The sequence below is a fragment of the Novosphingobium sp. 550D genome, assembly GCF_057401885.1.
The window spans coordinates 3,630,627-3,744,716 of the sequence record NZ_CM171613.1; the positions used below are offsets into that span (position 1 = coordinate 3,630,627).

105 protein-coding genes, 2 tRNA genes and 2 pseudogenes (2 of these 109 running past the window's edge) are annotated in these 114,090 nt (G+C 61.5%); 55 read left to right on the plus strand and 54 right to left on the minus strand.

The features are described from left to right. From AC2S2E_RS17245 to AC2S2E_RS17295, 11 genes are all read left to right on the plus strand, one after another. On the plus strand, positions 1–666 hold the 3' portion of the coding sequence (locus AC2S2E_RS17245) for an HPP family protein (protein ID WP_476105118.1). 459 nt of this gene lie to the left of the window's left edge; the window shows 666 of its 1,125 coding nt (coding positions 460–1,125); its start codon lies beyond the left edge, outside the window; it ends in the stop codon at positions 664–666. Positions 667–843: 177 nt separating this feature from the next. Continuing rightward, positions 844–1,170, plus strand: coding sequence for a GPW/gp25 family protein (locus tag AC2S2E_RS17250; protein ID WP_486523195.1), 327 nt, complete (start codon positions 844–846; stop codon positions 1,168–1,170). A gap of 16 nt (positions 1,171–1,186) precedes the next feature. After that, positions 1,187–2,350: a phage tail sheath subtilisin-like domain-containing protein gene (locus tag AC2S2E_RS17255; protein WP_486523196.1), complete on the plus strand. Its 1,164-nt coding sequence runs from the start codon at positions 1,187–1,189 to the stop codon at positions 2,348–2,350. Between the two features lie 42 nt (positions 2,351–2,392). Beyond that, complete coding sequence (locus tag AC2S2E_RS17260) at positions 2,393–2,902, plus strand: phage major tail tube protein (protein WP_486522120.1); 510 nt, start codon at positions 2,393–2,395, stop codon at positions 2,900–2,902. Between the two features lie 120 nt (positions 2,903–3,022). Next, positions 3,023–3,349 (plus strand): phage tail assembly protein, encoded by a 327-nt coding sequence (locus AC2S2E_RS17265; RefSeq protein WP_486522118.1) that lies wholly within the window; start codon positions 3,023–3,025, stop codon positions 3,347–3,349. Continuing rightward, positions 3,349–3,486, plus strand: coding sequence for a GpE family phage tail protein (locus tag AC2S2E_RS17270; protein ID WP_486523197.1), 138 nt, complete (start codon positions 3,349–3,351; stop codon positions 3,484–3,486). Before AC2S2E_RS17265 ends, AC2S2E_RS17270 begins: the two co-directional genes overlap by 1 nt. 143 nt (positions 3,487–3,629) lie before the next feature. After that, positions 3,630–5,465, plus strand: a complete 1,836-nt coding sequence (locus AC2S2E_RS17275) for a phage tail tape measure protein (protein ID WP_486523198.1) — start codon at positions 3,630–3,632, stop codon at positions 5,463–5,465. After that, positions 5,465–5,920, plus strand: coding sequence for a phage tail protein (locus AC2S2E_RS17280; protein ID WP_486523199.1), 456 nt, complete (start codon positions 5,465–5,467; stop codon positions 5,918–5,920). The genes AC2S2E_RS17275 and AC2S2E_RS17280 overlap by 1 nt, the downstream gene beginning before the upstream one ends. Then, a complete protein-coding gene (locus tag AC2S2E_RS17285; RefSeq protein WP_486523200.1) occupies positions 5,917–6,918 on the plus strand; it encodes a contractile injection system protein, VgrG/Pvc8 family in 1,002 nt (333 codons plus the stop codon). The genes AC2S2E_RS17280 and AC2S2E_RS17285 overlap by 4 nt, the downstream gene beginning before the upstream one ends. 133 nt (positions 6,919–7,051) lie before the next feature. Continuing rightward, entirely contained in the window at positions 7,052–8,401 is a 1,350-nt protein-coding gene (locus AC2S2E_RS17290; protein ID WP_486523201.1) for a DNA cytosine methyltransferase, read from the plus strand. Continuing rightward, positions 8,394–9,188 (plus strand): endonuclease, encoded by a 795-nt coding sequence (locus tag AC2S2E_RS17295; RefSeq protein ID WP_486523202.1) that lies wholly within the window; start codon positions 8,394–8,396, stop codon positions 9,186–9,188. Before AC2S2E_RS17290 ends, AC2S2E_RS17295 begins: the two co-directional genes overlap by 8 nt. A gap of 152 nt (positions 9,189–9,340) precedes the next feature. Here the strand turns inward: AC2S2E_RS17295 and AC2S2E_RS17300 are convergent, their stop codons facing one another. From AC2S2E_RS17300 to AC2S2E_RS17330, 7 genes and pseudogenes are all read right to left on the minus strand, one after another. After that, the gene (locus AC2S2E_RS17300) at positions 9,341–10,012 is read right to left on the minus strand and encodes a hypothetical protein (protein ID WP_486523203.1); all 672 of its coding nucleotides are present in this window, start codon (positions 10,010–10,012) and stop codon (positions 9,341–9,343) included. Positions 10,013–10,054: 42 nt separating this feature from the next. Next, positions 10,055–10,240, minus strand: a pseudogene (locus AC2S2E_RS17305) (IS3 family transposase); the annotation flags it as partial. A 16-nt stretch (positions 10,241–10,256) separates the two neighbouring features. Further along, positions 10,257–11,315 carry an IS110 family RNA-guided transposase gene (locus AC2S2E_RS17310; RefSeq protein WP_486522625.1) on the minus strand — a complete coding sequence of 353 codons (1,059 nt, stop codon included), beginning with the start codon at positions 11,313–11,315 and terminating at the stop codon, positions 10,257–10,259. A 192-nt stretch (positions 11,316–11,507) separates the two neighbouring features. Beyond that, positions 11,508–12,448: pseudogene (locus tag AC2S2E_RS17315) on the minus strand (IS3 family transposase); the annotation flags it as partial. Between the two features lie 418 nt (positions 12,449–12,866). Continuing rightward, on the minus strand, positions 12,867–13,682 hold the full coding sequence (locus tag AC2S2E_RS17320; protein ID WP_486523204.1) for a hypothetical protein: 816 nt from the start codon (positions 13,680–13,682) through the stop codon (positions 12,867–12,869). 215 nt (positions 13,683–13,897) lie between these two features. Then, entirely contained in the window at positions 13,898–14,566 is a 669-nt protein-coding gene (locus tag AC2S2E_RS17325; RefSeq protein WP_486523205.1) for a hypothetical protein, read from the minus strand. Between the two features lie 39 nt (positions 14,567–14,605). After that, positions 14,606–14,929, minus strand: coding sequence for a hypothetical protein (locus AC2S2E_RS17330; RefSeq protein ID WP_486523206.1), 324 nt, complete (start codon positions 14,927–14,929; stop codon positions 14,606–14,608). A 224-nt stretch (positions 14,930–15,153) separates the two neighbouring features. Between AC2S2E_RS17330 and AC2S2E_RS17335 the strand changes: the two genes are divergently transcribed. Further along, positions 15,154–17,802, plus strand: coding sequence for an HD domain-containing protein (locus AC2S2E_RS17335; protein WP_486523207.1), 2,649 nt, complete (start codon positions 15,154–15,156; stop codon positions 17,800–17,802). Positions 17,803–18,111: 309 nt separating this feature from the next. Here AC2S2E_RS17335 and AC2S2E_RS17340 read toward each other — a convergent pair. Then, positions 18,112–18,189, minus strand: a tRNA-Lys gene (locus AC2S2E_RS17340). A 122-nt stretch (positions 18,190–18,311) separates the two neighbouring features. Between AC2S2E_RS17340 and AC2S2E_RS17345 the strand changes: the two genes are divergently transcribed. After that, a complete protein-coding gene (locus AC2S2E_RS17345; protein ID WP_486523208.1) occupies positions 18,312–19,808 on the plus strand; it encodes a tyrosine-type recombinase/integrase in 1,497 nt (498 codons plus the stop codon). A 114-nt stretch (positions 19,809–19,922) separates the two neighbouring features. Here AC2S2E_RS17345 and AC2S2E_RS17350 read toward each other — a convergent pair whose 3' ends face one another. Both AC2S2E_RS17350 and AC2S2E_RS17355 read right to left on the minus strand, forming a co-directional pair. Continuing rightward, entirely contained in the window at positions 19,923–20,636 is a 714-nt protein-coding gene (locus AC2S2E_RS17350) for a hypothetical protein (RefSeq protein WP_486523209.1), read from the minus strand. A 332-nt stretch (positions 20,637–20,968) separates the two neighbouring features. Beyond that, a complete protein-coding gene (locus tag AC2S2E_RS17355; protein ID WP_486523210.1) occupies positions 20,969–21,328 on the minus strand; it encodes a hypothetical protein in 360 nt (119 codons plus the stop codon). A gap of 98 nt (positions 21,329–21,426) precedes the next feature. On the opposite strand from AC2S2E_RS17355, the gene AC2S2E_RS17360 reads away from it, so the two are divergent. Next, the gene (locus AC2S2E_RS17360; RefSeq protein ID WP_486524551.1) at positions 21,427–22,506 is read left to right on the plus strand and encodes an IS630 family transposase; all 1,080 of its coding nucleotides are present in this window, start codon (positions 21,427–21,429) and stop codon (positions 22,504–22,506) included. On the opposite strand, the gene AC2S2E_RS17365 is transcribed toward AC2S2E_RS17360, so the two are convergent. From AC2S2E_RS17365 to aguB, 6 genes are all read right to left on the minus strand, one after another. Then, positions 22,457–23,830, minus strand: coding sequence for a DUF927 domain-containing protein (locus AC2S2E_RS17365; RefSeq protein ID WP_486523212.1), 1,374 nt, complete (start codon positions 23,828–23,830; stop codon positions 22,457–22,459). The two genes, AC2S2E_RS17360 and AC2S2E_RS17365, sit on opposite strands and share 50 nt — an antisense overlap. Continuing rightward, complete coding sequence (locus AC2S2E_RS17370; RefSeq protein WP_486523213.1) at positions 23,827–24,036, minus strand: helix-turn-helix transcriptional regulator; 210 nt, start codon at positions 24,034–24,036, stop codon at positions 23,827–23,829. Before AC2S2E_RS17370 ends, AC2S2E_RS17365 begins: the two co-directional genes overlap by 4 nt. A gap of 127 nt (positions 24,037–24,163) precedes the next feature. Continuing rightward, complete coding sequence (locus AC2S2E_RS17375) at positions 24,164–24,733, minus strand: hypothetical protein (protein ID WP_486523214.1); 570 nt, start codon at positions 24,731–24,733, stop codon at positions 24,164–24,166. 245 nt (positions 24,734–24,978) lie between these two features. Then, positions 24,979–25,054, minus strand: a tRNA-Lys gene (locus tag AC2S2E_RS17380). Positions 25,055–25,080: 26 nt separating this feature from the next. Then, a complete protein-coding gene (gene folK, locus AC2S2E_RS17385; RefSeq protein WP_486523215.1) occupies positions 25,081–25,599 on the minus strand; it encodes a 2-amino-4-hydroxy-6-hydroxymethyldihydropteridine diphosphokinase in 519 nt (172 codons plus the stop codon). After that, a complete protein-coding gene (gene aguB / locus AC2S2E_RS17390) occupies positions 25,583–26,455 on the minus strand; it encodes an N-carbamoylputrescine amidase (protein WP_486523216.1) in 873 nt (290 codons plus the stop codon). Before aguB ends, folK begins: the two co-directional genes overlap by 17 nt. A 97-nt stretch (positions 26,456–26,552) precedes the next feature. Between aguB and msrA the strand changes: the two genes are divergently transcribed. Beyond that, entirely contained in the window at positions 26,553–27,083 is a 531-nt protein-coding gene (msrA, locus tag AC2S2E_RS17395; RefSeq protein WP_486523217.1) for a peptide-methionine (S)-S-oxide reductase MsrA, read from the plus strand. A 59-nt stretch (positions 27,084–27,142) separates the two neighbouring features. Here msrA and AC2S2E_RS17400 read toward each other — a convergent pair whose 3' ends face one another. After that, positions 27,143–28,372 (minus strand): RsmB/NOP family class I SAM-dependent RNA methyltransferase, encoded by a 1,230-nt coding sequence (locus AC2S2E_RS17400; RefSeq protein ID WP_486523218.1) that lies wholly within the window; start codon positions 28,370–28,372, stop codon positions 27,143–27,145. A 55-nt stretch (positions 28,373–28,427) separates the two neighbouring features. Here AC2S2E_RS17400 and AC2S2E_RS17405 point away from each other — a divergent pair, with 55 nt between their 5' ends. After that, positions 28,428–28,619: a DUF1674 domain-containing protein gene (locus tag AC2S2E_RS17405; protein WP_476105142.1), complete on the plus strand. Its 192-nt coding sequence runs from the start codon at positions 28,428–28,430 to the stop codon at positions 28,617–28,619. An 18-nt stretch (positions 28,620–28,637) separates the two neighbouring features. Here the strand turns inward: AC2S2E_RS17405 and hemH are convergent, their stop codons facing one another. From hemH to AC2S2E_RS17420, 3 genes are read right to left on the minus strand one after another with little or no spacing between them, the layout of a single operon-like run. After that, the gene (hemH, locus tag AC2S2E_RS17410) at positions 28,638–29,651 is read right to left on the minus strand and encodes a ferrochelatase (protein ID WP_486524645.1); all 1,014 of its coding nucleotides are present in this window, start codon (positions 29,649–29,651) and stop codon (positions 28,638–28,640) included. Positions 29,652–29,653: 2 nt separating this feature from the next. Continuing rightward, positions 29,654–31,942 (minus strand): molybdopterin cofactor-binding domain-containing protein, encoded by a 2,289-nt coding sequence (locus tag AC2S2E_RS17415; RefSeq protein WP_486523219.1) that lies wholly within the window; start codon positions 31,940–31,942, stop codon positions 29,654–29,656. A 7-nt stretch (positions 31,943–31,949) separates the two neighbouring features. Next, positions 31,950–32,960, minus strand: a complete 1,011-nt coding sequence (locus tag AC2S2E_RS17420; RefSeq protein ID WP_476105146.1) for an Mrp/NBP35 family ATP-binding protein — start codon at positions 32,958–32,960, stop codon at positions 31,950–31,952. A gap of 210 nt (positions 32,961–33,170) precedes the next feature. On the opposite strand from AC2S2E_RS17420, the gene hflK reads away from it, so the two are divergent. The 3 genes from hflK (at position 33,171) to AC2S2E_RS17435 (ending at position 36,821) form a co-directional block, all read left to right on the plus strand. Next, on the plus strand, positions 33,171–34,274 hold the full coding sequence (hflK, locus tag AC2S2E_RS17425; protein WP_476105149.1) for a protease modulator HflK: 1,104 nt from the start codon (positions 33,171–33,173) through the stop codon (positions 34,272–34,274). Further along, positions 34,271–35,143, plus strand: coding sequence for a protease modulator HflC (hflC, locus tag AC2S2E_RS17430; protein WP_476105151.1), 873 nt, complete (start codon positions 34,271–34,273; stop codon positions 35,141–35,143). The genes hflK and hflC overlap by 4 nt, the downstream gene beginning before the upstream one ends. Before the next feature lie 148 nt (positions 35,144–35,291). Then, positions 35,292–36,821, plus strand: coding sequence for a Do family serine endopeptidase (locus AC2S2E_RS17435; RefSeq protein ID WP_476105153.1), 1,530 nt, complete (start codon positions 35,292–35,294; stop codon positions 36,819–36,821). A 207-nt stretch (positions 36,822–37,028) separates the two neighbouring features. Here AC2S2E_RS17435 and AC2S2E_RS17440 read toward each other — a convergent pair whose 3' ends face one another. Further along, positions 37,029–39,080, minus strand: coding sequence for a transglycosylase domain-containing protein (locus AC2S2E_RS17440; RefSeq protein WP_486523220.1), 2,052 nt, complete (start codon positions 39,078–39,080; stop codon positions 37,029–37,031). Positions 39,081–39,270: 190 nt separating this feature from the next. Further along, complete coding sequence (gene msrB / locus AC2S2E_RS17445; protein WP_476105155.1) at positions 39,271–39,672, minus strand: peptide-methionine (R)-S-oxide reductase MsrB; 402 nt, start codon at positions 39,670–39,672, stop codon at positions 39,271–39,273. A 219-nt stretch (positions 39,673–39,891) separates the two neighbouring features. Here msrB and AC2S2E_RS17450 point away from each other — a divergent pair, with 219 nt between their 5' ends. Then, positions 39,892–42,411, plus strand: a complete 2,520-nt coding sequence (locus tag AC2S2E_RS17450; protein WP_486523221.1) for a TonB-dependent receptor — start codon at positions 39,892–39,894, stop codon at positions 42,409–42,411. 68 nt (positions 42,412–42,479) lie between these two features. Further along, positions 42,480–43,703 carry a serine hydrolase domain-containing protein gene (locus AC2S2E_RS17455; protein ID WP_486523222.1) on the plus strand — a complete coding sequence of 408 codons (1,224 nt, stop codon included), beginning with the start codon at positions 42,480–42,482 and terminating at the stop codon, positions 43,701–43,703. A 40-nt stretch (positions 43,704–43,743) separates the two neighbouring features. Here AC2S2E_RS17455 and AC2S2E_RS17460 read toward each other — a convergent pair whose 3' ends face one another. Then, the gene (locus tag AC2S2E_RS17460) at positions 43,744–44,631 is read right to left on the minus strand and encodes a dienelactone hydrolase family protein (protein ID WP_486523223.1); all 888 of its coding nucleotides are present in this window, start codon (positions 44,629–44,631) and stop codon (positions 43,744–43,746) included. Positions 44,632–44,827: 196 nt separating this feature from the next. Here AC2S2E_RS17460 and nov2 point away from each other — a divergent pair, with 196 nt between their 5' ends. The 3 genes from nov2 to AC2S2E_RS17475 are packed head-to-tail and all read left to right on the plus strand — an operon-like array spanning position 44,828 to position 48,789. Next, positions 44,828–46,342 carry a lignostilbene-alpha,beta-dioxygenase NOV2 gene (gene nov2 / locus AC2S2E_RS17465; protein ID WP_486523224.1) on the plus strand — a complete coding sequence of 505 codons (1,515 nt, stop codon included), beginning with the start codon at positions 44,828–44,830 and terminating at the stop codon, positions 46,340–46,342. Positions 46,343–46,345: 3 nt separating this feature from the next. Then, complete coding sequence (locus AC2S2E_RS17470; RefSeq protein WP_486523225.1) at positions 46,346–47,302, plus strand: SDR family oxidoreductase; 957 nt, start codon at positions 46,346–46,348, stop codon at positions 47,300–47,302. Beyond that, positions 47,299–48,789, plus strand: a complete 1,491-nt coding sequence (locus AC2S2E_RS17475; protein WP_486523226.1) for an aldehyde dehydrogenase — start codon at positions 47,299–47,301, stop codon at positions 48,787–48,789. Before AC2S2E_RS17470 ends, AC2S2E_RS17475 begins: the two co-directional genes overlap by 4 nt. A gap of 68 nt (positions 48,790–48,857) precedes the next feature. Here the strand turns inward: AC2S2E_RS17475 and AC2S2E_RS17480 are convergent, their stop codons facing one another. Genes AC2S2E_RS17480 through AC2S2E_RS17490 form a run of 3 tightly spaced genes read right to left on the minus strand, consistent with a single transcriptional unit; the run spans position 48,858 to position 50,486 of the window. Then, positions 48,858–49,613 carry an SDR family NAD(P)-dependent oxidoreductase gene (locus AC2S2E_RS17480; protein ID WP_486523227.1) on the minus strand — a complete coding sequence of 252 codons (756 nt, stop codon included), beginning with the start codon at positions 49,611–49,613 and terminating at the stop codon, positions 48,858–48,860. A gap of 11 nt (positions 49,614–49,624) precedes the next feature. Beyond that, complete coding sequence (locus tag AC2S2E_RS17485) at positions 49,625–50,080, minus strand: nuclear transport factor 2 family protein (protein ID WP_486523228.1); 456 nt, start codon at positions 50,078–50,080, stop codon at positions 49,625–49,627. A 16-nt stretch (positions 50,081–50,096) separates the two neighbouring features. Continuing rightward, positions 50,097–50,486 carry a nuclear transport factor 2 family protein gene (locus AC2S2E_RS17490; RefSeq protein ID WP_476105166.1) on the minus strand — a complete coding sequence of 130 codons (390 nt, stop codon included), beginning with the start codon at positions 50,484–50,486 and terminating at the stop codon, positions 50,097–50,099. A 155-nt stretch (positions 50,487–50,641) separates the two neighbouring features. On the opposite strand from AC2S2E_RS17490, the gene AC2S2E_RS17495 reads away from it, so the two are divergent. Genes AC2S2E_RS17495 through AC2S2E_RS17510 form a run of 4 tightly spaced genes read left to right on the plus strand, consistent with a single transcriptional unit; the run spans position 50,642 to position 55,007 of the window. After that, complete coding sequence (locus AC2S2E_RS17495) at positions 50,642–51,523, plus strand: DUF8021 domain-containing protein (RefSeq protein ID WP_476105167.1); 882 nt, start codon at positions 50,642–50,644, stop codon at positions 51,521–51,523. Further along, positions 51,520–53,697 carry a PQQ-dependent dehydrogenase, methanol/ethanol family gene (locus AC2S2E_RS17500; protein ID WP_486523229.1) on the plus strand — a complete coding sequence of 726 codons (2,178 nt, stop codon included), beginning with the start codon at positions 51,520–51,522 and terminating at the stop codon, positions 53,695–53,697. Before AC2S2E_RS17495 ends, AC2S2E_RS17500 begins: the two co-directional genes overlap by 4 nt. A gap of 12 nt (positions 53,698–53,709) precedes the next feature. Further along, on the plus strand, positions 53,710–54,207 hold the full coding sequence (locus AC2S2E_RS17505) for a DUF3237 domain-containing protein (protein ID WP_292687535.1): 498 nt from the start codon (positions 53,710–53,712) through the stop codon (positions 54,205–54,207). An 11-nt stretch (positions 54,208–54,218) separates the two neighbouring features. Further along, positions 54,219–55,007, plus strand: coding sequence for a CmcJ/NvfI family oxidoreductase (locus tag AC2S2E_RS17510; protein ID WP_476105170.1), 789 nt, complete (start codon positions 54,219–54,221; stop codon positions 55,005–55,007). Positions 55,008–55,227: 220 nt separating this feature from the next. On the opposite strand, the gene AC2S2E_RS17515 is transcribed toward AC2S2E_RS17510, so the two are convergent. After that, complete coding sequence (locus AC2S2E_RS17515; RefSeq protein WP_486523230.1) at positions 55,228–56,157, minus strand: SDR family oxidoreductase; 930 nt, start codon at positions 56,155–56,157, stop codon at positions 55,228–55,230. A gap of 89 nt (positions 56,158–56,246) precedes the next feature. Here AC2S2E_RS17515 and AC2S2E_RS17520 point away from each other — a divergent pair, with 89 nt between their 5' ends. Next, positions 56,247–56,948 carry a nuclear transport factor 2 family protein gene (locus AC2S2E_RS17520; protein WP_476105172.1) on the plus strand — a complete coding sequence of 234 codons (702 nt, stop codon included), beginning with the start codon at positions 56,247–56,249 and terminating at the stop codon, positions 56,946–56,948. On the opposite strand, the gene AC2S2E_RS17525 is transcribed toward AC2S2E_RS17520, so the two are convergent. After that, positions 56,933–57,442, minus strand: a complete 510-nt coding sequence (locus AC2S2E_RS17525; RefSeq protein ID WP_486523231.1) for a MarR family winged helix-turn-helix transcriptional regulator — start codon at positions 57,440–57,442, stop codon at positions 56,933–56,935. The two genes, AC2S2E_RS17520 and AC2S2E_RS17525, sit on opposite strands and share 16 nt — an antisense overlap. Positions 57,443–57,645: 203 nt before the next feature. Here AC2S2E_RS17525 and AC2S2E_RS17530 point away from each other — a divergent pair, with 203 nt between their 5' ends. From AC2S2E_RS17530 to AC2S2E_RS17555, 6 genes are all read left to right on the plus strand, one after another. Beyond that, on the plus strand, positions 57,646–60,033 hold the full coding sequence (locus AC2S2E_RS17530; RefSeq protein WP_476105174.1) for a TonB-dependent receptor: 2,388 nt from the start codon (positions 57,646–57,648) through the stop codon (positions 60,031–60,033). Positions 60,034–60,176: 143 nt separating this feature from the next. Then, on the plus strand, positions 60,177–61,754 hold the full coding sequence (locus AC2S2E_RS17535) for an FAD-binding oxidoreductase (RefSeq protein WP_486523232.1): 1,578 nt from the start codon (positions 60,177–60,179) through the stop codon (positions 61,752–61,754). Next, positions 61,751–62,179, plus strand: coding sequence for a c-type cytochrome (locus tag AC2S2E_RS17540; protein WP_486523233.1), 429 nt, complete (start codon positions 61,751–61,753; stop codon positions 62,177–62,179). Before AC2S2E_RS17535 ends, AC2S2E_RS17540 begins: the two co-directional genes overlap by 4 nt. Beyond that, positions 62,179–62,550: a hypothetical protein gene (locus AC2S2E_RS17545; protein WP_486523234.1), complete on the plus strand. Its 372-nt coding sequence runs from the start codon at positions 62,179–62,181 to the stop codon at positions 62,548–62,550. The genes AC2S2E_RS17540 and AC2S2E_RS17545 overlap by 1 nt, the downstream gene beginning before the upstream one ends. Further along, complete coding sequence (locus tag AC2S2E_RS17550) at positions 62,547–63,311, plus strand: glutathione S-transferase family protein (protein ID WP_486523236.1); 765 nt, start codon at positions 62,547–62,549, stop codon at positions 63,309–63,311. Before AC2S2E_RS17545 ends, AC2S2E_RS17550 begins: the two co-directional genes overlap by 4 nt. Further along, positions 63,311–64,096 carry a glutathione S-transferase family protein gene (locus AC2S2E_RS17555; protein WP_486523238.1) on the plus strand — a complete coding sequence of 262 codons (786 nt, stop codon included), beginning with the start codon at positions 63,311–63,313 and terminating at the stop codon, positions 64,094–64,096. The genes AC2S2E_RS17550 and AC2S2E_RS17555 overlap by 1 nt, the downstream gene beginning before the upstream one ends. Positions 64,097–64,105: 9 nt before the next feature. Here AC2S2E_RS17555 and AC2S2E_RS17560 read toward each other — a convergent pair whose 3' ends face one another. After that, entirely contained in the window at positions 64,106–64,441 is a 336-nt protein-coding gene (locus AC2S2E_RS17560; RefSeq protein WP_486523239.1) for a hypothetical protein, read from the minus strand. Between the two features lies 1 nt (position 64,442). Then, positions 64,443–65,447 carry an NAD(P)H-dependent flavin oxidoreductase gene (locus AC2S2E_RS17565; RefSeq protein ID WP_486523240.1) on the minus strand — a complete coding sequence of 335 codons (1,005 nt, stop codon included), beginning with the start codon at positions 65,445–65,447 and terminating at the stop codon, positions 64,443–64,445. A 196-nt stretch (positions 65,448–65,643) separates the two neighbouring features. Between AC2S2E_RS17565 and katG the strand changes: the two genes are divergently transcribed. Beyond that, complete coding sequence (katG, locus tag AC2S2E_RS17570) at positions 65,644–67,827, plus strand: catalase/peroxidase HPI (protein WP_486523241.1); 2,184 nt, start codon at positions 65,644–65,646, stop codon at positions 67,825–67,827. Positions 67,828–68,042: 215 nt separating this feature from the next. Next, positions 68,043–68,819, plus strand: a complete 777-nt coding sequence (locus tag AC2S2E_RS17575) for a sulfite exporter TauE/SafE family protein (RefSeq protein ID WP_476105186.1) — start codon at positions 68,043–68,045, stop codon at positions 68,817–68,819. Positions 68,820–68,875: 56 nt separating this feature from the next. On the opposite strand, the gene map is transcribed toward AC2S2E_RS17575, so the two are convergent. Both map and AC2S2E_RS17585 read right to left on the minus strand, forming a co-directional pair. Continuing rightward, positions 68,876–69,700 carry a type I methionyl aminopeptidase gene (gene map, locus AC2S2E_RS17580; RefSeq protein ID WP_486523242.1) on the minus strand — a complete coding sequence of 275 codons (825 nt, stop codon included), beginning with the start codon at positions 69,698–69,700 and terminating at the stop codon, positions 68,876–68,878. Positions 69,701–69,761: 61 nt separating this feature from the next. Further along, the gene (locus tag AC2S2E_RS17585) at positions 69,762–70,577 is read right to left on the minus strand and encodes a DUF4163 domain-containing protein (protein ID WP_486523243.1); all 816 of its coding nucleotides are present in this window, start codon (positions 70,575–70,577) and stop codon (positions 69,762–69,764) included. Positions 70,578–70,689: 112 nt separating this feature from the next. Here AC2S2E_RS17585 and AC2S2E_RS17590 point away from each other — a divergent pair, with 112 nt between their 5' ends. The 5 genes from AC2S2E_RS17590 to glnA all read left to right on the plus strand — a co-directional run bounded on the left by AC2S2E_RS17590 (position 70,690) and on the right by glnA (position 75,625). Further along, positions 70,690–72,117, plus strand: coding sequence for a leucyl aminopeptidase family protein (locus tag AC2S2E_RS17590; RefSeq protein ID WP_486523244.1), 1,428 nt, complete (start codon positions 70,690–70,692; stop codon positions 72,115–72,117). Between the two features lie 224 nt (positions 72,118–72,341). Beyond that, the gene (locus tag AC2S2E_RS17595; protein ID WP_486523245.1) at positions 72,342–72,524 is read left to right on the plus strand and encodes a hypothetical protein; all 183 of its coding nucleotides are present in this window, start codon (positions 72,342–72,344) and stop codon (positions 72,522–72,524) included. Next, the gene (argC, locus tag AC2S2E_RS17600) at positions 72,521–73,447 is read left to right on the plus strand and encodes an N-acetyl-gamma-glutamyl-phosphate reductase (protein WP_486523246.1); all 927 of its coding nucleotides are present in this window, start codon (positions 72,521–72,523) and stop codon (positions 73,445–73,447) included. The genes AC2S2E_RS17595 and argC overlap by 4 nt, the downstream gene beginning before the upstream one ends. A gap of 341 nt (positions 73,448–73,788) precedes the next feature. Next, positions 73,789–74,127, plus strand: a complete 339-nt coding sequence (locus AC2S2E_RS17605; protein WP_168605132.1) for a P-II family nitrogen regulator — start codon at positions 73,789–73,791, stop codon at positions 74,125–74,127. Positions 74,128–74,215: 88 nt separating this feature from the next. Next, complete coding sequence (gene glnA / locus AC2S2E_RS17610) at positions 74,216–75,625, plus strand: type I glutamate--ammonia ligase (protein ID WP_486523247.1); 1,410 nt, start codon at positions 74,216–74,218, stop codon at positions 75,623–75,625. 339 nt (positions 75,626–75,964) lie between these two features. Here glnA and AC2S2E_RS17615 read toward each other — a convergent pair whose 3' ends face one another. From AC2S2E_RS17615 to AC2S2E_RS17630, 4 genes are all read right to left on the minus strand, one after another. Beyond that, positions 75,965–80,170 carry a translocation/assembly module TamB domain-containing protein gene (locus AC2S2E_RS17615; protein ID WP_486523248.1) on the minus strand — a complete coding sequence of 1,402 codons (4,206 nt, stop codon included), beginning with the start codon at positions 80,168–80,170 and terminating at the stop codon, positions 75,965–75,967. Continuing rightward, positions 80,170–82,506 (minus strand): autotransporter assembly complex protein TamA, encoded by a 2,337-nt coding sequence (locus tag AC2S2E_RS17620; protein ID WP_486523249.1) that lies wholly within the window; start codon positions 82,504–82,506, stop codon positions 80,170–80,172. Before AC2S2E_RS17620 ends, AC2S2E_RS17615 begins: the two co-directional genes overlap by 1 nt. Then, the gene (locus tag AC2S2E_RS17625; protein WP_476105201.1) at positions 82,466–83,326 is read right to left on the minus strand and encodes an arginyltransferase; all 861 of its coding nucleotides are present in this window, start codon (positions 83,324–83,326) and stop codon (positions 82,466–82,468) included. The genes AC2S2E_RS17620 and AC2S2E_RS17625 overlap by 41 nt, the downstream gene beginning before the upstream one ends. A gap of 215 nt (positions 83,327–83,541) precedes the next feature. Next, positions 83,542–84,792 (minus strand): threonine ammonia-lyase, encoded by a 1,251-nt coding sequence (locus AC2S2E_RS17630; RefSeq protein WP_476105202.1) that lies wholly within the window; start codon positions 84,790–84,792, stop codon positions 83,542–83,544. Positions 84,793–84,932: 140 nt separating this feature from the next. Here AC2S2E_RS17630 and AC2S2E_RS17635 point away from each other — a divergent pair, with 140 nt between their 5' ends. Both AC2S2E_RS17635 and AC2S2E_RS17640 read left to right on the plus strand, forming a co-directional pair. After that, positions 84,933–85,841 (plus strand): NAD(P)-dependent oxidoreductase, encoded by a 909-nt coding sequence (locus AC2S2E_RS17635; RefSeq protein ID WP_486523250.1) that lies wholly within the window; start codon positions 84,933–84,935, stop codon positions 85,839–85,841. Beyond that, the gene (locus AC2S2E_RS17640; RefSeq protein ID WP_486523251.1) at positions 85,838–87,544 is read left to right on the plus strand and encodes an amidohydrolase; all 1,707 of its coding nucleotides are present in this window, start codon (positions 85,838–85,840) and stop codon (positions 87,542–87,544) included. Before AC2S2E_RS17635 ends, AC2S2E_RS17640 begins: the two co-directional genes overlap by 4 nt. A gap of 237 nt (positions 87,545–87,781) precedes the next feature. Here the strand turns inward: AC2S2E_RS17640 and tatC are convergent, their stop codons facing one another. From tatC to AC2S2E_RS17685, 9 genes are all read right to left on the minus strand, one after another. Then, entirely contained in the window at positions 87,782–88,573 is a 792-nt protein-coding gene (gene tatC / locus AC2S2E_RS17645) for a twin-arginine translocase subunit TatC (RefSeq protein WP_486523252.1), read from the minus strand. A 2-nt stretch (positions 88,574–88,575) separates the two neighbouring features. Next, a complete protein-coding gene (gene tatB / locus AC2S2E_RS17650) occupies positions 88,576–89,013 on the minus strand; it encodes a Sec-independent protein translocase protein TatB (RefSeq protein WP_486523253.1) in 438 nt (145 codons plus the stop codon). A gap of 43 nt (positions 89,014–89,056) precedes the next feature. After that, entirely contained in the window at positions 89,057–89,290 is a 234-nt protein-coding gene (locus tag AC2S2E_RS17655) for a twin-arginine translocase TatA/TatE family subunit (RefSeq protein WP_476105211.1), read from the minus strand. Positions 89,291–89,356: 66 nt separating this feature from the next. After that, complete coding sequence (scpB, locus tag AC2S2E_RS17660; RefSeq protein WP_476105213.1) at positions 89,357–89,986, minus strand: SMC-Scp complex subunit ScpB; 630 nt, start codon at positions 89,984–89,986, stop codon at positions 89,357–89,359. Beyond that, positions 89,983–90,792: a segregation and condensation protein A gene (locus tag AC2S2E_RS17665; protein ID WP_486523254.1), complete on the minus strand. Its 810-nt coding sequence runs from the start codon at positions 90,790–90,792 to the stop codon at positions 89,983–89,985. The genes scpB and AC2S2E_RS17665 overlap by 4 nt, the downstream gene beginning before the upstream one ends. Before the next feature lie 10 nt (positions 90,793–90,802). Further along, positions 90,803–91,819, minus strand: a complete 1,017-nt coding sequence (gene nagZ / locus AC2S2E_RS17670) for a beta-N-acetylhexosaminidase (RefSeq protein ID WP_486523255.1) — start codon at positions 91,817–91,819, stop codon at positions 90,803–90,805. Positions 91,820–91,863: 44 nt separating this feature from the next. After that, positions 91,864–92,922, minus strand: coding sequence for an SPOR domain-containing protein (locus tag AC2S2E_RS17675; RefSeq protein ID WP_486523256.1), 1,059 nt, complete (start codon positions 92,920–92,922; stop codon positions 91,864–91,866). A gap of 3 nt (positions 92,923–92,925) precedes the next feature. Then, the gene (gene argS, locus AC2S2E_RS17680) at positions 92,926–94,698 is read right to left on the minus strand and encodes an arginine--tRNA ligase (RefSeq protein ID WP_486523257.1); all 1,773 of its coding nucleotides are present in this window, start codon (positions 94,696–94,698) and stop codon (positions 92,926–92,928) included. A gap of 63 nt (positions 94,699–94,761) precedes the next feature. Beyond that, positions 94,762–95,373 (minus strand): hypothetical protein, encoded by a 612-nt coding sequence (locus AC2S2E_RS17685; RefSeq protein ID WP_486523258.1) that lies wholly within the window; start codon positions 95,371–95,373, stop codon positions 94,762–94,764. 136 nt (positions 95,374–95,509) lie between these two features. Here AC2S2E_RS17685 and ispH point away from each other — a divergent pair, with 136 nt between their 5' ends. The 3 genes from ispH to rnhA are packed head-to-tail and all read left to right on the plus strand — an operon-like array spanning position 95,510 to position 97,911. After that, positions 95,510–96,484 carry a 4-hydroxy-3-methylbut-2-enyl diphosphate reductase gene (ispH, locus tag AC2S2E_RS17690; protein WP_476105223.1) on the plus strand — a complete coding sequence of 325 codons (975 nt, stop codon included), beginning with the start codon at positions 95,510–95,512 and terminating at the stop codon, positions 96,482–96,484. A 12-nt stretch (positions 96,485–96,496) separates the two neighbouring features. Then, on the plus strand, positions 96,497–97,471 hold the full coding sequence (thrB, locus tag AC2S2E_RS17695; protein ID WP_486523259.1) for a homoserine kinase: 975 nt from the start codon (positions 96,497–96,499) through the stop codon (positions 97,469–97,471). Then, positions 97,468–97,911: a ribonuclease HI gene (rnhA, locus tag AC2S2E_RS17700; RefSeq protein WP_486523260.1), complete on the plus strand. Its 444-nt coding sequence runs from the start codon at positions 97,468–97,470 to the stop codon at positions 97,909–97,911. Before thrB ends, rnhA begins: the two co-directional genes overlap by 4 nt. 584 nt (positions 97,912–98,495) lie before the next feature. Here the strand turns inward: rnhA and AC2S2E_RS17705 are convergent. Then, positions 98,496–99,749 carry an aspartate kinase gene (locus AC2S2E_RS17705; RefSeq protein ID WP_486523261.1) on the minus strand — a complete coding sequence of 418 codons (1,254 nt, stop codon included), beginning with the start codon at positions 99,747–99,749 and terminating at the stop codon, positions 98,496–98,498. A gap of 79 nt (positions 99,750–99,828) precedes the next feature. Between AC2S2E_RS17705 and ubiG the strand changes: the two genes are divergently transcribed. After that, a complete protein-coding gene (gene ubiG, locus AC2S2E_RS17710; RefSeq protein WP_486523262.1) occupies positions 99,829–100,554 on the plus strand; it encodes a bifunctional 2-polyprenyl-6-hydroxyphenol methylase/3-demethylubiquinol 3-O-methyltransferase UbiG in 726 nt (241 codons plus the stop codon). 182 nt (positions 100,555–100,736) lie between these two features. Here ubiG and AC2S2E_RS17715 read toward each other — a convergent pair whose 3' ends face one another. The 4 genes from AC2S2E_RS17715 to AC2S2E_RS17730 form a co-directional block, all read right to left on the minus strand. Beyond that, entirely contained in the window at positions 100,737–101,264 is a 528-nt protein-coding gene (locus AC2S2E_RS17715; protein ID WP_486523263.1) for an AAA family ATPase, read from the minus strand. Next, entirely contained in the window at positions 101,261–101,833 is a 573-nt protein-coding gene (gene pnuC / locus AC2S2E_RS17720) for a nicotinamide riboside transporter PnuC (RefSeq protein WP_486523264.1), read from the minus strand. The genes AC2S2E_RS17715 and pnuC overlap by 4 nt, the downstream gene beginning before the upstream one ends. An 18-nt stretch (positions 101,834–101,851) precedes the next feature. After that, positions 101,852–102,199 carry an arsenate reductase gene (locus AC2S2E_RS17725; protein ID WP_476105234.1) on the minus strand — a complete coding sequence of 116 codons (348 nt, stop codon included), beginning with the start codon at positions 102,197–102,199 and terminating at the stop codon, positions 101,852–101,854. A gap of 88 nt (positions 102,200–102,287) precedes the next feature. Then, positions 102,288–102,581, minus strand: a complete 294-nt coding sequence (locus AC2S2E_RS17730) for an antibiotic biosynthesis monooxygenase family protein (RefSeq protein ID WP_476105236.1) — start codon at positions 102,579–102,581, stop codon at positions 102,288–102,290. Between the two features lie 60 nt (positions 102,582–102,641). On the opposite strand from AC2S2E_RS17730, the gene aroC reads away from it, so the two are divergent. The 3 genes from aroC to ahpF all read left to right on the plus strand — a co-directional run bounded on the left by aroC (position 102,642) and on the right by ahpF (position 106,331). Beyond that, entirely contained in the window at positions 102,642–103,724 is a 1,083-nt protein-coding gene (aroC, locus tag AC2S2E_RS17735) for a chorismate synthase (protein ID WP_486523265.1), read from the plus strand. Positions 103,725–103,996: 272 nt separating this feature from the next. Further along, entirely contained in the window at positions 103,997–104,560 is a 564-nt protein-coding gene (gene ahpC, locus AC2S2E_RS17740) for an alkyl hydroperoxide reductase subunit C (protein WP_168605044.1), read from the plus strand. Between the two features lie 187 nt (positions 104,561–104,747). Continuing rightward, complete coding sequence (gene ahpF, locus AC2S2E_RS17745) at positions 104,748–106,331, plus strand: alkyl hydroperoxide reductase subunit F (protein ID WP_486523266.1); 1,584 nt, start codon at positions 104,748–104,750, stop codon at positions 106,329–106,331. 248 nt (positions 106,332–106,579) lie between these two features. Here ahpF and AC2S2E_RS17750 read toward each other — a convergent pair whose 3' ends face one another. The 3 genes from AC2S2E_RS17750 to AC2S2E_RS17760 form a co-directional block, all read right to left on the minus strand. After that, a complete protein-coding gene (locus AC2S2E_RS17750; RefSeq protein WP_486523267.1) occupies positions 106,580–107,167 on the minus strand; it encodes a Smr/MutS family protein in 588 nt (195 codons plus the stop codon). Continuing rightward, positions 107,164–108,414, minus strand: coding sequence for a murein transglycosylase A (gene mltA / locus AC2S2E_RS17755; RefSeq protein WP_486523268.1), 1,251 nt, complete (start codon positions 108,412–108,414; stop codon positions 107,164–107,166). The genes AC2S2E_RS17750 and mltA overlap by 4 nt, the downstream gene beginning before the upstream one ends. Before the next feature lie 78 nt (positions 108,415–108,492). Next, a complete protein-coding gene (locus tag AC2S2E_RS17760; RefSeq protein WP_486524646.1) occupies positions 108,493–109,122 on the minus strand; it encodes a Tim44/TimA family putative adaptor protein in 630 nt (209 codons plus the stop codon). 292 nt (positions 109,123–109,414) lie between these two features. On the opposite strand from AC2S2E_RS17760, the gene secB reads away from it, so the two are divergent. The 4 genes from secB (at position 109,415) to AC2S2E_RS17780 (ending at position 113,495) form a co-directional block, all read left to right on the plus strand. Further along, on the plus strand, positions 109,415–109,933 hold the full coding sequence (gene secB, locus AC2S2E_RS17765; protein ID WP_476105250.1) for a protein-export chaperone SecB: 519 nt from the start codon (positions 109,415–109,417) through the stop codon (positions 109,931–109,933). An 86-nt stretch (positions 109,934–110,019) separates the two neighbouring features. Beyond that, the gene (gene murJ, locus AC2S2E_RS17770; RefSeq protein WP_486523269.1) at positions 110,020–111,597 is read left to right on the plus strand and encodes a murein biosynthesis integral membrane protein MurJ; all 1,578 of its coding nucleotides are present in this window, start codon (positions 110,020–110,022) and stop codon (positions 111,595–111,597) included. Positions 111,598–111,602: 5 nt separating this feature from the next. Beyond that, entirely contained in the window at positions 111,603–112,619 is a 1,017-nt protein-coding gene (trpS, locus tag AC2S2E_RS17775) for a tryptophan--tRNA ligase (RefSeq protein WP_476105254.1), read from the plus strand. A 162-nt stretch (positions 112,620–112,781) separates the two neighbouring features. Continuing rightward, positions 112,782–113,495 (plus strand): DUF4136 domain-containing protein, encoded by a 714-nt coding sequence (locus tag AC2S2E_RS17780; protein ID WP_486523270.1) that lies wholly within the window; start codon positions 112,782–112,784, stop codon positions 113,493–113,495. 82 nt (positions 113,496–113,577) lie between these two features. On the opposite strand, the gene AC2S2E_RS17785 is transcribed toward AC2S2E_RS17780, so the two are convergent. After that, positions 113,578–114,090, minus strand: partial view of a thermonuclease family protein gene (locus tag AC2S2E_RS17785; RefSeq protein ID WP_486523271.1) — the 3' portion only. Its footprint extends 183 nt past the window's final position; the window shows 513 of its 696 coding nt (coding positions 184–696); the start codon falls outside the window, past its right edge; its stop codon occupies positions 113,578–113,580.

Sequence of the window (114,090 nt, forward strand, 5' to 3'; positions counted from 1 at the left end):
GCGGCGGGCTGGCAATTCGCATGGGTGCCTGTGGGCTTGAACAGCGTGCTGCTGGTCACGCTAGGTTGGATATACCATGGCGCGGTGAGGGGCAATTACCCACACCGCGCCGCCAGCTATCTTGCCGCCACGCCGCCCAGGGCTGGCTATTCGGTCGCTGACATCGAAAGCGTACTCGCGCAATATGACGAGTTAATCGATGTCAGTCCGGCCGATCTCGACACTTTGTTCAGGCAGGTAGAAGGCCGGGCTTGGCGGCGGCTTCATGGCGAAATCCGCTGTGAGCAGATCATGCAAACCCACCTGTCCAGACTGCCAGTAGATGCCACGCTGGCGCAGGCCCAACAGATGTTTGCGGCAGACCGCCTACCGGTGCTTGCTGTGGTGGACGCAAGCGGTCGCTTCGAAGGGCTGATTCGTATCGAGTCTTTGCTAGTAGGGGATATTACCCAAACTGTGGCGAATTTGATGGACACTTCACCCTGTGTTGCCTCACCGGATACAGTCATCGACGAGCTACTTCCGTTGCTATCGGGCGGTGTTTACAAAGAAGCTTTGATCGTCGACTGTGCCGGTCAACTCGTGGGCATAGTCGGCCAAACTGATTTGCTTTGCGCGGTCTGGCGAGGCCATATCGCTGAGCAAATGGCGCTCGGAAGCAGCTAAAGCAGCTGCCAAGGCAACCTTTGCCGTTCGATTTGCGAACGGCAAACCGTAGGAACGTCGCAAACTCCGCCCCCTAACTCCCCCATAGCCCACCGCATCCCCCGTAACCCGCCGCGTTACGCCCAGGCCCTCTACCCCGCGCGCGCGTGAACCGTCATCCCGTTCCCCATGAACGGAATGGACGCCACCACTGGAAAGCCCCTCTCGGGCGATGCGCATCTGGCGCAGTCGGTGGTCGATATCCTCACCACGCCTATCGGCTCGCGCGTCATGCGCCGCACCTATGGCTCGCTGATCCCGTCCCTCATCGACGCGCCGATCAATGCCGCCACCCCCATGCTGATCCGCGCCGCCGCCGTGCTGGCCATCCGTGCATGGGAGCCGCGCCTCTCCATCGCCCGCGTCCGCCTGTTCGGCGCGCCCGCGCGAGGAGCGCTCACCATCCAGATCAGCGGGCAACGCGCCGACACCGGCAAACCCGTCACCCTCTCCATCAGCGCCTGACGCAAAGGAACCGCCCATGCCCCACGGCCTCACCCTCACCGAATCCACCAGCGGGGCGCGCAGCCTCGCCACTTCCTCCATGGCCGTCATCGGCATCATCGCCACGGCCAGCGCGGCGGCGGGCGCGGCCACCACCGCGCTCGATGCCGCCTTCCCGCTCGATACGCCGGTGCTGATCACCAACATCGCCGATGCCATCGGCAAGGCGGGCACCGGCGGCACGCTCCTGCCCACATTGGAAGCCATCGCCGATCAGGTCACCCCCGTCCTGGTCGTGGTCCGCGTGGCAGAGGGCGAGGATGAGGCCGAAACCAGCGCCAATGTCATCGGTGGCAACACGGGCGGCGTAAAAACCGGCCTTCAGGCGCTGATCGCGGCCAAATCGGTGGTCAACGTCCGCCCCCGCATCATCGGCGCGCCCGGCCTCGATACGGCAGAGGTCGCCGCGCAGCTGGTGATCGCGGCAAAGCGCCTGCGGGGCCGCACCTATGCCCGCGCGATCGGCGATGATGACGCGGCGGTGCTGGCCTATCGCCAAACCTTTGCCGCCCGCGAACTCACCCTGATCTGGCCCAACACCTCGCCCACCTTCATTGGCGACGCCACCGCCCGCGCGCTGGGCCTGCGCGCCCGGATCGACGAAAGCACGGGCTGGCACAAAACCATCAGCAATGTCACGATGGACGGCGTCACCGCGCTCACCCGCAACATCGCCTTCGACCTGCTCGACCCCAGCACCGAGGCGGGCGTCCTCAACGATGCGGGCATCGTCACGATCATCCGCGAATGGGGCGGCTTCCGCTTTTGGGGCAACACCACCTGCGCGGGCGAGGATCAGTCGGAATACAGCTTCGAAAGCGCCGTCCGCACGCTCCACGCGCTGCAGGATATCGTGATCGAGGCCTTTGCGCCGGAATTCGATAAACCGATGACCGTCGCCCTGGTCAAGGATCTGCTCGAAAGCTGCAACACCAAATTCGGCGAACTGGCCACCTCCGGCTGGATTATGGGCGCCAAGGTCGCGCTGGCCGACACCGGCAACACCGGGGCCGAACTGGCCGCCGGGCGCCCCAAGTTTGCCCTGCGCTTCACCCCTTGCGCGCCCTTTGAAAACCCCACGGTCGATTTCGCCATCACCGAGGAGTTTTACTCCGACTTCGCCTCGCAGGTCGCCGCCTGATTACGACTGATCCTCCCCGCCCCCTTCTGACAGGAGCGTCCCATGGGCCTTCCCCGTACCCTCAAAAACCTCAACACTTTCATCAACGGCGCCGACTATCGCGGGCGCTGCGGCGAATTCGAACAACCCAAACTGGCGCTGGTCACCTCCGACTGGCGCGGGGGCGGCATGCCCGGCGCGGTCAAACTGGACCAGGGGATCGAGGCGATGGAGGCCACGCTCACCTTTGGCGGCCATGAAACCGCCCTTGTCCGCCAATTCGGCACGCCCGCCATCAACGGCACCCGCATCCGCCTGGTCGGCGCCTATCAGGCCGACAATGGCAGCGCGCCGCAAGCCGTCGACATCTTCATCGGCGGGCGCTTCACCGAAATCGACTTTGGCAAGGACAAGCCCGGCGACCCCACCGAACACAAATACAAGGCCGCGCTGTCCTATTACCGGCGCGAGGTGAACGGCGTGGTCGAAGTTGAAATCGACATGATCGCGGGCGTCCACATTGTCGGCGGCGTCGATCGCTATGCCGAGATCATGGCCATCCTCGCGGGATAATCCGTTTTCTCAGATCCGGCCGCACGGTCCTTTTGCGGGGCGCCGTGTCTCCGGTGGGCCGGTGGTCTCCTCTCCGCCACCGGCCCTTCCCCGCCCCCGCGCTATCTGAAAGCCCCGCCCATGTCCGCACCCTCTGCCAGCCACACTTTCACCCTCGCGGCCCCCATCATGCGCGGCGAGACCGCCATCGAGGCACTCACCATCCGCAAGCCCAGCGCGGGGCAGTTGCGCGGCCTCTCGCTGCAAAACCTGCTCAGCCTCGACATCACCGCCATCCTGACGGTCACCCCGCGCATCACCATGCCGCCCATCACCGATGCCGAGGCCGACCTGCTCGACCCTGCCGATCTGGCCGAAATCGGGGGCGCGATCCGCGATTTTTTTATGACGGCGGGCGAGAGGAAGCTGCTGGAAATGGTGATCGAACAGCACACGCCGAAGAGCTGATGGCCGACATCGCCGCCATCTTCCACTGGCCGCTCTCCGAGATTGCCGCCCTCACGCTCGACGAACTGATCCTCTGGCGCACCCTTGCCGTGGACAGCTGGAACCGCATGTGGGCGGGCAAGGATGGTGAGCCATGAGCGACAAGAAGCTCTCGCTGCTGGTCAATTTCATCGCCATCGACAAGATGACGGGCGTGATGAAGAACATCGTCGGGCTGGGCCGCGATGGCTCCAAATCAATCTAGGCGCTGACGGGCGAGACCAAGAAGCTCGAGAACCAGTTGCGCTCGGTCCAGACCGACATTGCCAAAGGCGCGGGCAATATCACGCAGCTGGTCAACCGCGAGCGCGATCTGGAACAACAACTGGCCCAGACCAACCGTCAGCTTGAACGGCAAAAGAAGCTTGCCGCGATCCGCGCCGATGCCACCGTAATCCGACGCACCGGCGCCGACTATCGCCAGCGCGGCCAGGACAACATGCTGGGCGGCGTCGGCATGGCCACGCCCTTTATTTTGGCCAGCAAGGCCGCGATGGATTTCTCCAGCGGCATGGTCGATATTCAGCAAAAGGCCGAACTCACCAACGCGGAAACCGCCCGGATGGCCGCGCGCATCCTCGATCTGGCCAAGGTGGCCCACCAACTGCCCGAAGATATGCGCAGCGGCATCGACACGCTCTCCGGCCTCGGCCTCGATCCGCGCAAGGCGATTGAAATGATCGGCCCGATTGGACGTCTGGGCACCGCGTTTAAGGTGGATTTGGCCGACGGCGCGAACGCTGCCTTTGCCAATCTCAACAACCTGAAAGTGCCGATCGGCGAAACCTCCCGCGCCCTCGACATCATGGCCGCATCGGGCAATGCCGGGGCGTTTGAGGTCAAGGATATGGCCCGCTGGTTTCCTTCGCTGACGGCGCAAATGCAGGCGCTGGGGCAAAAGGGCACGCCCGCCGTTGCCGATCTTGCCGCCGCGCTGCAAATCGCTCGGCGCGGCGCGGGCGATGCGGATCAGGCCGCCAACAATATTCAGAACCTGCTGGGCAAGATCCAGTCGCCCGAAACGGTCAAGAAGTTCAAAGCCTTTGGCATCGACCTGCCCAATGCCCTGAAAAAAGCAGCGCGCGAGGGCAAAACCCCGCTCGAAGCCATCGCTGGCCTCACGCAAAAGGCCACCGGCGGCGACAATGCCAAAATGGGCAACCTGTTCGAGGATATGCAGGCCCAAGGCGCTTTGCGTTCGCTGATCCTCAACATGGAGGATTTCCGCAAGATGCGCGCCGATATCGCGCGCAGCGGCGGCACCGTGGACCAAGCCTTCGCCCAACGCGAGGCACAGGATGCCAGCATCAAATGGCGCGACTTCATGGGCACCGTCCAACGCCTCGGCATCACGCTGGGCAATGGCTTCCTGCCCGCCGCCACCAGCTTCCTGAAATCTGCCGACACTATGATCTCCCGCGTGGTGGCCTTCGCACAGGCCAATCCTGAACTCACCAGCACGCTCATGACTTTGCTCGGCGGACTGGTAGCCGCCCGCATCGGCATTGGCGCGCTGCAATTCGCCTTTGGCGGCCTGCTCGGCCCGGTGGCCACTGGCTATCGTCTGCTCAAACAGTTTGAAACGCTGGGCGGTGTGGTCGCCATCTTCCCCCGTCTTGCTGGCGGCATGGCCTTCCTCGGCGCCTCGGCGGCCAAGGTGCCCGGCATCATCACCGGCCTGCTGGTGGCCCTGCGCGGGCTGGCGGCTTTCATGCTCACCAATCCGGCGGGCTGGTTCCTGCTGGCCGTGGGCGCGGGCGTGGCCGCCTATCAGAATTGGGACTGGATCAAGGAAAAGTTGGGGCTAGGCGGCGCGGCCAAACCCAATGCAACGGTGCCCGGCCCCAAAGCCAATTGGGCGGGTGCCAAAGTCGCCAACCCCTTGCCCGCCATGACGCCCATCCGCCCCGCTGCATCGGCCATGGCGGGCGCTGCCGCGCGCGGCCCGGTCACGCTCAATGTCTATCCCGCCCCCGGCCAAAGCCCCGATGCCATCGCCGATCACGTCATCCGCAAGATCGACCACGCCCAGGGCGTAAAAACCCGCTCCAACATGAACGGCGAGGATGGACGCTGATGGCCGATCTTTCCTCCTCCAGCCTGATCGACCTGTCCACCCCGGCCACGATCAACCAACGCGACCTGCTCTCCCCCGCCGTCCTCATGTCGCTGGGCCTCTTCACCTTCGGAATGGAGCAGGCCGCCTATGACCAGCTCTCGCGCCGGATGACATGGCGCCATGAACAGAACGACCGCTTCCTCGCCCGCCCGGCCAGCCAGTTCGCCGGGCCGGGTGACGATCATGTCTCCATCGCGGGCACGATCGTGCCAGAGGTCGCGGGCCATTACGGCGCGCTCACTTTCCTGATCGACATGGCCGACACCGGCGACGCCTTCCCGCTGCTCGACGGCCTCGGCACGCTCTGGGGCTTTTACCGCATCGATGCTCTGGATCAGGCGCACAAGGTCATCATGGCGGGCGGCATCCCGCGCATGGTGGACTTTGCCCTTGAACTCTCGCGGGTGGCATGATGGCGGGGAACAAGGCTGGCCTGCGCCTCACGCTCGACAATGGCACGGATCTCGCGGCCAAGATCAACCCGCGCTTCCTATCGCTGACCTTGGTCGAACGGCGGGACGGATCGGCGGATGAACTCACCCTCGCGCTGCACAATATGGACGGCAAACTGGCCGTGCCCAGCGCAGGGGCGATCCTCTCGCTGTCGCTGGGCTGGGAAAGCCGGATCGACGATCACCCCGTTGGCCTGATCGACAAGGGCCGCTTCCGCGTCGATGAGGTCGAGGAAAGCGGCCTGCCCGATGTGGTGACCATCCGCGCCCGCTCTGCCGATCTGGCCGGCACTTATGCGAAACGGCGCAACCGCGTCTGGCATGACACCACGCTGGGCGCGCTGATCGCTGATATCGCCGCGCGCCACGGCATCACCGCCCGCGTCCACCCCGATCTGGCGGGCGGGCCTATCGAGGCGCTCGAACAGCACAACAAATCCGACATGGCGCTGGTACAGGATCTGGGCAAACGCTTCGACGCGGTGGCGACATGGAAAGACCGCAAGATCCTGTTCCTGCCCAAAGGCTCCGCCACCACGGCGGGCGGCCAAACCATCCCGGCAATCACCCTGACGCGGCAGGATGGCTGGCAATGGCGCTACATCCGCGCCGAACGCGGCGCGCAGACCGGCGTACAGGCGCAATATCACGATGGATCAACAGGCGCGCGCAAGACGGTGAGCGAAGGTTCGGGCGATGCCTACCGCCTCAAACACATCTACGCCAGCAAGAGCAGCGCCACCCGCGCCGCCAAATCCAACCTTGCCAAGCGGCTGCGCGCGAAGAGTAGGTTTGAGTATTACCTCGCCGTGGCGGACTGCCGGTTGCGGCCCAATCAGCAGGCCGCGCTCAACGGATGGAGCGCGGCGGTCAGCGATACCAAGTGGCTGATCGAGAGCATCGACACCACCATGGATGCCGGTGGGATCAAGCAGATGGTGAGGTTTGAGGGGGCGTAGCGTGAACATCGCAGAGTTGTCGACAGACGACAGTGGACAAAACAGGAACTTTCTGTCCTAACCTTGCATCCCCGCTCTCAATCCACCAAAATCGCGTTTCGCAAGATGCGCCATCTCGTCATGGACGCAACGCATGATTCTGAACGAGGGTAATTTGAGACCGATCGCAATCGACCTGTTTGCCGGTGCAGGCGGCCTATCTTTGGGCTTCGAACAGGCTGGCTTCGACGTAGCGGCGGCGGTTGAAATCGATCCGATCCATTGCGCCATCCACAAATTCAATTTCCCCGATACAGCCGTGATCCCCAAATCGGTCGTCGGCCTCTCAGCATTGGAAATCCGAGAAGCTGCAGGCATTGGTAATCGCCAAGTCGACTGCGTCTTCGGTGGCCCGCCGTGCCAAGGTTTTTCCATGATTGGCCAGCGTGTCCTCGATGATCCCCGCAACAGCCTCGTGCTGGAATTTGTCCGCATCGTGGCGGAATTGGGCGCGCGGACATTTGTGTTTGAAAATGTCAAAGGCCTTACCGTTGGCAGGCACAAGGCCTTTCTCGAAGAAATCATCGCCGCCTTCGGTGCAAAGGGCTATGACGTCAGCCCCGCCAAAGTGCTCGACGCCTCCAATTATGGCGTCCCTCAAAAGCGCCAGCGCTTGATCCTGCTTGGTGCGAAAAAGGGCACCCAACTGCCTACCCATCCATTGGCTAGCACAAACGCAGCTGACACGAAAAAGCCTATTCCCAATCTTCCGTTCGGCCCCACTTGTGCGGATGCCCTGGGCGATCTCCCCGATGCGGAACGGTTCTTTGGTCTGCTGGACAGCGACAATGTGAAAGCAACCGGCTTTGGCAAGCCATCTCCCTATGCGGCCGAGCTGCGCTGCCAGACCAACGATGCTTGGCATTTCGGCTATGTGCGCGATTGGAAATCCGGCGTGCTGACGTCGAGTGCCCGCACCGACCACACCGAAATTTCCAGGGGACGCTTCGCAAAAACGCCTCCTGGCGCCGTCGAACCGGTAAGCCGCTTTTTCAAATTGGCGCCGAATGGCCTGTCAAACACGCTGCGCGCCGGCACCGATGCCGCGCGCGGTGCTTTTACCAGTCCCCGCCCGATCCATTATGCCTACAATCGCTGCGTAACCGTCCGCGAAATGGCCCGCCTTCATGGCTTCCCGGATTGGTTCCGGCTGCACGCAACCAAATGGCATGGTGCCCGCCAAATCGGGAATTCCGTGCCGCCTCCGCTCGCCAGGGCAATCGGCTTTTCCGTTATGGAAGCGTTGAATATCGAACCCGCCCGCCCCGAGGGCACCATCAAGCTGGGCGATCCGAACCTGCTCTATATGGAAATGTCGCAGGCCGCCGCCCATTTTTCCGTCACCAAGCCTTCAAGCAAGCGCGACCGCAAAAGCGGCGCCCGCAAGCGGAAACAACATGAAATCGAGGAAGCGCGAATGAGCAAGGAGATGGCTGATGCCTAAGCCATCACAGCCCAACCGCTATCTCCTGCTCATTGAAACCCTCTTCCACCGCTATTGGTCGGATGGCGTAACCTCGTTCGAATTCGAACGGGCCGAACTTGAAACCATCGCCGCCGAAGTAAAGATTACGCTGCCCAAAAACCTCGGCGACGTCATGTATGCGATCCGCTACCGGATCAGCCTTCCCGACAGCATTCTCAGCACCCAGCCCGATGGTCAGGAATGGATCATCGAAGGCGCGGGTCGGGCGCGCTATCGTTTCCGGCTGGTAAAGAAAACGCGAATCTTGCCCAGGGCAGACCTCGCCCGAATCTCAATCCCCGACGCTACGCCAGAGCTGATCCGGGCCTATGCGCTCGACGATGAACAGGCCCTGCTTGCCATTGTTCGCTATAACCGCCTGATCGACACATTTCTGGGCCTGACCACCTACAGCCTGCAAAATCACCTACGCACGACAGTCAAAGGCATCGGCCAGATCGAGATCGATGAGCTTTACGTCGGCTTGGACAAGCGCGGCTGTCATTACATCATCCCGGTGCAGGCAAAGGGCGGCAACGACCAAATCGGGGTGGTGCAAACCACCCAAGACATCCGCTTTGTCGAACAGCGCTTTCCGGGCATGCAATGCCGGGCCATCTCCGCGCAGTTTATGGAAGGCGGCATCGTGGCCCTGTTCGAACTGACGCTCCAAGACGACGAGATCAAGGTCGCCGAAGAGCGTCACTATAAGCTGGTGCCTGCCAAGGAGCTCGATCCGAGGGAGATCAGGGCCTATCGGGATTGATGATAGATCTTCCTCCCCAATATCTGACGTTGCCCTCTCAATTTTCATCCTTCGAATACGGCCGATGGTTCACGCTCTGTTGAATGCTTAAATCGAGCGGATCGCGCTTGTAAAATTCCTTAGCCTTTGTTGACCGCTATGCGGGAAAGGCCCTATTTCGGAAACAAGCCCGCCCGCCCTGCGTCCGCGTTGCCAGTGAAATACGTTACCTGGGGCTGCCCCTCCAACCATACTGGAACATCGACATTTTCCAGTATGATCAGTTGAAGGTTTGGTGGCATTGCCGAAAACGCCTTGAATGCGCGATCTTTCAAGGGGGTGCTTGCAATCGCGCTATCGCCGGCATCCGACGGATCGCGATAGGTAATGAAAAGCGAGTCCAAGATCAGGAAACCGGGATGAGCGCGAGAGCGATCCCTACAGAATTTCATCAGCGCGATACTGAACGCCCCGTGGAGCAACGCCCTGACGCCTTTGCCGTTCGCAGCCCTTGCCTTTCCGCTGACCGAGATGTCCATTTTAGGCAGCTCGAAGAATACGCGCTGCGCGTCCGGGAATTGCCAGGACTGAAGCTCGGCCTCGACCACTTGACTGAACTGATCGAGCGTCGCTCCATCAAGCTGCTGTTGTGCGACGATTGTGCTACTATCATAACCTGGACTGACACCAAGTTCGGTGCGCTGTGCGACAAGCGCATCGCGTCGGCGCACAAGCTCAAGGCTCTTCTGTACGTTTAACTTGCGCGCGATGACCGCGCTTGCGCGTGATCGAATGGTCTGAACCGTGGGCACTTCACGAAGAATGTTCTCCTGAAGACTATTCATCTGTGTGGACTTGTAACGGATTTGTGCCGGTCACCTATCTCACTATGCCACCTTGGCCTCGAATGCGAGGGGGCTGATGCCGCCCAGATATGAATGGCGCCTACGTGGGTTGTAGAAGCCGTTGATGTACTGGAAGATGGCGGTCTCGGCCTGACGCCTGGTTGGCCAGGTTTGGCGCCAGAGCACCTCGGCCTTCAGGCTTTTGAAGAAGGTTTCGACAGCCGCATTGAGGCTCCTATATTTGTCAAGCATCTGCCGAGGCTGTTTCCGGGCGACACAGGTGAGTGAAAATTTCGCGGACTATGTAGCGTTTGAGGCAGCGGATGATCTCGCGGTTGCTTTTGCCGTCCTTCTTACGTTTGCTGACATAAGCGAGAGTTGGCGGATGGTTGCGCATCCGTACGATCGCGACACGATAGAGCGCGGCATTGGCTTGCCGACTGCCGCCGCGATTAAGCCGGAAGCGGTTGGTTTTGCCACTCGACGCCGGGATTGGACAAACGCCGCAGAGCTTGGCGAGCGCGGATTCGGAACGGATCCGGTTAGGATCGTCGCCGACCAGGATGAGCATCTCTGCCGCTGTCATCGTGGCGATTCCGTGCGCTGCGATCAATGTCGGCGCGCGGGCGACGACGAGTTGTTCGAGCGCCTTGTCATGCGCCTGGATTTCATCGTGCAGCGCGAGCCAGCGTCGCGCTAGGGCGCGCATAGCGGCTTTGGCCGACGCGGTGGTCGAGGTGAGTGCACCTGGCCTGAACGCGGCGATATGCCGGATCAGTGCGATTTTGCCGCTGATCTGATCAAGACCGTCGCGAAGCGACGCGGGCGCATTGATGATCAAGGTTTTCAGCGTCACCATGGCCTGTGACCGGCTTTTGACGGCCGTGTCGCGAGCGATCTTAAGGTGCCGGATCATCTCGACCGACCCGCTGTGGGTTTTGGGTTCGGCGATCGCTTGCCCGGCTAGCACGGAACGGGCTGCTCCCTCGGCATCCAAGCTGTCAGTTTTGCCGTGCTGATAGCGCAGCTGTCGATTGGGTCGCGTTACCTCGACGACCTTGTGCCCTTGGGCAAGGAGGTGACGCGACAAGCCAGCACCATATGATCCCGTTCCTTCGATACCAAAGGCTGTGATCGCGCCGATCGCACACGCCCAGTCTTCGAGCGCAATATAGCCTTTGGTTGTCGCCGGAGCCGAGAAGGCTGCCAGGCGGCTGCCTTTGGTATCGATTGCCACAGCGACATGCGTGGCCTTGTGCGTATCGACGCCGATGATTACGGCGTTGGTCGTTATGTCGCTCATGTCCTGTCCTCTCTGCGCGGTGCCCGGGCACCGCACAGAGAGGACAGGACTGTGAAGGGGCGAACCCGTCAGGCTCCTATAAAGTCACATCTCGCCCGTTGCCGGGGCGACCTGATGGCCGACACGTCAACGCAATGACACGCGGTCAATCGTAGCATGGGTCAGACCATCAGGCCGCAGCAGGTTATCACAGTCGTAGCAATTACCTTTGCCCGACATCGAGGGCCGTAAACCGTGGGCCAGCAGTTTTTTCTGGAAGTCGTAAGAGCAATATTGGCTGCCGCGATCAGAATGGAAAATGCAGTCCTTGGGCGGTTGACGCAGGTTTATGGCCATTTCCAGCGCCCTGATTGCCAGGTCTTTCTTCATCCGGTCGCTGACTGCCCAACCAACGACACGCCGACTGAACAGATCAATGACGACAGCCAGATAAAGCCAGCCCTCGGTGGTCCATATATAGCTGATATCGCCTGCCCATTTCTGGTTCGGCGCAGCGGCCAGGAAATCCCCGTCCAGCAAATTGGGGGCAACACCAAGGTGGTGTTGGCTATCGGTGGTAACCTTGTGGCGACGGGTGCGAATTGGCCGTATCCCATGGATCTTCATCAGCCGTCCCACACGACGCTCGCCCACGTCGAGCCCCACCTCTTTAAGCTCCATGGTCATGCGGGGGCGGCCGTAGGTGCCGCGGCTCAGGGTGTATTGCTCGCGGATGTGCGCCAACACCTTCAGATCTGTGCGATCGCGCTGGCAGGTCGGGCGTGACGCCCATGCCCGATAGCCACGCGTAGACACCTGCAAGACCCGGCATAGGCCTTCAACCGGCCAGCGATCGCGGTGCTCATGAACGAACGCAAACCTCACGATTTTTGGCTCGCGAAGAACTGCGTTGCTTTTTTTAGAATGTCCCTCTCCTCCTTGAGGATACGGTTTTCCAGGCGCAGGCGCTCATTCTCACGGGCCAGATCGGCCTGTGGCTCCGCCACCAAATCTGTCGGGCGATAGTGAGCAATCCATTTGCCAAGCGTCGACTTGCCGACCCCCAAATCCGCGGCAACCCGCTCCCGTGACAGCCCGCTGGTCAGCGCGATCCGAACCGCCTCTCGCTTAAAATCTTCACTATGCTTCATCATCTCGTCGGTCTCCTGTTGCGAGCATAAAACGCTCAGGTGACCGGCACAAATCCGTTACAAGTCCAACCTTCAGATTCGAAGGAGAGAGCTTGCTCTCCACACATCGCCAATTAGTTACACGCTGATCTCCCGCCTGGATTCTTTGCTCTTGCGGCTTCCGCGAAGAGGGGCTAAAACCTCAGGTATGCCTACAACAAGGCGAAAGGTTTGGCGTTATCCTAATTTGAGCCCGAAAGCTCACTGGCTGTCATAGTCTGACAGACATGTTGTTGGGGACGTTTAATGTCCGAGGAAACCGGGTGATTGTGACTTCGGGTCACGGGGCTTTGGGGACCACGCAGTTGGCTAATTACCCAACTGGCCAACGGGAAACGAAGATAACGTGTTCATGTATTGGGCGGGCAGTAATGCTCGCCCTTTACTCTATCTCTGTCAGATCGCCGGTGACCACGTCGCTTGGGAACACGTTTGCGTGAGATCCCGAGAGTTCGACCCCGCCCTTTGCCGAGCATTCGAACCGCTCAGAAGCAAGTTGCTTGTCATCAGGCCATTGCGCATCATGCTGGAAGCCCTTGTGCGAGAAAGGTGTCCCGAAACGATATCGAGCCTCGAGTGAGCGCTGAATAACCTCAGCCGTCGGCTGGTCGAGCAGGGCCTGAACCGCGCCTCCCCCATGCTGCCCCGCATTGCTCCTAGGAAAGACAAGTTCGCGCTCGTCGACCGCAAATGTTTTGTTTTTGCCGCCAGTAGCGATATAGAATCCACGCAGTCGCTCGAATGGAAATCTCTCGAGACGGATGCCGTTCTCGATCTCGGCAATGTCTAGACAGCCATTCATGAAAGCACGGAAACGCTCGATCAGGCGGTGCCCATCAGGTAGATGGAAATTTCTACCCGGGAGCAGCAGTACATCCTGATGCCGCTGAGCCTCTAAGCGTAGCCGCCATGCGTCGGCCTCCTCACGCTCTGTCGAAATTAGCGCATTGCGAATGACCTGAACCGACGAAGCCACCTCATGGCGCCAGTGCCTGCCTTGAGGATAGGTCCAGTCCGGGTGCCTCAATGGTAATGGCCAAACAGAGTGCCCCATCACCTCCCAGAGCCTTTCGAACCCGGGCGCGTCGGCAACGTACGCGATCGCAATGCGGCTCGGCATTGGCACGCCCTCAGAGTCTGCCTGCTCTTCAAGCGAAATGCCACAGGCGGCGCGGCCGAGCGCAATCGCCGCTTCCAAATCCGCATAAACGGCATGGTCATGCGGGGAAAACCGTGAGGCAACTGCTCTCCACCGGAGGCTTTCGTCATTGTTTATAGTGCGCGCAATGATCGACGCTGTCTCTCTCGGAAAACCCGCGAGGAGTACCAGTGGCGATGGCCCCGGCGCACCTCGCCGCTGCGGGCGAGACAAGGATTCAGGCGTTTTCTCGAGGCCTCTCTTCTTTCCCATTGTCAGGCATACTTGAGAAGTAACTGGGCAATATCGGCGGGAATGATCACCTGCGATATGATGCTTCTTGGCTGTGCAGCCAGCAGCCTTGACAAGGCAGTCGTAGATTTATCCTGAAAGGTGCTTGGGTCGATATTGACAGCTTCTGCCCATGCCAAAAAGGAGGCCCAGAGCGCCGCCTTGTCTCCTACAGTGGCGTTGCGAAGCGCTAACCCCGGACGACGGTACTGTTCGGCTATAATGCGCTGGGAGGGACGGATCAAAGCCGGATCGGTAACCTTGCTGTAACGATGGGGCCGCGTAACGTCGAGCGCGACATGCTCGCCTGCTTCGCTGCGGGTTACAAAGGCAATCTGAACAGTCGATGGAAGGGTGTCAAAGTTGCCGGAACCCTCCCTCAGATTGGTCGTGCACCGGTTAAGCTGTGCGGCAATCTCATCCGCCATGTTGGCGGGAGCGACAGCTTCGCTGCCAGCACGATCATCAACGAACCGCAAGCGATGCTCGCCAGCTTCCTTGATGGCACGCGTCAGCGTCCTGAACTCAGCCTTGAGTTCTTTAACCAGTCCGGCATGCTCGGTACCAAACTTGGACAGGCGCAGCACAGGAACGTCAGCCGACGGATAATGCTTTTCAACTGCTGACACCAGCCGATCCAACAACTCAGTCAATCTCACCAACTCCCGCAGCTTGAGGCCGGTATAAGTGCGTCAGCGGTTCAAGTCCATCCCCGCGCCAGAGAGTGACGCCGCGCCCTGAAATAGCGTTTGCAAGCAACCGCCGCCTGAGTCGTGAGCCATTGGCTCCGGCTCGTTCTTCGCCTCGAAGACCTGTACACGCTCCGTCAGTTCCCGCTCGACCGTCTCATATTTCCTGAGTTCGTCATGCACTACTTCCCAGAGCGGCTCAGACTCCGATTGCATGTCCGCTAAATCATAGGCCGACTCCTCCATGGCAGCGGCGATCTCGGAATCGTTCGCTATGATCCGGGCCACGATTTTTGCGATAACCTCAGGGTTTTGATCGAAGGGCATGCCTGGACCTCAATCACGAGTTCACGCCTCTTGTTTCCTAAGGGCAATTAGGACTTTCGCAAGCGGCAATGGCGGCGCGGCGGTGCGACACCCGCCTATCGATTTTTGCTGAATACTTAGATACGCTTATGCGCCGCCGAGAGGCATCAACGCGATCATGATCGACGATCATCAACCCGTGTTGGTAAATGCTGAAAGCGCTACTAAGCCTATCAGCGAATCCGATGGAGAACTTTACCTTGGGGCAATTCGAAGAACTAGGGCTCTGGCAACGTAACATCGGCGAAGGTGCAGCGCCCGCCAAGCGAGAGCAACTGCGCACCAGCTATCGTCAGTTCTGGGACAACGCAGTCGAACTATCACGGGAGATACAGCGCGACCTTCCCCAACTCACTTTGCATGATGATCGGCATTTTGAGGCTCTGTGGGCGCGCGCAGATCAGTTGGCCGGTCAAGAATTCATACTGACGCCGCTTGAAGTCTTCGTCTTTGGCGCAGCTATCCTGCTGCATGACGCCGCTAATTCGCTGGCGGCATTCCCCGGCCGCCTTGCCGCAATCGAGGCGACGCCCGAATGGCGGGACGCGTTGACACAATGGGCCGAGCGGCAGGACAGCGGCGGACTTTCCGAACCTGATGCAGAGGTCAGGCGCGCGCTGCTGTTGGATACGTTGCGCGCCGTCCATGCAGAGCGAGCGCGGGACCTTGCTGACTTTGAGGTCGAAACGGCAGGTCGACGGCAATATTTGCTAGGCGATGATCAGTTGCGCACCCATCTTGGCCCCCTGATCGGTGAGATCGCCGCGAGCCATCATTGGGATGTGGATACTCTCGTAAATCGCCTTGGGGGTACGCGTGGTTCACTTGCCGGTATGCCCGCTGACTGGACCATCCGCCCGATCTTGTTGGCGGGTCTTCTGCGCTGCGCTGACGCGACCCAGCTCGATCAAGACCGGGCGCCCGATTTCCTTTACGGGCTCCTGCAGTTGCGCGGCCTATCGGAACAGCATTGGCGGGCACAAAACCGGCTCGCGCATCCATACGTTGATCCAACCCACCCCGAGGCACTGGTGTTCACGTCTACTCGGCCGTTCGCAGAAGAAGATGTGAGTGCTTGGTGGATCGCCTATGACGCGCTTCGCGTCGCCAATCGTGAACTTCAAGCAACGGACGCGCTCCTGCGAGATCTTGCACTACCGCCGCTCCAAGTAAACCGGATTCGGGGCGCTGAAACACCGGATCGTCTCTCTGCGTTGGTCCAGGTTAGAGGCTGGCGCCCTGTGCTTGCCGATGTCAGAATTTCGCGGGTCGATAAGGTCGTGGAGTTGTTTGGTGGTGAGAAACTCTATGGGCATCAAATGTGGGTGCCGGTCCGCGAGTTAATCCAGAACGCCGCCGACGCTGTCCGCTATCGCCGAGAGCTTGAACCCAAGACAAGCGCCTATTGTGGACGGATAGTTGCCCGCTTGCGTGATGATGGTTCCGAGCATGTCTGGATTGACGTCGAAGATGATGGGCTTGGAATGTCAGAGGCGGTACTCACGGGACCGCTCATCGATTTCGGCGAGAGTTATATCTCCTCCAGCCTAGTCAAGGCCGAGCGACCGGGGTTATTATCCAAGGGACGCAAGCGCACTGGTAAATATGGCATCGGCTTCTTCTCTACCTTCATGATTGCTGATGAGGTTATCGTTCTTTCACGCCCATTCGACGCAGGTTTGGATAAATTGCGTGTACTTAAATTCTCAAAGGAAGCGCAGACCCGGCCGATTTTAATGGATGCCGGTCAGCATGTCACAAGTTCGACCATGTCGACAAGAGTCACACTCAAGCTCGAGCGCTCGATTTTAGATCAGATTCTTCGCTTCGGATCTTCGTTCAATCGATCCGAGTCACCTGTCACGTTTGGAGAGTTGATCGGTGCTCTCTGCCCGATGCTCGACGTCGATATATTTGTGGATGTGGCCCAGCAAGTCACCAAAATTCATTCGCACAATTGGTTCGAAGAGGACCGGATCGCTTGGCTTCGACGCATTTCTCTCCCGCACGTCAATAAGGCCATTAACGTATCCATCGAAGAAGTCGAAGCACAGATCGCCGACGCAGCGCTGCGACTAACTTTTGTCGACCCTGACGATCCAACTGCGGGCTTGGCTGCAATATCAGGCGTTGCAGCACGAGGCGTGCGGGCTGTTGGTATGCTCCGTGCGACTGAAGGCTTCAATCAGTATGCCGCTGAGTTTTGGGGGGCTATCGACTACCGGCCTGCTGGACCACGTCGATCCTTTGGATCTCCGCGATCAGATGAGTTGCTGGCTCGTTGGGCGACCGAACAGGCGATACTTGCCGCGAAATTAGTCCCTGCGGGGTCGCAGCAGCGCACCATCGCTTACCGCGTGGCAGACTTCAAAGGTTATGCGAGGCCAATCGCCTCGATCAGCTTTGATCGCGACTGGCTAACTCTTGAGGAGGCTTTCGAAAAAGCCTGTCGTATGGGGAAAGTCTACACTCCTATCAGGCAGTCTGGCTCGCAAGAGGAATGGTCTATCGGAATTGTAAGGGAGCGGCAATCAGGACTAGTGGACAATTACTTTTCGAATGAACTCGAGCTTATCGTGCCGATCATAGAGGGCGTTGACGCGAACAGTAGCACTTACTTTGCGATCCCATTGAATGAGCGCCCAGCCCCTTTTTCTTTTCTCGAAATGATGAACGATCTGGGTGCTGCGCGTGGAGTCAATATCAGTGGGCGCTTCATTGAACGCTTAGCAGTCGCCCGGTACGTTGGGCAGGATTCGCCAAGGCAGGGGCTTAGACACGGCGCAATGGTCAATTGTTCCGTTTTGGAACTGACGTTTGCTCAAGCAGGCTAACCGGCAGTTAAATGACTTTGTTGATTGAACCGATTTTGTCTCAATTAAGTGCGCCAACTGATCGGCAGCTAATCTCTGACAGCGGTGGCATGCCGCTCCGCCCCAAGCCGTCAGCCCTAAGCGAAATGTCCTGTCCGGCCCTAGACGGCACGCTTTCAGACTGACGATAGGCCAGCCGATTACCCGTAGGCTCAAGCGCGAGGTACAAAGCGGCCATTTGCCAAGGTGGCTCCAGCCTCTGGAAAGGGGAATAACGTGGGAGGCCTAAAAGCAAAAGGCTTGGCGAAAACGCCAAGCCTTTGAAACCTTTGGTGAGCCCAGCTGGATTCGAACCAGCGACCTACTGATTAAAAGTCAGCATTACGCCAAAGCAAAATCAACCCTCTCGCTTTTTCATGCCTTGAAAATCAATTGTTTTTTAATACGAAGCCATCCCAAACCATCCTTGATTTACTTTAACCTGATGCCTATCTGATGCCTACATCCACTTTAGGTATCAGGCAGACGATATGGCCAAGGCTCCCATCACCAAGCGAACGGTTGACGCCGCGAAGCCCATGCAGACCGAGTATGTGATTTGGGATGATGGGGCCAAAGAGACGGTCAAAGGCTTTGGCCTGAAAGTCACGCCATCAGGAAGCAAGATCTATCTGTTTCAATATCGCCTAGCCCGCCCCGGCATGGCCGATAAGACCCCCCCGCGCAAATACACCATCGGCAAGCATGGCAGCCTGACACCAGACCAAGCCCGCGCCCGCGCCAAAGAGTTGGCCGCCATGGTGGAGCAAGGGAGAGACCCGCGCCAATTGGAACTGGACGCCATCGCCGCCAAGGATGAAGCCACGCGCCAAGCCGAGGCCAAAGCCAAGCTGGAAGGGGAACTAGCCTTTGAACGCATGGCCGCAACCTTCCTTGATTGGTATGAAAACGAGAAAGAGCGCCGCCCCTCCAGCGTGGCGCTGGCTAGCCTTGTGGTGAACAATTACCTCTTGCCCAGCCTCACCGGCAAACCCCTGCCCCATATCACCCGCGCCGACCTCCAGCCGATCCTAGACGCCATCCCCACCGCAAAGCGCGGAATGCGCCGTGCCGTGTTTGCCTATTCATCCATCCTCTTTAGCTGGGCGCACAAGCGGGGCGACATTGAAGCCAACCCGCTCTTGGCCATGGCAAAGCCCGAAGCTCCCAAAGCCCGCGACCGCGTTTTGCCCGATGATGAATTGGCGGCAGTCTGGAATGCCAGCCGCGAATGCGCCGCCCCCTTTGGCGCGTTTTTCCGCTTGTTGATCCTGACTGGCCAGAGGCGGAGTGAAGTGGCCGCAATGGGCTGGGCCGAATTGGACCGGGCAACCTCCACTTGGATCATTCCCGCCGACCGCGCAAAGAATGGCATGGCGCATCTTGTGCCTTTGGCCCCTGCTGTGCTGGAAGAACTAGACGCGCTGGCACTGGCCACCCAAGAGCGGGCGAATGCCAAGGCCTTAAAGGATGGCAAGCCATTGGCGGAACTGGACCCGAAGCGCTGGCCCAAATCCGGCTATGCCCTCACCACCACCGACCGCACACCGATTAGCGGAATAACTAAGGCTAAGCTGGCGCTGGACAAGGCGATTGCCGAAGCCCGCAAAGAGGATGGCCCGTTGCCCGGCTGGCGCATTCACGATTTGCGCCGCACTCTGGCCACTGGCTTTCAGCGCCTAGGCGTTCGCTTTGAAGTGACCGAGGCGACCTTGAACCATGTTAGCGGGGCCAAGAGTGGCGTGGCAGGTATTTACCAACAACACGATTGGAAAGAGGAAAAGCGCGAAGCCTTGCGCGCATGGGCGGCAAACGTGGCAGCCATCGCGGCAGGACACCGGCCCAGCCAGTTTATGAACGAGCATGGCGAGGCGGATGCAGTCGCATGGCGGGCCTATATCCGGGCTTGTGTTGATAATAGCGGGAAGCCGATAGAGCGTGAAACCGGCAACGTGGTGCCAATCAGCGTTGCGAAGCAATCAGCCTAGCAAGCGGAAAAGTCCAACGGGGTGGATCGAGGGAGAAAGGTCTATGCGCGCATCTGGCTGACTGCGCTTGCATGACGTTAACCGCCGATAAGACCGCATACCAAGCGCCTATGTTCAAAAACTAAATTGCAATTTCTTTCCATACAGCCCCTCATCGATAAGATAGTGCGCTTCCGCATAAGTCGGTTGCCTGTTCCCAACGTGGAATGTCTTTTGAGGCCTGATTACATTGCGCTTGCAAACCAACTCATACTCACCATCCGCGATGGTATTCCGAACAATTTTTTCCTCCACAGTCCCATCATATACAGCGCCCTTCACCAAGCGCCCCCTAATATCAAACCCTGTTGTAAAGTCATTTGACTCAGTTTTTTTATCACAACTTATAGCTACTATTGACTTAAACAGAACAACTCCATTTTGATCCTCAGGAAAAATATAAATCCAGCGCATAAACCGATAATATCCACTTTGAATCCATATGCCGTTTGCATCAATAACTTCTGCGCCATTAAAAGCGCGGTCGGGTGCTTGCCAAACCAATACCCAATTATCTTTCGGGCGGTCACTCCCTTCAGACAACCCCTCTAATCCGGGAACAGGCCTCGAATTTTCTGAGTTCGGCAGGCCGAATCTCCCAAGCGCCGGGTTATCAACGACCTTCCCGTCATTGCGCGTCGGGGTTGCGTCAACTTTCTCGGCGCTACTCCCCAATATTCCGCGCTCGTCTTTATACGAATTTACCGGACTTTTCTGGTCGCCATTTGCATCGCTGCAACCATGAAGAAAAATAGCCAGCGCACAGGCAATTGGTCTCGTATAACTCATTCGGCATCCCGCAAACAGATCAGAAACATCCACACGCCAATTCGCTCGACCTCAGCACAGGTTAGGGGAGTAGGTGAGTACCGCATAAGATTAAAACCTAGGAAGGGCATCGGCGGAAAATTGAGCAAATGCGAACCTGATTGCAAGCCAAATCGACATTGATCTAATACACCCGAAAGCCACCCCTTTAATAGAGTGCAAACCGAAAGGGCAATGCGCAAAAACGGCCAGAATAGAAAACTCCATTCTAGCCGATTTCACTAAACAATGTGTTTTATGTGTAATCGTGTTTCATAACACAGAAACACAGAAACACATTTAATTTTACAACACTAACCGATATCGTCAAAAATGCTTTCTCTGACGATATAGTACCTAGCACTTCCCATGCCGGGAACAGCAACCGTAACAGATGATCTGTTATCAGAATCCGGCTTAAGATGCCCAGCTTCTAAAAGTTCCTTGGCAACGGCCCTTCCGCTCAAACCTTGGCAAACTTCATCATGCCAGACATTTGGAGGAATGAGGTATTCCCGCTTGCCGTCGATTTCACGAATAAAACCAGCTCGGCTCACAACCGTTCGATCTTCCTTGCCAATCTCCTGAAAACGCGATTGCCCATGGATTACAAGGAAGCTGGCGACTTGGTCCCTCGCCTTCCGATCTTCCGCTTGCCCAGCACCGCCACGCAAAGCGACCCAACCATCAAAAAGAGCCCTAGTGGATTGATCGTAACGAATGAGTCCCTTTGAAGGATTCCCATGCGACGTCCTGCATGCCAGAATACGGCATGCGAACGGGTATCCAGATTGAGGTCACGGCAGGGGACAGGAAGCGGCTTGAGGCGATTGTCGCGGCGCGGGGCTCACCGCAGAAGCACGTGTGGCGGGCGCGGATCATTCTGCTGACCGAGCAGGGCGAAGGCACTCAGGCGATCATGACGGCAACCGGCAAGTCCAAGACCTGCGTATGGCGCTGGCAGGAGCGGTTCATGGCTGAGGGCGTGGATGGTTTGCTGCGCGACAAGACCCGGCCTCCCGGCATCGCGCCTCTGGATACCGCGCTGGTTGACAAAGTCGTAGCGCTGACGCTGGAGCCGCCCGCTCAAGAGGCGACGCATTGGACGGTGCGCGCGATGGCCAAGGCTGTCGGCATTGCCGCCTCAACGGTGGTGAAGATCTGGCACGATCACGGCCTGGCGCCGCACCGGTGGCGCAGCTTCAAGCTGTCCAACGACAAGGCTTTTGCCGAAAAGCTGCGCGATGTGGTCGGACTCTATGTCTCGCCGCCCGCCCACGCCATCGTGCTGTCGGTCGACGAAAAAAGCCAGATCCAGGCGCTTGACCGCACGCAGCCGGGGCTGCCGCTCAAACGCGGACGCGGTGCGACCATGACCCATGATTACAAGCGCAATGGGACAACCACGCTATTCGCCGCACTCAATGTGCTGGACGGATCGGTGATCGGCCGCAACATGCAGCGACACCGGCATCAGGAGTTCATCCGCTTCCTCAATACCATCGAGGCCCAGATGCCCGCCGACAAGGCCGTCCACGTCATTCTCGACAATTACGCAACTCATAAGCAGCCCAAGGTTCGCGCCTGGCTGGCCAGGCATCCGCGCTGGACGTTCCACTTCGTGCCAACGTCATGCTCCTGGCTCAATGCTGTCGAGGGGTTCTTTGCCAAGCTGACCAGACGGCGCCTGAAAAACGGCGTCTTTCATTCCGTCGTCGATCTCCAGGCGGCCATCAACCGCTTCATCAAAGAGCATAATCAGGAGCCGCGCCCCTTCGTGTGGAAAGCCGATCCTGACGAGATCATCGCCGCTGTGCGCCGGGGGCACCAAACGTTGGAATCAATCCACTAGCCGCTTCCAATGCAGTGCCGTTTTCCCAAGGCAGAATGCCCAGACTTGTGGCAACTTCGCCTGCCATAGCGATCATGCCAAAGCGCTGGCAAACCCGTACTACCTGCCCAGATGAATCGGGCGGCAAATATTCCTTCACAAAGCGCTCAATGCCTAAACGCACCTGTTGCGCAATGCTCTCTTGCTTGCCCAGCAGGAGGCGCACAAACTCAGGCCCGGCATGGCCATAGTTAGTGGCCGCAGCATCCTTGATTGCTTGAGAGAGATCGCTTCCATTGGGAAAACCAACCAAACTATCAAACAATCCAAGGCCCACGCCCGCATCGGCCTCAATATCCAGAATGCGCACCTCTTGCCCGGCTGGCTGACGCTTGCCGCGCCCTTCGGATTGGACATGCTGGGCAAGACTGATTTCGCCAGAGGATAGGAAGAATGTAAGCCATCGCTTAACTGGCTGAGCATTCCCGTTCTGACTTGCCCGCACTTTGCCGCCGCCGTTGGCCAGCAAATAGGCAGTGCTTGCAGCGTCCTTTGGATCAAGTTGAGCCAGTTCGTCCAGAATTAGGAAGGTGTGGTTTGATTGCGCGGCAATGCCTTCCAACCCATTAGGGGTTGCCCGCCATTGCTTGACAAAGGAGGGAGGCCCCCAAATGGAAGCCCCGGCCAAAAGGGCAGTCGATTTGCCGATAGACGATTTGCCCCGAAAATGAATGCCACCACCCTCTGCGCCGATCAGGTGAAGCAATGGCCCTGCAAGGCCCGCACAGATCGCCACCACAAGACGGGTATTGCCAGCCGCCCATGTGGCAACCGTAGCCTGCCAAGCCTCCAGTGTGCCAGCAATGCTATAGTCATCCCCTTTCGCGAAGGGACCATTATAAATCACAAGCTCGCTCTCTGCGCTGGCGATGGTGCGGTCAGGCAGAGCAAAGGCACCTTCAGGCGTCCACCCAAGTTGAAGAACTTGCCTTGCGCGGCGCGGTGTTTTCACGCTGGCCAGAAATTCCACCAGAGCATTGCGTGAGCCAATGTCAGGAGCAATATAAAGGCCTCCATCCATCAAAATTTGTCGCACATCGCGGCCATCACCTGCCAGCGTGGCGCGCTTAACGGTATATTGGTGGACCTGCCCATCATCATCCTTCCAGCGCAGCAATAGCCCCCAGCCGGTGCCCTCATGGTCACGGGTCTGGGCTATAATCTCAAAGGGGCCTGCGATGAACTTCGCCGGATTGTCTCCCGGTTGCTCTTTCCAGAGGCCTCTTTCTGAGAGGGAGAAACCGAAGGGCATTTTGGGCTGGAAAGGGTTGCTGCCATAACTCATTGCAGCACCTCACTGGTCGAATGGACCAAGCGGTCGGCAATCCATGAATCAAGGTCTGCACGACGATAACGCACAGCGCCACGCCTTCCGGGGGTTAGTTTAGCATAGAGCGGACCATCCCCTTTCAAGCGCAAGCGTTCAAGGGTGGGGCAGGACAGGCTAAGATATTCCGCAGCCTCTACGGTAGTTAGAACTTCGAGTGCCATGTGGCCTCCTTAAAGTTATTGGAGGCCCCCATATTGTTTTTAATTTTCTATTTTCAATCAATGATTTCGTGAGCTTATTACCCCGTTTTTAGGGGTATTTCTCTCACACCTACGGATTACAGCCCCTTCACTTGATTAAGTGACTGACTTTCTTTGCGTAGTGCTGCGCATTAACATCATGACCAAGGATTTTGTAAATTTCGTCAAGGCAAAGGACGAACGTGCTATCCTGATTAACGCCAATCATAAGGCCAAACGAATTTTTATAATAATTACCGAATCTTACAGCCAGTTTTTCAGCATCTTCATTCTTGGGCTGCCCTCGTTTTGGCTTACTACCCTCTTCGTATATTTCAGCGTCTGAAATTTGGCAGAGCATATCAATCAATTCTCGGCCAATGCCCTTCCCAAATATTTCAGCCTCCGCAAGATTTCCATTCACCGGAGCGATCAAGCCTCTTGCAATGCTCTGTATTTTATTAATTTTCTTAACAACAGCGTCTCGGCTGGCATTGCCGCTAGTGGGCACGTAAACCCAGCGAGCCAAATCTTGAGCTATTGCAGGAAAGAGGTGCGAAACAGGCAAGGCACCTGAATCGACCTGAGGGATGCGCAGACTTTTCAAGAGGTGCATGATGGCCTCAACCCGCTTTTCAAGAGGCTCAACCCCATCGGGCGACATTACAGCCACAGACATTCGCCTTCACGTTTAGGATGATAAGTTGCCAAGGGCACAAGCCCTCTGCTTACCACCATCAAAGCCACCTTGCACGATTATGCCACCCGGAAGCCGAATGCAGACAAAGCATGATGCAGGTTTGGAACGCGGTACGAGGCTATTTGGCCAGCCGTCAAAATAGTTCGGCTGATGCCTATCTGATGCCCAAGAAGACCATTTTGGGCCTTGCGGACTTGCAATCAGACTGCAAGCCCTTGATTTAATGGTGAGCCCATCTGGATTCGAACCAGAGACCTACTGATTAAAAGTCAGTTGCTCTACCGACTGAGCTATGGGCCCCCAACATACGCTGCTGAAGGCTTGCTTCAGGCGTCGGGTCGCGGTTCCCTAGGGGCGCGGAGGCTTCGGGTCAAGCGGCTGTGTAATTGTTTGATGCTAAAATTTGTGCGCGGATCACGCCAGTTGGGGACAAGTGCCGCCAAAGGGCGCAAAACAAAGTCACGCTCACGAAAAGAGGCATGGGGCACGCAAAGGCCGGGAGAGCGCCATTCTCCACCGCTCCACAGCACAATATCGAGGTCAAGCACCCGCGAACCCCAACGTTTTCCGCCGCGACGCCCAAATTCGCGCTCGATGGATTTGAGCAGCGCCAGCATCGCAACCGGCCCCAGATCCGATCGCACCAGCACCGCCCCATTGGCATAGCGCCGCAAGGACGGCCCCAAAGGCGCGCTGCGAATCACCGGAGCCATGCCCTCAATGCCCAGCCCAGCCTGCGCCAGCGCACCCACAGCGGCCCGCAACACGCGCTCTGGCCCGCCATGGGTTGCATGGCGGACATTCGACCCCAGCGCGATCACATAAAGATCAGATGTCTTGCGCAAGGCGGCCATAAAGCTGGGGCCTGCGGTCGCGGAAAAAGCCCATGCCGGCACGGTGCGTCGCCGCCCGTGACAGGTCGAGCGTTTCGACCAGCACGCCGGTTTCACCCGCGCCGAACTCCTGCGTCAGGTCGCCCCATTCGTCGCTGATGAAGCTGTGGCCGTAATAAGACTGTTCGGGCCCGCCATAGGCCGCCTCGGCGCCGATGCGGTTGGCGGCGATGACCGGCATACAATTCGACACCGCATGGCCCTGCATCGCGCGGCGCCACATGCGGCTGGTGTCCAAGTCGGCATTATACGGCTCGGTGCCGATGGCGGTGGGATAGAACAGCATTTCCGCGCCCATCAGCGCCATCGCCCGCGCGCATTCGGGATACCATTGGTCCCAACAAATGCCCACGCCGATGCGCGTGCCGAAAACATCCCACACCTTGAAACCGGTGTTGCCGGGGCGGAAATAGTATTTTTCCTCATAGCCCGGCCCGTCGGGAATGTGGCTCTTGCGATAGGTGCCCATGATTTCGCCATCGGCATCGATCATGGCCAGCGTGTTGTAGTAATGGTGCCCGTCGCGTTCAAAGAAGCTGGTCGGGATCGCCACGTTCAACGCCTTGGCCAGCTTTTGCATCGCGGCCACGCTGGGGTGTTCGTCCACCGGGCGGGCAAGGGCAAACAGCGCCTCATCCTCGATCGTGCAGAAATAGGGCGAGGAAAAAAGTTCGGGCGGCAGGATGATCTGCGCGCCCTTGGCCGCAGCCTCCTCCACCAACGCGACGGTGGCGGCGATGTTTTGTGCCTCATCCTGGCTGCCCAGCGCCAGTTGAAGCGCGGCGACGGTAATTGTGCGTTCGGTCATGGCCGCTTCCTATGTCGAGCCTCGAAATATGTCCACCATTGCAGGCAGGGCGATCATCCCTATCTAGGGGCCAATCACGAAAGATTGGAGAATGGACATGGCCCAGCAAGCAATTGTCGCTGGAGGCTGTTTCTGGTGCGTTGAGGCGGTGTTCCGCCAATTGACCGGGGTCAGCAACGTGGAAAGCGGATATATCGGCGGCAGCGTCGAGAACCCGACCTATAAACAGGTGTGCAGCGGCGCAACCGGTCATGCCGAAGCCATCCGCATCAGCTTTGACCCTGCGGTCATTTCCTATGCTGATTTGCTCGACGTGTTCTTTGCCACGCATGACCCGACGCAATTGAACCGTCAGGGCAATGACATCGGCACCCAATATCGCAGCGCCATCTTTCCACTGGACGCGGTGCAAAGTGCCCAGGCCGAAGAGGCCATCCTGCGCGCGCAAAAGGATTGGCCCGCCCCGATTGTCACCACGATCGAACCCATCGCCCCATGGTATCCGGCCGAGGATTACCATCAGGACTACTGGGTCGGCGAAGGACAGCGCAATCCCTATTGCCTGGCCGTCATCCCGCCCAAGCTGGCGAAGTTGAAGAAGGGGTTTGCGCAGAGGCTGAAAGCCTAAGCGGCAATTCGACAGAGTTTGATAGATTGTGTGATCCCGCCAACCACGGGATCACACAATCACCCCTTGCGCCAGCGCGCGACGAAGAACCCGTCCAACCCGCCTTCGGGCGCCAACATGCCGGGATCGGTGCGCAACCAGCCTTCATGCGTAGGCGTCAGCCCCGCGGGCAATTCCTCCGCCCGGATCGGATCGGGCGTCAGGGCAACCTTGGCCGCCTGATCCTCGCCTTCCTCACGCTCCAACGAGCAAACCGCATAGACCAGCACCCCGCCCGGTTTCAGCCAGTCAGCGGCGCGGGCCAGCAATTCACTCTGCAATTCGGCCATTTCGGCGATCTGACGCGGGCCAATACGATGCAGCACGTCCGGGTGACGGCGGCACGTACCAGTCGCCGTACAGGGCGCGTCCAGCAACACCGCGTCGAACAATTCCTCCGGCTCATATTTCAAAGCGTTGATCGCCACCAGATCGGCGGTCAACCCGGTGCGGTCCAGATTGCCCCGCATCCGCTCGATCCGCTTGGCGCTGGAATCGAGCGCCGTCACATCCCACCCGGCGGCGGCCAATTGCATCGTCTTGCCACCCGGTGCGGCGCAAACATCCAGAACACGCCCCGCCCCCGCGCCGATCAAACGCGCCGGGATTGAAGCCGCCAGATCCTGTACCCACCAATCCCCACCGGCAAATCCGGGCAGGCTTTCCACCGCATCGCCGCGCGACAGGCGTACATGACCGGGCATCAAGGACAGGCCTTCGGGCGCAGCCCCATCCGGCTTCACCGACAAATCCAGCGGCGGCGGCACCGCCAGCCCAGCCGCAATCGCGGCGCCCCGCTCTCCCCAACGCTCCATCACGCGTTCGGGCAAAGTCGGCGCTTCGGGCAAGGTTACACCGCGCCGCACCAGCGAGGAAAACACGCCATGCGCCAGTCGGCGCGGCCCGCCCTGCAACAATTCCAGCCCCGTCGCCACCACGGCGTGCGGCGGCGTTTCCAACCGCAACCACCCGGCCAGCATCAGGCGCAGCACCGCGCGCGGCTTGGCATCATCGGGCAGGATCTGTTTCGTCGCCGAATCGATCAGCGCGTCCAGATCGACCATCCACCGCATCGCCTCTCCCGCCAGCGCGCGGGCCAGCGCCTTGTCCGGCTGGGTCAGGCCCTGCGTTGCGGGATGGGCGGCATTATCAAGCGTTTCCCCCCGGCGCAGCACCGCATCCATCAGGCGCAAAGCGGCGCGACGAGGGGCAAGTCCGGGGACGGTTTCAGAAGTTGGCAGACGTGTCATGCGCGGCCCTTAGGGTATATTGCATTCCCGCGCCAGCGGGCGCATGGAAGACCCCATGACCGACAGTTCCACCCCCCGGCCTTTCCAGCGCTCGACCCAGCGCCCCGGCACTTTCGTCAAGCCCGCGCATTGGACGAACGACCCCGCCCCCGCGCCCGCCACGCCCAAGGATGAGGAAGACCCCGAAGGCCTGTCCCCCACCCGCTATGGCGATTTCACCCGCAAGGGGATTGCGTGGGATTTTTAAGCCACCAATTGGGCTACCTCAAACCCAGCCCAATAATTCCCGCCGCACCAGAGCCTCGATCATCGCCATGCCTTCCGCCCCAGCGTTAAGGCAGGTCAGCACGGCGTAATCCTTGCCTCCGGCTTCCTCGAAAACTTCGCGTCCACGGATCGCCAGTTCTTCCAGCGTTTCGACGCAATCGGCGGAAAATCCGGGCGCGGCAATCGCCACCTGCCCCACGCCTTCACGCGCCAGACGGGCCAGCGTGTCCTCGGTCGAAGGCTCCAGCCATTTGGCGCGACCAAAGCGCGACTGGAACGAGGTTTCAACCCGAATCCCCGGAAACTCTCCCGCCAGCGCCTGTGCCAGCAAACGCGCGGTCTTGCGGCACTGGCAATGATATGGGTCGCCAAGGTGCAGGGTGCGTTCCGGCATCCCATGGAAAGACAAAAGCAACACCTGCGGCACAAAGGCCATGGCCCGCAATTGCCGCGCAAGATCGGCCCGCAACGCCTCGATATGTGCCGGATCATCGTAATAGGGCGGCAAGGTGCGGATCGCCGGTTGCCAGCGCATCGCCGCCAACCCTTCGCCCAGCCGGTCCATCACGCTGGCCGTGGTCGCGCCCGAATATTGGGGATAGAGCGGCGCGACCAGAATGCGTTCACACCCGGCCGCCTTCATCTTTTCCAGCACAGAGGGAATCGAAGGCTGGCCATAGCGCATGGCCCAATCGACCATCACCGCGTCCCCCATCCGCTCCTGCAACGCCCATGACTGCGCCTTGGTGATCGCGGCCAGAGGCGAACCATCGGGCGTCCACACCTGTGCATAGGCATGGGCCGATTTGGCCGGTCGCGTGCGCAGAATGATGCCATGCAGGATCGGCATCCACACCAGTCGCGGAATTTCCACCACGCGGCGGTCGGACAAAAACTCGGCCAGATAGGTTCGCACCGCCGGGGCGGTCGCCGCCTGCGGCGTGCCCAGATTGACCAGCATCACCCCCACGCGCGGGGCGGCCACAGGCGGATGGTCAATCGGGCGTTCCATAGTCATTCCTGATCATCAGAGGCCAAGGGCAAACGGCGCAGCCGCAAACCTGTGGCGGAAAACAAAGCATTGGCAATAGCAGGCGCGGCCACCGCCACGCCCAATTCGCCCGGATCGAACGGATCGGCCCCGCTGGCGATCAATTCAACCTCGACTTCGGGGCAATCGGCCAAAAGGGGCAGGCCAAGTTCGCCCAATTTTGTCGCCGATGGCAATCCCTTGCGCCACCCCATACTGGCCCCGATGGCCAGAGAGATGCCGTAGATCAGCCCGCCTTCGATCTGTTGGCGGGCAATGTCGGCGTGGATGATGCGGCCGATGTCGGCAACGGCCGTGATGCGGTCCACCCGGACGCCCGCCTCGCTGCGCCGCGCGGTGGCAATGGCGGCAATGCATCCGCCCGTGGCAATATCGCCCATCCGGTGACAGGCCAGCCCCGCCCCGCTGCCGTCCTTGCCTCCGTTCCATTCCGCCAATGCCGATACGCGTTGCAGACAGGCCGCCATGCGCGGATCATTGTCCAGCATGCCCATGCGAAAGGACAAAGGCTCATGCCCGATGGCCGCCGCGATTTCGTCCAGAAAGCTTTCCGTGACAAAGGCGTGCATGGCATGCGTGCCGCCCCGCATAGGGCCAGTGGGCAGGCCGATCTGCGTCGCGGCATGGTCCACCGCGACATGGGCGATGGCATAGGGCGGATTGGCCCCCGCCATGGCCAGAACATCCTGGCGATCCTGCATCCTGGCCGCTTTGCTGGTGCTGGCGCCCGACAACATGCGCAGGCCGAATTCGCGCATCGTGGCGGGCATGGCGATACGGTTGCGCCATGCGGCCACGCGCCCGGCTGTATCGGCCCGCGCATGGACATGGGCGGCCAAGGGGGCACGAGGCAATCCGGCGACATGCTCCTGCCACCGGCTCCACATCAATTGCACTGGTTTGCCCACGGTTTGGGCCAGTGTGGCGGCCTCTATGGCGAAACGGGAATCATAGCGCGCATCGAAACTGCCGCCCGCCGAAACGGGATAAAGCACGACCTTATGCGCGGGCACCGCCAATTCGCGCGCAATAGCCAGCCTCGTCCGCTCTGGCGCCTGAACGGCGGCCCAAACCTCGACCAATCCGTCACGCAGCCGCGCCGTGGCCGTCGCCGTTTCCAACGTCGCATGAACCGCAGGGGCAATGTCATAGCGCGCCGAAAATTGCGGATGATCGCCCAGAACACCATCGGGGTCGCCCACCGCCACCATGCGTTCGGTGTCTTCGCCCTTCATCGCGCGGCCCAACGCCTCGTCCAGCGCTTTGGTGATCTGCGCGCTTTCCAGCGGTTTTTCGACCACGAAACCGGGGGCAATCGCGGTCAACGCCCTTTCCGCCGCCCACCAATCGCTGGCCACCGCGGCGACCCAGCGCGGGCCTTCGACCATGCGGATAAAGCCGGAAATGCCCTTCGCCTTGCCCGCATCATGCGCGCCCAGCGTAACATTCTGCCCGCGCGGCGCATGGCGGATCGCGGCATAGACCATGTCGGGCAGGCGAATGTCGCCGGCAAATTGCCAAGCCCCATCAACCTTGGCCGGGGCATCCAGACGGGGAAAGGCCAGTTCCGCCCCGGCAGGCATCACCGCCGGGCTTTCCGCCGCAGGCGCGGGGCGCAACACCGGCGGATCGGGCGGGGTCTGGCGGGACGCATCCGCAACCAATTCGCCAAAGCCCAGAACCTTGGCCCCGTGCCGCACGGCCCCGCCCGACACGTCGCATTGCTCCCAGCCACTCAGCCCCCAGCGCGCCGCCGCCGCCATGGCCAGCACAGAGCGCGCGCCCGCCGCCGCCTTGCGCAAGGGTTCTTCATAGGCCGCCACCGATGTGCCGCTCCCGGTTGCCATGAACCGATGATCCTCGGCCCAGCGGCGCACCAGCCAGCCGTCCTGATCCCCCACGATGGGCGAGACGATGGAGGCCCATAACGGCACCCATTGCGCGGCCAGCGGAAGGTTGGGGAAATGTGCGCTGATCGGCGCGGGCGTGACGGCCACTTGTCGCCAATCCGCCCCCAATTCGACCGCCGCAATCCGGGCCAGAGTGGTCATCACCCCCTGCCCCATCTCCAATTGCGGGATGGCGACATTGACCACGCCATCCGTGCCAATGCGCAACCATGCGTCAAAGGCGAATTGCCCCTCCTCCGGCGGAAAGGGCTGGGCATAATGCCGGGGCAACAGGCTCCAACCCACCAGCAGGCCCCCGCCCGCCGCCGAACCGATCAACCATTGCCGCCGGGTTATGGCCATCGTTGGATCAAGCCTTGCCCGGCGTCACGCCCTGTGTCGCCAGCCAGGGCAGCAAAGCGCGGGCGATGCGCGCAAAGGCCTCGGCCTGCGGACCTTCACCGGCGGCGGGCGGGTCGCCCGCATCCGAACCCAGACGGATCGATATGTCCAGCGGAACACGGCCAAGGAAAGGCATGTCCAGCCGCGTCGCCGCATCCTCCACCGCGCCGCAGCCGAACGGGTCCGACACATTGCCGCAATGGGGGCAGATATAGCCCGCCATGTTTTCCACCAGCCCAAGCACCGGCACATGCGCGCCCTCAAACAGGTTCATCGCGCGGCTGGCGTCCATCAACGCCAGATCCTGCGGCGTGGAAACAATGACGGCACCTGCGGGCTTGTGTTTTTGCACCATGGTCAATTGCACATCGCCCGTGCCCGGCGGCAGGTCGATCACCAGCACCTGTGTATCGCCCCAATGCGCATCGACCAACTGGCTGAGCGCGCCCGACACCATCGGCCCGCGCCATGCGATGGCCCGACCGTCCTCGATCAGATGGCCCATGGACAGGACGCCCACGCCGTAACGGCTGGGGACGGGAAACATCTTGCTGTCCTTGGCGTTGGGCTTGATGCCTTCATTGGCGAACAGGCGCGGTTGTGACGGCCCATAAATGTCGGCATCGACAACCCCCACCTTGACCCCGGCCCGCGCCAGCGCGACGGCCAGATTGGCCGAAAGGGTGGATTTGCCCACGCCCCCCTTGCCCGAACCCACCGCCAGAATCAGCGGCCCCTTGGGAGGCGGGGGCGGCGCGTCACGGTCGGCCATGATGCCCACGCGCACCTCGGTCACGGCGGGCGCGGCGGACAGCGCGGCCTTGGCGCCCGCCTCCATCGCGGCGCGCGCGGCGCCATCCAGCCCCGATCCGTCCAGAACCAGCGTCACCACCCCATCGGCCAGACGCAGCGATTGCACCCGCGACGCCATTTCGGCGGGCAAAAGTTGGCGCAGGTCATCGGCAGGCTGGGCGCTCATCACACTATCCTTGAAATCAACACAGGTCGTGCCCCGCGCCCTAGAGCATTTTGCCCCCAAGGGGAAACACCCGAAAGGCACCCCACCTTGGGAAATTTGCGCAATCTGGTTCATCGCCCCCTGTTAATTCGTAAGGAGGCACCTATAGATAGTGCCATGAAGCAAATGGCCGAGTGGATCGCGCAGGGAATTCAACGCAGGGTAAGGGGCATGTCTCCTGCTCTGCCCCCGGTATTAATGGCCGAACAGGACGATGGTTCAGGCCCGGAGGAAGGTACGCCCAAGCCCGGAAATTCAGGACCGCGCAACCCGTGGCAACCGCCCACGACCGGCAAGGGCAATCAGGGCCGCCGCGCCAGCAGCCTTGAGGATATTTTCCGCGCCCGCCGTGAAAATGGCGGACCGGGCGGCCCCGGCGGGCCAAGCACCCCGCCCCCCGGCCCCAATTTCCGCATTCCCCAGCGCCCCAATGGCAAAAGCTGGACCCCGGTTCTGCTGGGCGGGGTGGCATTGCTGTGGCTGGCCTTTTCGACCGGGCATCAATTGTCGTCCAACGAACAGGGCATCGTCACGACTTTTGGCAAATATACCTCGACCATCGGGCCGGGCATGAATTTCACCGCCCCATGGCCGATCCAGCGCGTGCGGGTGGAGGATGTGACATCGATCCGGCGCGACAATGTGCCCGAAGGTGAGGCTGAAAAGCTGATGCTGACGGGTGATCAGAGCCTTGTCGATCTGAGCTATATCATCCGCTGGAACATCCGTAACCTCAAGCAATTCACCTATCAGTTGGAAGACCCGCAGGGCACCGTGCGCGAAGTGGCCGAAGCCGCCATGCGCGCCAGCGTGGCCGAGGTGAAGCTGAACGATGTGATGTTGGGCACGCGCCGGGCCGAAATCGAAACCAATGTGCGCCAACGGATGCAGGCCGTGCTGGACGCCTATCATTCGGGCATTCTGGTTCAGGGCGTCGACATCAAAAAGGCCGACCCGCCCGCCAAGGTCAATGACGCATTTCAGCGCGTACAGGCCGCCCAGCAGGACGCCAACCGCGACATGTCCAACGCCCGCGCCTATGCCGAACAGGTGATCCAGCGCGCCGAGGGCGACGCCACCGCCTTTAACAAGGTCTATGACCAGTACAAGCTGGCGCCCGAAGTGACGCGCCGCCGCATGTATTACGCCACGATGGAGCAGGTTCTGTCGCAGAATGACAAGGTGATCGCGCCATCGGGCGGGTTCAATTCCTATATGCCTTTGCCCGCCATTCAAAAGAAACAGGCCGATGAACCTGTGGTGGTGAAGCCATGAGCGGTCTGTTTCAGGATGGCATCAGCCCGCGCGCCAAATTCGGCGCGGCGGCTCTGATCGCGGCGGCATTGGTGGGTTTTTCCGCCGTGGTTGAAGTGCCCGAAAGCCAGCAGGCCGTGGTCATGTGGCTGGGCGAACCGGTGCGTGTCATCAATCGGTACAAGCCGGGCGTCGATTTCGGCAACACGGGCGCGGGCCTGTCCTTGCGCGTGCCCTTTTTTGAAACGCTGGTGCGGGTGGACCGCCGCGTGCTCAATCTGGATATGGAGCGCCAGCAGGTGAACTCCTCGGACCAGCAGCGGTTGGAAGTGGACGCCTATGCCCGTTTCCGCATCATCGATCCGGTCAAGATGGTGCGCACCGCCGGAACCGCCGAGCGCGTTCAGGAACAGCTTCAACCGATCATGACCAGCGTGCTGCGTCAGGGGTTGGCGTCCTATACGTTCCAATCGTTGCTGACGCCGGAACGCGGCGTGATGATGGAACAGATCCGCAAGGCGCTGGACCTTGAGGCGCGCGAATATGGCGCCCAGATCATCGACGTGCGCATCAAGCGCGCAGACCTGCCCGATGGCACGCCGCTGGAACGCGCCTATGCCCGGATGGAGGCCGCGCGCGAACAGGAGGCCACCACCATCCGCGCCATGGGCCAGAAACAGGCGCAGATCATCCGCGCCGAGGCCGAAGGCGTTGCTGCCAAGACCTATGCCGAAGCCTATGGCAAGGACCCCGGCTTCTATGACTTTTATCGCGCGATGGAGAGCTATCGCACCACATTCGCCAATCCGGCCAACAAATCGTCAACCACGATCGTGTTGACGCCGGATAATGATTACCTGCGCCAGTTCCGCAGCCAGAAGGGACAATAGGCCGATGGAACCGTTCCACGCCTATTCAATTTCCGTTCAGGACGGGCGGGCGTAAATTACAATTGATAAATCACCCCATGGCCGAACGGAGATCGGCCCCCGCCACCGGCTTTGGCCGGGACGGGCGAAACAACAAGGACTATGCCCAGTGCGATACGCTTATGGAGTGACCAGTGCGCTGCTTCTTGGGGGTGCGACCCTCTCGCTCCTCACCGGACTTCCCGCCGGGGCGCAAGTGGCGCAAAATGATGCGCAGAAACTTCAGGCCATCACGCCCCGCGTGGGCGCGCCGTCGAGTTTCGCCGATCTTACCAGCCAGTTGCAGCCTGCCGTGGTCAATATCTCGACCCGCCAAAAGGTGCGCGTGGCGGGCGGCGCCAATCCGTTTGCCGGCACCCCGTTCGAAGGCTTTTTTGGCGGCGGCGAAGGTCAGGGCCAGCCCCAGACCCGCGAAGCCCAATCGCTGGGTTCGGGCTTCATCGTTTCGGCCGACGGTTACCTCGTCACCAACAACCATGTGGTGACGCCCGAGGGACAAGGCGTGGTCGAATCGATCACCGTCACCCTGCCCGATGGCAGCGAATATCCCGCCAAGCTGATCGGCAAGGATGCGGCTTCCGACCTTGCGGTGCTGAAAATCACCGCTGGCAAGCCCCTGCCCTTCGTGAAGTTTGGCGACAGCCGCGCATCGCGCGTGGGCGATTGGGTGGTGGCCATCGGCAACCCCTTCGGCCTTGGCGGCACGGTGACGGCGGGCATCATCTCGGCGGTCTATCGCAACACGGGTCAGGGCGGCGCCTATGACCGCTATCTGCAAACCGACGCGGCGATCAATCAGGGCAACTCGGGCGGCCCGATGTTCGACATGAAGGGTCAGGTGATCGGCATCAACCGTGCGATCTTCTCGCCTTCGGGCGGCAGCGTGGGCATCGGCTTTGCTATCCCTGCCGAAACCGCCGCCCCCATCGTCGATCAGCTGATCAAGGGTCAAACGATCGAGCGCGGCTATCTGGGCGTGCGCATCCAGCCGGTGACCACCGATTATGCCGACTCGATGGGCCTGCCCCACAATCGCGGCGAATTGATCCAGGCGGTTGAACCCGGCAAGGGTGCCGATCTGGGCGGCGTGAAGGCTGGCGACGTGGTGCTCAAGGTCGATGGCAAGGATGTGACCCGCGACCAGACGCTCTCGTTCCTGGTCTCGAACGTCAAGCCCGGCAACAAGATCCCGCTCGAAGTGCTGCGCGGCGGCCAGCGCCTGACGCTCAACGTCGTGGTGTCCAAGCGCCCCACCGACGAGGAACTGGCCCAGCAAACCTTTGACCGCAAGAAGACCGGCGATGATTTCGAAAAGGCCCCCACCAAGGGAACCGGCCTTGCTGAAAAGTCGCTCGGCCTCTCGCTGCTGACGCTCACACCGCAAATCTCGCGCCAGCTGGGCCTGCCGGAAAACACCAAGGGCGTGGTTGTCGCGGGGGTTGATGCCTCCTCGGATGCTGGTTCCAAGGGGCTGGAGCGGGGCGACGTGCTGCTCTCGATCAACAACACCGCGGTCAACACCGTGGGCGAATTTGAAAATGGCATCCGCGCCGCGCAAACCGCGGGTCGCACTGCCGTCGGCGTGCAATGGATGCGCCCCGGTCAGCCGCCGATCTATGTGGGCATCCGCCTGCGTTAATCACCGCGACCATGGCATGAACAGGCCCCCGTCAGCGTCAGGCTGGCGGGGGTTTTGTTTTGGATTGTGTGGGGTTTTTGCCTCCGGCGGGTTAAGGGCGGGCGCCCTTAACAATCCCGATGGGGGTGGTGGATTGGCCAAGGTGGCGTGGTTGAAATAATGAAAGCCTGCGGCGCGAGGGTCTAGACCCTCGCACCTACCCCCTTATCAATATCCCACGCTGGGCTGGGGCCGCCGAACATTACCCCCCTGCCGCCCTGTTGCACTATCCAGAAAATCGGGATTGGCCGCCGGGCCGGGCTGGTTGTCGGTGGGGTTGTTGTCCGGCGCCGAACTGTCATCGGTGGGGACATAGGCGTCCGGCCCGCTCAGATTTGCCATATCGTCAGGTTCAAGTTGCCAATCAGGCAGCGTCAGTTCGGTTTCAAACGGTTCGATGGGGCGCTTGGCCACGGCCGCCTTCATGAATTGTGCAAAGGCACGCGCAGGCGCCGTGCCGCCCTGAAGGCCCGGAACCGCCTTGGCATCATCGCGGCCCATCCATACGCCCGTGGTCACGCCGCTGGAAAAGCCCAGGAACCAGCCATCCTTGTTGCTGCTGGTCGTGCCGGTCTTGCCTGCGACGGGGCGGCCGATCTGGGCCGCGCGGCCAGTGCCGATGTTGACGGCGGTTTGCAGCAGATCGGTGATCCCCGCCGATACAAAGGGCGCGACCAGCGTCTGGCCTTGCGTCTGGGCATGTTCGTAAAGGACGCGACCATCGCTGGCGACGACCTTGACAATGCCATAGGGTTCGACCGAGGTGCCGCGCGCCGACACGGCGGCAAAGGCGCGCACCATATCGATCACGCGCACATCATTGCTGCCCAACACCATCGAAGGGTTGGTGGAAATCGGGGTGGTGATGCCAAAGCGGCGCGCCATGGCGGCCACGGCATCAAACGTCACCTGTTGCCCCAATTGCGCGGCCACGGTGTTCTTGGAATAGGCAAAGGCGGTGCGTACGTCGATCTGGCCGGCATAGGTGCCGCCCGAATTGCGCGGGCTCCATCCATCGATGGTCACCGGCTGGTCAACCACCGGATCATCGGGCTTAACCCCGGCCTCCAACGCGGCCATATAGACGAACAGCTTCCATGCCGAACCGGGCTGACGCAGGGCATTGGTCGCGCGGTTATAATTGCTGGTCACGTAATCCAGACCGCCCACCATGGCCAGAACCGCGCCGTCGCGATCCATGCTGACCAAGGCGCCCTGCGCGTCCTTGGGCGTATAACCCTTGATGGCCGAGGCGGCGGCATTCTGAAGGTTGGGATCAAGCGTGGTCCAGACCTCCAGATTATCGTGATTGTTGGGGTCGCGCGTTTCAGGCAACAGCACGTCAAGCTGGGGCAGCGCCCAGTCGGTGAAATAGCGCACCGCGCTTTGCGATGCTTCGGCGGACATCTTCACCGCCTGCAAATCAACACTTTCGGCCTGCGAAGGCGTAATGGCGCCTGCATCGACCATGACCTCCAGCACGACCTTGGCGCGGTCGATGGCGGCCTGCTGGTCGGCGGTGGGGGAATAATGGCTGGGCGCCTTGACCAGACCCGCAATGATCGCGGATTCGCCAAGGCTGAGCTGGCGCCCTTCATGGCCGAAGAATTTGCGCGCCGCCGCGTCAACGCCATAGGCGCCGCCGCCGAAATAGACCTTGTTCAAATAGAGTTCGAGGATCTCATCCTTGGAAAACTTGAACTCCAGCGCCAGCGCGATCAGCGCCTCGCGGGCCTTGCGGCTCCACGTACGGTCATTGTTGAGGAAGATCGTGCGGGCAAGCTGCTGGGTCAGGGTCGAGCCGCCCTGCCGCCATTTGCCCTTTTGCGCGCGGACATAAAAGCTGCGCAGCACGCCAATCGGGTCGATGCCGATATGGTCGCGGAAACGGCGGTCCTCGGTGGCGATGATCGCCGCCTTCATCGACGACGGAATTTCCTGATAGGACAGCCATTTGCCATAGCTGGGCCCCATGGCGAACAATTCGCTGCCGTCGCGGGCGCGCACAAGGATGGTCTGGCCGTTCTGGCTGGTCTTCATCGTGTCGAAATCGGGCAATTGCTGAGCCTCGATCCACACCGCGGCAAAGGCAAAGGTCAGCGCCAGAAGGCCAAGCGCCCCCATCCAGATGAAGAATTTTTTGAACAAGCCTTTCACGCCTGATCGTCCGCCCGACCCGTTGTCGGAATCGCCCGAACCGCGCCTATTCTGCCTTGCCATTGAAACGCCAACCCCTGCTGCGCGCACGGATTGTCCGGCGCGACACCATCATATGCAAACGACAGGCGCGCGAAACGGATCCACGCGCCTCTAATCAATTCCGCATAGGCGATAGAGCGCCTTGGGTTAACCTGAAATTGCTGGCCCCGGTGCTAAAATCACGCCGAAGGGTCAGGGCCAGCTTTTTGACTCAATCCTTGGGTTCGAAATCCAGACTGGCGCTGTTGATGCAATAGCGCAGGCCCGTCGGCTGTGGCCCGTCGGGAAACACATGGCCCAAATGCCCGTCACAGCGCGAACAGCGCACCTCGGTACGGACCATGCCATGCGACATATCGCGGTGTTCGATAATCGCCTCTGGCGCTTCGGGCGCATAAAAGCTGGGCCAGCCAGAGCCGGAATTGTATTTCGTGCCGGACGAGAAAAGCGGCGCACCGCAACCGGCGCAAAGGTAATCGCCCGCCGCCTTGTTCCCTTCATATTCGCCGGTAAAGGCGCGTTCCGTGCCGCCTTCGCGCAGAACATGATATTGCATCGGGGTCAGGCGCTGACGCCATTCAGCCTCGGTTTGGGGGATTTCGGGGTCGACCATCAGCTTTCTCCTTTGACGTCAACCCATATGGGTAACGGGCGGGCGCGTTCAAGGCGCAAGTCCGGTGCGGGCAAGGTTGAACTGCGGCAAGAATGTCGCGGTATTGGCAAAAATGGCATCGCCCATAGCAATCGCATTTCTGAATTTTTCACAGCCATGATATGAAGAGTCGTGACGCAAGCTGCATGAACGGCCCGCGCACTATAGAGAGGATGCATCATGATTGGTATTCGGGGGTTTTACCTGTCTGGCGCCTGTGTTGCGATGATCGCGACCGCCACCACCGCCCAAGCGCAAACCGCAACGCCGCAAACACCGGCCAAAAAAGAAGTCACCACCGGCGAAATCGTCGTCACGGCCCAGTTCCGCAGCCAGAAGTTGCAGGACACGCCGCTGGCCATCACGGCCATGACCGGGGCCTCGCTGGCCGCGCGCGGGCAAACGAATGTGGCCGAAGTGGCAGCCCAAACGCCCAATGTCACGCTGACCCCGCAAAACGCCTATTTGGGGCCGGGCATCATCGCCTTTATCCGCGGCGTAGGCCAGACCGACCCTAACTTTGCGCTCGAACCGGGCGTGGGCATGTATATTGACGATGTCTATCTGCCCACCCTGACCGGTTCGTTGCTCGACCTGATGGACCTTGACCGCGTCGAAGTGTTGCGCGGGCCGCAGGGGACTTTGTCGGGCCGCAACTCGCTGGGCGGTTCGATCAAGCTTTATTCGGTCAAGCCGCAGGGCAATGGCAAGGGCATGGTCGAGGGCACCTATGGCGCGTTCAACCGCATCGACATGCGCGCCTTCTTTGACCTGAAGCTGGCCGAAAACCTGTTCCTGCGCGTGTCGGGCGCAACCAAGAACCGCGACGGCTATGTCACCCGGCTGGATTACGCCAAGACTCACCCCGGATCGAATGTGCCCACGCTGGCCACCGGCGACAATGCCAAGCTGGGCACGCTGGGCGGCACCAGCTTTACCGCAGGCAAGGTCGCTTTGCGCTGGATGCCGACAAGCAATGTCGAGGTCAATGTTTCGGGCGACTATACCCGCCAGCGTGACGAACCGGGCGCCACCGTGCTGATCTATGGCAATGCCATCGGGCAATTTGCCGGTTCGCCCGTTTCGAAAAGCCCCGCCCGCCCCTGGCTGCGCGGCACCAATGGGGCTTCGATCCCGCTCAACTGCGCCTTTGTCACGTCGGGCGTGAACAGCTGTGACGCGACGCCTGCCGGTTATGATGGTCGCTTCATTTCCTATGCGACCTATCTCGACAATGCCGCCTCTGACAGCCAGATGCCCTATAAGCCGTTATCGCTGAACCCACATTCCAATCTCGACAATTACGGTTTTGCCGGGACCATCGACTGGACGATCGCCGACAATCTGGCGCTGAAATCCATCACGGCCTATCGCCATTACGATTCCTCGTGGGCCTTTGCCGAAGGCGCTCCGCTGCAACCCTCCATGCTGCAACAGGCGCAGACCAACACCCAATGGAGCGAAGAAATTCGCCTCTCCGGCAAGGCTTTCAACAACCGTCTGGATTACACGGTGGGCGGGTTCTACTTCCATGCCAAGGGCACCTATACCGGCCGCATCGACCTCAACTATGCGGGCATCGACTTCCTGCATGGCCCCGACACGACGCCCGCCACCAACAAGGCGGTCTTTGCCAACGTTTCGGGCAAGGTAACCGATGCGCTGACCATCACGGGCGGCGTACGCGCCAGTTGGGACACCAAGGATTACACCTATTCGCGGCATAATCCCGATGGGTCGACGATCCTGCCCTGCACCGGCTATCCCTTTGTCGTGGGCCAGCCGCCCAACTGCGCCATCGCCGCTCTGAACGGCCTCAACGCCCATTTTGAAAAGCAGCGCACCGACTGGCGTATCGCGGGCGACTATCGCTTCAGCCCGCAATTGATGGCCTATGCGCAGGTGTCGACCGGATACCGCGCGGGCGGCGTCAACCCGCGTCCGTACTATATCAATCAGGCCCAGTCGTTTCAGCCCGAAACCATCGTAGCCTATGAAGCGGGCTTCAAATCCGACCTGTTCGACCGCAGGCTGCGTTTCAACGTTTCGGCCTTTTATAATGATTACAAGAACATCATCCTGACCACGCTCAATTGCCCCAACAGCCTCGGCTTTCCGGCCACGCCTTGCCTGCAACCCAAGAATGTCGGCTCGGCCCATGTAAAGGGCTTTGAAATCGAAACGATGATCCGCCCGACGGCCGGGCTGACGTTTGATGCGTCGCTTTCCTATCTCGATTTCAAATATACCACCGCCGACACCGCCAGCACCGGGGTTAAGGCCAGCTTTGTCCCGCCCTACACGCCCAAGTGGAAGTGGAACGCGGGGGTGCAATATGACATTCCCGATGTCATGAAGGGCACGCTCTCGCTGCGCATGGATGGCAATTATCAGTCGCACATCTATGTCGACCCCACCAATGTCGACAGCGCCGTGGTTTCCACCACCACCCCGACGGGCGGCGGCGGCGCCTTGGCCACACAGGTCGCCACCAACCGCATCAACGGCTATTTCCTGGGCAATGGCCGCATTACGTGGAAGAGCGCCGCCGACGGCTGGACCGCCAGCGTCGAGGTGCGCAACATCTTCAACAAATACTACTTCACCTCGATGACCGCGAATTACGTGCCAATCGGCACCGTGTCGGGCGCGCCCGGCCTGCCGCGCACATGGGCGGTGACGCTGAAAAAGGATTTCTGATCTTTGAAATCCGGGCGGGGCCTGATTTGATGGCTCCGCCCTTTTTTGCCTATATAGGAGAATACGGGATGCTCCTAGGTTTAACGGCGCTGCCTTTGATGGCGCTGATGCTTGCTGCTGTCACGCCGGGCGCCACCGCGCAAAATGCCGCCCAGAGCGCAGACGTACCACCCGATCCGGTCATCCTGATGCGCCAGCATTGGCTGGACGGCGATATCAACGCGTTCAACTTCCGCCATTCGGCCGAGATGTTTGAAACGCGAAAGGTTGCCCGCTCCGGCCCCGTGCGCGCCTTGCCCAAGGGGCCGGCCATGACGCCCCCGACCTATCAATATGATGGCAAAACGCGCAGCTATGATGAATTTGCCCGCCGCACCTATACCAACGCCATGCTGGTGATGCGCGACGGCAAGATCATCTTCGAAGACTATCGCAACAACAGCCAGCCGACCGACCGCTTCATCTCCTTCTCGATGGCCAAATCGATCACCAGCCTGCTGGTCGGGCTGGCGCTGGATCGCGGATTTATCCATTCGCTGGATGATACGGCGGGCCAATATGTGCCGGAACTGAAAAGCGGCGCTTATGGCGATGTGTCGATCCGCCATATCCTGCAAATGCGTTCGGGCGTCGCCTATCAGGAACGCTATGATTTCGGCGCAACGCCCAGCCTTGCCGCGCGGATCCATATGAACGCCATCGTCGCGAACAAGGAACGCTTTGCCGACAGCGCCAAAACCATCACCCGCGCCGCAGATCCGGGCAGTCGCTTCAACTATGCCACGCTGGACACCGCCGTTCTGGGCTGGATTGTCGAGCGGGCCACAAAACAGCCGCTCGCCCAATTCACCGCCGCCAATCTGTGGGGTCCGGCCGGAATGGAGGCCGATGGATTGTGGATTGCCGACGGGCCGCCCGGTGTGGGGCGCGAATTGTCGGGCATGGGCTATAATGCCCGCCTGCGCGACTATGCCCGGTTGGGGCAATTGATGCTGGATGGCGGGGTTTGGAACGGCAAACAAGTCCTGCCCAAAGGCTGGATGAAACAGGCCACCACGATGGTGCCTTTCGACATGCCATCATCGAAAGGGCGGCGCGGCTATGGCTTTCAATTCTGGCAACTGGATGATGAACCGGGCGCCTATACCGCGCTGGGGCTGGCGGGACAGTTTATCTATGTCCACCCCAAGACCCGGACGGTCATCGTCAAGCTGAGCCATTATCCTCAGCCCGAACCGGCCAATGTCATGCCCGAAACGCTGGCCTATTTCAAAGCGATCACCAGCCGGTGACACGCGAATGGGGGAGGCATTCCACCTCCCCCGGAACGCATTACAGCTTGGCGAACAGCGCCAGCTGGCGGGCATAGGCACGATCCGCCTCGCCCTTGTCATAGGATGGCGCGTCCAGCGTACACCAGCCATGATCCGCATTATAGACCTCGACCTCCGCCGGGCGACCGGCAGCAGCGGCGGCAGCCTTGAGTGCATCCTTGTCACCGGGGCTGCGCGCGTCGTCATTCTTGCCGATGGCAAAGAGAAATGACGCCTTGGTCGCCGCGATCAACTTGTGCGGGCTGTCGGCCGCCTCGGTCACCAAACCACCGCCATGGAAACTGGCACAGGCGGTGACGCGGTCGGGATTGGCCGCCGCGCTGCGCACGGTATAGCTGCCCGTCATGCAGTAACCCGCCGAACCGATCTTGCGCTTGGTATCGACCGGCGCCTGTTTGTCCAGCCACGCGACAAACGCCTTGGAATCGCTGATGATGCCAGGAACGGTGATGGCCGCAATCGCAGGCTTGAGCTTTTCACCACCCGCAGGCGTGCGCCATTCGGCAAGCCCCGATAGCAACGGCGCCTTGGCCGTGCGGTAATAATGATTGACCAGCAGCACCGCATAGCCGTCCGATGCCAAACGACGCGCCATCACCTTGTACGCGTCGCGCGAACCGGCAATGTCGGGCCATACGATAATGCCGGGGTGCTTGCCCTTGGCGGGGTGGACAAAGAAGGCGTCGCATTGGCCATCGGGGGTAGTGATGGTGACCGCGTTTTCCTTCAACGCCGCGCCTGCGGCGATCGCCTGCTCGGCCCCGGCCATGGCGGCAGCGGCGCCTGCCGCGCTCATCGCGGCAAACTGGCGGCGCGAAAGACCGCGTTCAATAGCATTGGCGGCGGCATTGGCATCATCATCGGCGATGGTCAGTTCGTCGCACATGGGAATGCTCTCCTGATATCGACAGGCACACTTTGCCCGCCCCTTTTTACCGGCCCAAGCTGGCCCAGAAATGACAATAATTCAACCGCGCCGCACAGGCCGATACAATTTGCGACCCGCGCCGGAAAAAGAGGATTGCAAGCTTCGCCAAACCGCATAAGATGCTAACAAAAGTTACGATAAAAAGGTGAGGATCATGGCAACTATCGCAGGGGCGGATGCCCCGCAAACCGCACAGAAATTTCCCGAAACCGCGCATTTTACCGGCCTGAACCAGCCCGTTGGACAGGAAGTATCCTTCACCGGCCTTGCCGTCGAAGGCACATTGCCCGCCGAGGTGCGCGGCAGCTTTTATCGCGCCGTCCCCGACCCCCATTTCGCGCCCAAGTTCGAGGATGACAACGTCCTGTCGGGCGATGGCATGATCAGCCGCGTATCCTTTAATCACGACGGCACCGTGGATTACGCGATCCGCTATGTCCGCACCGCCCGCTGGAACGCCGAGAATGAAGCGGGCCATGCCCGTTTTGGCCGTTACCGCAACCCGTTCACCGATGATGCCGATATGGCGGGCGTCGATCGCACCGTGGCCAACACCACGCCGGTCTGGCACGCCGGGCGTTTGCTGATGACCAAGGAAGATGGGCGTCCGTATCAAATGGACCCGATCACGCTGGAAACGCGAGGGTCATATGATTTTGGCGGAAAGCTGAAATCGCGGACCGTCACCGCCCACGTCCGCATCGATGCCCAGACGGGCGAGATGTTCCTATATGGCTATGAGGCCGATGGTGAGGCCAGCACCAAGGTTGCCTATCTGATCGTTGACAAAGACGGCAACCTCACGCGCGAGCAATGGTTCGACGCGCCCTATTGCGCGATGATGCATGATTTCGCGATCACCGAAAATTACGCGCTCTTTCCGATCTATCCCACCACCTGCTCGCTCGAACGGCTGAAGGCCGGCGGCGATCATTGGGTGCATGAGATGGAAACCGACAGCTGGCTGGGCGTGATGCCGCGTTATGGCGATGTCTCGGAAATGCGCTGGTTCAAAGGGCCAAAGGGCGTTTCGGCCTATCACTTCATGAACGCCTTTGAAGACACAGACGGCGTGATCCATTTCGACCAATGCCTGTCGAACACCAACGCCTTCCCCTTCATTCGCGAGGCTTCGGGCATCCATATGGCCCCGTGGGAGGTGCAGGGCGCGCTGACCCGCTGGAGCGTCGATCCCAAGGGCGATGCCAGCGATGTGAACGAAAGCGTCGTTGGCCCTCCCGGCGATTTTCCGGTCATCCCGGCGCGGTTTCAGGGGCGCCCCAATCCCTATGGCTGGATGCTGTCCATGGACCCGGAGATGAAGGGGCCGCCGTTGGCCGGTGGTCCGGTGGGCGCAATGTTCAACGCGCTGCTGCGGCTGGATTTCGCGCAAGGTCCGGGACAGGTGGTTGACGCCCTGCCCCTGCCCGTGGGGTGGAGCTATAATGAGCCGGTCCATGTGCCGTCCCATGATCCCGATCATCTGGGCTATCTCATCACCATCGTCGATCATCAGACCGGCGAGAATGAATTTGAACATGCCGCATGGGTGATTGACGCAGGCGCGCTGCATCGAGGCCCGGTGGCCAAGGTTGCCATCCCCGCCCGCCTGCGTCCGCAGGTGCATGGCTGGTGGGTGCCGCAATCGGCGCTGGACGGAGCGGAGTAAGCCATGGGTAAGATCGTGATAACCGGCGCCAGCGGCCAATATGGTCGCGGCGTCACCGATCGGCTGATCGCGGCGGGCCTGGGGGATCGGCTGGTGCTGATATCGCGCACCCCCGCCAAATTGGCGGAGCGAGAAACGCAGGGCTGCACCATCCGCTATGGCGATTTCGACCGGCCCGAAACGCTGGGTGATGCAGTTGCGGGGGCCGAGACGATGCTGCTGATTTCCGGCACGCGGGTCGGCGCCCGCGTGGCCCAGCACAAGGCCGCCATCGATGCCGCCGCCGCTCAGGGGGTGCGCCATATCCTCTACACCAGCTTTATCGGCATCGACGATCCGGCCAACCCCGCCGAGGTGCGCCATGACCACATTGAAACCGAACGCCTGATCCGCGCCAGTGGCATGGACTGGACCATGCTGCGCGACGCGCATTATGCCGACGCGATGATCGTGATGGCCGGGCCGGGCGTGATGAGCAGCGGCCAATGGATATCAAACGCGGGCGACGGGCGCGAGGCCATGGTTTGGCGCGACGATTGCATCGAAAGCGCGGTGGCGGTGCTGCGCGACATTGCCGCCGGATCGGGGCCCCACGCGGGCCGGATCTATAACATCACCGGCCCGGACTTGCAGACATTTGCTGAAGTGACGGCGATCCTGTCACAGATCACCGGCGTTCCGCTGACCTACACGACCGTCTCGGACGAGGCGCAATATGCGATATTCGACGCTATGGGCATCCCGCGCCGCCCGGTCGATGACAGCAGCGTCAATGGCATCCCGTGGAACAGCGACGACATGGTGACATTCGGCGCCGCCATCCGCGAAGGCTTCCTCGCGATCCGCAGCGACGATGTGGAAAAACTGACCGGTCGCCCGCCGCGCAGCGTGCGCAGCCTGATCGAAGCGCATGCCGATATGCTGCGCGCCGCAGCCCAACCAATGGAACATGCGAAATGAACGCCCCCTTCCCCCAGATAACCCCGGTTGAACCCCATATTGCGCATCCCGACCGGCTGTTCATCGGCGGCGCATGGGTGGCCGCCCATTCCGGCCGCATGATCGAACAGATCAGCCCCGACACCGGGGAGGTCGTCTCCGCCGTGGCCGAGGCCGACGAGGCCGATATGGACGCCGCCGTGGCCGCCGCGCGCCATGCCTTTGACCATGGCCCATGGCCCCGGATGCAGCCTGCCGAAAGGCTGGCGGTGATGAAGAAAATGTCGGCCATCCTGCATGCGCGCGTGGGCGAAACGGCGCGGGCATGGTCAATGCAGATGGGCGGCCTTGCCAGTTTTTCGGGCATCATGCAGGCCGGATCGAACGCCACCTTTGACGGCATCATCGCCATGGCCGAAGGGTTCGATTGGGTGGAAACCCGCCCGACTGTTGGCGCGGCGGTGGGCATGGTGGCCTATGAGCCGGTGGGCGTAGTGGCCGCGATTGCGCCATGGAACGGGCCTTATGGCATCATGCTGAACAAGGTGGCCTATGCGCTCGCCGCCGGCTGCTGCGTCATCATGAAGCCTAGCCCCGAAACCCCGCTTGAGGCCTATATCATTGCCGAGGCGGCGCATGAGGCGGGCGTACCGGCGGGCGTGGTCAATCTGGTCACGGGCCACCGCGAGGCCTCGGACCATCTGGTCTGCAATCCGGGCGTGGACAAGGTCAGCTTTACCGGATCAACCGTCGCGGGCAAACGCATTGCGCAGGTCTGCGGCGAGCGGATCGCGCGATGCACGCTGGAATTGGGCGGAAAATCGGCGGCGATCGTGCTGGATGACTTCCCCATCGAAATCGCCGCCAAGATCTTTTCCGGCACCATCTGTATGATGAGCGGGCAGGTTTGCGCGATGCTCAGCCGCGTGTTGGTGAGCCGTACGCGTCACGATGAACTGGCCGCCGCGATTGCCGCCGAGATGGCCCAGGTCAAAATCGGTCATAGCGATGATCCCACCACCCAGCTTGGCCCGGTGTCGATGAAGCGCCAATTGGAGCGGATCGAGAGCTATATCGAGGAGGGCAAAAAGACGGCGACGCTGATGCATGGCGGCGCGCGTCCGGCGCATTTGCCCAAGGGCTATTTCATCGAACCGACCCTGTTCGCCCATGTCGATAATGCCAGCCGCATTGCGCAGGAGGAGATCTTTGGCCCGGTCCTCGCGCTGATCTCCTATGAGGATGAGGCCGACGCCATCCGCATCGCCAATGATAGCCATTTCGGCCTGAATGGTTCGGTGCTGACCCAGGATGTCGATGCGGCCTATCGCATTGCACGGGCCGTGCGCACCGGGGCGGTGGGGCAAAACGGGCTGCGGATGGACTTCGGCCTGCCCTTTGGCGGGTTCAAGCAATCGGGCCTTGGCCGCGAAGGCGGGATCGAGGGCTTGTTGGGCTATACCGAACTCAAGACCATCCTGCTCGATGGGATGCCGTCAACACTATAGGCCCGAAAGGGGGCGCCGGCCAGATTACGGCGACGCCCCCTTCCCCTCTCACAGCTCGTGATGTCGGGTCAACGCAGCTCTATACAGCCGCCATCGACGAATAGGTCGACGCCATTGATAAACGATGCGCGCGCGCTGGCAAGAAACAACACAGCCTCGGCCAGCTCTTGCGAGGTTCCCATGCGACCAATTGGCACCACTGCGGCCATCATTGCCTTCATTTCGGCGATAGTTTCGGGCGTGGCGTCGCGCTTGAAAATTTCGGTGTCGGTCGGGCCGGGGCTGACCATATTGACCCGGATGCGGCGGGGCAGCAATTCCTTGGCCAGAATGCGCGCCATCGCCCGCAAGCCGGCTTTTGCTGCAGCATAGGCAACATTGCCCGGCACCGCGGCCAGCGATCCGATCGATCCGGTGATGACAATGTTGCCCCCATCGCGCATCAGCGGCAACGCGCGCTGAATCGCGAAAAAGGCACCGCGCAGGTTCACGTCATGGATCTGGTCCCAGAACTCCTCGGTCACCTGATCGACGGGGGCGAAACCGCCCACGCCCGCATTGACGAATAACACGTCGATTCCGCCCAGCGCCTCCTCGATCTCGGCCATGGCACCCGCGCTTTGCTGCGGGTCGGCAATGTCGCTGCGGATGGACAGGGCGTCCAGATCCTCGGCAATTTCGCGCAAGGCATCCGTGTTACGGCCGGTTACCGCAACCTTGGCGCCTTCTTCACGAAATCGGCGCGCGGCGGCAAGGCCAATGCCCGCCGTCCCGCCCAGCACGACCACGCAGCGGTCAACAAACTCTCCGGTAATCGAAACCATGGATCGGCCCCTTAAAACATCGTGTTCTGGTTGGCCGATGTTTCTGGCACAACTTGCAAAACGTCCCAATGTTCCATGACCTTGCAACCTTTTACGCGGAAAATATCGACGACCGCCGATCCGCGCTCTTCGGGCTTCATCCGGCTGTGCGTGTGGACCATCACCATATTGCCATCGGCCAGAATGCGCTTGATTTCTGCCTTATGGCCGGGGTTGGCCTTCATAAAGGGTTCAAGGAAAGCAATCGCCGCATCGCGCCCGGTGGCGGCATAGGGATTGTGCTGAATATAACCGGGATCGACCCAGGTTTCAAAGGCATGGCGCACCTCACCCTTGATATAGAATTCATCCATGAATTTGGTGACGACCTGTTTCGGCGTCAATTTGCAAGCGCCCCCCGCGGCAGGCGCCGCCATCGCGGGCGCAGCAGAGAGCAACATCAAGGCGGCCAATGAAAAGCGCAGCATGGAACCTCTCCTTTAATCAAAACATGGGCAGCGGATTGACCGGATTTGCGGGCACGTCCTGCAACACATCCCAGTGTTCGGCAATCATGCCATCGCGCACGCGAAAGATATCCACGACCGCCAAACCGGGATCGCCGGGAAAGCGTTCGACATGGACATGCATGGCCACCATATCGCCATCGACCATCGACCTGTGAATGGTCTGGCGCGCGTCGGGGCTTTCGGCCCGGACATGGTCAAGGAAGGCCTTTAACGCCGCCACCCCCGGTTCGGCCAGCGAGGAATGCTGCACATAATCGGGCGCAATATATTGGTCGACGGCGGACGAATCCATCGCGATCAAAACCTTGTGATACATCTCTGTCACGAGGCGCAGATTGGCCTCTTCCTGCGCGGTGCGCGCCATGATTGTCTCTCCCCTGCCTGTTGTTTTTGCGCGATGAAGCGGTGATCCCGCGCAATGGCTATTGTAACAATTGATAGCATATGCCAGACAGGATGCAACCGGCGACAGGGACCACACCCCTCATTCCCCTGACGCCATACAATTGGGGAGAGGTTATGGATCGGACCGCGCTTTATGGCGTGCTCGACAGGTTTCTGGCGGCTTTGGCGGCGCGCGATGCGGGCGCTGTTGATTGGGCGCCCGACGCACAATTTTCCGAAAACAACGTGATGCTGACGCCCGGTGACGGGGTTTGGAACACGCTGCTGGGCATTGGCGAATATCAACTGCGCTTTGCCGACACGCGCACCGGACAGGTCGGCTATTTCGGCACGATCATCGAGGCGGTCGAGGAATCTGGCTTCACTCTGCGTTTGGCCGTCAACGCGGCGGGCCAGATTACCGAATGCGAAATGTGCATCGTGCGGCAAAGCGATTCGGGCATCAAATTCGAAAACCCGCAATACTGGGTCAAACCCATTCTTGAATCGGGCGTCGAAGCCCCGGTGGACCGGGCCGAAATGGTGCGCCTGTCCAACGGCTATTTCGACACGCTGCAATTGAACGACGGCACGATCCACACGCGGTTTCACCCCGAATGCAACCGAGTGGAAAATGGCGTCCAGACCACCCGCAACCCGGACTTTGCCAAAATCGTCCCCGTCTCGGCGCTGGGGTGCGAAGAGCAATTTCGTATGGGCAATTATCGCTATGACGATGAATTGCGCGCCCGCCGCTTCCCCTTGGTGGATGAAGAACGCGGCCTCGTGCTGGCCTTTGGTTTCATCGACCATTCGGGCAAGCTGGACCGCTATCAATTGACCGATGGACGCTGGGTCAACAGCCCGGTGCGCCGCCCGCATTCCTTCTATATTTCCGAACTCTTCAAAATCGACCACGGCATGATTTGCCAGATCGAGGCCAATTTCATCACCGTCCCCTATCGCATGCCCAGTCCGTGGCCCAATGAACGCCCGCAGCAGGAATTGCCCCGATGAGACGGCTGATTTCCGCGCTGGCACTGGCGGCTCTGGCCACCCAACTGACCGCCGGGCAGCCAGAGGGCGCAGGCGCGCAATGGACCAACCCCGGCGGCGATGCGGGCAAGACGCATTACAGCCGCCTGTCCCAAATCACCCCTGCCAATGCTCCGCGCCTCGGTCTTGCGTGGATGGCGGAACTGGGCACCACGCGCGGCATGGAGGCGACGCCGGTGATGGTGGGCGGCGTCCTTTATACCGCTGGCGTGGCGGGCCGGGCCTATGCCCATGATGCGGCGACAGGCCGCCTGCTCTGGGCGTTCGAACCGCAGGTGGACATGCAGCTTAACCGCACCGCCTGTTGCGACATGGTCAACCGGGGCCTAGCCGTGGCCGATGGCAAGGTGTTCATCGCTGCGCTCGACGGCTGGATGTATGCGCTGGATGCCAAGACCGGCAAGGTGGTGTGGAAGACCGATTTTATCGAAAACCGCGCCAAGGGCGACAATTCCACCGGCGCGCCGGAAATCGCGGGCGATGTGGTCATCATCGGCATGGCGGGCGCGGAATATGACGTGCGCGGCTATGTCACGGCGCTGGACCTGAAAACCGGCGCAATCCGCTGGCGTTGGCATGTGGTGCCGCGCGATCCGGCGCTGGGGCCGCAGGATCGGCCAGAACTCGACGCCGCGCTGAAAACATGGGACCCGAAAAGCCGCTGGGACATTGGCGGCGGCGGGGCGCCATGGGATGCGATCAATTACGATCCCGAAACCGGGCTGGTGCTGATCGGCACCGGCAATGGCGGGCCCTACGCCACATCGAAACGCAGTCCATCGGGAGGCGACAATCTCTATATCGGCTCGGTAGTCGCGCTGGACCCGAAAACCGGGGCGATGAAGTGGCATTATCAGGAAACGCCGGGCGACAACTGGGATTTCACCAGCACCCAGCCGATGGTGCTGACCCATGTGACGCTGGACGGCTTGGATCGACCGGTGGTGCTGCATGCGCCAAAGAACGGGTTCATGTATGTCCTCGACCGGCGCGACGGGAAATTGCTGCGCGCCAACCCTATCGCACGGGTCAATTGGGCCAGCGGGGTGGACATGAAAACCGGGCGGCCCAATCTGACGCCGGAAAGCTCGGACTATACCACCGGGCCAAAGATCGTGTTTCCCGGCACGCCCGGCGCACGCAACTGGCATGGCGCGGCCTACAGCCCCAAGACGGGCCTGTATTATGGTGCGGTGCTGGACATCGGCAATCTGATCTTCATGACGCCGGGGCAAAAGCCGTTAAAGGCGCGCGGATTGAACAATGACGCCGCGCTGATCTTCACCACCGATGTGGGGGAGGCGGTGGATACCCTGCCCCCGCCTCTGGCCGCGCAGGTCAAGGCGCTGCCCGCCTTTGCCGAAGCGGTGAAGAACCCCGGCAAGGCGCAGATGCGCGCGCTTGATCCATTGACGGGAAAAACCGTGTGGGCCGCCGATATGCAAAGCTGGCAGGATCGCAGCGGCGCGCTGGTCACGGCGGGCGGCGTGATGGTGCATGGCAATGTGGCGGGGCAATTGGTTGTCCGTGACGCCGCCAATGGCCGCATCGTCAAAACCATCGACACCGGCACCAGCATCCTTGCCGCGCCCATGACCTATACGATCGGCAAAACCCAATATATCGCCGTGGCGGCCGGTTGGGGCGGCGGGGGCTTTCCCTTCGTGCCGCGTTTTGCCGCCGCGTATAATCGGGTGAATGCCAACCGATTGCTGGTGTTCAAACTGGAGGGCAAAGCGCGCCTGACGCCCCCGCCCCGCCTGCCCGCGCTGACCGTGGCGCCCGAACCACCCGCACAGGCACCGGGGGTGACGGGCGAAACCATTGCGCGGGGGCAAGGCCTGTTCTTCGCCAATTGCGCGATTTGCCACGCCAACCGCCACCGCTCGATCACGCCAGACCTGCGCCGGATGCAGCCCGGAACGCATGAGATGTTCCGCCAGATCCTGCTCGACGGCTTGCTGGTGCCGGGCGGGATGCCGCGCTGGAATGACATCCTGACGCCCGCGGACGCCGATGCGATCCACGCCTATCTGATCGACCTGCAAGCCAAGACCCGCGTTGAGGAACTGGCCAAAGTGAAGGCGAAGAAGCCGCTCGACGGGCCTGCGCTGACTATTCTTTCCAATTATTAGAGGCCGAACCCCATGGAATTTTCGACACTGGAAAACCCCCGCCTCGAATTCGCCTTCGCCTGCACCCTGCGCTTTACGCGGGTGCAGATGGTGCCCGATATCCCATCGGGCGGCATGCGCAGCGCAGTCTATGTCGACGAGGGTACGTTTGAAGGCCCGCGTTTGAAAGGCCGCGCCGTGCCCAATTCGGGCGGCGATTATGCGCTGTTCCGCCCCGATGACACCGCCTGTTTCGACGCCCGCTATATGCTGGAGGAGGAAGACGGCACACTGATCTATATGCAGAACAAGGGCTTCCTGTGGGGACGCGAGCCGGGGGTGATGGACCGGCTGCGCCAATGGGCCTTTGCCGGGGGCGACCCTGTGCCCCATGCCGAATACTACCTGCGCGCCCAGCCCAGCTTTGAAACCAGCAAGGGCAAGCATGACTGGCTGACGCGCCACATCTTCATCGGCATCGGCGAGCGCCGCCCGGATGGCAACCATGTGCGCTATTACGCACTGACGTAAAGGAGGCCGCGATGCCCCTGGCCCAGATCGCCTATTCCGGACGCGGGGTGGAACGGCCCCGCTATTACGCCAATGCCCATCACCGCGATGTGCTGGATATCGTGTCGCACCCGATGCGTGTGGAAAGCGCGCGGGATTTGAACGCGGACATTGACCGTGAAGGGTTCACACTGGCGCGGCACGATAGCGCGGTGTCCGACTGGCGCGACCCGGCACAAATCGCAGGCGTCTATGCGCCCGAACTGGCCGCTCTGGTCCAGCGCGTCACCGGGGCGGACGAGGTCAAAGTGTCGCCTCATGGCATCCTGCGCTTTTCGGAAAAATCGGGTCTGGCGGGCAGCGGCAACAATTCCCACCCGGCGCGCTTTGCCCATATCGACGTGGCCGATGGATCATCGCGCTTGATGGCCGAGCGCGGCGCAGGTGGGCGCTCCTTTCGCCGCTATGCCGCGATCAACATCTGGCGCGCGCTTTCCCCCGCGCCGCAGGACGTGCCGCTCGCCCTGTGCGATGCGCGCAGCGTGGCGGCGGGGGACCTGATCGTAGCCGATGCGATTTTCGACGAGCCAGATGGCCGCGAATGGGGCTTTGAAGGTCTGGTCGTCGCGCATAATCCGGAGCATCGCTGGTATTACTATCCCGACATGCACGTGGGCGAGGCCATCCTGTTCAAAACCAAGGACAGCGACGAGGCCGCCGCGCGGCATATCCCCCATGTGGCGTTTAATGATCCCAGCGCGCCGGGGGACGCGCCGCCTCGGTCTAGTATTGAAATGCGGGCGACGGCTTATTGGTGGTAGGTTTTTAGGGGTGCCTCCGGCGGGCAAAGGGACTCTGTCCCTTTGCAATCCCCATACTGTCTATGTGGTGCGCAATATCGCCCAAAGCGCAACATTACCGCGCCGCAGGCTATTAAGCCGCTTCGCGGATGAGCGCCTCACCGCCAAGGTTGCGCCACCCCAGAAAGGGGATTGCAAAGGGCCCCCGCCCTTTGCCCGCCGGAGGCAAACTTCCTTCCTCTCAATTCAAATCCACAATCGTAATTTCCTTCCCCTCCAGCGCCGCCTTGTTTGCCGCCCGCCGCATCCGCTCGACCTCCAACCGCTCTGGCGGTGCCTCATCCGACGGCAGGGCGGCTATGCTCTCCTCATAAATCGCCCTGAAATCCTCGGCGAATTCAGGGTGGGTGAAGATCAGGCCACGCCCTTCGCTCATGCCGGACAGGATGCGTTGCCCTGCCTCCAGCGGATCCATGCCCGCCGCAAAGGCCTTGCCGAAATGTTCAAGCGCGCCGCGATCAACCTGCCCAAAACCGCTATCGACAAATTCGGCGGGGCGGCGAAAGGCCGAGTCCCACGCATTGGTGGCCACCAGCGCCGGACACACCAGCGAGCAACCGATACCCAGCGGCACCAGATTATAGCGCAAGCTCTCGGTCAGGCCCCGGACCGCAAATTTGCTGGCGGTATAGATCCCGGCCTGCGGGCCGGACAGATAGGCGGCCATGCTGGCGATATTGACGACATGGCGGCGCCCGGTGGCGCGGCGCAGCGCGGGCAGGAAAGAAGTGATCCCATTGACCACCCCGCCGAAATTCACCCCCATGATCCAGTCATAATCGGCATAGGATGCATCGGCGGTGTTTCCAAAGACCGAGACGCCCGCATTGTTGACCAGCACATGCACCGCGCCGAAATGCTGTTCAACCCGCCGGGCCGCAGCGGCAAATCCATCGCGGTCGGTGACGTCAAGGCTCACCCAAAGCGGTTCTTCCAAACCATTTTGCGCAAACCATGCTGCGGCTTTGCTGCGGTAATCCTCGTTGCGATAGGACAGCGCCAAGCGCATCCCGGCCAGCGCAAAGGCCCGTGCAATGCCAAAGCCCAGCCCCGATACGCCCCCGCTGATAAAGGCCACGCGCCCGCGCCAGCCATTCGTTTCCTCGCCCATGCATTTTCCCTCTCGCCAAGTTGGCCACTATTGTTAGTATAGCATACAAATAAGCCCAAGGAATCGGGCTGGCAATATGGGAGAGTGAAATGGCTGATACAGACACCCGTCTGGCCGCGCTGGAACGCCGTGTGCAGGAATTGGAGGATATTAACGCGATCCGCCGACTGCACTGGGCCTATGGTTACTATATCGATTTTAACCGCGCCGAAGACGTTGCCAATCTCTTTGCCGAAGATGGCGAGGTTATCTTTCTTTCCGGCATCTACAAGGGCCGCGAAGGCGCCTATCGCCTCTATGGCACATGGTTCAAATCGCTGTTCCTGGCGCCGGGCGAGGAAGGCCCCGCCTATGGCTTTTTGCTCGACCATTTCCAGATGCAGGACATCATCACCATCGCCCCCGACGGGCAAACCGCCAAGGGCCGTTTCCGCGGCATGCTGTTTGGCGGCAGCCACGAAAGCCGCGAGTTCAAGCCGCAGGGCCTGCCGCTGCAATTCATGGAGGCGGGCATCTATGAGAATGATTACGTGAAGGAAAATGGCGTCTGGAAAATCAAACGCCTTGATTACATGATGCAGTGGCAGGGCGATTATGAAGCAGGTTGGTCAAAGACCACTGCGCATCTCCAGCCCCTGACCGAATGCTATCCGGCCAATCCGATCGGTCCGGATGAAATCCGCACCGCCGAATTGCGCCAGACTTGGCCCTATCGCCATGATGTTCCGATGCATTTTGCCCATCCACGCTTTGGCGCGGCTTTGGCCAATCAGGTTCAGGAACCGGCCTGATCCTTGGGCTGTGCCGCGTCCCATTCGGCGATGCGGCGCAGTACAAGCGAGGTCAGATTGTCCATTTCCCGGCGCTGCCGAACGGTCAATTTACCCAACAAACTTTCCGCCACGCCGTGCAGCATGGGCTGCATCTGGCGATAGGTCGCCTCGCCTTCTGTGGTCAAGCGGACCGGGCGGCGGCGGCGATTTTCCGGGTCGTTATAATCCTCAACCCACCCGCGCGACTTGCACCCCGCAATCGCCCGGCTGACATTCATCGGAGACATGGCCGTCATATGCACCAGATCATGTCCAGCCAGCGGCCCTTCACCAGCCAGAGCCATCAGCACTTTCACCTCGCTGGTGGAGGCATCAAAGGGGTCACAAACGCCCACCTTCATCGGATCACCGATCAGGCTGCACAATTTGAGCAGGCTGATCAGAAGCGGGGTCAGATCGTCCTCGGCCAGAGTTTCCGTCATGGAATTGGGCATGCTGTTACTGCTGTTCATGGTGGTGAAACTAACCACATTCAGGGGCGGAATGGCAAGTTTTTTCCCCTTTTCACATTAACGAATGTGACCTTTTCGCATCAGTGACCCCCGCAAGCAGCTTGTGTTCAAGAAAATCCGGCACGCCTTCTTGCCAAGTCAAAATTCGTATGTATCACTCACAAACATCAGGGCGGAAAAAGCCCGATATAGGAGAGGGAATCATGGCCAAGACTTTTGGCATCTTTACTCGCGCGCGCCTCGTTCATGCGGTTGCTATCCCGGCTCTGGCCTGCGCATTGTCCGCGCCCGCCCTTGCGGCCGAGGCGCCTGCGGCCGACGCCCCGCCCGCTGCCGAAGAGCATGGGCTGAAAGAAATCGTGGTGACGGCCCAGTTCCGTTCGCAAAAACTTCAGGACACGCCGCTCTCGATCACGGCGGTCAATTCCGACCTGTTGAAATCGCGCAACCAGACCGACATCAGCCAGATCGCAGCGCAGGCCCCCAACGTCCAGCTCACGCAAATGGGCGGCGCCTTTGGTTCATCGATGGCCGCCTATGTTCGCGGTGTTGGTCAGTACGACTTTAACCCCGCCTATGAACCGGGTGTGGGCATCTATATCGACGATGTTTATTATGCCTCGCTGACGGGTTCGGTGATGGACCTTCTCGACCTTGACCGGGTCGAAGTGCTGCGCGGGCCGCAGGGTACGCTGACGGGGCGCAACTCGATCGGCGGCGCGATCAAGATGTTCTCGACCAAGCCGAGCGCGGAAAATTCGGGCAATATCGAGGCCGCCTATGGTGCGCGCAACCGTCTGGACCTGCGCGGCAGCATGAATTTCGCGCTGACCGACTCGCTGTTCGTGCGCGTTTCGGGCGTTCACAAGCGCCAGGACGGCTATGTGAACATGATCGATTATGGCTGCGCCAATCCCGGCAACTCGCTGGGCATCACGGGCAATGCCAATACCGGCAAAGGCTGCGTGATCGGCAAGCTGGGTGAAAAGAACTACACCGGTGCCCGCGCCTCGATCCGTTACAATCCGAATGACAAGATCGACTGGATCATCTCGGGCGATTACACCTATGAAAACCGCAGCAATGCCGCCAGCGTTCTGACCGTCAACAATACGGCCAAGACCGGCGGTGTCGATTTCCGTTGCGGCAATTTCTGCACCTACGCCAATTTCTACATGCCCGCCGGTGGTCAGGCGGGACAGGCCTATACGATGCCCTTGAACACGATGTTCACCGGCTGGGGCGTGTCGAGCAACCTGAAGTACACGATCAGCGACAACCTCAACCTTCAGGCGATCACGGCCTATCGCAAGTATCATCAGACCTTTGGCACGGACGATGATTTCACCCCCTATGCCCCGGCGGGCGGCGCCGGGTATAACGACCTGACCTTCCGCTTCTTCAGCCAGGAACTGCGCCTGAACGGCAAGATCGGCACGTTGGGTGAATGGACCGTCGGCGGGTTCTACAATGATCAGACCTCGGTCTATTTCACGCGTCAGGACATCCGCTACATCGTGCCGAATGTGCCCAGCTTCTATCTGCAATTCCAGGGTAATGACCCGGTGAAGGCCAATTCCAAGGCCGGTTTTGCCACGGTCATCCTGCACCCCACAACCGCGCTGACCGTGACGGGCGGCCTGCGCTATACCAGCGAGCACAAGGACTATACGTTCGTGCGTCAGAACTGGTCGGGCGGCCCGCTGGTCGATCCGTTCGGGGTTGGCGCGCTCAATGGCAGCAAGGCCAACTATGACGGCGAAAAGCTCGACTGGCGCATTTCGGCCGACTATCGCTTCAATCCGCAATTGATGGCCTATGCCACGGTCAGCACCGGCTTTAAGGGCGGTGGCGTCACGGCGCGTCCCTTCACCAAGACGCAGGCCACCAATGGCACGTTCCGTCCCGAAACGCTGACCTCCTATGAATTGGGCATCAAGAGCGATCTGTTCGACCGTCGTCTGCGCGTGAACCTTGCCGGTTTCATCAATGACTACAAAAACATCCAGCTGCCGATCTCGGACTGCTCGCTGCTTGATGGTTTTGCGCCCGGCACCGATCCCTTCCCCTGCGCCGCGATCCAAAATGCCGGTGACGGCAAAATGTGGGGCCTTGAAGCCGAAGTCAGCGCCAGCCCGATTGAAGGTCTGGACATCGATGGCAGCCTGAGCTGGATCGATGGCGAATGGAACCGGATCAGCGCGCAGGTTACCTCGATCAAGCTGACCGATCCCATCACCTCGCCCAACTGGCGCGGCAGTTTCGGCATCCAGTACAAGGCGGATCTGGGCGGCAAAAACGGCACGCTGACCCCGCGCTTTGACCTTGCCTATACCGGCAAGCAGCAGATCGGTCGCCTGACGGTGGCCAGCCCGCTGGACTATAACCCGGCCTTTGCCATCGCCAATGCGCGCCTGACCTGGAAAAATCCCAAGCAGGATCTGGCGATCAGCTTTGAAGTGTCGAACCTGTTTGACAAATACTACTATCTGCCGCTGCGTTTCCAGGCGCTCTATGCCTCGGCAGGCACGGTTTACAGCAATGTTGGCCGCCCGCGTGAATGGGCGATCTCGGTGCGCAAGTCGTTCTGATAACGATAATTTTCCGGGAAATTCGGGGGTGGATCGAAAGGTCCGCCCCCTTTTTTATGCTGGGCTATTTCTCGGTTGACAGGCGCACCTTCGAAACGCATCATCCATAACAATTGTTATAAAAAATGGAGAGGAAGAGGTCCGTGAAACTGACCCTGCCACCGCGGGTTAGCCCGCAATCCTTTGACGCCGCGCTCAAGGCTTTTGCCGAGGTTGTGGGGGCCGGATGGGTGATGTCATCCGATACAGATCGCGATGCCTATGCCGATGCCTATGCCCCCGGTCCGGCCGAACAATGGCCCGCCTCGGCCGCTGTGGCCCCCGCGACCGTCGAGGAAGTGCGCGCCATCGTGCGCATCGCCAATGAATACAAGGTGCCGCTCTGGCCCGCCGCGCGGGGTAAAAACCTTGGCTATGGCACCGCCGCGCCGCGCATGGCCGGGTCGGTGGTGCTGGACATGGGGCGGATGAACCGCATCCTCGAACTGGACCCCAAACTGGCCTATGCGGTGGTGGAACCGGGCGTGGGCTTTTTCGACCTGCATGACGAGGTCGAGCGGCAAAAGGCCCCGCTGTGGCTCTCGGTCCCCGGCAACGGCTGGGGCAGCGTGATCGGCAATGCTCTGGAACATGGCATTGGTTATACGCCCTATGGATTGCACGCGCGCAACCTGTGCGGGATCGAGGCGGTGCTGCCCGATGGCGATCTTTTGCGCACCGGCATGGGCGCGATGAAGGACAATCCGGCCTGGCACCTGTTCCCGATGAATTACGGCCCGACATGGGATTTGGCCTTCAGCCAGTCGAATTTGGGCGTCGTGACCAAGGCCGGAATCTGGATGCAGCCCGCGCCCGAAACCAGCCTCGAACTGACCTGGGACATTCCCAATGAAGAGGACATCGGCTGGGTTATCGACACGGTCACGCCGCTGAAAATCGCCGGACTGATCGACCAGAATGTCTTTATCCCAAGCTGGCTGGGCAAGATCGTCGTGTTGGGCACGCGCAAGGATTTCTGGGACAAGCCCACCGCTATGCCCGAATGGCGCGTCAAGGAATTGCTGAAACAATATGACCTTGGCTACTGGCGCGTCTCGATCCGGCTTTATGGCGATGAAAATGTGAACAAGGCCAAGGCCGAAGTCATCAAATCGGCCTTCAAGCGCCACCTTGCCGCCCCCGCGATGGAGGTCTGGTGGCGTCAGGGTGATCCCAAACCGCCGCTCGACCTGACGTTGGGGACGCCATCGGCGGTTCCGTTGCAAATGTCGGATTGGGTGGGCGGCCGGGGCGCGCATCTGGGCTTTTCGCCCGTCGTACCCGCCACGGGCGACCATGTGATGGGACAGTTGAAGCGCAGCCGCAAGATCATCGCCGATCACGATGTCGACTTCTATGCCAGCTTCACCATCGGCGGGCGTTTTGCCAATAATGTCAACATGCTGATGTATGACCGCGACAATGCGGCGCAGGTCGAGAACATGAAAAAGCTGTTCAACGCGCTGATCACCGAGACCGCCAAGGCGGGATATGGCGAATATCGCACCCATCTTGGCTGGATGGACCGGGTGATGGAAACTTTTGATTTCAATGATCACGCGCTGCGCCGCTTTGATGAAAAGATCAAGGATGCGCTCGACCCCAATGGCATTATCGCGCCGGGCAAACAGGGCGTCTGGCCATCGGCCTATCGCGCCATGCAGAAGGAGGGCGCGCAATGAGCCGCCTGTCCCTGATGGCCCTTGCGGCCATGATCGCCCCGGTGGCTGTGCTGGCGTCGCCTCCGGGGGCGCCCGGCGGCGTGCCGGAATTGCCGCCTTATCAGATGCGCGCCCCCCAACCCGCCGGCGACCGTTTGCAACCGGGACGCGATGGCAAGGCGATCTTTGAACATTCCTGCGGCTATTGCCACTTTGCGGGCGGCATGGGCACCAACCTGCTGACCAAGCAAATGATGATGATGAAGCGCCCGCCCTCGGACGGATTGCTCAGCAATCGGCGCGATCTGACGGCCGATTATGTCAAAGCCGTGGTGCGCGGCGGCAAAGGCGCGATGCCTGCACAGACCCGTGTGGACCTGACCGATGCGGAATTGAATGCGGTGGCCGTCTATCTTTCCCAAAAACCGGCAAAGGGGAAGAAGTGATGCTGCGCCTATCCCGCCGCCGTATGATGCAGGGGGTAGGCGCCGCAGGGCTGATCGCCGCGCGGCCCGCCTTGGCCTCCGCCTCGCGCACTCTGCTGGTCTATGACAGCCGCATCCCAGAAAGCGCCGGTTTTGCCGCCGCATCGTCCCACAACCTGCGCCACGATCTGGCGCAGGGGCGGATAGACCCGCGCAGGATGGGTGCCATCGCCCGCGTCGAGGGACTGACGCGGCGCAGCGACTATGTCGCGCTCTCGCTCGCCCTGCGCCTCAATGGCATGCGCAGCGCCGACGATCGCCCCAGCCCTGCGCCGATTTCCGCGCGCGATCACCTGTTCCGCTGGACCTTGACCAAGAGTGCCAAGTCATGAGCGTCGCCCTCTATCACTGGGAACCCAACGCCAATTCGGGAAAGCCGATGCTGGCGCTGATGGAAAAGGGCGTGGGCTTCGACAGCCATTACATCGACATGCTGGCCTTTGATCAGCACCGACCCGAATATTTGGCCATCAATCCGCAGGGCACGATTCCGGCCATGGTGCATGACGGGCGGGTGCTGGTCGAATCCACCGCCATCATGGAATATGTCAACGAGGCCTTCGACGGCCCCGCGCTGATGCCCGACAATCCGCTGGAACGCTGGCGCATCCGTTGGTGGATGAAATTCATGGACCAATGGCTTGGCCCCAGTTTCTCCATGATCGGGTGGAGCGTCTTCGTCGGCCCAATGGTGCGCAAACGCGATCCGGCCGAGTTGGAGGCCGCCATTGACCGCATCCCCCTGCCCGAACGGCGCGTGGCATGGCGCAAGGCGATCAGCGGGCAATTTGGCGAGGCCGAGCTGGCCGAAAGCCGCCGCCGCGTGGCCTATGGCATCGCCTTGTTGGAGGAGGAATTGGGCAAGCGCGATTATGTCGGATCGAATGGCTACAGCCTTGCCGACATCAATATCTTCAATTCGACCTATTCGCTGCCTTTGTCGCAACCGGATCTGGCGGGGAAAGACAAAACGCCCAACATCATGCGTTGGTTTAAACGGGTGTACGAACGTGATGCGGTCAAGCGGACATGGGCGATGGGCCGCACCGATCTGGCCCATCGTTACAGCCTGATTATGGAAGGGATCGACTGATGGCTGTGCTCTATCATGGACAGCCCAATGGGCCGAGCCTGTCGGTTCTGGCCGTTCTGGTCGAATGCGGGCTTTCGGATCGCATCGAAACGCGGCCCATCAACCTGCTGGCGGGCGAAAGGCACACGATTCCCGGCATTACCGAACCGCTGGCCCGCGACATCGGCGTCGAGGGCGAAGGGCCGCTGTTGGTGATCGAAGGCGAGGCCTGTCAGGAATCGGTGTTCCTTGCCCAATATCTCGACGAACTGGCGGGGGCGGGGTTACAACCCAAGGATCCCTATACCCATTGGCAAATGATGATGTGGTGTCGCCGCATCACCGAAAGATGCGCGCCCGCCGCCGCCTTTCTGGGCAATCAGGCCTATGCCGCGCCGGTTCTGGCCGCGATGAGCGACGGGGACTTTGATGCCATCACTGTTGCGATTGCCTCCACCGATCTGCGCCAACGCTGGATCGACACGCGCGGCGGGGCCTTTCCCGAAACCGCGCAATCCGACAGCAAGACCAAGATTGCCGACGCCGCCGCCATGGTCGAAAAGCAATTGGAGGATGGGCGTGAGTGGCTGATGGGGCCGATCACGATTGCCGATTTTGAAACCTATGGCTGGCTGGTCGGCATGGTCGATCTGTTGCCCGAAGTGTTTGCCGGAAAACCGCTGATGACCGCATGGATGGCGCGGATGGCGGCGCGGCCCAGCGTGCAATCGGCCCTTGCCCGCGCAACGGTGGCCCATCCCGAAAGGGTCTGGGCGCCCGGACCGGAAATCAACCGTTGGGGTTAGGCGTTGGGGTTAAGCCCCCAGTTTAACCAACCAGGCCGCCGCCTTCTTCGGCTCGCCCAAAGCGTCAGAGCGCACCGGGCCGCGCGCGGCCAAAAACTCGGCGTGGAGGGCAAATTCCTCCATGCCGAGCTTTTCGCGCAGATCGTTGACCGTATCGGCCAGTTCATCAAGCTGGGCCACCATCGGGGCGGCCTTGGCCCGCGCATGGCGATCCTGCTGATGATCAAACAGGCCCCACTGGCCCGCCGCGGTCACCCGCAGCGCCGCAATCAAGGCATCGCGATATTCGGCCTCGGCCTCTTCACGCTGGCTTTCCAGCCGTTCCAGACGATCGGCGCGTGCCATCTCAGCGCTTGCTGAGCGCTGCTTCGCATTCCGCGATCAGCGATTGCATGATGTCGGCCACCGGCTCTTCCTTGGTGACCATGCCCACCGACTGACCCGCCATCAGCGAGCCATTTTCAACGTCGCCATCGATCACCGCGCGGCGCAGCGCACCGGCCCAGTAGCGTTCGATCATCAACTGCGCATCGTGCATGTCAACTTCGCCCGCATCCAGCTTGGCCGCGACTTCGCGCTGCTTGGCGGTGAATTCCTCGGTGCCCTTGTTTTTCAGCGCACGAACCGGGATCACCGGCAGACGCGGATCGACCTGAACGCTGGCGACCGCCTCACGCGCGGCGGCGCGGAAGAAGGCCTTTTTGAAATCGGGGTGGGCAATGCTCTCGCTTGCCGCGGCAAAACGGGTGCCCAATTGCACGCCCGCCGCGCCCATTTCCAGATAGGAAGCGATTGCCTCACCGCGACCGATGCCGCCCGCCACAAAAACAATGTTGTCTTCGGCCAGAGCAGGCAGGAACTCTTGGGCCAGTACGGACGTTGCAACCGGACCGATATGACCGCCCGCTTCCGACCCTTCGATCACCAAGGCATCCGCGCCGCTGCGGAGCAGTTTCTTCGCCAGCGCCAGCGTGGGGGCGAAAACCAGCACCTTGGCGTCAAAAGCCTTGATCGCCTCGACGCTGCCCTTGGGCGGGATGCCGCCGGCCAGAACCACATGGGTCACGCCATGCTTATGGCAAACCTCGATCAGCTCAAACAGCTTGGGGTGCATCGTGATCAGGTTGACGCCAAAGGGCTTGGAGGTCAGCGCCTTGGTCGCCTCGATTTCGGCGTCCAGCAATTCGGGCGTCATCGCCCCGCAGGCAATCACGCCAAAGCCACCAGCGTTGCTGATGGCCGACACCAGATTGCGTTCCGAAACCCAGCTCATCGCGCCGCACAGGATCGCATATTCGGTGCCCAGAAATTCCTTGCCGCGCGCCATCAGCGCTTCAGTCTTGGTGGGCATGGGCGTATACTCCTGTCTGGTGGCGCGGCGCGCGCGAAATCCGATGCGGGCCCTTAGTTCGCAACCGCGCAACAGGCAAGCCATGCTGAATGCCACAATCGGCAAATTCGATCACTGTCATACAATCATGCAGTTTAGTCGATCAATAAACATAAGATAGTGCTCTGGCCATCAGGCAAACCAAAGGGGATGCACCATGAACGCCGAATCGAAATGCCCGTTTCACGCAAAAGCCAGCCGCACGGCGGTGGTCGCCGCTCTGACCAATGACATGTGGTGGCCCAACCGGCTGAACCTGAAAATCCTGTCTCAGCACAGCGAAAAGGTCGCACCCAAACAGGGCGATTATGCGCAGGCTTTCACCGCGCTCGATCTGGACGCGGTCAAGGCCGACATCTTTGCACTGATGACCGACAGTCAGGACTGGTGGCCCGCCGATTACGGCCATTATGGCCCGCTGTTCATCCGTATGGCTTGGCACAGCGCGGGCACCTATCGCACGTTTGACGGACGCGGCGGGGCCTCGACCGGCAATCAGCGGTTCGCCCCGCTCAATTCATGGCCCGACAATGTCAATCTGGACAAGGCGCGCCTGCTGCTCTGGCCAATCAAGCAGAAGTATGGCGAGGCGTTGAGCTGGGCCGACCTGATGATCCTGACCGGCAATTGCGCGCTGGAATCGATGGGCCTGCCCACGGTCGGTTTCGGCGGCGGGCGCGAGGATATCTGGGAACCCGAAGACGACGTCTATTGGGGCCCGGAAGCCAAATGGCTGGATGACGAACGCTATTCGGGAGACCGCGATCTGGAAGATCCGCTGGCCGCGGTCCAGATGGGCCTGATCTATGTGAACCCCGAAGGCCCCAATGGCACGCCCGACCCGATGGCTTCGGCGCGCGACATTCGCGACACGTTCGCCCGTATGGCGATGGATGATATCGAAACCGTCGCCCTGATCGCGGGCGGCCACACCTTTGGCAAAGCCCATGGCGCAGGCGATGCCGCCCTTATCGGCGCCGATCCCGAAGCGGCCGATATCACCGCGCAGGGTCTGGGCTGGATCAGCAGCCACGGCACGGGCCGCGGCGGCGATGCCATCACCAGCGGGCTGGAGGGCGCGTGGACGCCGAACCCGACGCAATGGGACAACGGCTATTTCGACACGCTGCTGGGCTACGAATGGGAATTGACCAAGAGCCCCGCCGGCGCGCACCAGTGGAAGCCCAAGGGTGATGCCGGCGCAGGCACGGTGCCCGACGCGCATGATCCGGCGCGGCGTCACGCCCCCATTATGTTCACCAGTGATATCGCGCTGATCACCGACCCGGCCTATCGCGCCATCAGTGAGAATTTCCACAAAAACCCCGATCAATTGGCGCAGGCCTTTGCCGAGGCCTGGTTCAAGCTGACCCACCGCGATATGGGGCCGATCACGCGCTATCTGGGCAGCGAGGTTCCCAATGAACCGCGCATCTGGATGGACCCGGTGCCGGTGGTCGATCACCCGTTGATCGAGGACGCGGATATATCCTTGCTCAAGACGGCCATTCTGGATTCAGGCCTGTCGATCGGGCGTCTGGTGGCAACGGCATGGGCCTCGGCCAGCACCTATCGCGGGTCGGACCGGCGCGGCGGTGCCAATGGCGCGCGCATCGCTCTGGCGCCGCAACGCGATTGGGCGGTCAATGATCCGGCCGAACTGGCAAAGGCCCTGACGGTCTATGCCGGGATCAAGGCCAGCTTCGATGAAGCCTATGCGCCCAAGCGGGTCAGTCTGGCCGATCTGATCGTGCTGGGCGGGACGGCGGCGGTGGAATCGGCGGCCAAGGCGGCGGGGGTGGACATCACCCTGCCCTTCACGCCGGGCCGCACCGATGCCACGGCGGAGCAGACCGATGCGGAAAGCTTTGCCGTGCTGGAGCCCAAGGTCGATGGTTTCCGCAATTTCCGCTCCGGCCCGATGGCGCGGTCGGAAGAGGAACTGTTGGTCGATCGCGCGCAATTGCTGGGCCTGACGGCGCCGGAGATGACGGTGCTGGTGGGCGGCCTGCGGGTTCTGGGCGCCAACAGCGGTGGTTCAAAGCTGGGCGTGTTCACAACCCGCGAAGGGGTGTTGTCCAATGACTTCTTCCGCAACCTGCTGGGCGCGACCACGGCGCTGGTGTGGAAACAGAATGAGGATGGCACCTTTACCGGCCATGATCGGGCAACGGGCGCAGCCAAGTTGCAGGGCAGCCGGGTCGATCTGATCTTTGGTTCAAACTCGCAATTGCGGGCATTGGCCGAACATTATGCCACCGACGATGCATTGCCACGTTTCGTGAATGACTTTGCCCAGGCATGGACGAAAGTGATGGAGGCGGACCGCTTCGATCTCTGATAGACCATATTGGAGCATAGGAACCGGGACCATCCCTCACCCCGGTTCTAAACGGCCCCGCCTTCGGCCATGCTGGAGGCGGGGTTTTGCTTGGAATATTCAATCTCAAGCATATCAATAGAATTTCTTTGCTGCACGCTCCGCGTTAATCTGGTTCTTTAGAGGTCCACAATCGCCCGTCACAATGGGCGGCGTCAGAGATAAGAGAGTCACGCGTGTCCTTCACCCTCGCCTCGTTAAACATTGAAGCGATTTTGCCCTACGTTGGCATCGGCTTTGCCGCGCAATTGGTCGATGGCGCATTGGGCATGGCCTTTGGCGTGATTTCCAGCACTTTGCTGGTCAGCGCCATGGGTGTGCCCCCGGCGCGGGCCAGCGCGGGCGTCCATCTGGTGGAATTCTTCACCACCGGCGCTTCGGGACTGAGCCATATCCTGCATCGCAATGTGGACTGGAAACTGTTTGGGCGTCTGGCCGTGCCGGGCGTGATCGGCGGGGTCGCTGGGGCGACGGTGTTGTCGAATGTCGATGCCTCGGTGGCGCGGCCTTTGGTGATGGCCTATCTGGCCGCCATCGGACTTTATCTGTTTTACAAGGCGTTCCACTACCCTTCGGAAAAGCTGCATGACGAGGCCAAAATCACGATGCCGCTGGGGCTGGTCGGCGGTTTTCTCGATGCTTCGGGCGGCGGCGGATGGGGGCCGGTGGTGACATCCAACCTGTTGTTGCAAGGCACCGATCCGCGCAAGACCGTGGGCACCGTCAACACGGCTGAATTTCTGCTGACCTTTGCCGTATCGGCCACGTTCATCTACAATTCGGGCTTTTCCGCCTTTACCACCGTCACCAGCGGCTTGCTGGTCGGCGGTCTTTTGGCTGCCCCCTTTGGCGCATGGTTTGCCAAGCGGATTTCGCCCAAGAACCTGCTGATCATGGTCAGCATCGTGTTGATGGCGACCAGTTCCTTTGCGATCTACAAGGCGCTGGCGTAACGAAAAGGGGCGGCGCCATCACGGCCCGCCCCTTTTTTGCGTCCATTCCAAACCGTTCAATAGGGCGGCTTGTGCAACCCCTTGGGGCTGAGGGTAAAGATCTCGCAGCCATCCTCGGTAATGCCGATCGAATGCTCGAACTGCGCCGAAAGCGAGCGGTCACGCGTCACCGCCGTCCAGCCATCGTCGAGCATCTTGACCCCGGCCTTGCCCAGATTGATCATCGGTTCGATGGTAAAGAACATGCCCGGCTTCAATTCAGGGCCAGTGCCCGGCGTGCCGACATGCACCACTTCGGGCGAATCATGGAACAGACGGCCCACGCCATGGCCGCAGAAATCGCGCACCACGCCGTAACGATGGGCCTCGGCATGGCGCTGGATCGCATGGCCGATGTCGCCCAGACGCACGCCCGGACGCGCCATATCGACGCCGATCATCAGGCATTCATAGGTCACATCGACCAGACGCCGCGCCTTTAACGGCACATCGCCCACCAGATACATCCGGCTGGAATCGCCATGCCACCCGTCGAGCAGCGGGGTCACGTCAATGTTGACGATATCGCCGTCCTTAAACACCTTGTCGCCCGGAATGCCGTGACAAATCACATGGTTGATCGATGTGCAGCAGCTATGCGCAAAGCCGCGATAGCCCAACGTGGCCGGAACCGCGCCGCCATCCAGCGTCATCTGACGCACGATGTCGTCGATTTCGCCCGTGGTCACACCCGGCTTGACCACATCGGTCAAGGCATCAAGGATTTCCGCGGCCAGACGACCGGCACGGCGCATACCTTCAAAACCGGCGGGGCCATGCAGCTTGATCGTGCCGTCGCGCAGCACGGTGTCGCCATCAGCGACGATCTGATATTGAGTCATGCGGCCCATATAGCGTCAAACACGAAAATTGACAGAGGGCGCAGGCTCATTTGCCGCCCGCCTACTTCCCCAAGGCAAAGCTGTCGCGATATTCCGGGCGCACCGCCGCCATCACCCGCGCATCCACCGGCAGGGTGATCTCATAATCCCCCTCGGCATAGGACCCCGCCTCATAGGGGCCGACCAGAATGCCGATGCGGTTGAAATGCGCCTTGTCGCTGCTGCCCAGAATGACGGTGGATTGGGCCGGATCGATGCAATTGTTGGGCCATTCATCCGATCGCACCACCGGTTCGCCCCGGCGCTTGGCCCGCTCTTTATCCAGCAGCGCGCAGAACGGTTCACGAATGGCGGATGACAGCGCGGCCTTACTGGTAAACAGGTCCTGCGCCACGCGCTTCTGGTTCGCGCCCTTGTCCCACATCATCGCGCTATAGCCATGGTTGGGATGCGCCCCGCCCGAATCCTCAAACACCGTTGCCGACAGGCTCAACCATCCCGGCAAGTCGGTGACCACTTTCCAATCCACCCCCTGTGCCCACGGGCGAAAGGGGAAATTCTCATTCTTCGCCTCTTTGGCGGCGGCGCGGGCTTCCTTGGCCAGACGGGTCTGCTGCTTGTCGCTGTCCGCGTCCAGCCATGCCTTGAGCGGCACAATTGCGGCGGCGGCGGCAGGATAGCTGTAGTTAAATTCAAAGAAGTCGTTCGAGATTTTCACCTTGCGCGCCACGCCCGGTTCGGGTGCGGGCGGCGAAGGCGGGGCGGGCACCGCGCTGGATGCGGCATTGGTCGCCTGTGACGCGGTTTCATTGGTTTCACCGCAGGCGGCAAGGCACAATGCCCCCACCGAAACCCAGATTGCCCGCGACGTCACCATGATTTCAAACTCCAATTCCGTATCTGCCCAAGGATAGAGCCGCCCGCCCCCCGTGCAAGTGCGATCATAATCTGGATTGATGCACCCGCCCCCTTGCGCCCATAAGGGGGGCATGTCCAAGACTCAGAACGACCCCGCCGCCCCGATGCTCGCCAACGATCTGGTCCAGCCCGACCGCCAACAGGCCGCAGTGCCGATCCATCTGGTGGAAAAGGCGGTGTATGAGGAATGGCTCAAATCCCGCACTGCCGCCCAGCGCGCGGCATTGAGCGGGCAGAAGTTCAAGGGCGATGCGGGTGGTTATGCCATCCTCCCCGACGGCGACGGTTTTGCCGTGGTCGCAGGCGTGGCAAAGCTGGAAACGCTATCAAGCTGGTGCCTTGGGAAACTGGGCGAGAGCCTGCCGGGGGGCACCTATCGCCTTGTTCCGGCGGCGCCGTGTGTGGCGGGCGCGGCTTTTGTCGGATGGGCCTTGGGGCAATATCGCTATGACCGCTATCGCAAGGACGGCAATGGCGAAACGCCGCGCATCCTGTTGACCACCGAGGTCAAGGCGATTGCTCCGGCTCTGGCCGAAGCGGGCGCGGTGGCGCTGGTGCGCGATCTGGTCAACACGCCTGCCGAAGACCTTGGCCCGGCCGAATTGGAGCACGAGGCCGAATTGCTGGCCAAGGCCTATCGCGCCACCCTCAAGGTCACGCGGGGCGAGGCGCTGGAGCATGATTACCCCATGGTCCACATGGTCGGCCGCGCCGCCGCGCGCAGCCATGCCCCGCGTATGATCGAACTGGAATGGGGCGATGAAAAGGCCCCGCGTCTGGCGATTGTCGGCAAGGGGGTATGTTTCGATTCCGGCGGTCTGGACATCAAACCGTCCAGCGCGATGCTGTTGATGAAGAAAGACATGGGCGGGGCGGCCCATGCGCTTGCCCTTGCCCGGCTGGTGATGGAAAGCGGGTTGAAAGTGCGGTTGCACCTGTTGATCCCGGCGGTGGAAAATGCGGTCTCGGGCGGTTCGTTCCGCCCCGGCGACGTGTTGAAAAGCCGCGCCGGCATTTCGGTCGAAATCGGCAACACCGATGCCGAAGGTCGCCTGATCCTTGGCGATGCGCTTTATCGTGCCAGTGAGTTTAAACCCGATCTGATCATCGATTTTGCCACGCTGACGGGTGCGGCGCGTGTGGCGCTGGGACCGGACCTGCCCGCGATGTTTACGCGGCGCGACGATACGGCGCAGGCATTGATCGATGCTGGCCTTGCCAAGGATGATCCGGTCTGGCGCCTGCCCTTGTATGATGGCTATCGCGAATGGCTGAAATCGGACATTGCCGACATGAACAATGCCCCATCGGGCGGTTTTGCCGGGGCCAGTGTCGCCGCGCTTTTCCTCGACCGCTTTGTCGGTGAAGGCATCGATTGGGCGCATTTCGACACTTTCGCATGGCGCCCATCGGCCAAGCCGGGGCGGCCCAAGGGCGGCGATGCGATCGGATTGCGCGCGGCATGGGCGATGGTGAAGGGGCGATTTGGGGGCGCTTGACGGCAAAACTTGCAGAATCCCCCCCTTCCCGCTAAGCGCGCGCCTTTCCTTTTCGGGGGCAGACGACTTTGGCCATGTTTGAAAATCCGGTTCCAGCTTTGGGCGCTTCTTTCGCGTTGAGCGGCCCTGCGGCAAAACCAGATCCGGCCAGTGTCCCGGTCCGAGGGGACGTCGCGCATATCCGTTTGGCCGGTAAAGTATTTGTCCCACATTATGTGGTACCGATGCCGCATCGCGCACGCGGTGACATCACCATCCTCAAGACGCCGGGCGGCGACGCTCTGGCCACTCTTGGCGAGGGCGCTCAATTTGACGTGCTCGATCTGGCGGGCGGCCATGCCTGGGGCGAAGTGCCCGGCGGCGTGGTCGGCTATGTCGCCGCCGATCAACTGGAGAAACTGGCATGACCTACAGCGTGTTCATCGATGGTGCCGCGGGCACCACGGGGCTTGAAATCGCCGACCGGCTGGGTGGTCGCGGCGAATTTGACCTGATCATTCTGGACGATGCCCGCCGCAAGGATAGCGCTGCCCGCAAGGAAGCGCTGCATTCGGCCGATTTCGCGATCCTGTGCCTGCATGACGATGCCGCGCGCGAAGCGGTCGAGATGGCGCAAGGGTCCAAGGTGCGCATCATCGACGCCAGCACCGCCCATCGCGTGGCGCCGGGCTGGACCTATGGCTTTGCCGAAATCGTCGGGCGCGATGTGGTGGCGGGCGCGGATCGCGTGGCCAACCCCGGCTGCTATCCCACCGGCTTTATCGCCCTGATCGCGCCGCTGGTGCGCGCCGGACTGTTGCCTGCCGACTGGCCCTATACGGTCAATGCCGTTTCGGGATATTCGGGCGGCGGCAAGGCGTTGATCGAGCGTTTCGAGGAAGACCGCGACATTGCCTTCCGCGCCTATGGTCTGGGCATGGGGCACAAGCATGTGCCCGAAATGACGCGTTATGCCGGTCTGGTGCATGAACCGATTTTTGCCCCCAGCGTGATCCCGGCCCATCGCGGCATGTGGGTCGAAGTGCCGCTGCCTTTGGCGGCCATCCCCGGCGCGGCTTCGGCGGATGCCCTGCGCAAAGGTCTGGCCGCCTTTTACGAAGGCAGCGCGGTGGTCCGCGTCGCCGAGGCGGCAACGCCGTCCGAACTGTTGCTGCGCGCATCAATGGAACCTTCCGACGCGCTGACGCTTCACGTCTTTGCCAATGATGCGGGCACGCAAGTCCGACTGGTGGCCATGCTCGACAATCTGGGCAAGGGCGCCAGCGGGGCTGCGGTACAAAGCCTCAATCTGATGGCCGGTCTGCCCGAAACGGCAGGCCTCGCGCTCTGATTAAAACGAAAGAGGCTTTTTCCGCGCGGAAGAGCCCCTTTTCGAGCTTTGCCTAAAATGCAGGCAGGCCTGCCTAAAAATTGATCGCAAATTTGGCGGTTTGAGTCATTATCCTGCCCGCGACCCCCCGGTTTTCCAGAAAATCTTTCGCACAAACCCTCATTTCAGAGGTTTTCCTCTGGCTTGCTTTGTCCTATCCCATCCCAACCGACTCTGGCACGAATCTTGATAGATCCTTACCAGCGTCAACCGTATCAGGTCCGGCCCCCTGGGTCCGGGCGCTGGCGTAATTGCGCACTGCGGCGGCCCTTCCGGCCCCGCCAATGAGGGATGGTGCAGGCGTGAAAAAGATCGAGGCGATCATCAAGCCGTTCAAGCTGGACGAGGTGAAGGAAGCGCTGCACGAAGTGGGCGTGTCCGGCATCACCGTGACCGAGGCCAAGGGTTTTGGCCGCCAGAAGGGTCACACCGAACTGTATCGCGGCGCTGAATATGTTGTCGATTTCCTGCCCAAGGTAAAACTTGAAGTGGTGGTGGCCGACGATCTGGCGGCGCGCGTGGTCGAAGCAATCGCGGGCGCGGCCCAGACCGGCCGCATCGGCGATGGCAAGATCTTTGTGATCCCGGTCGACAATGCCCTGCGTATCCGCACCGGCGAACGCGACAACGACGCGGTCTGATTATCCATCAGTGCCGACGGCCTGAAATTTCAATTTTTGCCCGGGTTCGATTGCATCAACCCTGGCCATAATGCGGAGAACTATCGGAATGGCAACTGCAGCAGACATCCTTGCGCGGATCAAGGATGAGGAAATCGAGTGGGTCGACCTGCGCTTCACCGACCCCAAGGGCAAGTGGCAGCACCTCACCATGGTCGCCTCGGTTCTGGGTGAAAGCGAACTCGAAGACGGCCTGATGTTTGACGGCTCGTCGATCGAAGGCTGGAAGGCCATCAACGAGTCGGACATGATCCTCAAGCCCGACCTCGACGCTGTTTATGTCGATCCGTTCTCGGCCACCCCGATGCTGATCCTGGTTTGCGACATTGTCGAACCCTCGACCGGCGAACTCTATGCCCGCGACCCCCGTTCGACCGCCAAGCGCGCCGAAGGTTTCGTGCAGTCGACCGGCCTTGGCGACACCGTCTATGTCGGCCCCGAAGCTGAATTCTTCGTGTTCGACGACGTGCGCTTCTACGACGGCTACAACGGCAACGGCTTCTCGATCGACGACATCGAACTGCCGACCAACTCGAACAAGGCCTACGAAGGTGGCAACCTTGCCCACCGTCCGCGCGCCAAGGGCGGCTATTTCCCCGTGGCTCCGGTCGACAGCCTGGTCGACATCCGCGGCGAAATGGTCAACACCATGATCGACATGGGCCTGCCCTGCGACAAGCACCACCACGAAGTGGCCTCGGCGCAGCACGAACTGGGTCTGACCTTCGGTACGCTGGTGACCACCGCCGACCGCATGCAGGTTTACAAGTATGTCGTGCATCAGGTCGCCAATGCCTATGGCAAGACCGCCACGTTCATGCCCAAGCCGATCATGAAGGACAACGGCAGCGGCATGCACACCCACATCTCGATCTGGGATAAGGGCGCCAACACGTTCGCCGGCAACGGCTATGCTGGCCTGTCGGAAACCTGCCTGTACTTCATCGGCGGCGTCATCAAGCACGCCAAGTCGCTGAACGCCTTCACCAACCCGACCACCAACAGCTACAAGCGTCTGGTGCCGGGCTATGAAGCCCCCGTTCTGCTGGCTTATTCGGCCCGTAACCGTTCGGCCTCGTGCCGCATCCCCTACGGCGCCGGCACCAAGGCGAAGCGCGTTGAATTCCGCTTCCCCGACGCGATGGCCAACCCCTACCTGTGCTATGCCGCTCTGCTGATGGCTGGTCTTGACGGTATCAAGAACAAGATCCACCCCGGCGAAGCCATGGACAAGAACCTGTACGATCTGCCGCCTGAAGAGCTGGCCGAAGTCCCCACCGTTTGCGGTTCGCTCCGTGAAGCTCTGGACTCGCTGGCTGCTGACCACGACTACCTCCTCGAAGGCGGCGTGTTCACCAAGGACCAGATCGACTCCTACCTCGAACTCAAGTGGCCCGAAGTGCTGCGCTGGGAAACCACGCCGTCGGCCGTCGAGTTCGACATGTACTACAGCGCCTGATCTTTCAGGTCTGCTTGCCAAGGCACAAGAAGGGCGTCCGGGAAACCGGGCGCCTTTTTTGGTTTCTGCGACCCGGGGATTTGTGCCTCCGGCGGGCAAAGAGACTCGTCCCTTTGCAATCCCATAAATAGGGTGGTGGGAGGTCTGCCAGGGCGGTTTTGGGCTGATGATTTGAAAGCCTGCGGCGCAGCAAGCGCAGCCCAAAAAAGCGCCGCAGACTCTACCTATTAACGCCGCGTCCGCCCCCAAGGCCAAACCCATAGCGCATCATCGACAGTAACGGGATTGCAAAGGGACGAGTCCCTTGGCCCGCCGGAGGCACATCAACTTCCCCCGAAATCAATAATCCTTCGAAACCTTAGCGTTCACACTCTGCCGCCCCGTACTCGCCACCGTTCCCAGCAAGGCCAGCCAACTCGTCAACCGGAACTCGACATTGGTCGCCGAATAGCCGCGCCCGTCGGTGACGATTTCCGCATAGGCATGGCGGCCAAGGTATTTGCCAACGGCCACGCCCGTCTGACGCCCGATTGCCGCATCGGCCGACACAAAGCGCAGGCGGTCAAGGCCGATCACGCTGCGCAACTTGTTGATCGGATCCAGCCCGCCCCCGCCATGCAGCGAGGCCAGTGCGGCCCCTAATTGCAACGCTTCGGGCGCCGAAATTTGCGTGATCGAATCCCCGAACAAAATGCGTGAGAGCAATTCCTCTTCGGGCAAGGCAGGCACCGACGAGAACGCAATTTCCGGCCGCAGCGAGGTGCCGCGCACCGTCACCGTCGCGGTCAGATTGTTGACCGTGGCCGTCGCGGCCATATCCAGCCGCGGATCGACCGGCGTCGAACCATCAAAGGCCACGCGCCCACGGGTCAGGTCAAAGTGCTTGCTGGCAAAGTCATAGCTGCCCTCGACCAAAGTGGCCGCGCCGCTGATCGAGGGGTCCTGCAACGCCCCCCGCAGTTTAACATCCGCGTTCCACAGGCTGTTCAGCCCCAATCCCGACAGGCGGATATTGCCGCCCGCCGCATCCACCATCAAACGCCACGGCATTTCACGTTCGGATGCGGGCGCGATATCGGCCCTGCGGTTGATTTCCTTGGTCGGCAGACTGGGTAAGGTCGCGGTTGAACTGGCCTGTCCCAGACGCCAGCGCGCCGAATCGATCGTCAAGCGGCCCGCAATCGTGCCCACAACCCCGTCCGACATGATGCGGATTGGCCCGGTCGCGCTGAGCGCCATATCAGGCCGCGAGATCAATTGCGCCCGCCGCGCGGCCAGCGCAACGTCGATGGATGGCCCACGCCCCGGTCCCATCTGGGCGAAATCCACCCGCCCGCTGCCCGACACCAGACCGCCACCCGGTGCCTGACCCGACAGGCTGCTCAGGCTTAGCGCAGAGCCGGTGAAATCGCCCCTAACCTCAACATTCGAAACATCCGTGCCCGAAGCCGCGCTTTGCAGGCGCATGCCCTTGCCCGCCAAAGACCCGCGCAGGCTGGGATCATCCAACGTCCCGCTCATATCAGCGGCGATTTCGACCGGCCCGGACAGGTCAAAAGCGTCCAGCGCCATCAAACGCCACAAAGCATCGGCCGGCCCGGCATAGCGCATTTGCGCCGCCAGCCGCCCCTTGCCCAATCTTTCGTCAATCGCGCCCGTATCGGCCAGTTGGTCGATACGGGCCTGCAAACGCCCGCGCGCCGCGCCGCCTTCGCTGGCCACCGCGCGCAGGTCGAGCGCCTTTGGCCCTAACCGCGTCACCACTGCCACATCGACCGGCCGAGACGTCAGCATCAGCCCCGAACGGGTCAGGCCCTTGACCACCACCCTCGCCTCGCCCTCTGGCAAGGCCTCGCGGCGCTGGATATAGGTCAGCTTGCCCGACACTTTGCCGCCAAGGCCAATATCGGGCACCACCACATCAGCCAGCGACAAAGGCATGGAAACAAGGCCCAGATCCAGCTCGGTCGAACCATTGCCGATCAGCCCCTGCGCCACGATGCGCCCGCCGCCAAAATCCACCTGACTGGGCGCCAGACGCCACACGCCCGGTGCGCCATCGCGGCTTTCAACCGAGAAAACGGCCCGACGCGGCATGGCGATCTTCTGCCCCGCGAAATTGCCACCGGCCAGCAGGGAAATCCGGCCCGGCGCGATATCGCTGCTCACCTGAAAATCAAAGCGGCTGCCCTTGCGCCCGCCCAGAGTGGCATTGACCGTGCCATTGCCATCATTGAGCCGCGCCGCCATCGCAAAACGGCCGATGAACAGCTTGCCCTTGCCGATCCCTTGGGCAAACAGATCCGCCGAGAGCGTCGTGTGCTGCTTGACCAACTGGCCGCTGAATTTCAGCCGCCCGGTCGCGATGGTCAAAGGACGGTCGCCCTCGAAATGGGCATTTCGCGCATCAATCGATGCATCCACCGATTGCCCACCACCACGCGGCGCCAGCGCAATCAGGCCCGAAACCCCGCCGCCCGACACGGTCAGCTTGCCATCCGCACCGTCTTTATCCAGCATGACCGAACCGGTGACATGCGTGCTCGACAATTGAAAATCGCGCAATTCCAGTCTTGTACGCCCATCCCCCTTGGGCACGACCAGTCCCGCCGTTCCGGCAAAGGGACCGACCGTCGATATACCCTTGGCCTCAATCCGCAGAGCCTCGGCCTCCGGCGTCAGCGCGACCTCTACGTCGCGAACGCCCAGCGTCGGCAGGGGATCCTGCAAACGGACCAGACCACGCGGGCCATCCGCGCCAATGCTGATATCGCCGGTAAAGCTGCCATACCGTTCCTGACGCCCGCGACCGGTCAATGCGATGCGCCCATCGGCCCCACGCGCCGCGTCCAGCGTCATTTGCAACGAGGGCGAATCGATCCGCCCCCGCGTCACCGCCAAACGGTTGCCCTGCGTCATATCGACATGGCCCGCAAAACGCAGCGGCCCGCCGGTCAGATTGGCCAATGTGCCATTGGTCAGATTGGGAATGCCGCCGGTAATATCGGCATTGACCCGCCATGGCGCATTGCGCGCCCCGGCGACCCGCACCCGGCCCTGCGCATCGGCGGTGCCAATCGACAGGGGCCAGCCGTGCAGGCCCGCCTTACCCTGAACCACCCAGTCGCCCTTGGCCAGATCGACCTGAACACTGGCCCGCGCGGTGCCATGGGGAATGGCCAGCGCGATATCCTCGCTGGACAGGCGCATCCCGTTCAGAGTCAGCGTGCCCGCCGCGCGGACATGCCGCAATTGGTCGTCAAGGGCGCCATCCTCGGTGCGGATTTGCGCGGCGGTCAATTGCACCGGCAAGACCCAGCGCGCACCATCGCGGCGCAGCGTGCCATCGGCCTTCATGCCTTCAAACACGGTCTTCTGGCTTTGCCAACGGGCGACCTGCGCAAGGATCTTGGCCCGTGGCGCGGCCATCGGCCCGTTCAACAGAACCTGCGCCTGCAACCCGGAAAATTCATCATCCTTGCCCAAAGGCAGGCGCGGCCCGCCTTTCAGATTGAGCGCCCAATCGACAAAGCTCTGATGCCGCAAGTCGAGCGTGCCTTTGCCCTGCGCGCTCAAATTGGCGGAACGGGCGGACAGGTCGCCGGTGAAGCGCTGATCCTGAATGCGCCCCTTGCCCGCCATGGCCATCGGGCCTGTGCCCAACGTATGGCGCAACGCTTCGGGCAGGACCGGATCGCTCCACAGCTTACCATCGAAACGCACCGCGCCGTCATTATTGGCGAAATTCAGGTCCAGCGCATTGCGCCCATCCTGCTGCGCCTTGGTCCAACCGGTCCATGACTTCCAGCTGCCCTTGCCCTCGGCCCGGATCGCGCGCGCCGCCTTGCTGTGGGTCAGTGTGGCCAGCAGGCCATTCTTGGGCGCGTTATAGTCGAGCGACAGTTTGAAGCGATCGGCCGCCTGTTGCGCGTCGAGAACCAGCGACAGGCGATCTTCACCGCCCAGACGTCCATCCAGCTTGATCGCCGCCACGCCCTTGGCCACGCGCAGGCTGCCCTGTGCATCGATCCGCCGCTCGGTGCCCAGGACCGCTTTGGCAATCACCAGCTTTTCCAGCGCCACCCGGTCCAACCGCACATCGAAATCGGGCCACAATTTGGCATCGGCCGCCGTGGCGCGAAATTCAGGCGCGCGTTGCAGCGTCGCCCGGCGCAGCACCACTTCGCGAATGTCCAGCCCGGAGGAGAACCAGTTGATCGGGCGCCAGTCAAAGACCCCCTCACCCGCGCGCAGGAAAATGCCATGCGAATCGCGCAGGGTGATGCCGGACAGGCGCGCGCGGCCATAAATCGAGCCTTCGATCCGGCCGATGGAAACGCGCAGGCCATTGTCCAATTCGTTTGACGCGATGATGTCGGTGATCAACCGGTGCCCCACCGGCGTATCCAGCCCGACCAGCAGCGCCGCCACCCCGCCCACAATGCCCAAAGGCAGGCTGAGCGCATATTTGCGCCAGCCGAGGCCGGAAGGCTTTACGGCCTTCTGCCGCGTTTCCCCTTCCTGAATGTCCGCCCCCTGCGTCATCAGAATGCCTGTCCCAGCGCGACATAGACGCCGATCCGGCTGTCCCCTGCCCGCGGGTTGAGCGGGGTGCCAACGTCAATGCGGATCGGGCCAAAGCCGGTGCGATAGCGAATGCCCAGCCCCGCGCCATAACGCCAGTCATTGAATTTGGGCATGACGTCAGCCTCAACCCCACCCGCGTCAAAGAAGGGCACCAGTTGCAGCGCCCCGCCAAAGAAGCGCGTGTTCACCCGCGCCTCCAGCGAGAATTCATAGAGCGAGCGTCCCCCCTTGGGTTCGCCCAGATTGTTGCGCGGACCGACAAGGTTATAGCCAAAACCACGGATCGACGCCCCACCGCCCGCATAGAAACGCCGTGATGGCGCGACGTGGTCGATATCCACCCCCGGCATCGTGCCCAACCGGACACGCGTGGCCAGAACGGTCTTGCCAAAGGGGCGATAGAAGCTGGCATCGGCCTGAATGCGGGCATATTGCGATTGTGCGCCGCGTGCCCAACTATATTCGGGCGACATGCGCAGCGATCCGCGATGCCCCTTGGTCGGGTCCAGCAGATTATCCGTCGTGTCGATCCCGCCGCGCAGCGGCAAAGCCGTGGTGACGTAAAGGATACGCCCGGTCGTAACCCCGCTGGGCACGCCCTCGCGCTCTTCCGAGGCTTCGGCTTCAAAGCCCATCGACCATGTCCACGGCTTTTGAAACAACAGATTGCTCAACCGCTCATAGCTGGCGGCAAAGGCCACCTTGCGCGCGGCATAGGATGTCAGCGTGGTGTTGGTGGCGTAAACATCGACCGTCAGCGTCCGGTCACGGCCAAGGAAATTGGATCGCTTGAACGTCGTGCCCGCCAATTGTTCATTGGTACCCAACACGCCGCGCACCTTGAAGGCGCCTTCGGGCGGGAACATGTTGCGGTTTTCCCAGCTTGCACCGATGCGCGCCCCCTGCCCGGTATCGTAACCGATTTCGCCCGATACGGTGCGCGTGGGCGCCTTGCTCATCGCCACATCCAACGCGACGATGCCTGGTTGACCATCCTTGGGCGGAGCGGTTTCGCGCGGCGTCACATTGACCCCTGCCGCCAACCCCGTGGCCAGAACCGCCCGGCGCAGGTCTTCGACATCCTTCTGATTATAGACCTGACCCGGTTTGAACCGCGCAATATCGCCAAGGTGGTTGGACGACATTACCCGCGGCAAGGCCGAATTGATCGCGCCATAGCGGTACAGCCCGCCCGGTTCGACCGCCACATCGACGTCGCCCTCGTCACGGGCATGATCGACCGTCAAGGATGCCGCCGGCACCTTGGCAAAGGGATAGCCTCCTTCGCCCAATGCCTTAGCCAGATCGCCCGTCGCGGCCGAAATCGTGTCCATATTCAGCGGATCGCCGCTCTTGATCCCCAGCGCGGCATGCATCTTTTCCGCATCCTTGCCAATGTCATCCAGCCGCCCGGTGGTGATCGCGCCAATGTGATAGCGCGTGTCGGGATCGATGTCGAAACGCACCCCGCTGGGCGGCGCGCTGGTCTGATCCTCGCCCGGCTGCGGCCCGATCAGCGTCTGGGTCACTTCGCCATCGTAATAGCCATAAACCTTGAGCAGCTTTTCCAGCAGCTTGCGATCCGTGCTGGCCCGCACCACCAATTGCGCCAGAGCATCAGCCTCATGCGCGCCAAGGGTTTGCAATGCCGACAATTCCTTGAACCGCCGCTCGAACGCTTCACGCTCGGGCATGGCGGCCGGGTCCGCGGGCCATCGCAACCGCGCCCGCCCCGATGCCAGCAAAGTCTCGCGATCCTGATTGTTGCGCGCGGCACCATCGGCGCGCCGGTTGCCGGTCCGGCCGCTTGTCGGCGGCGGCAAACGCTCCATCGCCGCGGCCAGATTTTCGCCGCCATCCTCCGCCGCCAAACCTTCGGGAATAGGGATCAACGCCTCTTCCTGCCCCGGTTCGGGCCATGGCAGGTCCAGCCCGGCAATCTCGGCCAGCGGCGAATCGGGGACCAGCGCACTCAAATCGCCCAAAGGCGCGACCGCCGCCGTTTTTGCAGCGGCCACCTGTCCAGCCGTCGCATTGGTGGCCACGGCATTGGCCGCCGCGACCTTGGCGGCCTGATCCTTGGCCTCCTGCGCCTTGGCCGCCTGCGCCTTGGCCCAGCCTTCGGGATCGCCCACCGCCGAATCCGGGATCAGCGCGCGCAGATCCGCATCGGCCTCGCGCTGCTGGGCCGCCAATGGCGCGCCCCCCGCCAGAACCAGAGCCATCGCCGCCCCGGTCAACCATGTTTCGGATTTAGAACCCGCCGCTGCGGTTCCATGAATCTTGCGGATCACGCTCGACAAACTGGCTCTTGTCGCCGCAAGCCTGTTCGCGCGCGCCACCGCGTCCGGCCGCAGCCCGTATAAGAGCGTCCTGTTCACCATCGGAAAGGCGTTGCCATCCATCGCGCCCCAGCTTTTCCAATGGACGATAGCGCACTTTGTACTGCATCCGCTCGGAACCGTCGACCCAATAGCCGAGATACACGTAGGGCAGCCCTTCGCTGGCCGCTCTGCGGATGTGATCAAGGATGATATAATTGCCAAGCCCGGTCCGTGTTGCATGTTCAGGGTCGTAGAATGAATAGATCATCGACAACCCGTCGCCCTGCCGATCCGTCAGACAGGCCCCCACAAGTCGGCCCGGCTGAGAACCGGTCGAAGGCTCCCTATACTCGATCACATAGCTGGTGACCGGCGTATGTTCCACCATATCCGCATAATCCACCTCGTCCATGGTGGCCATGCCCCCACCGGGGTGCCGTGCGGCAAGATAGCGCTGGAGCAAGGCGAACTGTTCAGCGGTGGACCAAGGATGACAGACCGAGGCGACCAGATCGCTGTTGCGCTTGAGATTTTTCTTCTGCGCCGAATTGGGCACGAATTCGCCCGACAGCACCCGCACCGAAACACAGGCCGTGCAATCAACACAGGACGGTCGATAGGCCACCGTCTGGCTGCGCCGGAAACCGATCCGGCCCAACGCATCGTTCAAAGCATCCGCATGCGGCCCCTTCAGCTCGGTAAACACCTTCCGCTCGGTCTTGCCCTCAAGATAGGGGCAAGGCGCAGGGGCCGTCACAAAAAACCGGGGGAAGCGAACAGGGGCCGTCACTGGTGTTGCGATCCTTGAAGTTAACCTTGGGGGCCATGCCCCATGTCCGGCCCTCTCGCGCCGTGGGCAACTTTATGCCCCGCTGGTTCAGATCGTCAAAGCGTTTTAACCCTGATTTCGGGTGAAACACGCCGCCTTTTCATCCCATGCCCCAAATGGGCACAGGGGGCCAAGATCAGGTTAATCAGCCCCCTGTGCCATAACGGATGGATCGATCAGCTCACTTCAGCCTGCACAACCTCGTAACCCTTGGCGCGCAGAGCGTTAACCAAAGCGTCGATCTGTTCGCCGTCCCGCGCTTCGCATTCGATGTCCGCCGTCAGCCCCTTGGCGGGCAGATGGGTGAAGATGCGCTGGTGATAGATCTCGATGATATTGACCTGATGGCGGTTGAATTCCTCCATCACCTTGAACAAAGCGCCGGGACGGTCCTGCAAGGTCAGCTTCAGACGCGCCAGACGCCCCGAACGCGCCAGATCGCGCAACAGCACATTGGCCAACAGGCGCTGGTCGATATTGCCGCCCGACAGGACGATGCCCACCTTCTTGCCCTTGAACAGATGGCGATGGGCCAGCAAAGCCGCCAGACCCGCAGCACCCGCGCCTTCGACCACCGTTTTTTCGATGTTGAGCAACAGGCAGAGCGCATGTTCCAGCTCGCTTTCCGACACCAGCACGAAATCGTCGAGCAAGTTGGCGAGCATTTTCGAGGTGAACTCACCCGGCTCCTTGACCGCGATCCCTTCGGCCAGCGTGTCGCCGCCGATGGGATAATTGGTACCCTTGAGCAGGTTGTACATCGAAGGGTACAATTCCGCCTCGACACCGATCAGGCCGATGCCGGGCTTGATGGCGCGCGCCGCCGTGCCCATGCCGGTCGACAGACCGCCCCCGCCCACCGGGATCACCAGCATGTCGAGATCGGGATGATCCTCCAGCATTTCGAGCGCGACCGTCCCCTGTCCAGCCGCCACCAGCGGGTCGTCGAACGGGTGAACAAAGGTCAGGCCCAGCTGCTTTTCCATGCTGCGGGCATAAGCATAGGCTTCGTCGAACGTTTCACCCTCCAGCACCACCTTGCCGCCCACACTCTCGGTTTGCATCACCTTAACGGTGGGCGTGGTCTTGGGCATGACGATCGTCACGGGCACGCCAAGGCGGCTGCCGTGATAGGACAGGCCCTGGGCATGGTTGCCCGCGCTGGCCGCGATGACGCCGCGTTCGCGCTGTTCCTGGGTCAGATGCAAAAGGGCATTGAGCGCGCCGCGTTCCTTATAGGCGGCGGTGAATTGCAGGTTTTCGAACTTGAGATAGACTTCACAGCCGCAAATCTTCGACAGGGTCCGCGAATGGTCCATGTCGGTGCGCACCACATGGCCCGCAATTCGCCCGGCGGCGGCGCGGATATCATCGATGGTGAGCGTGGGCGCAACGGCGCCGATTTGCGTGATGTTTGCCTCGGTCATAATGCTTGGCCCCCTAGCGGAAAAAGCTTTCGCAAGAAACCGCGTTTATGCGCTGGATTGCACGCAAGCCTTGCGGGTTTATCTTTCGCCTCGCCACATCCCTTATTCCCTTCGCGCGCAAACCGGCTAATACGGCCTGCATGACAGACCCAGCTTCTGCTCCTCGCCGCGTTGCCGTTATCGGACTTGGTGTGATGGGAGGGCCGATTGCCCGCCATCTGGGCCATGCCGGACACAGCATGACGCTGTATAACCGCAGCCCCAAGCGGATCGAACATTGGCGCGAGGCCAACCCCGATATCGAGGTGCGCGAGGCCAACAATGCCGCCGACGCCGCCGACGGGGCCGATGTGGTCATCACATGCGTTGGCAATGACGATGATCTGGCCGAGGTGGTTCTGGGGCCGCAGGGCGTGTTTTCCACGCTGCATCCGGGCGGATTGTTCATCGACCATACGACCGTTTCGGCGCGCATCGCCCGCCAGATCGCGGTCGAGGCGCGCGACAAGGAAATCCGATGCGTCGATGCGCCCATGACCGGCGCGCAGGCGGGCGCCGAAGCAGGCACCTTGACATTGATGTGCGGCGGGCGCGCCGATGCGGTGGTCGCCGCCACGCCTGTCATGCGGGCCTATGCGCGCCGCATCGTGCATATCGGCAAGGCGGGCACCGGTCAGGCGACCAAGATGGTCAACCAGATCGCATTGGCGGGCGTCACCGCCGCTCTTGCCGAAGCCTTTCGTCTGGCACAGGCCGAGCATCTTGATCTCGAAAAGGTCTATGAGGCGATCAGCGGGGGCGCCGCGCAAAGCTGGCAGATGGACAATCGCTGGCACACGATGGCGCAGGAAAAATTCGACTTCGGCTTTGCCATCGACTGGATGCGCAAGGATCTGGGTCTTGCGCTGGATGAAGGGCGCGGGCTTGGCCTGTCCTTCCCCGTGGCCGCGCTGATCGACCAGCTTTACGCCGATATTCAATCCATGGGCGGCGGGCGTCAGGATACCAGCGCCATTCTTCGCCGCCTGCCCAAACGAGGGGTTCGATGACAGTGAAATTTGCCGCCGCGCAGCTCGCGGCGTTGCTGTGTGGCGCCGGGGCGTCGCTGGCCGGTTCTTCGGCTATGGCCGACACTCTGGTGGACCATGTTGCGGGCCTGACGCTCAATTCCCTGGGCAATGTCGAGCGGTTCAACGGCATCGTCATCGACCGCGAAGGCCGCGTCATTCAATTGCTGCGCGAAGGCGATCCGCGACCGGCCAAGCTGGACTTTGCGGCCGATGGGCATGGGGCGGTGCTGCTGCCAGGCCTGATCGATGCCCATGCGCATGTGATGGGCGTGGGGATTGCGGCGCTCACCCTCGACCTGTCCGACACGACATCTTTGGCGCAGGCGCAGGAGAAAATCCGCGCCTATGCCGCCAAATTCCCCGACCGTCCGTGGATTATCGGGCGTGGATGGAATCAGGAAACGTGGAAACTGGGCCGTTTTCCGACGGCGGCGGAACTGGACGCGGTTGTGGCCGATCGTCCGGTCTGGCTGGAACGGGTTGACGGTCACGCCGGCTGGGCCAATTCGAAAGCTCTGGCCGCAGCAGGCGTGACGGCGGCGACCAAAGACCCCAGCGGAGGCAAGATCGACCGCCTGCCCGCGCCCAAGGTTGCGGGCAAAGCGCCGGTTGCGGGCAAGCCTGCTGGCGTACTGATCGATGGGGCGATGGGTTTGATCACCAAGATCGTGCCCCCGCCCCGCCCGGAGGACCGCGACGCGGCTCTGGCCAAGGCGCAGGAGATTTTCCTGTCGCGCGGGGTAACGGCGGCGGCCGACATGGGCACATCCATCGACGACTGGCAGGCGATGCGTCGTGCCGGTGACGAAGGCACGCTAAAAATGCGGGTCATGGCCTATGGCGACGGCATTGCGAACACGGTGCTGATTGGCGGGCCGGGGCCTTCTCCATGGCTGTATGACGACCGGCTGCGGCTGAATGGGGTCAAGCTTTATCTGGATGGCGCGCTCGGCTCACGCGGGGCGTGGCTCAAGGCGCCCTATGCCGATGCGGCAACCAGCGGCTTGCCATTTTTGAACGAGACGCAGCTCAAAAACCTGATGAGCCGCGCGGCGATGGACCATTTTCAGGTGGCCGTCCATGCGATTGGCGATGCGGCCAATGCGACGCTGCTGTCCGCCATCGAGGATGAGGCGCAGACCTATAAGGGCGACCGGCGCTGGCGCATCGAACATGCGCAGATCGTCGATCCGGCCGACATCGCCCGCTTTGGCAAAAACGGCATCATCGCCAGCATGCAGCCCATCCACCAAACCAGCGACCGCACCATGGCCGAAGCGCGGCTGGGCCCGAACCGGTTGACCGGCGCCTATGCTTGGGCGTCAATGCTAAAGGCGGGGGCGGGGCTGGCTTTCGGATCGGACGCGCCGGTGGAGGTTTCCGATCCCTTTGCCGGGATTGCCGCCGCCATCACCCGCGAAGGCCCCGATGGCCAGCCCGCCGGTGGATGGCAGCCGCAGGAAAAGCTGACCCGCATGCAGGCGCTGGCCGCCTATACCACGGGCGCGGCCTATGCCGGTTTTGCCGAAACCCGCCTTGGTCAATTGCGCCCCGGTTGGCGCGCCGATTTCGTGCTGGTCGATGTCGATCCGTTGAGCGCGACGCCTGAAAAGATCCGCGCCGCCAAGGTCACGCAGACTTGGGTGGGCGGAAAGTTGGTTTGGGAAGCGGGGAAGAAGTGAAGGGGTTAGGTGCGAGGGTCTAGACCCTCGCGCTCCCGTTACTGTCTGGGTTGTGGGGCGGTTCGGCCTTGGCTGAATATCGCTGCGTCGAACATTTAAAGCCTGCGGCGCGGAAAAGGCTGCCCTATCCGCGCCGCAGGCTTTCAATATCAAACACGCCCCGTCTGGCTCACCCCGGTTACCGGGATTGCAAAGGGCCCCCGCCCTTTGCCCGCCGGAGGCATCTTACGTCAAACTTCAAGCCTCGACCTGAACCTCACCCTGCGCCTCACCCTTGGCGGCACGCTTTTCACCAAACCACATCACCACCAGCGACCCTTCGAACAGGATCATCAGCGGCACGGCCAGCATCAATTGCGAACCCACGTCCGGCGGGGTCAGGACAGCGGCCAGAACGGTAATCCCGACGATGACATAGCGGCGCGCGCTGGAAAGCTGCTGGCGCGTCACGATCCCCGCGCGGTTAAGCAACAGCAGCAGCACCGGCAGCAGGAAGCTGATGCCAAAGGCGAGGATGAATTGCATCACCAGCCCAAGGTAATCACCGACGCTGGGCAGAGCCTCCATCTGGATCCCGCCGCGATTGCCCTGAAAACCCAGCATCCATGCAAAGGCGGTCGGCATCACCACGTAATAGGCCAGCGCCGCGCCCGACAGGAACAGCACGGGCGTTGCCAGGATAAAGGGCAGAAACGCCTTCTTTTCCTTGGCATAGAGACCGGGCGCGATAAAGGCCCACATCTGGTTCGCGATCACCGGAAAGGCCAACATAAAGGCCGCAAAGAGCGCCACCTTCAAATCGACAAAGAATGCTTCATAGAGCTTGGTATAGATCAGTTTACCCCCCAGCCCCGACGCGGTGCGCAGCGGCTGGACCAGAAAGGCCATGATGGGGTTCACGAAATAAAGGCAGATGCCAAAGGCCACGAACAAAGCCGCGATGGATTTGAGCAGACGCGCCCGCAATTCCACCAGATGTTCAAGCAGCGGCGCCTGCGATTCGTCGATATCCTTGATTTCAAAAGCCATCTTTATTCGCCCTTGGCCTTTGCCGTATCGACAGCCCCGATCTGTTCATGGGGGGCCTGTTCATGGGCCGCATGTTCATGGGCGCTGGCCGAATGCGGATCGACCGGCAAATCGCCGCCATGATGGCCCGCAGCCGGCGCTTCGGCCGCAACATAGGGCTGGGTCGGTGCATGTTCGGCCAATTCCGGCGCAGGCAAAGCCTCAGGCGGGCTGGCCTTCATGATGGCCTCATTCTGCTCGCGCCATTTCTTTTCCATCTCCTCCATCTCCGCCTCGCGGATCATGGTTTCGATGCCGGAACGGAAATGGCCCGAGACACGGCGCACCGTCCCCATCCACTTGCCCATGGTCCGCATGGCGCGAGGCATATCCTTGGGGCCGATCACCACCACGGCGACCACCGCCGTCAGCAGAAATTCCGATGGAGCAATGTCAAACAACACAGTGCGTCAGGCCAATCATGCGAGGAATGGAAAGAAAGGCTCAGTTATGGCCGGTCTTTTCTTCGGTGGCCGCAGGCGCAACCGGTTCACCCTTGGCTTCGATCTGGGCCGGGGGGGGCGTTGCGGGGCGGTCGGTTTCATCCGCCATGCCTTCTTTAAAGCTTTTGATGCCCTTGCCGAAATCGCCCATGATATCCGACACGCGACCGCGCCCGAACAGCACCAGCACGACCAGCAGAACGATGACCCAGTGCCAGACAGACCCAAAACCCATGATACCAACTCCTTGAAGCCGTGATGACGACCGTTTCATGCACCATCACGCGCATTTTGATCCTATCTAGGCACTTTCCTCGCCCGACGCCAGCCCATCCGCTGATTGACGTAGTGGATCATCACTGTTCGGAACCTCGGGCGTTTCCCCCATCAGCGCATCATAGGCTTCATCGACCGGATCGAGCAGGCCCGTGGCGCGCAATTCCTCGATTCCGGGCAGGTCGCGGCGGCTGCCCAGACCAAAGTGGGCGAGGAAAGCGGGCGTCGTGGCATAGATGACCGGACGGCCCGGCACCTCGCGGCGCCCTGCGATGCGCACCCATCCGGCCTCCATCAACACATCGATCGTGCCCTTGGCGGTTTGAACCCCGCGAATCGCCTCGATCTCGGCGCGGCTGACGGGTTCGTGATAGGCGATGATGGCAAGACATTCGGTGGCCGCCCGCGTCAGGCGGCGCGGTTCCTCATGCATGGGGCGCAAAAGATGGGCCAGATCAGGCGCGGTCTGAAAATGCCAGCGCCCGCCGCGTTCGACCAATTCAACCCCGCGCCCCGCGTAATGCTGCGCCAATTCGCGCAAGGCATCACGCACCGGCCATTCGCCCTGCCCCAGATGGCGGGCGATGCCCTCCACGCTCATCGGCTGGGTGGCGGCAAAGAGCGTGGCCTCCAGCGCGCGGACAAGCGGGCTCATGCGTTCAGGCTCCGCAGGCGCAGCGGGCCGAACACATGGTCCTGCATAATCTCCACCCGCCCCTGTCGCGCCAGTTCGAGCGCGGCGACAAAGCTGGAAGCAAGCGCAGAACGGCGCAACCTCTCATCGCTCCATTCGACCTGCGAGGCCGGGGGCAGGAATTCGCGCAACTCCACCCAGTCCAGCGTCACCCCCAGCATCGCGGACATACGCGATAGCGCCGATTCCAGCGTCATCACCTTGCGGTCGCGTACAATATGGACGACCGGCGCGTTGCGGGCCTTGACCTGACCATAGGCAGAAATGAGGTCATAGAGGTCGCTTTGCCACACCGCCTTTTTGCCGATGCGCAGCCCTTCGGGCGCGCCTCGCATAAAGACGTCGCGCCCCAGACGATCACGCGCCAAGAGTCTTGCCGCCGCCTCTCGCATCGCGGCCAGACGTTGCAGGCGCAATTGCAGACGCAGCGCCAGCTCTTCGGGCGAAGGCTGCTCCTGCTCCTCCTTGGGCAACAGGAGCGAGGATTTGAGATAAGCCAGCCACGCCGCCATCACCAGATAATCGGCGGCGAGTTCCAGCTTGAGCGCCTCGGCCTGTTCGACATAGGCGATATATTGATCGACCAGTTCAAGGATCGAGATACGTCGCAAATCCACCTTTTGCCGCCGCGCCAGATCGAGCAGCAGGTCAAGCGGCCCTTCCCACCCCTCGATTTCCAGCATCAGCGCATCGCGGGCAGTGCCGGCAGCAAGGGGCGCGGTAAACAGATCCGCGCCTTGCCCGGCAGGATGCGCCGCTTCGCTCACACCGCAAAACTCATGCCAGCGCCAGCAGCGCGTCACGCGTGGCGATACATTCCGCCTGACGATCCAGCACCAGTTCCGACGACAGGAAAGTGCCCGCCATGGCCCGCGCCAGACGCGCGGCGCTTGCCTCGCTGATGGTCGGGCAGGCCTGCGCAATGCCCACCATATCCTCCATCCGCGCCCAGCAATTGAGCACAAGATCGCAGCCCGCCGCCAGCGCCCGCGCCGACCGTTCCGGGATCGTGCCCGACAGCGCCTGCATATCGATGTCATCGGTCAGCAGCAGGCCGTCAAACCCAATCGCCCCGCGAATAATGTCCGAAACAATGCGCGGCGATTGGGTGGCAGGCGCATCGGCATCCCACGCGGTGAAAAGGATATGCCCCGTCATGCCGATCTTCGCCCTCGCAGCCAAAGCGCGGAACGGCGCCAGATCGCGTTCCAGCGCATCGGCATCGGCATGGACCGTGGGCAATTCCTTGTGGCTGTCCGCCCCGGCGCGGCCATGGCCCGGCATATGCTTAATGACGCCCGCGACACCAGCCGCCTCCAAACCTTCAAGGATGGCTCGGCCAAGAGCGGCCACCCGCATCGGCTCCTCGCCCAGAGCGCGGTCGCCGATCACGTCATGGGTGCCCGGTTCACGCACATCGACACAGGGCCAGCAATCGACCGTAATCCCCGCCGCCGCCAGATCCAGCCCCAGCGCCTCGGCATTGGCGCGGGCTGCGGCAATCGCGCTGGACGGAGCCAGATCATAGAGGCGCGCAAAAGGTTCACCCGCCGGATATTTGGGCCATACCGGCGGCTTCATCCGGGCGACGCGCCCGCCTTCCTGATCGATGCTGATGAACAGATCGTCGCGCCCGTGCAGGCCGCGCAATTGGTCGGTCAGCGCCCGCAGTTGCTCACGATTTTCAACATTACGGCCGAACAGGATGTACCCCGCCGGGTCGCAATCGCGAAAGAATGCGCGTTCTTCATCTGTAAGGGTCAGGCCCGAAAGGCCGAAAATCGCCGGTATCATACGGCCATCCGTTGCACGTAACCGATGGCTTACGCAAGATCCGCTTAATGCTTAACCTGACAGGGCAGACCATCAGCCTTCAACCGCTCGCACAAGCCCGCCCCGCCCCCGGCATTGGTCACCAGTTGCAGGCGATAGACCGTGCCCAGATCAATCTTGGCCGAAACGATGCGGTGGTTCATGCCTTTAAGCATTTCATGCCCCTGCACCAATCGGTTCCACCCGGCCACCGCCGCGCTTTCGCTGGTATAGGCCGCGATCTGGACCACGCCGCCGGCCGGGCCGCTTTCCACAACCGCCGCTTTGGGCGCAGCCACAGGTTTGGGCGCAGGCGCCGCTTCGGGCTTGGCCGCCACCGGCGCGCCACCGGCAAAACTGGCGCCTGCCGCCGCCGCCGTTGATGCGGCGACCTCGGCTGCATTGGCCCCGGCGGCTTGGGCATCGCTGCCGGCCAGTTGCGCGGGACGTTCCTGCCCCTGCGAAACGGCAAAGCTGGAATCGCCGGTTCCGGCAAACTGCTTGCCGCCCGGATCCTTGGGCGCTTCCTTGTAACTTTCGGCGGGCGCGGCCACCACGCTGCCATCGGCGACGGGGACGCTGTTGTCGGAACGATGCGTGAAATACCAAAAACCGCCGACCGCCGCCGCCGTCAGCGCCAGACCGCCAAGCACCGCCACGGCAACGCGCTTGTTGTCGATGCCCTCATATTCCTCGTCATCATCCGATTCGAGCCAGGGCAGGCGATCCTGTTCATCAAATTTGATCCCGCCATGGCCCAGCGCGTCGCCCACGCCGTGCAGTGCGCCATCATCCTGTCCGGGCAAAGCCTCGCGGGCGTCCTGATACCATTGGTGGGCGCGTTCATCCGCGCCCTGAACATAGGCGGTGGTTTCCTGCGACAAAACGCTGGCCTTGTCCGCCAGGGTCGCCGCGCTGCCCAACGCCGCGTCGCGGGCGCGGCCAATCAGGTCACGCGCCCGCGTTTCGGCGTCATTGGCCGCCGGGTTGATACCATTGCCGAATGGCTGAGCGGGTCCGTTGCCCATGTTGCCACGGCCGTCGTCCAGACCACCCGGCCCAAATCCACCCAGACCATTCGACATGGCTTACATCTCCTCCACGGCGGTCACGCCGAGGATGGCAAGGCCGTTGCGGATAATCTGCCCGATTTGCGAGGCCAAGAAAAGCCTTGCCCCCGTCAGTGTACCGTTTTCGGACACGATGAAACGCTTGTCCGGGCGATCATTGCCGACATTCCAGTATGCGTGGAAGGCTGCGGCCAGATCGGCAAGGAAGAACGCCACGCGATGCGGTTCACGCGCAGCAGCAGCGGCTTCGACCAGACGCGGGAATTGCGCGCCCGTGCGCACCAGTGCCAATTCTTCTTCGCCAAGCAGTTCCAGCCCTTCAGCCGAAGGCGCAAAGCCTTCCGCCGCGCCCTTGCGCAGGGTCGAGCAGATACGCGCATGAGCATATTGCAGATAGAAGACCGGATTGTCCTTGCTGGCCTCGACCACCTTGGCAAAGTCAAAGTCCATCTGTGCTTCGGGCTTGCGGGTCAGCATGGTGAAGCGCACGACTTCCTTGCCCACTTCCTCCACCACTTCGCGCAGGGTGACGAAATTGCCCGAACGCTTGGACATTTTCACCGGCTCGCCATCGCGCAGAAGCTGAACCATCTGCACCAGCTTGACCTCGAAGGGCTTGCCCCCCTTGCCATTGCCTTCGCCATCGCGCCCGGTCATGGCCGCCACAGCCGCCTTGATGCGCTTGACGGTGCCGGCATGGTCCGCGCCCCAGATGTCGACCAAAGCGTCGGCGGTCTGCGCTTTCTGATAGTGATAGGCCAAATCGGCGCCGAAATAGGTCCAGTTGCCATCCGACTTCTTGATCGGACGGTCCTGATCGTCGCCAAACTTGGTGCTGCGGAACAGGGGCAGCGCCACAGGCTCCCAATCATCGGGCAGCTTGCCCTTGGGCGCTTCCAATTCGCCATCATAGACCAGATCGACCGAGCGCAGCCATGCCTCGGCTTCTTCCGGCTTGCCCGCCGCCTGAAGCTCGGCTTCGGACGAGAACAGGTCGTGGTTGATGCCCAACAACGCCAGATCGTCGCGGATCATGTCCATCATCTTGGCAACAGCGCGCACGCGGAACAGCGCCAGCCATTCAGCCTCGGGCGCATCGACATATTTGTCGCCAAACTCGGCCGCCAGGGCCTGACCCACCGGCACCAGATAGTCGCCCGGATAGAGACCTTCGGGGATCTCGCCCACCTGATGGCCCAGCGCTTCAAGGTAACGGACATGGGCGCTGCGGGCCAGAACCTGCACCTGCGCGCCCGCATCGTTGACATAATATTCGCGGATGACCTTATGCCCGGCCCATTCCAGCAAGGAGGCCAGCGCATCGCCCACCACCGCGCCACGGCAATGGCCCATATGCATGGGGCCGGTCGGGTTGGCCGAAACATATTCAACGTTGACGGTCGTGCCCGCACCCACGCCCGAACGGCCATAATCACCGCCCAGAGCCCCGATCAGCGCCAGTTCGCCCAGCCATGCCGCATCCGACAGGCGCAGGTTGATGAACCCCGGCCCGGCAATCTCGGCCTTGGAAACCTGCGGCAGCTTTTCCAGCTCTGCCACCAGCAGCGTTGCCAGCGCGCGCGGATTGGTTCCCGCCGCCTTGGCCAGAACCATCGCGGCATTGGTGGCCAGATCGCCATGGCTGGGATCGCGCGGGCTTTCGACCGTCACCGCGCCTCGGTTCAAACCTTCGGGCAGTTGCCCAGCCGCCACAAGCGCGTCGAGCGCATCGGCAACATGGCCTGCAAAGGCGTGAAAGATCGGGGCGGTCTTGTCGGCTTGCTGTGTCATGACCGCGCGCCTAGCGAATTTACGCCATAAACGAAAGGGGGGCCGCTAAGCCCCCCGGTACATTCACCGCGTCGCGTTATATTGAAGCTGTTCCGGGGTCAGCTGAAACCCGACCAGAACCTCGAACGAGGCCTTGGCAATGGCGGCTCGCACTTCCGGATCGGTCAGAGGGTCAACCGCCGCATCGGCCTCGCCCGCCTTGCGCTGTTTCAACAGGCGATCGCGGACCGCCGTGTCCAGCGTCGCGTCGGCCTTGTTGATCGTCGCACCGCCCGATGCCGTCACTTCGGCGCGGGTCTGGCCATCGGCGAAACGCACGGTCGCGGTGCCAAGACGCTTTGCAATCACGACATTGCCGCCGCGCATCACCGTGATGAAATAGGGCAGGTTCACAACGCGTTCCCCGCGCGTATCGACACGCGTGGCCAAAACCTTGAACGTCAAATTGGCCTGAACCGGGTTGGCTTTGGGGTCGCACTGGCTGCGCACATCGGTGATCGCGCCGGTCAAATCGAGCGCACTGGCCACCTGACCACCGCCAAGGCGGAACGTGGTGATATCGCCGGTATAATCGGCAATGCCCACCGCAGGGCAGGTCGAGCGCACCGCCGTGATGCCGACGCCGTCCTGAACCACCAGTTCACCGGTCGATTTGCACCCGGCCAGCAAAGCCATGGCACCCAACAGCCCCGCCCTGCAAGCAACTTTGGCATTCATTCGGCGTGTACGAAAGGGCATGACAGACTCGTTCCTTCAACATTCCTGTTCGCTGCCCTAGCGGCGCGCGGCGCAAAGCGCTAGAGGCGGGTGTATGAACACCGCCTTTCCCGCCCCCGCCGATTCCATTTCTTTGCAACCGCTCAAGCTGTTGATTGCCGCGCCGCGCGGTTTTTGCGCCGGCGTCGATCGAGCCATTGAAATTGTTGAACGCGCGATTCGCAAATATGGCGCCCCCGTCTATGTGCGCCATGAGATAGTCCACAACCGCTATGTGGTTGACGGGTTAAAGGCAAAAGGCGCGATCTTTGTCGAGGAACTGGACGAGGTTCCCGATGGCGTTCCGGTGATTTTTTCAGCCCACGGCGTGCCCAAGGCGGTTCCGGCGGCGGCCGACGCGCGCGGGCTGGAATGGCTCGACGCCACATGCCCGCTGGTGTCCAAAGTCCACCGTCAGGCCGAGCGCCAGATCGAGGCGGGCCGCCACATCATCTTCATCGGCCACAAGGGCCACCCCGAGGTGATCGGCACATTCGGTCAGGTGCCCGAAGGCCATATGACCTTGGTCGAAACGGTCGAGGACGTGGCCACCCTGCCCTTCACCACCGATGATTCGCTGGGTTTCCTGACCCAGACCACGCTGTCGGTTGACGATACGCACGAAATTATCGAGGCGCTCAAGGCCCGCTATCCCCAGATCCACGCGCCCCGCGCCGAGGATATCTGTTATGCGACATCAAACCGGCAGGCGGCGGTCAAGGCAATTGCCCCGCAATGCGACATGGTGCTGGTGATCGGCGCGCCCAATTCGTCCAATTCGATGCGTCTGGTCGAAGTGTCCGAGCGTGGCGGCACGCCTTCGCGTCTGGTGCAGCGCGCCGATGAAATCGACGAAACCTGGTTGGAAGGCGTGTCCACTTTGGGCCTGACCGCCGGTGCCAGCGCACCCGAAGAACTGGTGCGCGAAGTCATCGCCCGTCTGGGCCAATGGCGCAAGGTCGAAGAAGAGACAGTCGTCACCACCGAAGAAAACATGATCTTCAAACTGCCGCGCCAACTGGCTGGCTAAATCGAGGCGGCAATGGCGGTTTATACACAATTGGGTGCCGAAGCGCTGGCCGCGCTGATCGGTGAGTTTTCGGTCGGCGAACTGGTTTCGGCCAAGGGCATTGCCGAGGGCGTGTCCAATTCAAACTGGCTGATCGAAACCACGGGCACCGGATCGGGGCCGCAACGCTTCATCCTGACCATGTTCGAGGGCCGGACGGAAGTGGCCGAGTTGCCCTTCTTCCTTGGCCTGCTCGATCATCTGGCCGACAAGAAATGTCCGGTGCCGCGCACGATCCACGACCGGACAGGCGCCAGTTTCCGCTGGATCGACGACAAGGCGGTGACGTTGATCGAATTTTTGCCCGGCGTTTCGGTGTCCGAACCCACGGCGGGGCAAGCGCGCTCAGTGGGCGCGGCGCTGGCGGGCCTGCATCTGGCCGCCGCCGATTTCCCGCAGAGCCGCGCCAATGACCTCAGCCTTGCCGGATGGCGGGGGCTGATCGATGGTTGCGGGGCCGAGGGACTGGCCTCGATCGATCCCGCGCTGGCTGGCCTTGTGGCGCGCGAAATGGCGGTTATTGAGGCCGAATGGCCGGCTGACCTGCCCCGCTCGATCATCCACGCCGATCTGTTCCCCGACAATGTGCTGATGCTGGGCGAGTCTGTGACGGGCCTGATCGACTTCTATTTCGCCTGCCATGACATCACCGCCTATGACGTGGCCGTGACCCATGCGGCATGGTGTTTTTCGGGCGACGGGCGCGTGTTCAATTCGGAAATTTCCGAGGCGCTGCTGGCCGGCTACGAATCGGTACGCCCGCTTTCCTATGCCGAAACGGCGGCCCTGCCGGTGCTGGCGCGCGGGGCGGCGATGCGGTTTCTGTCCACCCGCGCCTATGACTGGATCAACACCCCGCCCGATGCGCTGGTGGTCAAAAAAGACCCGATGGCCTTTGCCCGCCGCCTGCAATTCTATGCCGCCAACCCCGGCGTGTTCGGGGCATGAAGCAAGTCGAGATTTTCACGGACGGGGCCTGCAAGGGAAACCCCGGCCCCGGCGGCTGGGCGGCTTTGCTGCGCATGGGTGTGCATGAAAAGGAACTGGTGGGGGCCGAAAAGGAAACCACCAACAACCGCATGGAAATGACCGCCGTGATCCGCGCGCTGGCGGCGCTGAACCAACCGTGTCAGATCACGCTCTGCACCGACAGCAAATATGTGATCGACGGGATCACCCAATGGGTGTTCGGCTGGCAAAAGCGCGGCTGGGTCAATGCCAAGAAAGAGCCCGTGGCCAACGAGGACCTGTGGCGGCAGATGCTGATCGTGGCCAAGCCGCACAAGATCGACTGGCAATGGGTGCGCGGCCATAATGGCCATGCGGAAAACGAGCGCGTGGACAAACTGGCCAGTGATGCGGCGGTTGAGGTAGGGAAGAAGAAGTGAGGGATTGAATGCGAGGGTCTAGACCCTCGCGCTCCCACTACTGTCGGCGTGGGCGTGTGGTCTGCGGCGGGGTATGTTGGGGCGTGATTTGAAAGTGGGGCAAGCCACACACCCCAATGGTTGCACTAAATTTATGCGGCAGATAAAGCCGTTAAGTGCGACATGAAACCACCCGATACGTTATTAGAGCGAGAAAAGATCGCAATGCCCTTAGGAAGCGTTATTGCGAACGCCATGGGCTAACAGTAATCCCCGAACTCTACCGCCCCCACTTCGGCTTCTCAAGTTATAGCGTGACTATCCCTGAGCATTATTCGAAATTGAGGGCTTTCCAATTGGCCCGCTGCCTGACGGCAAAGAGGAAAGTTCTTAAACTATCACACATTGCCAGTATGCTGGAAATCTATGCCAAGCGGCCTCTGGCTGCAAAAAGACAAAGGCTTTGGCCATAGCTCCCCGCGACGCGGCTTAACCCCAAACGAAAAACGCCCCCACGTTTCCGCAGGAGCGCTTCCCTAAATTAACGGGATTGCAAAGGGACAAGTCCCTTTGCCCGCCGGAGGCAAAAGCCCCCAAGCGCAAACTTACCCATCCAAACCATAAGCCGTATGCAGCAAACGCACGGCCAGTTCGGTTTCGTCCGAATCGATCAGCACCGAAACCTTGATTTCCGACGTCGAGATCGCCTGAATGTTGATCCCGCGATCGGCCAGCGCCTTGAACATCATCGCGGCCACGCCAGCATGGCTGCGCATGCCCACGCCCACGACCGAGATCTTGGCGACCTTGGGATCGGTGGACAGCTTCTGATAGCCAATAACCTCACTGTTTTCTTCCAGCACGGCCACCGTGCGGTCGAGGTCGGCGGCGGGCACGGTGAAGGTCACGTCCGTGTCCGTATCGGCGCGGCCAACGTTCTGGATAATCATGTCCACGTTGATGTTGGCGGCGGCCAGCGGGCCAAAGATCGACGACACGGCGCCCGGGCGGTCCGGCACGGCGGTCAGGATAACCTTGGCGTCATTCTTGTCGGCGGCGATGCCGGTGATGAGTTGGCGTTCCATATCGAGGCCCTCAAGTTCTTCGTCGGACACGATCATCGTGCCGGGCAATGTATCTGCGGCGGGAGCGTTTTCGTCGATGAAGGACGAGAGCACCTGAACGCGCACCTTTTCCTTCATGGCAAGGCTGACCGAGCGGGTCTGAAGCACCTTGGAGCCGACACTGGCCAGTTCCAGCATTTCTTCATAGGTGACATTCTTGAGCTTGCGCGCCTTGGCGACGATGCGCGGGTCGGTGGTGTAAACGCCGTCCACGTCGGTATAGATGTCACAGCGATCCGCTTTCAGCGCCGCCGCAACCGCCACAGCCGAAGTGTCCGAACCACCGCGACCCAGCGTGGTGATGCGGTTGTCGGCGGTCAGACCCTGGAAACCGGGGATGACGGCGATTTCGCCGCGCGCCATGCTGGCCAGAATCTCGTCGGTGTCGATCGATTCGATGCGTGCCTTGGCATGGGCGTCATCGGTGCGGATCGGCAATTGCCAGCCCAGCCACGAACGCGCCTTTGCACCAATGGATTGCAGCGTCAGCGCCAAAAGGCCGCTGGTCACCTGTTCACCGCTGGCTACCACCACGTCATATTCGGCGGGGTCATACAGCGCGTTGGCTTCACGGCAAAAGTTTACCAGTCGGTCGGTTTCACCCGACATGGCCGACACCACCACCGCCACCTCGTGCCCGGCTTCTTGCTGGCGGCGCACAATGCCCGCCACGCGCCGGATGCGCTCGGTGCCGGCCATGGAGGTGCCGCCGAATTTCATGACGATCCGGGCCACGGTCACAGGCTCCTTAATTGAAACAAAATTACACGCGAGGCACTTGCCCCGCTTGGGGCTGGCGCTTTAGGTAGGTCCTATGAGCAATGCAACGACTATTCGCCCGGAAGAAGCGGCCCATTTTGGCAAATTGGCCGCAGAGTGGTGGGATCCGAAGGGTTCCTCGGCCATGCTGCACCGTTTGAACCCGGTCCGGCTGAAATTTATCCGTGATGCAGTGGACGCCCATTTCGGGGCCGATTCGCGCTCTGTGCGGCCTTTGGCCGGGCGGCGGGCGGTCGATGTGGGCTGCGGCGCGGGGCTTTTGTGCGAGCCTCTGGCGCGGCTGGGCGCGGCCGTCACGGGCGTGGACGCGGCGGCGGAAAATATCGCCGCCGCGCGCGAACATGCGGCGGGCGGCGGCCTGTCCATCGAATACGTCTGCGGCGATGTCGGGACGCTGGGCCTGTCGGGCTATGATCTGGTCACCAGCATGGAGGTGATCGAACATGTCGCCGACAAGCGCGCCTTTCTGCAGGCGTTGATCGGGGCGATGGCAGATGACGGGCTGATGATCCTGTCCACCCCCAACCGCACGCCCCAATCCAAATGGCTGATGATCGAGGCCGCCGAGCGCATCGGCATGGTGCCGCGCGGCACGCACCATTGGGAGGATTTCATCACACCCCCCGAGCTGGCGTTGATGCTGGAGGATCTGGGGATGCAGGTGGGGCAGCCGATGGGGATCGCGTGGAATCCTTTGAAGGGCCTGCACCTGTCGAATGATATGGCGTTGAATTATATTTTGACGGCGAAGAAAGCCTGAGGGATTTTTGCCTCCGGCGGGCAAAGGGACTCGGTCCCTTTGCAATCCGAATTTTGGGGTTGCGCTTGGTTGGCAAGGCAGCGCCATTCCGTGAAGCGGTTTAATAGCCTGCGGCGCGGAGGGGTTGCGCAGGATCGAACCCGAACACCATCCCAAACCGGGATTGTTAAGGGCCCACGCCCTTAACCCGCCGGAGGCACCCTAACCTTAACCGCTTTAATTGCCTCCACAACCTGCGCCTCCCGCTCGTCCCAATCCCCATCGATGCGGGCGTAACACACCCCCGCCCGCACCAGCATCTCCTCTGACACAGCCGCAAAACGCGCCCGCGCCTCGTCACTGCCAAAGAAGCGCGTGCCATCGGCCACCCATGGCACATCGGGCGAAAAGAGCATGTAGAGATCAGCCTTGGGATAGGCGAAGAGTTCTTGCGGAGCTTGGCCAAACAGCATCTGCGCCCATGCCGCGGTCATCAACGGATCGGTGTCAAGGATCAGCACCGGGGGCCTTGCCTCACTCGCGCGCAACATGGCCTCGTTCTGGCCCCGCGCCATGGCGAGGAGATCGTCCATGGTGAAGTCGGTGCCATGGGCTTCGGCATATTCGCGGCCATATTCGGCCACCCATGGCCAGCCGAAACGTTGGCGCAACCTCTCGGCCAATACTGATTTGCCCGTGCTTTCCGCGCCATGGAAACAGACGCGGATCATGCCCGCCCCGCCTTCATCCATTCACACAGGCCCATGATCGACAGCACCAGAAACCCGACATAGAGCCCCGCCGTCGGATAAAGCCCCCGATTGATGTAGAGCGCGACCGAGGCCACATCGATGGCGATCCACAACACCCAATTCTCGGTCCGGCGCAGGCCCAGCAGGATTTGCGCGGCCACGCTGGCCCCGGTCACCGCCGAATCGGCAAAGGGCATGGCCGCATTGGTAAAGCGCGCCAAGGCCCAGCCCAGATTAATGCTGAGCGCGGCGGTAACGACCGTCCAGACGATCCGGCTGAACGGGCTGAGCCAGCCGACCGGAACCTCGTCCCCGCCACCCTTGCTGCGCGCCCAGAGCCACCAGCCCCAGCCTTGCGCGGCAAAGAAGAACACCTGAAGCCCGCTTTCGGCATAGAGGCGCGATTCATAGAAAACAAAAACATAGATCGCGACCATCGCCATGCCAAAAGCATAGTTCCAGACCGACCGCCGCACGAGCAGCGCGATATTGACCAGACCAAGCCCGGCCGCCACCCATTCAAGGATTGGAAACCAACTGGCGTCCATCGCGCCCCTCCATTGCCTTTAACGCAGGGCGGTTTCCCATTCGCTGGCCTTGAAACCGACCAGCAGGCCGCCATCATGTTCCACGATCGGGCGCTTAATCATGGATGGTTGTTCCACCATCAACGCGATGGCAAGGCTTTCATCCATCATCGAGCGGGTGGCTTCGGGCAATTTCTTGAACGTAGTGCCCGCTTTATTCAGCACCTTGTCCAGCCCCGCCGTGGCGATCCAGCCCGCCAGCTTGCCCGCATCCGCGCCGCCCTTTTTGTAATCAAAGAAGGTATAGTTATAGCCATTACCCTCCAGCCATTTGCGAGCTTTGGCGACCGTGTCGCAATTGGCGATGCCGTAGAGGGTGATGGTCATGGGATATCCTAATTTCGGAAGTTAAAGGCCCCCATAGACGAAGCGACAACACTGTCACCCCCTATAACCGCGAATTACGGCCTGCGGCTCAAGGAAACACCCGCATCCGCGCATCGTCACAGGCATACATGGTGAATTGCTCGTAATACTGGTCGCGCCCGCGTGCCTGCGCTTCACGGTGTTCGGGGTGGCGACCCCATGCGCGGGCCGCCTCGACGCTTTCCCAGACCGAGATTGTCACCGTTTCGCCATCGGGCGCGGCAAAGCTTTTGTAATCGACAAAGCCGGGCTGCGCCTGTGCCAGTTCGCTCATGCGCGCCGCATCGGCGGCATAGGCGGCGGCATCATAATCAGCCCGCTTGCGGCTGCGAAAGACGTTCATATACATGCCACAAACCCTAACAGTGGACTTTTGCCCCCACAATCGCCAAAGAGCGCGCCTATGAGCTGGAACACCTTTGGTCGTCTTTTCCGATTCACCACCTGGGGCGAAAGTCACGGGCCGGCGCTTGGCGCTGTTGTCGATGGCTGCCCGGCCGGGCTGGCGATTGATGAAAGCATGATCCAGCCCTTTCTGGACGCGCGCCGTCCGGGGCAAAGCAAGTTCACCACCCAGCGCAACGAACCCGATCAGGTCAAGATCCTGTCCGGCGTGTTCGAAGGCAAGACGACCGGCACGCCGATCAGCCTGATGATCGAAAACACCGATCAGCGCTCCAAGGACTATTCCGAGGTCGCCAAATCCTATCGCCCCGGCCATGCCGATTACGCCTATGACGCCAAATATGGTTTCCGCGACTATCGCGGCGGCGGGCGTTCCAGCGCGCGCGAAACCGCCGCGCGCGTGGCGGCGGGCGGCGTGGCGCGTCTGGTGATCCCGGAAGTGACCATCGTCGGTTATGTCAGCCAGATTGGCGATGACCGCATCGACATGGCCAATTTCGACGTTGAACAGATCCGCCAGAACCCCTTCTTCTGCCCCGACGCCGAAGCCGCCAAGCGGTGGGAAGCGATTGTGGATCAGGCGCGCCTTGATGGTTCGTCGATCGGCGCGGTGGTCGAATGCATCGCCTATGGCGTGCCCGCCGGTTGGGGCGCGCCGCTTTATGCGAAACTCGACTCTGAACTGGCCGCCGCGATGATGAGCATCAATGCGGTCAAGGGCGTGGAAATCGGCGATGGCTTTGCCGCCGCCACGCTGCGCGGCGAACAGAACGCCGACCCGATGCGCCCCGGCCCCGACGGGCGGCCGGTGTTCGAGGCCAACCACGCAGGCGGCATCGCAGGCGGCATTTCCACGGGCCAGCCGGTCGTGGTGCGCGTGGCCTTCAAGCCGACCTCCTCGATCCTGATCTCTGTCCCCACCATCACGCGTGAAGGTGAAGCCAGCGAAATCCGCACCAAGGGCCGCCACGACCCTTGCGTGGGCATTCGCGGCGTGCCGGTGGTCGAAGCGATGATGGCGCTGGTGCTGGCCGATCAAAAGCTGATGGATCGCGGGACGGCGCCTTTTTCGCGCGGGTAAACCGCAAATTGCCATGACAATTTCCAAGCTTGCCTTGGTTTAGCCTCGGCCCCTTCCATGGGCCGGGGCTTTTGTCATGGGCCGCATCCATGACGCGAACGCCGTGATCGACAAAAACGATCAAAATCGACCGATCACCCCCCACTTATCACTAAAGCCAATGTGATTAATCGGGAATCCGCACTTCGCATTTGCGCAATGAGTGCCTATCTCCTGCCTCAAGAGTTCAACACCCCGGTTTAAACACCAAAGCAAACTACGGAGCTTATCCCATGTCGCTTATCGGCTATTCGATCCAACCCTTCACCGCCACCGCCTATAAGGCCGGCGCTTTCGTCGACGTGACCGACGCCGACATCAAGGGCAAGTGGTCGGTGTTCTTCTTCTATCCGGCCGACTTCACCTTTGTGTGCCCGACCGAACTGGAAGACCTCCAGAACGAATATGCCAACCTCAAGGCCATGGGCGTTGAAGTGTATGGCGTGTCGACCGACACCCACTTCAGCCACAAGGCCTGGGCCGACACCTCGCCCGCCATCGGCAAGATCGAATACTTCCTGGTCGGCGACCAGAACCATGACCTGACCAAGCAGTTCAACAACCTGCGCGAAGGCGTGGGTCTGGCCGACCGCGGCACCTTCGTGACCGATCCCGAAGGCGTGGTGCAGCTGGTCGAAGTGACCCCCGAAGGCGTGGGCCGCAACGCTGCCGAACTGGTCCGCAAGATCAAAGCCGCCAAGTACTGGCAGGAACACCCCGGTCAGGTTTGCCCCGCCAAGTGGGAAGAAGGCGCCGAAACGCTGGCTCCCTCGATCGATCTGGTCGGCAAGATCTGATTTTGAAATGCCGCAGGGGGGGCTTGCCCTCCCCTGCACCCCACCGGCCCATTTCGCGCAATTCCGCACTTCCAGCGCCGCGCCCACTTTGCCGGTATATCCGAAATAGCGTAACCTTTGCCCCGCCTTATCGTCACAGGACGTTACGGCCCGCCCAGTTGCGAATACCAATCCGAAGGATCATCCGATGCTCGACGCCAACCTGTCCGCCCAACTCAAACAATATCTCGCCATGCTGCGTGAACCGATTGAGCTTGTCGCCAGCCTTGGCGATGATGCGAAATCGGCCCAGACCCGCGAATTGATCGAGGCCATAGCCGCGCTGTCCGACAAGGTTTCGGCGCGTTACGACGGCACCAATGCGCGCGTCCCCTCCTTCACCATCAGCCCCGTTGCCAATGCGCATGATCGCGTCCGCTTTGCCGGTCTGCCGATGGGGCACGAGTTTACTTCGCTGGTCCTGGCATTGCTGTGGGCCGGCGGCCACCCGCCCAAGGTGTCGCAAGAGGTGCTGGATCAGGTAACAAGCCTGACCAGCACCCACAATTTCGAGATGTATTTCTCGCTCACCTGCCACAATTGCCCCGATGTGGTTCAGGCGCTGACGCTGATCGCGCTGAAGAACCCGCGCTTTTCCGCGACCCTGATCGAGGGTGGCACCTATCAGGCCGAAGTCGATGAGCGCGGCGTGATGGCGGTGCCCGCCGTGTTCAAGGACGGCAAGATGTGGCTGTCGGGCAAGAAGACGCTGGAGGAAATCGTCGCCGATCTGGACGAAGGCGCCGAAGCCAAGGCGGCGGCGGCCATCAGAGCCAAGGAGCCTTTCGAAGTGCTGGTCGTGGGCGGAGGCCCTGCTGGCGCTGCGGCGGCCATCTATACGGCGCGCAAGGGTATCCGCACGGGCGTCGCCGCACAGCGTTTCGGCGGGCAAGTGCTGGACACGCTGGGCATCGAAAACTTCATCTCGGTTTCGCATACCGAAGGCCCCAAGCTGGCCGCGGCATTGGAAAGCCATGTGAAGGATTATGAAGTCGACATCATGAACCTCGCCACGGCTGAAAAGCTGATCCCGGCCGAGCGTGACGGCGGCTATCATGAGATCGTGCTGGCCAATGGTGCTTCGCTCAAGGCGCGCTCTATCGTGCTGTCCACCGGCGCGCGCTGGCGCAACATGAATGTGCCGGGCGAAAAGGAATATGCCAACAAGGGCGTGGCCTATTGCCCGCACTGCGACGGCCCGCTGTTCAAGGGCAAGCGCGTGGCGGTGATCGGCGGCGGCAATTCGGGCGTCGAGGCGGCCATCGACCTGGCCGGCATCGTCTCCCACGTCACGCTGGTCGAGTTCGACAGCGCGATGCGCGCCGACGCCGTGCTTCAGGACAAGCTGCGCAGCCTGCCCAACGTCACGATCATCACCAGCGCGCTCAGCACCGAGGTGACCGGTGACGGCGCCAAGGTGAACGGCCTGACGTACAAGGATCGCAACACAGACGAGGTCCACCACATCGAGTTGGAGGGCATCTTCGTCCAGATCGGTCTGGTGCCCAACACCGAATGGCTCAAGGGCGCCCTCGCCCTGAGCCCGCGCGGCGAAATCGAGATCGATGCCAAGGGCGCAACCAGCGTTCCGGGCGTGTTCGCGGCGGGCGATTGCACCACCGTGCCCTATAAGCAGATCATCATCGCGATGGGTGCGGGCGCTACGGCGGGGCTGTCGGCGTTTGATTACCTGATCCGGACTCCGGCGCCGGTGTTGGAGGGGGGTGCCTAAGAGGTTTTATGCCTCCGGCGGGTTAAGGGACTTGGTCCCTTAACAATCCCGATACTGCCATCGTTGTGCGCAGGGTTCGGCCTTGGGTACAGGACGCGATGTTTGAAATTGAAAGCCTGCGGCGCCAATCAGCGCACCATCAACGCGCCGCAGGCTTTATTCCCCAAAAGCACCACGCTGCCCACCAAGCGCCACCCCATTCCAGGGATTGTTAAGGGCCCCCGCCCTTAACCCGCCGGAGGCAAAACTTACTTCCCCCGCTTCAAGATAATATAAACCGCCCCCGCCCCGCCATGCCGAGGATGCGCCGCACGAACCGCCGCGATGCGCGAGGCATGCGAACCATGCACCAACCAGTCAAGGAACTTGGCCCGGATCACGCCACGATGCGACCCGCGATCCGCCGGACCGGGCGCAGGACGAGCGCGCCCCGTGATCAACAGCACCACCCGCGCCCCCTGGGCCAGCGCCAGCGCCAAACCATGGTCCAGCCGCTGATAGGCACCTTCCAGATTGGCGCCGTGGAGGTCTAGCGTGAAATCGGGCACCACCTGCCCCTTGCCAAGGCGTTTGTCCCAGCCGCCATCCAGCCCGTGGCGATCCAGCGGGCGCGCGGGCGCAGGCGGCGGAGCGGGCGGCGGCAAAGGCGGCGGCACGCGGCCCTTGATCCGCTTGGGCGGCGGCAGGGGGGGCTGAGCCACAGACGGCGGCGGAATGTTCGGTTCAACCTTGCGGCGCGGCTCCAATGGCTCGATCGTATCGGCCACGCGGCGCCACAATTCTTCTTCCTCCGGCGTCAGCCGACGCCCGCCGCGCAGCGCAAAGGGCGCCTTCATTTTACGCCAAGCCGCGCCAGCGTTCCCTTGGGCAACAGGATAAAGGCGTTGCCGCGCGCCAGCATTCCGCCCGCGATCCGACGCGCCTCATCGCCCGCGCCCCAGAAACTGTCGAAGCGATTCGCGCCCTTGATGGCGCCGCCCGTATCCTGCGCAATCCACAGGCCGTTGACCTTGCTGGCATTGGCCAACGATGGATCAGCCGCGATCAGCACCGGAGCGCCCAGCGGCGTAAACAGCGGATCAGCGGCCACGCTGACATGCGGGCGCACCGGCACGCCCATCGCGCCAATCGGTCCGTCACCGGTCAACTCGCGGAAAAACACCCAGCTCTTGTTTTGCCGCATCAGCGACATGCCATCCTGCGGATGTTCGCGGATATATTGCATGATGCCCTGCATCGATCCGGCATATTGGCCGGGGCCGTTGCCCAACAGCCCCTGCTGGCGCATCACCGTGCCGATGCCGGTATAGTTCTGGCCATTGTCGGCGGCATAGCCAATGCGCATGACCGTGCCGTCGGGCGCGCGCAGGCGGCCCGAACCCTGAATCTGGAGAAAGAAGAATTCGACCGGATCAGCCGCCCAGGCAATCTCCAGCCCCTTGCCCAGCAGCTTTCCATCTTCGATTTCGCCGCGTTCGTAATAGGGCACGAACTGGCCATTTTCGTCATAGCGGCCAAAGGGCGTCTGGCCATTCGGCTTGACCGGAGCGTCGCCAAGACGCGCATGGATCAAATCGCGAGGGACGCCATAGACCGGCACGTCAAAGCCGGGCAAGTGGGTGCGGCTCCCCGAAATTTCCGGCTCGTAATAACCGGTGACATAGGTTGTCCCCTCGCCCACGCGGGCCAGTTCAAATCGTGTTTCGAAGAAGCGCAGAGCATCACCCACAGGCCATGTGGCCGCCGCGGCACAGACATTCTGCCAATCGCTGCGCACGGTCAGGCCGCTGGTGTCTGTGCGGGCCAACATGCGCGGACAGCTTTCCCGGAAGGAATAGAGCGCCATCTGCGCCCCGGATTCGGTGATCCGGTAAGAGGACAGACTTGGCCCCGGACGCACGCCGACGTTGATTGCCGTGACCACCGGCTTGGGCGGTTGAACGGGCGTGGATGGTGCCGGACGCGGTGGCGGCGGGCGATGAACAGGAGGCCGGGGACCGGGAATGACGCGGGCGCAAGCCTCAAGCAAGAGCAGACCCACAAGCGCCGCGCCCAATCGCGACTGCTTCAAATTCATAGCCATCCCCACCAGAATCACCAAAACGCTTTCATCAGAAAGCAAACGGGGCGAACGCTCCTTGCGTCGCCCCGCTCGAAGGTCTTAGCCTTCGTCTGTTTCTTCGAGAAGCCAATCGGGATCGGCCGAGTTTATATCGCGACGGAATGTCCAGACATCGCGCACCTCGACCGCGTCATTGAGCGAACCGGCAATCACCTTGCCATCGCGGTCGCGGGTGACGGCGGCGACATCGGCAACAAAGCGGATCGACACGCGGGCAAAGGGGGCATTGTAACTGGCACCGACAACCTGCGTTTCTTCGATACGGACAAGGCTGTTGTTGAAAGTTTCGCCAGCCGCCTCGCGGGCATCGATGGCGTCGATAAAGCTGCGCGCGACTTCGGCATCGCACAGATGCGAGAGTTCAGCGCGATCCCCGCGCCAGAACGCTTCGAGCACCATGCGATAGGCCGAACGGGCGCCATCGACAAAGGTCACAGGGTCAAAGCGACGGTCGACCGAAATGATCTCACGCAGGCCGCGTTCTACGCCGGGAAGCACAGCGCCCAGTTCACGCGGACGGGCACCGCCGGCAACAGCGCGTTCAGGCAGAAGAGCGGCAGGTGCAGCCGCAGCCTGGGCGTCCAGACGGCTTTGCACCGGTTCCTCGCCATGTTCGGCGCGGCGCCCCAGCACCGAATAGAGGCGCATGCCCAGAAAGGCAGCGATCATGGCCAGGATGACGATCGAAACGGTCACTTCGTTTGCTTTCACCTCTTGGTGAGTCCCGCGACATGCAGGCTTCACCCTTGATAGTGCCTTACATAGTGACGATTGACAAATGAACAACGCATGGATGGGGATTAGAAGCATAAAAAATTGCCGCACTGCGGCGCAGAAGTCGCAAACACCCAAGACTGCGCCTGTCCTTGTGTGGCGCGGGCCGTGATGCTAGGCGCTCAACCCAAACCTTGACCACAAACAAGCGCCCGCGCGTTCGGGCCACATTTGGAAAGTATCAAAGATGGCCGATGATGGCACCGTCACTTCCTCGCTTCGTCTTGATGGCGAAGACACCGCCCCCAGCGCGGGCGTTATTTCGCAATATGTGAAGGATTTGTCGGTCGAAAACCCGAATGCGCCCGAAAGCTTTTCGTGGCAGGATTCGCCCCAGCTCGACATCCAGTTCAACATTCAGGCCCGCGCCATCGAAGGCGAAGTGCATGAGGTCGAGCTGAAGATCCAGATCAACGCCCGCAGCGAAGCCGGTGTCGCCTATATTGTCGACCTGACCTATGCGGGCCTGATCGGCATGCGCAATCTGGAAGAAGCCCAGATGCACGCCTTCATGTTTGCCGAAGCGCCGCGCATCCTCTTCCCGTTTGCCCGCCGCGTCATTGCCGACGCCACGCGCGATGCGGGCTTTACCCCTGTCATGCTGGAACCCATTGATTTCAATGGCCTGTATATCCAGCAGCTCGCCGCGCAGGCCGAAGCCCAGCAGGGCCCCTCGGCCAGCGATGAGCCCGCCGGCCACGCCTGATTGCCTGCCCGGCCCTTTGACGCCAAAGGGCCGGGCAGTTCCTTTATGCCCCAATTCCCTTATGCCAATATAAGACCGCCCATCCGATGAACCTTCTTAAAGCCACGGGGACGATCGGCGGCCTCACTCTGCTCAGCCGCGTGCTGGGTCTGGTGCGCGATTCGCTTTTTGCGCGCATGGTGGGCGCAGGCTTTGCCTCGGACGCCTTTCTGGTGGCCTTCCGCCTGCCCAACATGTTCCGCGCCCTGTTTGCCGAAGGCGCCTTTGCCAGCGCCTTTGTGCCGATGTTTAATCAGAAGGTCGCCGATTCCAAGGGTCGCGGATTACCCGATGGCATCGCCTTTGCCGAGGCCGCGCTCTCGGTCCTGCTGCCGGTGCTGATCGTGATGACGATCCTGCTGGAGATCTTTGCATGGCCGGTGACATGGGCGCTGTCGGGGCGGTTCAACGGCGTATCGCCGGACCAGTTTGCCTTTGCGGTCAAATTGTCGCGCCTGACGATTCCCTATCTGATGCTGATCTCGCTGGTGTCCTTGCTGGGCGGAATCCTTAATTCGCTCAACCAGTTTTGGGTCAATGCGGCCGCGCCAATCCTGCTGAACCTGACGCTGATCTTTGCGCTGCTGTTTTTCCATGCCTCCGATCCGTTTGAAACCGCGCGCAATCAGGCGCTGGCGGTCACGGTGTCGGGCGCGCTGCAACTGGCGTGGCTGGCCCATGCGGCATGGCGCAATGGCGTGTCGCTGCGCCCCCACCTGCCGCGCTTCACGCCAGAGGTCAAACGCCTCCTCGCGCTGATCTGGCCGGCGGCCGCCGGCGCGGGCGCGGTGCAGATCAACCTTGTCATCTCGACCGCTCTTGCCGCCAGCCTGCTGGACCATGGCAGCGTGACGTACATTTATATGGCGGACAGGCTGAACCAGTTGCCTCTGGGCCTGATCGGCATTGCGCTGGGCACGGTGCTGCTGCCCACGATCAGCCGCTTGCTGGGCGCGGGCGATCAGGCGGGCGCGATGGAGACGCAGAACCGGGGCATGGAAATCGCCCTGCTGCTGACCCTGCCCGCGACGGTCGGCCTGGTGTTCTGCGGCGAACCGATTGCCGCCGCGCTGTTCGGTTATGGCCGCTATACCGCGCTCGACACGGCCAATACGGCGCAGGCTTTGGCTGCCTTCTCCATCGGCCTGCCCAGCTATATTCTGGTCAAGGTGCTGACGCCGGGCTATTACGCCCGCCATGACACCAAGACCCCGGTGCGCTTCGCCACGATCAGCATGGGGGTGAACCTTGCGCTCAACCTGATCCTGATCCTGCCGTTGCGCCATATGGGGCCGCCGCTGGCCACCGCGATTGCCTCCACCGTCAATGTCTGGTTGCTCTATTCCACGCTGGTCAAGCGGGGGCATTTCGAAATCGACGCGCAATTGCGCTTTCGGGCATGGCGCCTTGGCGTGGCCGCGCTGACCATGGGGATTGTCCTGTGGATCGCCCAGCCATGGCTGATGCCCTATACGCATGGCTCGTGGTTTGTTCGCCTTGTCGCCATGGGGGCGCTGGTGGGCAGCGGGGTTTTTGTCTATGGCCTCGCCAGCTTTGCCCTGGGCGCCTTTGGCGTCGAGGATCTTAAACTTTTGCGGCGTCGCCGCGTATCAGCAGAGAAGTGAAACACATGCGTATCGTTTCTGGCATTCAGCCCACCGGCAATCTCCACCTTGGCAATTACCTTGGTGCGATCCGCAATTGGGTGGCAATGCAGGACGAGTGGACGGCCAAGGGCGGGGAATGTTTCTACTTCCTCGCCGACCTCCACGCGATTTCGATGCCGCATGATCCCAAGGCTTTGGGCGAGAACACGCGTGAGATGACGGCTGCGCTGGTCGCCTGCGGGGTGGACCCGGACAAATCGACCCTGTTCAACCAGACGCAGGTGCCCGCCCATGCCGAACTGCAATGGCTGCTCAATGGCACGGCCCGCGTGGGCTGGCTGAACCGCATGACCCAGTGGAAGGACAAGGCGGGCAAGAACCGCGATGGCCAGTCGGTCGCGCTTTTCACCTATCCCGTGCTTCAGGCTGCCGACGTGCTGATCTACAACGCCACCCACGTCCCGGTGGGCGAGGATCAGAAGCAGCATCTCGAACTGGCCCGCGACATCGCGCAGAAGTTCAACAATGACTTCTGCGCCGAGGATGCGCCTCTCTTCACCCTGCCCGAACCGATCATCCCGCCCGCCGCCGCGCGCATCATGTCCTTGCGCGATGGCACGAACAAAATGAGCAAGTCCGACCCCAGCGACATGAGTCGCATCAACCTGACCGATGATGCCGACGCCATCATGGGCAAGATCAAGAAGGCCAAGACCGACCCCGAACCCCTGCCCAGCGAGGCCGAAGGTCTGGAAGGCCGCCCCGAAGCGCGCAATCTGGTGGGCATCTATTCGGCCATGTCGGGACAGTCGGTGGCGCAGATTCTGGCTGATTTCGGCGGCAAGGGCTTTGGTTCGTTCAAGCCTGCGCTGGGCGAATTGCTGGTCGAGCAACTGGCACCCATCAACGCGCGCTTCAATGAATTGCGCGGCGACCGTGAGGCATTGAACGCCATCCTGCGCAAGGGTGCGGAAAAGGCCCGCGCCGCCTCGGCCCCGACGCTGGCGGCCACCTATGACGCATTGGGTCTGGTGCGATAAAATCTGCGGGCGCAAAGGCTAACCCCCTTTGCGCCCGTCGCTTTTCCTGCACCATTCAACCAATATTCAGCCTTGCCAGCCTAGCATCACAGCACCATACCACTGCTGCGCCCTAACCGGGGAGGGATAGTCGGCCAGAGCGGCATGCAGAGGAGAAAACGAATGAGTGGCGCTAATTCTCAATGGCTGTCGCGCAGCATGAAGGGGGCCATGACTGGCCTGCTGATTCTGGGCCTGTCTGCCTGTGCCGAATCGCTCGATACGCGCGTTACCCGGTTCCAATCCCAACTTCCCGCGCCGCAGGGGCAAACCTTTGCGGTTGTGGCCGATGACCCGTCGCTGGCCGGCGGCATCGAATTTGGCCAATATGCCAAGCTGGTCGCGGGCGAACTGACCAAAAAGGGCTATACCGAGTCGGTCAACCCGGATGCGGCCAACCTGATCGTCCGCTTTTCCTATGGCGTCGACAAGGGCCGCGTCCATGTCCGCTCGACCGGCATGCGCGATCCCTTCTGGGGTCCGTGGTACGGTCCGGGCTTCCGACGCGGCGGATTTTACGGCGGCGGCTGGGGCGGCGGCTTTTATGGTCGCGGCATGGGCGGCTGGGGCTATGGCTGGTATGACCCCTGGTTCGATCAGGGCGTGGAAAGCTATACCGTTTACACCAGCGGCATCAGCGTGAAGATTGACGACAAGACCGCCAACAAGCGCGTGTTCGAAGGCAAGGCCGAGGCGGCCTCCTCCTCGAACAAGCTGACTTGGCTGGTGCCCAATCTGGTCGAAGCGTTCTTCACCGGCTTCCCCGGCAATTCGGGCGAAACGCTGCGCATCACGGTGGCCCCTGAAAAGACCACGGTGAAGGGTCCGGCGCGGTAAGCGGCAAAACCTCAACACAAAATGGCCCGGCTTCCCCAAAGGAAGACCGGGCCATTTTGTGTCTGGACCTCTTTTGGGCCAATCAGTCGTTACGCGCCCGCCGATAGCCTGCTGCCTGTGCCTGACTTTCGGTACAAAACAAAGCCTCTGCACGGGTTTCGGTATAATGCTTGGTTCCGGGCAAATGATAGATCCAATCGCCGCGCCAGCTGTGGTTTCCCTTGATCGAACAGATACCAAGAGAATTGCGATAGATCGCCTCACGCGCGGGGGCCGCGGCGCGCAGCGGGGGCGTTTTCACGACGGGCTCGTCCACCTTGTTTGCCGCGCGCCATTGCGACGGGCGCTCGAACTCGCCCGCCCATAGTCCCCAACGCGCCTTTTGGACATTGGTCTCCAGCGCGCCGTAATCGTCTACGCCATTGGGAAGGACAATCGCCAAACCTGATTCCACCATGGCACGTCCAATATCCAGCCCGCCTGCCCGGCAAACTGCCACCAGCCGTTGATAGCGGTCAACGTCCCGCCCTTCGCATTGCACCTGCGCGCCCGCAACCAATTCGGCAAGGCGGTTGGCGGCCTGTTTGCCGCATTC

Bases quoted from the DNA above. Each gene is read 5' to 3' on its own strand.
- AC2S2E_RS17250 (WP_486523195.1), top strand. From the start codon at position 844: ATGGACGCCACCACTGGAAAGCCCCTCTCGGGCGATGCGCATCTGGCG.
- AC2S2E_RS17255 (WP_486523196.1), top strand. From the start codon at position 1,187: ATGCCCCACGGCCTCACCCTCACCGAATCCACCAGCGGGGCGCGCAGC.
- AC2S2E_RS17260 (WP_486522120.1), top strand. From the start codon at position 2,393: ATGGGCCTTCCCCGTACCCTCAAAAACCTCAACACTTTCATCAACGGC.
- AC2S2E_RS17265 (WP_486522118.1), top strand. From the start codon at position 3,023: ATGTCCGCACCCTCTGCCAGCCACACTTTCACCCTCGCGGCCCCCATC.
- AC2S2E_RS17270 (WP_486523197.1), top strand. From the start codon at position 3,349: ATGGCCGACATCGCCGCCATCTTCCACTGGCCGCTCTCCGAGATTGCC.
- AC2S2E_RS17280 (WP_486523199.1), top strand. From the start codon at position 5,465: ATGGCCGATCTTTCCTCCTCCAGCCTGATCGACCTGTCCACCCCGGCC.
- AC2S2E_RS17285 (WP_486523200.1), top strand. From the start codon at position 5,917: ATGATGGCGGGGAACAAGGCTGGCCTGCGCCTCACGCTCGACAATGGC.
- AC2S2E_RS17290 (WP_486523201.1), top strand. From the start codon at position 7,052: ATGATTCTGAACGAGGGTAATTTGAGACCGATCGCAATCGACCTGTTT.
- AC2S2E_RS17295 (WP_486523202.1), top strand. From the start codon at position 8,394: ATGCCTAAGCCATCACAGCCCAACCGCTATCTCCTGCTCATTGAAACC.
- AC2S2E_RS17300 (WP_486523203.1), bottom strand. From the start codon at position 10,012: ATGAATAGTCTTCAGGAGAACATTCTTCGTGAAGTGCCCACGGTTCAG.
- AC2S2E_RS17310 (WP_486522625.1), bottom strand. From the start codon at position 11,315: ATGAGCGACATAACGACCAACGCCGTAATCATCGGCGTCGATACGCAC.
- AC2S2E_RS17330 (WP_486523206.1), bottom strand. From the start codon at position 14,929: ATGCCCTTCGATCAAAACCCTGAGGTTATCGCAAAAATCGTGGCCCGG.
- AC2S2E_RS17335 (WP_486523207.1), top strand. From the start codon at position 15,154: ATGGAGAACTTTACCTTGGGGCAATTCGAAGAACTAGGGCTCTGGCAA.
- AC2S2E_RS17345 (WP_486523208.1), top strand. From the start codon at position 18,312: ATGGCCAAGGCTCCCATCACCAAGCGAACGGTTGACGCCGCGAAGCCC.
- AC2S2E_RS17350 (WP_486523209.1), bottom strand. From the start codon at position 20,636: ATGAGTTATACGAGACCAATTGCCTGTGCGCTGGCTATTTTTCTTCAT.
- AC2S2E_RS17360 (WP_486524551.1), top strand. From the start codon at position 21,427: ATGCGAACGGGTATCCAGATTGAGGTCACGGCAGGGGACAGGAAGCGG.
- AC2S2E_RS17365 (WP_486523212.1), bottom strand. From the start codon at position 23,830: ATGAGTTATGGCAGCAACCCTTTCCAGCCCAAAATGCCCTTCGGTTTC.
- AC2S2E_RS17370 (WP_486523213.1), bottom strand. From the start codon at position 24,036: ATGGCACTCGAAGTTCTAACTACCGTAGAGGCTGCGGAATATCTTAGC.
- AC2S2E_RS17375 (WP_486523214.1), bottom strand. From the start codon at position 24,733: ATGTCTGTGGCTGTAATGTCGCCCGATGGGGTTGAGCCTCTTGAAAAG.
- aguB (WP_486523216.1), bottom strand. From the start codon at position 26,455: ATGACCGAACGCACAATTACCGTCGCCGCGCTTCAACTGGCGCTGGGC.
- msrA (WP_486523217.1), top strand. From the start codon at position 26,553: ATGGCCCAGCAAGCAATTGTCGCTGGAGGCTGTTTCTGGTGCGTTGAG.
- AC2S2E_RS17400 (WP_486523218.1), bottom strand. From the start codon at position 28,372: ATGACACGTCTGCCAACTTCTGAAACCGTCCCCGGACTTGCCCCTCGT.
- AC2S2E_RS17405 (WP_476105142.1), top strand. From the start codon at position 28,428: ATGACCGACAGTTCCACCCCCCGGCCTTTCCAGCGCTCGACCCAGCGC.
- hemH (WP_486524645.1), bottom strand. From the start codon at position 29,651: ATGGAACGCCCGATTGACCATCCGCCTGTGGCCGCCCCGCGCGTGGGG.
- AC2S2E_RS17415 (WP_486523219.1), bottom strand. From the start codon at position 31,942: ATGGCCATAACCCGGCGGCAATGGTTGATCGGTTCGGCGGCGGGCGGG.
- AC2S2E_RS17420 (WP_476105146.1), bottom strand. From the start codon at position 32,960: ATGAGCGCCCAGCCTGCCGATGACCTGCGCCAACTTTTGCCCGCCGAA.
- hflK (WP_476105149.1), top strand. From the start codon at position 33,171: ATGTCTCCTGCTCTGCCCCCGGTATTAATGGCCGAACAGGACGATGGT.
- hflC (WP_476105151.1), top strand. From the start codon at position 34,271: ATGAGCGGTCTGTTTCAGGATGGCATCAGCCCGCGCGCCAAATTCGGC.
- AC2S2E_RS17440 (WP_486523220.1), bottom strand. From the start codon at position 39,080: ATGGCAAGGCAGAATAGGCGCGGTTCGGGCGATTCCGACAACGGGTCG.
- msrB (WP_476105155.1), bottom strand. From the start codon at position 39,672: ATGGTCGACCCCGAAATCCCCCAAACCGAGGCTGAATGGCGTCAGCGC.
- AC2S2E_RS17450 (WP_486523221.1), top strand. From the start codon at position 39,892: ATGATTGGTATTCGGGGGTTTTACCTGTCTGGCGCCTGTGTTGCGATG.
- AC2S2E_RS17455 (WP_486523222.1), top strand. From the start codon at position 42,480: ATGCTCCTAGGTTTAACGGCGCTGCCTTTGATGGCGCTGATGCTTGCT.
- AC2S2E_RS17460 (WP_486523223.1), bottom strand. From the start codon at position 44,631: ATGTGCGACGAACTGACCATCGCCGATGATGATGCCAATGCCGCCGCC.
- nov2 (WP_486523224.1), top strand. From the start codon at position 44,828: ATGGCAACTATCGCAGGGGCGGATGCCCCGCAAACCGCACAGAAATTT.
- AC2S2E_RS17470 (WP_486523225.1), top strand. From the start codon at position 46,346: ATGGGTAAGATCGTGATAACCGGCGCCAGCGGCCAATATGGTCGCGGC.
- AC2S2E_RS17475 (WP_486523226.1), top strand. From the start codon at position 47,299: ATGAACGCCCCCTTCCCCCAGATAACCCCGGTTGAACCCCATATTGCG.
- AC2S2E_RS17480 (WP_486523227.1), bottom strand. From the start codon at position 49,613: ATGGTTTCGATTACCGGAGAGTTTGTTGACCGCTGCGTGGTCGTGCTG.
- AC2S2E_RS17485 (WP_486523228.1), bottom strand. From the start codon at position 50,080: ATGCTGCGCTTTTCATTGGCCGCCTTGATGTTGCTCTCTGCTGCGCCC.
- AC2S2E_RS17490 (WP_476105166.1), bottom strand. From the start codon at position 50,486: ATGGCGCGCACCGCGCAGGAAGAGGCCAATCTGCGCCTCGTGACAGAG.
- AC2S2E_RS17495 (WP_476105167.1), top strand. From the start codon at position 50,642: ATGGATCGGACCGCGCTTTATGGCGTGCTCGACAGGTTTCTGGCGGCT.
- AC2S2E_RS17500 (WP_486523229.1), top strand. From the start codon at position 51,520: ATGAGACGGCTGATTTCCGCGCTGGCACTGGCGGCTCTGGCCACCCAA.
- AC2S2E_RS17505 (WP_292687535.1), top strand. From the start codon at position 53,710: ATGGAATTTTCGACACTGGAAAACCCCCGCCTCGAATTCGCCTTCGCC.
- AC2S2E_RS17510 (WP_476105170.1), top strand. From the start codon at position 54,219: ATGCCCCTGGCCCAGATCGCCTATTCCGGACGCGGGGTGGAACGGCCC.
- AC2S2E_RS17515 (WP_486523230.1), bottom strand. From the start codon at position 56,157: ATGGGCGAGGAAACGAATGGCTGGCGCGGGCGCGTGGCCTTTATCAGC.
- AC2S2E_RS17520 (WP_476105172.1), top strand. From the start codon at position 56,247: ATGGCTGATACAGACACCCGTCTGGCCGCGCTGGAACGCCGTGTGCAG.
- AC2S2E_RS17525 (WP_486523231.1), bottom strand. From the start codon at position 57,442: ATGAACAGCAGTAACAGCATGCCCAATTCCATGACGGAAACTCTGGCC.
- AC2S2E_RS17530 (WP_476105174.1), top strand. From the start codon at position 57,646: ATGGCCAAGACTTTTGGCATCTTTACTCGCGCGCGCCTCGTTCATGCG.
- AC2S2E_RS17540 (WP_486523233.1), top strand. From the start codon at position 61,751: ATGAGCCGCCTGTCCCTGATGGCCCTTGCGGCCATGATCGCCCCGGTG.
- AC2S2E_RS17545 (WP_486523234.1), top strand. From the start codon at position 62,179: ATGCTGCGCCTATCCCGCCGCCGTATGATGCAGGGGGTAGGCGCCGCA.
- AC2S2E_RS17550 (WP_486523236.1), top strand. From the start codon at position 62,547: ATGAGCGTCGCCCTCTATCACTGGGAACCCAACGCCAATTCGGGAAAG.
- AC2S2E_RS17555 (WP_486523238.1), top strand. From the start codon at position 63,311: ATGGCTGTGCTCTATCATGGACAGCCCAATGGGCCGAGCCTGTCGGTT.
- AC2S2E_RS17560 (WP_486523239.1), bottom strand. From the start codon at position 64,441: ATGGCACGCGCCGATCGTCTGGAACGGCTGGAAAGCCAGCGTGAAGAG.
- AC2S2E_RS17565 (WP_486523240.1), bottom strand. From the start codon at position 65,447: ATGCCCACCAAGACTGAAGCGCTGATGGCGCGCGGCAAGGAATTTCTG.
- katG (WP_486523241.1), top strand. From the start codon at position 65,644: ATGAACGCCGAATCGAAATGCCCGTTTCACGCAAAAGCCAGCCGCACG.
- map (WP_486523242.1), bottom strand. From the start codon at position 69,700: ATGACTCAATATCAGATCGTCGCTGATGGCGACACCGTGCTGCGCGAC.
- AC2S2E_RS17585 (WP_486523243.1), bottom strand. From the start codon at position 70,577: ATGGTGACGTCGCGGGCAATCTGGGTTTCGGTGGGGGCATTGTGCCTT.
- AC2S2E_RS17590 (WP_486523244.1), top strand. From the start codon at position 70,690: ATGTCCAAGACTCAGAACGACCCCGCCGCCCCGATGCTCGCCAACGAT.
- AC2S2E_RS17595 (WP_486523245.1), top strand. From the start codon at position 72,342: ATGCCGCATCGCGCACGCGGTGACATCACCATCCTCAAGACGCCGGGC.
- argC (WP_486523246.1), top strand. From the start codon at position 72,521: ATGACCTACAGCGTGTTCATCGATGGTGCCGCGGGCACCACGGGGCTT.
- glnA (WP_486523247.1), top strand. From the start codon at position 74,216: ATGGCAACTGCAGCAGACATCCTTGCGCGGATCAAGGATGAGGAAATC.
- AC2S2E_RS17615 (WP_486523248.1), bottom strand. From the start codon at position 80,170: ATGACGCAGGGGGCGGACATTCAGGAAGGGGAAACGCGGCAGAAGGCC.
- AC2S2E_RS17630 (WP_476105202.1), bottom strand. From the start codon at position 84,792: ATGACCGAGGCAAACATCACGCAAATCGGCGCCGTTGCGCCCACGCTC.
- AC2S2E_RS17635 (WP_486523250.1), top strand. From the start codon at position 84,933: ATGACAGACCCAGCTTCTGCTCCTCGCCGCGTTGCCGTTATCGGACTT.
- AC2S2E_RS17640 (WP_486523251.1), top strand. From the start codon at position 85,838: ATGACAGTGAAATTTGCCGCCGCGCAGCTCGCGGCGTTGCTGTGTGGC.
- tatC (WP_486523252.1), bottom strand. From the start codon at position 88,573: ATGGCTTTTGAAATCAAGGATATCGACGAATCGCAGGCGCCGCTGCTT.
- AC2S2E_RS17655 (WP_476105211.1), bottom strand. From the start codon at position 89,290: ATGGGTTTTGGGTCTGTCTGGCACTGGGTCATCGTTCTGCTGGTCGTG.
- scpB (WP_476105213.1), bottom strand. From the start codon at position 89,986: ATGAGCCCGCTTGTCCGCGCGCTGGAGGCCACGCTCTTTGCCGCCACC.
- nagZ (WP_486523255.1), bottom strand. From the start codon at position 91,819: ATGATACCGGCGATTTTCGGCCTTTCGGGCCTGACCCTTACAGATGAA.
- AC2S2E_RS17675 (WP_486523256.1), bottom strand. From the start codon at position 92,922: ATGTCGAATGGTCTGGGTGGATTTGGGCCGGGTGGTCTGGACGACGGC.
- argS (WP_486523257.1), bottom strand. From the start codon at position 94,698: ATGACACAGCAAGCCGACAAGACCGCCCCGATCTTTCACGCCTTTGCA.
- AC2S2E_RS17685 (WP_486523258.1), bottom strand. From the start codon at position 95,373: ATGGCTTTGCTGGCCGGGTGCAAATCGACCGGTGAACTGGTGGTTCAG.
- ispH (WP_476105223.1), top strand. From the start codon at position 95,510: ATGAACACCGCCTTTCCCGCCCCCGCCGATTCCATTTCTTTGCAACCG.
- thrB (WP_486523259.1), top strand. From the start codon at position 96,497: ATGGCGGTTTATACACAATTGGGTGCCGAAGCGCTGGCCGCGCTGATC.
- rnhA (WP_486523260.1), top strand. From the start codon at position 97,468: ATGAAGCAAGTCGAGATTTTCACGGACGGGGCCTGCAAGGGAAACCCC.
- ubiG (WP_486523262.1), top strand. From the start codon at position 99,829: ATGAGCAATGCAACGACTATTCGCCCGGAAGAAGCGGCCCATTTTGGC.
- AC2S2E_RS17715 (WP_486523263.1), bottom strand. From the start codon at position 101,264: ATGATCCGCGTCTGTTTCCATGGCGCGGAAAGCACGGGCAAATCAGTA.
- pnuC (WP_486523264.1), bottom strand. From the start codon at position 101,833: ATGGACGCCAGTTGGTTTCCAATCCTTGAATGGGTGGCGGCCGGGCTT.
- AC2S2E_RS17725 (WP_476105234.1), bottom strand. From the start codon at position 102,199: ATGACCATCACCCTCTACGGCATCGCCAATTGCGACACGGTCGCCAAA.
- AC2S2E_RS17730 (WP_476105236.1), bottom strand. From the start codon at position 102,581: ATGAACGTCTTTCGCAGCCGCAAGCGGGCTGATTATGATGCCGCCGCC.
- aroC (WP_486523265.1), top strand. From the start codon at position 102,642: ATGAGCTGGAACACCTTTGGTCGTCTTTTCCGATTCACCACCTGGGGC.
- ahpC (WP_168605044.1), top strand. From the start codon at position 103,997: ATGTCGCTTATCGGCTATTCGATCCAACCCTTCACCGCCACCGCCTAT.
- ahpF (WP_486523266.1), top strand. From the start codon at position 104,748: ATGCTCGACGCCAACCTGTCCGCCCAACTCAAACAATATCTCGCCATG.
- AC2S2E_RS17750 (WP_486523267.1), bottom strand. From the start codon at position 107,167: ATGAAGGCGCCCTTTGCGCTGCGCGGCGGGCGTCGGCTGACGCCGGAG.
- mltA (WP_486523268.1), bottom strand. From the start codon at position 108,414: ATGGCTATGAATTTGAAGCAGTCGCGATTGGGCGCGGCGCTTGTGGGT.
- AC2S2E_RS17760 (WP_486524646.1), bottom strand. From the start codon at position 109,122: ATGATCGCTGCCTTTCTGGGCATGCGCCTCTATTCGGTGCTGGGGCGC.
- secB (WP_476105250.1), top strand. From the start codon at position 109,415: ATGGCCGATGATGGCACCGTCACTTCCTCGCTTCGTCTTGATGGCGAA.
- murJ (WP_486523269.1), top strand. From the start codon at position 110,020: ATGAACCTTCTTAAAGCCACGGGGACGATCGGCGGCCTCACTCTGCTC.
- trpS (WP_476105254.1), top strand. From the start codon at position 111,603: ATGCGTATCGTTTCTGGCATTCAGCCCACCGGCAATCTCCACCTTGGC.
- AC2S2E_RS17780 (WP_486523270.1), top strand. From the start codon at position 112,782: ATGAGTGGCGCTAATTCTCAATGGCTGTCGCGCAGCATGAAGGGGGCC.